A 110,038-nucleotide genomic window follows, 5' to 3' on the forward strand; every position below is an offset into this window, starting at 1 on the left:
GGGGGAAGCGGCGGATGGTGAGGATCGGGCCGGACAGGGACAGCGGCGGGATGATGACGTTGACGCGCTCGCCGGAGGGCAGGCGGGCGTCGACCATCGGATTCGACTCGTCCACCCGGCGGTTGACCGTCGAGACGATCCGTTCGATCGTCTGCATGAGCTGATCGGCGGAGACGAAGCGGAGCGGCAGCTGTTCCACGCGGCCGCCGCGCTCGACGAAGATCGCGTCCGGACCGTTCACCATGATCTCGGTGATCGACGCGTCCTCCAGCAGCGGCTCCAGGATGCCGAGGCCCAGCGCCTCGTCCACCACCCGGCGGATCAGCTGCGAGCGCTCGACCGTCGACAGCACCGGGCCCTCACGGCTGATGATGTGTCCGAGCACCCGCTCGAGCCGCGCCCGGCGCTCGGCGGCGGCCAGCGAACTCATCTCCGCGAGGTCGATCTCCTCCAGCAGCTTGGCCCGGTAGGAGGCGACCAGATGCCCGTCCTCGCCCCGGCTGCCGTGCTCCTCCGGAGTGCTGATGCGTGCCCGCAGGCTCATGGGTTCGCTTCTCCTCGGTCAGTGGTCGAGGGGCATGGTGGCGGTCCTGGTGGCGTCGCCGAAGTCCCAGACGATCTTCGGGATGTGCACGGTGGCCGTGACGGTCACGGAGTCGCCGCCGCCCCCGGCCGCGCAGCTCACCGTGATCCCGCTGCTGACGGCTCCGGCGCACGCCTGCTGGGCGTCCTGCCGCAGGGACGCGGCCCGCGCCCCCGCCCGGGCCGCCGTACCGGCCTGCTCGGCCGCGTAGGCGACGGCACCGATCTGGATGCCGGCCAGCCCGACGATCAGCAGGACGGGGATGAACCCCAGGTATTCGATGGCCACTTGGCCTCTGTCTCGACGTTCGCGCCGGTACGGCATCTCAGTGCTTCACCTCCTCGACGGCGCCGGCGTGGCCGTGCACGGTGACGGGGAAGTCGATGGAGCCGGGGAAGAGGACGGGGACCTTGACGCCCACGTCCACGCTCACATAGCCGGTCTGGTCGCACCCGCTCACGCTGGCCCCCTTCTGCCACGGCCCCGACAGATGCTTCAGCGCGGCCTGCCGGCACACCCCGTACCGCTCCCCCCGAGGCGCCGCCGTACCCGCCCGCACCCCCTCGTCCGCAGCATTCCCCGCGAGCGTGAAGGCGTACCCCACGAGCACGGCCTGCCACAGGAGCACCAGCGTCAGAATGATCAGCGGCGTCATCCCGAGGAACTCGATGCTCACCTGACCCCGGTCCCGGTCCGGCTTCCTCATGGAGCACTCACTCCTTCCGCCGCCGGAATCCCACCGCGCCACGCCCGCTCCCGCGATGGGCCCCCTCGGCCGCGGCCTTCACCAGCCCCAGCTCCCCGGCGAGCCCCCACAGGGCCTGCTTCACGGTGCTCCTGCTGTCCAGTTCATGGAGCCGCCCCGCGTCCACGACGGCCTGAAGTTCCTTGAAATTGGCGGGTACGGCGGTGCGCGCCAGCGCCGTACCGGTGATGCGCTGGACGAGCGGGGGCTGGATCTCCGCACTGCGGCTGTGCCGGTTGACGACGACCGTCGTCTCCTCGGCCTTGCGGATCTGCAGCCGGTCCCACATCCGTACGGTCCGTTTGGCGGCGCGTACGGCGATGACGTCCGGGGTGGTGACGAGCAGCGCGATGTCGGCCATCTCCACGGCCGCCGCCCCCGCACCGCTCAGCTGGGCGCCGCAGTCCACCACGACCACCTCATAGCGGGAGCGCAGGGCGCTGACGATCTGGCGGGCGGCGCGGTCGGTGACCTCCTCGCCGCGTTCGCCCTCGGCAGGGGCGAGGAGCAGGGCGAGGCCGGTGTCGTGGCGGAAGACGGCGTCGGCGAGGACGCGCGGGGAGATGTCGGTGATGGCGGCGAGGTCGGCCACGGACCGGCGGAACTGGATGTCCAGGTAGGAGGCGATGTCGCCGGTCTGGAGGTCCAGGTCGACCAGCGCGGTGGGCCGCCCGGAGGCCTGCGCGGCGAGGGCCAGCTGGATCGCGGCCAGGGTGGCGCCCGCTCCCCCCTTGGCGCCGCTGACCGTGACGACCGTACCGCCGACACCGCCGAGGACGTCGGAGGCCGCGTGGCCGAGGTGCCGCCGTACCCCCGTCGACCACTGGGCGACGGCCTGGACGCGGCTGGCGAGTTCCTCGTACGACAACGGGAGCGCGACCAGGCCGCGCGCGCCGGAGTCCATGGCGGCGGCGAACAGCCCGGGGCTGGCGTCGGTGGTCACGAGGATGACGCCGACGGCGGGGAAGCGGAGCGCGACCTCGCGGATCAGTTCGAGGGCGGGGACGGGACCGATGCGCTCGTGTACGACCACGACCTCGGGCAGTTCGTCCACGGACTCGGCGGCGAGACGGGCGAGGGTGTCGACGAGCTGGGTGGAGTCACCGACGGGCGGCTGTGGCTCGGCGTCGGGGAGCTGGCTGAGGAGGGTGACGAGGGAGCGGACGGCGTCCGGGTCCGCGCCGGCCGGGAGGATCCTGGTGGGCATGCGGGCCGCCTCTCACTTGTCCGTCGCGAGTTCGTAGGTGCGGTCCTTGTCGGGAACGCTGGTCTCGCCGCCGGGGGCCACCAGCGCGAGCCGGACGCGCTGGGCGAAGGACTCGGCGTAGGTGATGCGCTGGGCGTCGAGGGTGGACAGCGCGAAGGTGATGGGGACGGCCTCGCTGGGCTGCTGCTGGTTCTGGTTCTGGTTCTTGCTGCTGTCGTCGAGGGCGGTGATGCGGCCGACGTCGAGGACCCGGGCGTCGGTGACGATGATCTTCGACTGATCGGGAGCGCCGTTGTTCTTCCCGGCGAAGGTGGCGTACACGTTGACCCGCGCCCCCGGAGTGATCTTCCCCGCGACCCCCGTCGCCGCGTCGATCATGATGGCGACCTCCTGCTGTCCGGGCTGGAGGGCGGGCTGGTCGACGATCATGTCGGTCTGGAGCAGGGACCCGGCGCGCAGCGTGGTCACGGCGATCTTGCCCTGGACCTGCCGCAGATCGGTGACGGCGTTGTCGGACAGCCACCGCTTGGGCATCTTGATCTGCTCGAACTGACCGGTGTCCAGGGCGGTGTACGGCTTGACGTCGGACCGGACCCGATAGGCGGTGACCTCCGGGCCGACCTTGGAATTGACGTTGTGGACGAGGGAGAGCACCCCGGCGAACGCGCCGAGAGCGCACAGGACCGACAGGATCAGCAGTATCACGCCGCGGCGCTGACGGGAGTTCATGAACCGTGCAACCTCATTGGGGGAATCGGTCGAGCGGGATACGGACGTTCTGGCCCGGTCAGGCGGGCGTGCGCTGTTCCAGGGCGCGGGGTGCGGCGGGTTCGTACACGGGCGGGGTGGCGGAGCAGAAGACGCAGCGGTCGCCGATGACGTCCAGGCCGCACCAGTGACAGCTGGTCTGCCGTACGGAGGTGACCAGTTGATACAGAACGGACAGATCGGCGAGGTAGCCGCAGAACTCGACCATGCGGCCGGTGCCCCACCAGGCCGGGGACTCGGCGGGCAGCGGGACCTCGCGCAGCCCGTGCACACTCCACTGCCCGCCGAGCCCGCCGATCCAGTCGCTCTGCAGCTGCCCCTTGGCGACCAGCATCCAGGTGCTGAACTCGGGCCCCTTGAGGGTGGCGCCGGGCACGACCTTGACGAGCTGCGGCTCGGGATGGGCGAGCACGGCGAACTGGCTGCCCGGGACCCAGGACTTGGCGTGCGCCTTGAGCCCGACCGGTACGCGGTCCAGCTTGGCGACGGAACCGAGCACGGCACCGGCGTGCAGGTAGTGGGTGAGCAGCCGCCCGGCGGAGGCGAGGACCCCCGGGCTCAGATCGCAGGAGGCGAGCTGGCGCAGCTGCCGGGCGAGGACGGCGATGCCGAGGGGCGGCAGTTCGGGCCGGAAGAGGGCGATGCGATCGCTTTCGAGCAGCGAGCGAAGGGTGTACAGCCGCCGTACGACACTCTCCGGGGTGGCGCTGGAACAGACGACGACCAGATACCCGTACTGCTCGATCAGGGTGTGGAGTTCGGTGAGCGCGTGCTCCAGCGGCCGCTGGTCGAGGCCGTTCAGCACGACGGCGGGCACGGTCCGTTCGTCCTGGGCCGGCAGTGCCATGTCGGCACTGGTCACGGCGATGGCAGTTGGCACGCGCAGCTCCCCGCTCTTCACACCCGCCGGCCGTCCGGGGTAACTCCCCTACGCCGGGACGACTTCACTGCGTGACTACCTGAGCACTGTAACCACGGCCGTATGACCGGAGAACAGCGTTCGTGAAGCTCGCGTGGAACTCTCTTGGCACAAGTCCCGCGCAAGTCCCGCCAAAACAGGACAGGTTGAGCAGCAGCGCGGAGACGAGTTTGGTCTGGACCTCTTGACACCCGAATTGGTCTGGACCAACTTGGCTTCATTGTCGAACTCCCCTCCCGGAGGCCCCCGTGGACCGCGCACCAGACACAGGCATACCCAGATCCGGCAGCCGGCGCCTCACCCTGTGGTCGGCCGCCACGGCCCTGGCCCTCTCGGTGGCGGGCCTGGCCGCCGCGTCACCCGCGTCCGCGGCGGACGTGAACAACGTCAGGAACGCGGGCTTCGAGTCGGGCCTGAGCAACTGGACGTGCACGGCGAACAGCGGTACGACCGCCTCCTCCCCCGTGCACAGCGGGACGGCCGCGCTGAAGGCGACCCCGGCCGGCCAGGACAACGCCCAGTGCACCCAGGCGGTCGCGGTCAGGCCCAACTCGACGTACACGCTGAGCGCGTGGGTGCAGGGCGGCTACGCGTACCTGGGCGTGACGGGCACGGGTACGACGGACGTCTCGACCTGGACCCCCGACACCACGGCCTGGAAGCAGCTGTCGACGACCTTCACCACGGGCTCGTCAACGACATCGGTCACGGTGTACACGCACGGGTGGTACGGCCAGGCGGCCTACTACGCCGATGACGTCTCGGTCTACGGCCCCGACGGCGGCGGAGGCGGCGACCCGGCCCCCACGGTCCCGGCGACCCCGACAGGCCTGACGGTCTCGGGTACGACCTCGTCCTCGGCCTCCCTCGCCTGGTCCCCGGTGTCGGGAGCGACGGGCTACAACGTCTACCGGGACGGCACGAAGGTGACGGCGGTGACGGGAACGTCGGCGACGCTGACCGGCCTGTCGGCGTCCACGTCGTACTCCTTCCAGGTGACGGCGACGAACGCGGCGGGTGAGTCGGCGAAGTCGACGGCGGTGACGGCGACGACGTCCTCTTCCGGGGGCGGCGGAGGCGGTGGTGCCGCGTTGCCGAAGCACGCGGTGACGGGCTACTGGCAGAACTTCAACAACGGCGCGACGGTTCAGAAGCTGTCGGACGTCCCGTCGTCGTACGACATCATCGCGGTGGCCTTCGCGGACGCCACGCCGACGCCGGGCGCGGTGACCTTCAACCTGGACTCGGCGGGCCTCGGCGGCTACACGGTCGACCAGTTCAAGGCGGACATCAAGGCGAAGCAGGCGGCCGGCAAGAAGGTCGTCATCTCGATCGGCGGCCAGAACGGCACGGTGTCGATCAGCGACTCCGCCTCGGCGACGAACTTCGCGAACTCGGTGTACTCCCTGATGCAGACGTACGGCTTCGACGGCGTGGACATCGACCTGGAGAACGGCCTCAACGCGACGTACATGACGCAGGCGCTGCGCACGCTCTCGTCGAAGGCGGGCTCGTCCCTGATCATCACGATGGCCCCGCAGACGATCGACATGCAGTCGACGTCGAACTCGTACTTCCAGACGGCCCTGAACGTGAAGGACATCCTCACGGTCGTCAACATGCAGTACTACAACAGCGGTTCCATGCTGGGCTGCGACGGCAAGGTCTACAGCCAGGGCTCGGTCGACTTCCTGACCGCCCTCGCCTGCATCCAGCTCCAGGGCGGCCTCTCCCCCTCCCAGGTGGGCCTCGGTCTCCCGGCCTCGACCAGTGCGGCGGGCAGCGGCTACGTCTCGCCGACGGTCGTGAACAACGCCCTGGACTGCCTGACGGCCGGCACGAACTGCGGCTCCTTCAAGCCGTCCAGGACCTACCCCGACCTGCGGGGCGCGATGACCTGGTCGACGAACTGGGACGCGGCTTCGGGCAACGCGTGGTCCGGCCCGGTGGGGGCGCATGTGCACGCGCTGCCGTGAGGCGAGCCAAGAACAGCGGTGACGCCCGGGCCCGGTGTGGGGTCCGGGCGTCGTCGTCCGCGCGTCCTACTCTTCCGGCTCCCAGGCGCGGAGCAGGTCGAACACGCCCCGGTCGCCATGGAGTTGCAGGGAGGCCGATCGGGACACGGGTGGCCCGGGCGCCGTCGGCGGAGAGCGAGAGGCGCCAGGAGCGGCCCGTCGCGCAGCAGGTGGACAGGAACTCCTCGACACCGTCGAGTGACACCTCGTCCGGCAGCGGCCGCGGGGCGCCCGCGGTGATCTGGGCGTCGTAGGTGTGCACCGCGATCTCCTGGAGCTGGTGCCGGGCGGCGGCACCTCATTCGGTGATCGGTGAGCCAGGTCCGGCGGACCTGTCACTCGCCTTCCTCGAAGTACGCGTCCAGCACCGCGTCCAGCTGGTCGTCCCACTCCTTGAAGCGGGTCCTGGACGTCGCCTCGATCTCGATCGGGTACCAGCGGCGTTCGGGGGTGTGGACCGTGATCGTGTAGCGCTTGCCGAAACGGGGGGACTCCGTCTCGACGGCGGCGATCTCGTCCCAGGCGAACGCGCAGGACTCCTCGTCCAGGCTGAGCCGGACGCCCTTGCGGTCGGCCACTATCCTCGCCCGGCGGTCGGAGGCCTCGAAGACCGGCCCGTCGTCGTCCGTGGTCCCGTCGGCCTCCTCGACCTCCTCGACCTCCTCCGGCTGAGTCGTCGCCTCGGCTTCCTGCGGCTCCGCCGATGACTCCGGCGTCTCCGGTTCGTCGGACTTCGCCGGCGCCGGGACCGTGATCCCGGGGATGAACGCCGGGTCGAAGCCGGCGCCCGTCACGGGGTCGGTCTTCAACGGCTCGGCCTTCGACGGCTTGCTGCTCGCTCCTGTGCGCTGCTCCACGGCGGCAGTATGAACGACTTCCCTGTGCCGGAACCAGTCAGCCCACTCATCCCCGGTTTCACTCACGTCACGTTCACACGAACACAGCGTTTTGCAGTTCTCTCCCGCGCAGCAGGAGACTCTTCCCTGGATCGCTCCGGGGAGTTCGACAGCACTCAGGTCTGCCTGGCGACTGCCCTCCCGGCAACCGAGGCGAGTCGGCGTTGCCGGACCAACCGCACTCTGAGCCTGTACGCCAGCAACTCGACAGTACGTCCCCACGCTTCGCCCGCCCCCGGCGAGTCGGTAGCACCGCCTGCGCCGCTTGCGCCGGAAACACCGCAAGCCAGTCGACGTTGGCTCGCGCCCAGCGGATCTCGCTGTCCAGGTAGGAAAGTCCCGATCAATCAGTCGAGTACCGCAAGGGCATCGATCTCGATCAGCAACCCCCTGGGGAGACCGACATACACCGTCGTACGGGCGGGTGCCGGCTGAGTGAGTCCCTGCTCCTGGAAGTACACGTCGTAAATCTCATTCATCTCTGCGAAGTGGTCCACATCCGTCAGGTACACGCGGATCATCATCACGTCGTCCCAGCTCGCGCCGCCCTCCTCCAGGATCGCCCTGACGTTGGCGAGGGTCTGGAGGGTCTGTTCGCGCAAGGTGGGGCCGGCCGGTGTCGGGGGCTTACCCTCCTCGGCGGGCAGGAAGCCGACCTGGCCGGCGACCTGGAGGATGTTGCCCTTCCGCACGCCGTGGGAGAACTTCGCGGGCGGGGTGGTGTGGGTCTTCGGGGTGAGCGCGATCTTCTCGGTCATACGGTGGGGTCCTTCGCTGGGGTTCTTCCGGAGTACTCCCCGCTGATCGCGTCCGCCGTACGGCGCACCAACGGGAGCAGGGTGAGGAGTTCCTCGGCGGTGACGACCACGTTCGGCGCGGAGACCGACATCGCGGCGACCACCCGGCCGTCGGCGCCGCGGATGGGGGCGGCGACGCAGTTGATGGACTCCTCGTGGCCACCGAGGTCGGTGGCCCAGCCCTGTTCGTGGACCTGCTCCAACTCCCGCAGGAAGGCAGGGGCGTTGGGGGTCGAACGGGGCGTGTACAGGGGGTAGTCGAGCTGGTCCGCGAGGGCGCGGCGCTCGGGTTCGGGGAGGTCGGCGAGGAGGAGCTTCGCGACGGCCGCGACCGTGATGGCGACCGGCTTGCCGATCCGGGAGTACATGCGGACCGGGTAGCGGCTCTCCACCTTGTCGATGTAGAGGACCTCGCCCTCCTCGTACACGGCGAGGTGCACGGTGTGCCCGCAGGTCTCGTTGAGCCGTACGAGGTGGGGGTGGGCGATCTCGCGGACGTCGAGGTTCTCCATCGCCTCCTGGGCGAGGGCGAAGAGGCGGGCGCCGAGGCGGTAGCGCTGGTCGGACTGGCGGTAGACCAGGCCGTGTTCGTGCAGGGTGCGCAGGAGGCGGAGGGCTGTCGACTTGTGCACGCCCAGGCGGTCAGCGACCTGGCCGAGGTCTGCGGGGCCCTCGGCGAGCAGCGGCAGGATGCTCAGGGCGCGGTCGACGGTCTGACTCATGGGGTGTTCGCCTCCTCCGTGGCCCGCTCGGCCTGCGTCCAGCCGGGGCCGAGTCGAAGTCTCCCCCATGCGGTGTCGTCCAGGGCGCTCAGGCGGTCGGCGTGGTGGCGGGCGGGGGGCGGGGCCACATCGCCGGGGGTGGTGAGGGCCGCGGCGGCGAAGAGGTGGCCGTGGCGGAGGCGGTCCCTGACGGGGAGGCCGCGGAGGGTGGCGGAGAGGAACCCGGCGGCGAAGGCGTCGCCGGCGCCGGTGGTGGCTACGACGTCCACGTCGAGGGCCGGTTCGAAGGTGGCCGGGGCCTGCGGAGCGGTCTCGAACGCCGTTGCGCCCTTCTTCCCCTGCTTCACCACCAGCACTCCCGGTTCGGGCAACGCCTCCCGAACAGCCCCGGGACCCCCCGTGATACCCCACGCCTCCTCTGCCTCGTCCTGCCCCACGAACACCACGTCCGCTCGCCGAGCCAGCTCCAGCAGCACCAGTGGGCCCTCGGCCGTCCGCCACAGCCCCGGCCGGTGATTCACGTCGAAGGACAGCAGAGGGCGCCCCCTACGAGGGGCTGTCAGTTCGTGCATGAGCTCTCGGCACTCACCGGACAGCGCCGCCGTGATCCCCGACAGATGCAGCACCCGCCCCGCCCGTGCCGCCGCCAGGTCCACGTTCGCCGCGCTCATCGCGGACGCCGCCGAACCCGCCCGGTAGTACGCCACCTCGTGCGCGCCCGTGCCGCGGTCGCCGGCCGTGCGGAAGTAGATGCCCGTGGGCCGGGTCGCGTCGGTGCGTACGGCGCTGGTGTCGACGCCGCACCCGGCGATCCCCTCCACCAGGTGCTGCCCGAACCCGTCCGCCCCCACGCGGCTCACCCACCGCGCGGTGTGGCCGGCGGCGGCCAGCACGCAGGCCACGTTGGACTCGGCGCCGCCGATCGCGCGGTCGAAGGAGGGCACGTCCGCGAGGCGCCCTGGGCGGCTGGGCAGGAAGGTGACCATGGACTCGCCGAGCGCCACGACGTCCACACGATCGTGCGCAACGGTTCCGGCGCCGGCGGCGTCGTAAGCAGCGTCGTCGATGATGACTCCTGTCGATGCCCGGGCGGCGGCTCCGTTGACCCGGTGTCGGCGAGATGCTAGACACCCGTTAGCACCACACGCAATGGACGTTGCACATGCTGCAACGGCCAGGAGAGGGGCTCCATGCGCACCGAAGCGCTCGCCCGGCTGGCCGAGGAACGCGTCGACCACCGCTTCAAGGGCCTCCCGCCCGACGCCGACGGCCTCACCGTCGGCGAACTGGCCGCCCAGCGCCGTAACCTCTTCCGCGAGGCCGACGGCTTCACCACCCCCGTCCTCGCCCTGTCCGCCGAACGCCTGGAGCACAACCTGGCGCTCATGGAGACGTACACCGCACGGCACGGGCTCGTCTTCGCCCCGCACGGCAAGACCTCCATGGCCCCGCAGCTCTTCCACCGCCAGATCCAGCACGGCGCCTGGGGCATCACCCTGGCCGTGCCCCACCAGGTGCGGGTCGCCCGGGCCTTCGGCGTAGCGCGGATCTTCCTCGCCAATGAGCTGGTCGACGCCTCCGCCCTCCACTGGATCGCGGGCGAGCTGGCGGCCGACCCGGACTTCCGGTTCGTCTGCTACGTCGACTCCGTGCGCGGTGTCGAGCTGATGGACGCGGCGCTGAAGGGCTTCGCCCGGCCCGTCGACGTCGTCGTGGAGCTGGGCGCCGGCGAAGGGGCCCGCACCGGTGTGCGCACGGAGGCCGACGCCCGCGCCGTCGCCGACGCCGTGGCCCGTACGGACACGCTGCGGCTCGTCGGGGTGGCGGGGTACGAGGCCCAGGTGCCCGGAGCCGACCCGGAGCGGGTGGGTGCGTGGCTGGAACGGCTGGTCGGGCTCGCCGTGGAACTCGACAAGGCCGGGCGGTTCGACGGGGCCGACGAGATCGTGGTGAGCGCCGGCGGCAGCGAGTGGTTCGACGCGGTCGCCGATGTCTTCACCCGGATTCCCGGCCTCTCCCGCCCCGTTCTGAAGCTGCTGCGCTCCGGCGCCTACGTCTCGCACGACGACGTGCACTACCGCAGGCTCACCCCGTTCAACCGGGTGCCCGAGGAGGGTGCCCTGGAGCCCGCGTTCCGGCTGTGGGCCCAGGTCGTCTCCCGCCCCTCCGCCGACCAGGCCTTCCTCAACGCGGGCAAGCGGGACGCCGCCTACGACCTCGACCTTCCGGTGGCGCGCGTGGTACGCCGGAACGGCACCGAGCACCCCGCGACCGGCCTCGAGGTGACCGCCCTGTCCGACCAGCACATCTGGCTGCGCACGGAACCGGGCGCGGATGTCGAGGTCGGTGACTGGATCGCGCTCGGGCTGTCCCATCCGTGCACGTCGTTCGACAAGTGGCAGCTGATCCCGGTGGCCGAGGCGGACGGGACGGTGGTCGACTACATCCGCACGTTCTTCTAGCACGTACCTCCGGGAGGAGTCGTGGAGCAGCTCGTCATCCGGGACGCGGACGTCGTGGACGGCAGCGGTGAGCCGTCGTACCGCGCGGACGTGGTGATCGACGACGGCAGGATCGTCTCGATCGTCAAGGAGGCCGCGGCGGCGGGCTGCCAACGTCCCAGGGCCGTGCGGGAGCTGGACGCGGAGGGCCTGGTCCTCTCCCCCGGCTTCATCGACATGCACGCCCACTCCGACTTCGCCCTGCTGCGCGACCCCGACCACAGCGCCAAGGCCGCCCAGGGGGTCACGCTGGAGGTCCTCGGCCAGGACGGGCTGTCGTACGCACCGGTGGACGACCGCACGCTGGAGGAGGTGCGGCGGGCGATCACCGGGTGGAACGGGTACGGCGACGACCTCGACGTCGACTGGCGGTCGGTCGGCGAGTACCTGGACCGGCTGGACCGCGGCATCGCCGTGAACGCGGCCTATCTCGTCCCCCAGGGCACGGTCCGCGCGCTCGCCGTCGGCTGGGAGGACCGCGCGGCCACCCCCGAAGAGCTGGACCGGATGCGGCGGTTGGTCGCGGAGGGCATGGAACAGGGCGCGGTCGGGATGTCCTCCGGGCTGACGTACACGCCCGGCATGTACGCCCCGGACGCCGAACTGACCGAGCTCGCCCGGGTGGTGGCGTCGTACGGCGGCTACTACTGCCCGCACCACCGCTCCTACGGCGCCGGCGCCCTGGAGGCCTACGCCGAGATGGTGGACCTGACCCGGGAGGCGGGCTGCCCTCTCCACCTGGCCCACGCCACGATGAACTTCGGCGTGAACAAGGGCCGGGCGCCCGAACTGCTCGCCCTGCTCGACCGGGCCCTGGACGCGGGCGCGGACATCACGCTGGACACCTATCCGTACACCCCCGGCTGCACCACGCTGGCCGCGCTGCTGCCGAGCTGGGCGAGTGCGAGCGGCCCGGAGGAGATCCTGGCCCGGCTCGCCGACCCGGCGACGGCCGAGCGGATCCGGGCGGGCCTGGAGGTGACCGGCTCGGACGGCTGCCACGGGGTGCCGGTGGAGTGGGAGACGATCGAGATCTCGGGCGTCGCCGACCCGGCCCTCGGGGGTCTGGTGGGCCGTACGGTCCGGGAGGCGGCCCGCTCGCGCGGCGAGTCGCCGTGGGAGACCGCCCGGCACCTGCTGCTCGCGGACCGGCTCGGGACGACGATCCTCCAGCACGTCGGGCACGAGGAGAACGTCCGCGCCATCATGCGGCACCGCGCGCACACCGGCGGCTCGGACGGCATCCTGCGGGGCGCCAAGCCGCACCCGCGCGCGTACGGCACCTTTCCGCGCTATCTCGGCCACTACGTACGGGAGTTGGGGGTGCTGGGCCTGGAGGAGTGCGTCGCGCATCTCACGTCCCGGCCCGCGGCCCGGCTGAGGCTGCCGGACCGCGGGCTGGTGCGCGAGGGCTACCGGGCCGACCTGGTGCTCTTCGACCCGGAGACGGTGGCGCCGGGCGCCACCTTCGCCGAGCCCCGCAGGTTGCCGACCGGGATCCCGTACGTCCTGGTCGACGGCCGGTTCGTCATCGAGGACGGGAAGCGGACGGATGTGCTCGCGGGGCGGGCGGTGCGCCGTACGCCCGTATGACCGTGCCTACGGCTTGGGCAGGGTGCAGCCGGAGGCGCTGAGGTTCAGCTTGTTGCCGGTGGTGAAGCAGGCCGGGATGTTGTACGTCTCCTCGGCGTAGTTGATGCCCTGGCGGACGGTGACGTTGCCGTTCGCGTCGACCTCGCAGGGGTTGTTCTCGGTGCAGCGCTCGCCGTCCTCGTTGCCGGTGTTGTTGACGGCCACGACCTTGCCGGTGGCGGTGTCGATCACCGGGGAGCCGGAGGTGCCGCCGATGGTGTTGCAGGCGGAGGTGTAGCGGACGGAGTCCTTCCAGGTCCAGTCGCCCTCCTCCAGCCGGTACACGAAGCCGTCGATGCTGCAGCTGTAGATCGTCTTCCAGTAGCCGGAGACGACCTTGATGGCGGTGCCGGCGGTCGGGTGGGTGTCCTGCACGGTCAGCGGGCTGATGCCGTAGTTGTTCTTGATCGCCGCGTACGTGGTGGTGGTGCGGTAGATCGTGACGTCCGTGTCCGTCATGGTCGAGTACACGACCTGGTTGGCACGGAGGGTGGCGATCCTGGTGCCGGCGGAGTTCAGCAGGCCGAAGCTACGGCTGGAGGACTGGCCGGTGATGACCTCGCCCGGGCTGGGGAAGCCGGTCTCCAGGCAGTGGCCGTTGGTCAGCACGAGCGCCGGGTCGGTGTCCGCGGAGTTGGGGAAGCGGATGACCGAGCCGGAGCAGTTGCTGAGCGAGACGGTGCCGGCGAAGTCGACGGTGGCCGCGGCGGCCTTGGCGGTGTGCGGAGCCGTGTGCGGAGCGGCCACCGCCGGGGTCGCGCCCAGCCCGGCCAGGGCCACGGAGGAGAGCACGGCAAGGAGAGGCTTGTTCATGTGGGGGGTCCCCTCTTACGACGTGGGCGACCGGAGATCTTCCGACCGCCTTCACGCTTGTCATGCGCATTCTCAAGGTGAGAGAGGGGTGTGAACAAGAAGGCGGGGCGGGTCGTAGGGGTTTCCCTGTGCGACAACTCACCTGCAAAGCAGGCTACTTGGGCTCTCTTCGAGCATGGTCGAGCTCGGCCGCCAGCACGGCCGTCCCGTACAGGTGAGTGAAGTACCGGGTCGCGTACTCGTCATCACCGATGGACGGAAGGATCTCCCCGAGGACCGCGGTGCGTGCCCGCAGTATGTTTCGGCGCCGGTCGTCCAAGGGGCCGTTCATGGCCGAGGAGACACAGCCGGCGAGCAACGCGTCCATCATCACCATGCATTCACCCTCGGGCTCTCGCCGGTGGAAGCCCGGAGGGAAGCGCAAGGCCCTGAACTCGTCCCACAACCGCGCCAGCTGATCCGGTATCGCTTCCGCCATGCCGGTGATCATGCCTTGCGCCCAGGCGTCGAGGGAACGCGTTTCCCGACCCGCATGCTCCCTGCGCTCAGTGGCGGTGCTTCCCGGCGCCGTGCCCCTGGCCCCGGCCCACGGGGGTACCGGATGCGGAGGGCGTCGGGGTTGGTGCCGTTGCCGTGGACGGGGGTGCGGCGGGCGTCGTGGGGGTGGTGGAGGGCGACCGGGTCGGGGTGCCCGTCGGGTGCGGCTGGGGCGCGCTCACCGTCGGGGCGGCGGACGAGGAGGGCATGCCGGGTGCGGACGGGGAGCCGGCGTCCGGGCGGGGGCTCCCCGTGGTGGTGTCGTCCACGGCGACGCGTCCGCCGCCGGCGGAGCCGGAGCCGTCCGGGGCGGGAGAGTCCGAGCCGCCCGAGAGCACGGTGATCACCGCGATCGCGCCGGCCACCCCCAGCGCCCCCACGCCTGCCACCACCCGGCGACGGCCGCCCGTGCGCCGCTCGGCACGCCGCCGCGCGGCCCGCCCCTCCCCCGGGCCCTCGTCCCGCACGGACCGGCCCGCCGGCTCGACCGGCTCGACCCGTTCGGCGGGCTCGGTCACCGGAGGCAGCTCGCGGGTCGCGTCGTAGGCGTTCTGCCAGCCGTGGGCGGCGGCGGGGTCGGCGTACTCGTCGTACGCCGGGACCGGGGCCTGCGGGAGGTACACGTTCGGCGGAGCCGGGGACGACGGCCGCGCAAGGGGTACGTCCGGTCGCCCCTGGGCCGCGCCACCGCCCGACCCCTGTGCACCGTACGCCCCCGCCTCGCCCTCACGTTCGGTGGACATGGCAGTGGATTCTAGGGACGCAAGTGGCCCCTGAGACAGCCATCGGCGAAATCCGGGCAAACCTCCTCGTCTCGCGTGGCGGAAAACACGACCCAAGAGGCATGACCTGGCCGTAAGCTCACGGACATGCAGGTGATCCAGTCGACCAAGCTCGCCAACGTCTGTTACGAGATCCGGGGCCCGGTGCTCGAGGAGGCGATGCGGCTCGAATCGGCAGGTCACCGCATCCTCAAGCTGAACACCGGCAACCCGGCCGCCTTCGGCTTCGAGTGCCCGCCGGAGATCCTGGAGGACATCCTCCGGAACGTGTCCACGGCGCACGGTTACGGCGACGCCAAGGGCCTGCTGGCCGCCCGGCGCGCGGTCGTCATGCACAACCAGACCCTCGGCATCGAGACGGACGTCGAGCACGTCTTCATCGGCAACGGCGTCTCCGAGCTGATCGTGATGGCCATGCAGGGCCTGCTGGACGACGGCGACGAGGTCCTCGTACCGGCACCGGACTACCCGTTGTGGACCGCCGCCGTCTCCCTCGCCGGCGGCACGGCCGTGCACTACCGCTGTGACGAGCAGGCGGACTGGACGCCCGACCTCGCCGACATCGAGCGCAAGGTCACCGACCGCACCAAGGCGATCGTGATCATCAACCCGAACAACCCCACGGGCGCGGTCTACGACGAGCCGGTGCTCAAGGGGCTGACGGACATCGCCCGCCGGCACAACCTGCTGGTCTGCTCCGACGAGATCTACGACAAGATCCTCTACGACGGCGCCACCCACACCCCGACCGCGAAGGTCGCCCCCGATCTGCTCACCCTCACCTTCAACGGCATGTCGAAGGCGTACCGGGTGGCCGGGTACCGGGTGGGCTGGATGTCCATCTCCGGCCCACGCGCGCACGCCGACTCCTACATCGAGGGCCTGACGATCCTGGCGAACATGCGGCTGTGCGCCAACATGCCGGGACAGCACGGTGTGGTCGCCGCGCTCAGCGGACGCCAGTCGATCAACGACCTGGTGCTGCCGGGTGGCCGGCTGAAGGAGCAGATGGACACCGCGCACGAGCTGCTGACGCAGATCCCGGGCGTGAGCTGTGTACGGCCGAAGGGCGCGCTCTATCTCTTCCCGCGCCTCGACCCCCAGGTCTTCAAGATCAAGGACGACCGGCGGATGGTCCTGGACCTGCTGCGCAAGGAAAAGATCATGGTCGTGCAGGGGACGGGCTTCAACTGGCCCGAGCCCGACCACTTCCGGGTGGTGACCCTGCCGACGGTCGGCGATCTCAAGGACGCGATCACCCGGATCGGGAACTTCCTGGACGGATACGGCCAGTCGTAGTCGACGGACTTCATTCCGTGACCCGACTCAACTTTAGACGAAATCTAAGCTAGGATGGCTTCCTGTCAGAGCACAGGAGGCCATCCCATGTACGAACCGATCCGCACTGGGCCTTCCCGCAGGTCCGTCCACAGCACGATGGCCGGCCCCTCCTCCGACTTCCCCCACCGGTCGCGCGAGGAGGAGCTGGACATCCAGCTCGCCGGTCACCTCTCCGCACTGCTGGCCGTGACCGACGACCTGCGCGGGCTGACTCCGTCGGCCGACCTGGACGACGCGGCCGAGCGGCTCGCCGAGCAGGTGTCCCGGCTCCGGGGCGGGCGCGCCCCGCTGCGGGCGACGCCGACCGCCGGCGGTGACCCCGTGGCCCTGCACCGGCGCGCGCACACCCTCGCCGGCCGGGCGCTCGTCGTCGCCGCGTCCCGCGCCGACACGGCGGCGGCGATCCTCACGGCGGAACGCATGGACGCGCACAGTTCCCAGCTGGCGCTGAGCACCGCCACCCACTGACCCCACCCGGGGTCCCCTGTTCGGCCCCGGTCCGCGTGCACCCGCAGCGACGCGCGGACCGGGAGCCACACACTGCGTCGGCTTCGGCGAACAACACGGGTGCCCCGCACGCCGTTGTGCGGGGCACCCGGGGTCGTTCCACGGCCGGTCGTGACGATCGCTGGTCAGGGCACGGCGACCGGCCGTGGAGTCTCGGAGGCGACTAGCCCAGGCGCTCCACCAGCGCGCGGTACTGGTCCCACAGTTCCTTCGGGGTGTGGTCGCCGAAGGTGTTGAGGTGCTCGGGGATCAGGGCGGCCTCCTCGCGCCAGACCTCGGTGTCGACCTTGAGCAGGAAGTCCAGGTCGGACTCGGAGAGTTCGAGGCCGTCGGTGTCGAGGGCGTCCTTGGCCGGCAGGATGCCGATCGGGGTCTCGACGCCCTCGGCCTTGCCGTCGAGGCGCTCCACGATCCACTTCAGGACGCGGGAGTTCTCGCCGAAGCCCGGCCAGACGAACTGGCCCTCGTCGTTCTTGCGGAACCAGTTGACGTAGTAGATCTTCGGCAGCTTGGCCGCGTCCGCGGACGCGCCGACCTTGACCCAGTGGGCCATGTAGTCGCCCATGTTGTAGCCGCAGAACGGCAGCATCGCGAACGGGTCGCGGCGCAGCTCGCCGACCTTGCCCTCGGCCGCGGCGGTCTTCTCGGAGGCCACGTTGGCGCCGAGGAAGACGCCGTGGTTCCAGTCGAAGGACTCGGTCACCAGCGGCACGGCGGAGGCGCGGCGGCCGCCGAAGAGGATCGCCGAGATCGGCACGCCCTTGGGGTCCTCCCACTCGGGCGCGATGATCGGGCACTGGGCGGCGGAGACCGTGAAGCGGGAGTTGGGGTGGGCGGCGGGCTCCGGGGACTGCGGCGTCCAGTCGCGGCCCTTCCAGTCCGTCAGGTGGGCCGGGGTCTCCTCCGTCATGCCCTCCCACCACACGTCGCCGTCGTCGGTGAGCGCGACGTTGGTGAAGACCGCGTTGCCCCACAGGGTCTTCATCGCGTTGGCGTTGGTGTGCTCACCGGTGCCGGGCGCGACGCCGAAGAAGCCGGCCTCGGGGTTGATCGCGTACAGGCGGCCGTCCTCGCCGAAGCGCATCCAGGCGATGTCGTCGCCGATGGTCTCCACGGTCCAGCCGGAGATCGTGGGCTCCAGCATGGCGAGGTTGGTCTTGCCGCAGGCGCTCGGGAAGGCGGCGGCGACGTACTTGGACTCGCCCTGCGGCGGGGTGAGCTTGAGGATCAGCATGTGCTCGGCCAGCCAGCCCTCGTCACGCGCCATGACGGAGGCGATTCGCAGCGCGTAGCACTTCTTGCCGAGCAGGGCGTTGCCGCCGTAGCCGGAGCCGTAGGACCAGATCTCGCGGGTCTCGGGGAAGTGCGAGATGTACTTGGTGGAGTTGCACGGCCACGCGACGTCCTCCTGGCCCTCCTCCAGCGGGGCGCCCAGGGAGTGGACGGCGCGGACGAAGAAGCCGTCCTCGCCCAGCTCGTCGAGGACCGCCTGGCCCATGCGGGTCATGGTGCGCATCGACACGGCGACGTACGCGGAGTCGGTGATCTCCACGCCGATCGCGGAGAGCCTGGAGCCCAGCGGACCCATGCAGAAGGGGACGACGTACATGGTGCGGCCGCGCATCGAGCCGCGGAAGACGCCCTTCTCACCGGAGAAGACCTCGCGCATCTCGGCGGGAGCCATCCAGTGGTTGGTCGGGCCGGCGTCCTCCTCCTTCTCGGAGCAGATGAAGGTCCGGTCCTCGACGCGGGCGACGTCGGTGGGGTCGGAGGCCGCGTAGTAGGAGTGCGGGCGCTTGATCGGATCGAGCTTCTTGAACGTTCCCCTGGCGACGAGTTCCTCGGCGAGCCGCTCGTACTCGGCCTCGGAGCCGTCACACCAGACCACGCTGTCCGGCTGCGTCAGTTCGGCGATCTCGTTGACCCACGAGATCAGTTCCTGGTGGTTGGTCGGGACGGTGGAAGCCGAGTTGTCGCGCGCCACGGTTGCTCCTAGATGAGGGATTTTGTCCTTGTTGCCCCGTGGGGGCTGCGACCCGGATGCCGCATAGCCGATCTTCTGCTGCTCATCCGGTGCCGACTGCACTCATTTGATCATCCGTCGCAGGCGCGCATCTGTCCAGGGGGCCTCACAGGTGAGCGGCGTGACGAAGCCCACGGTTTCCAGGCCTGTTTGCGTTCCCTTTACGTACAGGTTTGTGTCACCTGAAGGTCTTTTTGCGTTCGATCGACCAAGACCAGTACCGAGAGGCACTGATGGGCGACTTACGGTGCCGTAGGTACCATGCGCGCATGACTGCGTCCGTCCCCGACGCGCCCACGGACACGCCGGCCGACGGCCGCGGTCCCGCCGCGCTCTCCTTGCCGCAACAGGTCAAGCAGGTCAAGCCGAAGCTCCGCGGCTGGCTGCACCTCGGCATGTTCCCGGCCGTGCTCATCGCGGGCCTCGTGCTCACCGCCCTCGCCGACTCGGCCAGAGGCCGCATCGCCTGCGGCATCTACGTCCTGACGGCCTGCCTGCTCTTCGGCGTCAGCGCGCTCTACCACCGGGGCAACTGGGGCCCGCGGATGGACGGCCTCCTGCGCCGCCTCGACCACGCCAACATCTTCCTGATCATCGCGGGCACCTACACGCCGCTGACCCTGCTGCTCCTGCCGGACTCCAAGGGCCAGTGGCTGCTGTGGGGGATCTGGGCCGCCGCCGCGGCCGGCATCGTCTTCCGCGTCTTCTGGGTCGGCGCCCCGCGCTGGCTCTACACGCCCTGCTACATCGCGATGGGCTGGGCGGCCGTCTTCTTCCTGCCCGACTTCCTGCGCACCGGCGGCATCGCCGTCCTGGTCCTGGTCGTCGTCGGCGGCCTGCTCTACAGCGCCGGCGGCGTGATCTACGGCATCAAGCGGCCGAACCCGTCACCGCGCTGGTTCGGCTTCCACGAGGTCTTCCACTCCTTCACGCTGGCCGCGTTCGTCGTCCACTACGTCGGCATCTCGCTGGTGGCGTACCAGCACGCGTAGCACCGCACCTCCCCTCCCCTCGGGCCACGGCACCTCGCCGTGGCCCTCTTTTTTTACCCAAGAGCAGATACCGATTGACACTGAGCAGCTTTTGAGAGTTACTCTCATTTCATGGTTGCTGTCACCGCGAACCCCCGACGCTGGTGGGCCCTCGGGGCCCTGGTCGCGAGCATGCTCACGCTCGGCTTCGACACGACGATCCTCAACGTGGCGCTGCCGACCATGGCCGGCGATCTCGGCGCCACCACCGGCCAGCAGCAGTGGATGGCGGACGCGTACGTCGTCGTCTTCGCCGCGCTGATGCTCCCCGCCGGTCTCCTCGGCGACCGGTTCGGGCGGCGCCGGATGCTGATCACCGGCCTCGCCCTCTTCCTCGCCGGCTCGCTCCTGGGCGCGCTGGCCTCCGACGTCAACTGGGTCATCGCGGCCCGGGCGTTCATGGGCATCGGCGGCGCGCTCGTCACCCCGCTCGCCCTGTCCGTACTGCCCTCGCTGTTCGGCCCCGACGACCGCGCCAAGGCCGTCGGCATCATCTCCGCCGCCTCCGCGCTCGGCCTGCCGCTCGGGCCGATCATCGGCGGCTGGCTGCTGAACCACTTCTGGTGGGGCTCGGTCTTCCTGGTCAACGTGCCGATGGCCGCGCTCGGCATCGCCGCCTGCGTCTTCCTGCTCCCCGAGACCAGCGACCCCGCCTCCCCCCGGGTCGACCCGGTGTCCACCGCGCTCACCGCGACCGGCCTCGGCGCCCTCATCTACGCGATCATCGAGGCGCCCAGCCGCGGCTGGGGCGACGCCCTGATCCTGGGGATGTTCGCCGGCGCCGCGGTGCTGCTCACCGCGCTGGTACTGCGCGAGCGGCGGGCCGAGCGCCCCATGCTCGACATGACGCTGCTGGCCCACCGCGGCTTTCTGTTCAACACACTGGCCGCGACCCTGGCGATGTTCGTCCTGTCCGGCCTGATGTTCGTACTGCCCCCGTATCTCCAGGCCGTCCTCGGGAACGACGCCCTCGGCACGGGCGTGCGCCTGCTGCCGATGATGGGCGGTCTGATGATCGCCGCGCGGGGTGCGCAGCCGGTCGTCGCCCGGTTCGGTCAGCGGGCCGCGGTGAGCGCCGGTCTGGTGGTCCTGGCCTTCGCCGCGCTGCTCGGCAGCCGTACGACGGTCGACTCGGGCTACGGCTTCACCGCACTGTGGCTCTCGATCACCGGCGTCGGCTTCGGTTTCTCGATCGTGCCCGCGATGGACGGCGCCCTCGGCACCCTGCCCCGCGACCGGGCCGGCAGCGGCTCGGGCCTGCTGATGACACTGCGCCAGGTCGGCGCCGCGATCGGCATCGCCCTGCTGGGCAGCCTGCTCGCCGGCGTCTTCCGCGACCGGCTCGACGTCACGGGGCTGCCCCCGCAGGTCGCGCACACGGCCGGTGACTCGGTGATCGCGGCACACCTGATCGCCGCGAAGACGGGCCCCCGAAGCGCAGCCCACCTCGCTGCCTCCGCGAACGACGCGTACGTCCACGGCATGAACGTGGTCCTGCTGGTCTGCGGGATCGCCGCGCTGGTGGCCGCGCTGCTGGCGGCCGCCCTCCTGCCGAAGGCGGCTCCCGCGCCGGAGCCCGAAAGCACCGGCGCCGACATGGTCGTCGCCACGGAGGATGCCTGACAATGAACCGTATGACGGCCGCACGTTCCCCGCTCTCCCCCGCCGACCGCCCCCAGCTGGGTCTGCGCGAGCGCAAGAAGATCAAGACCCGTGAGGCGATCCGCGCCGCGACGTACGCGCTGATCAAGGAGCAGGGGTACGACGCCACGACGATCGAGCAGATCGCCGAGCGGGCCGAGGTGTCGCCGTCGACCGTCTTCCGTTACTTCCCGACCAAGGAGGACATCGTCCTCACGGACGAGTACGACCCGCTGATCGTCGAGGAGTTGCGCGCCCGGCCCGCCGGCGAGCCGTGGATGGACTCGCTACGACACGTGATGCACAAGGCGCTCGAGGCGAGCACGGCAGAGGACCCCGAGGTGATGCGCCTGCGCACCCACCTCGGGGTGCAGGTCCCGGCCGTCCGCTCCCGGATGTTCGAGAGCATGTCGCAGACCGGCCGCATGCTCCGCGAGGCCCTCGGCGAACGCTTCGGCCTGGACCCGGACGGCCTGGAGGTCCGCGTCTACGCGATGTCCCTGATCGGCGGCCTGATGGAGGTCTCGATGTACTGGGCGGAGAAGGACTTCGAGGGCGAGCTGGGCGACCTGATGGACCGGGCCCTGGACGTCCTGGAGCACGGCCTCCCCCGCGAGAACCGCTGAGGTCACGGCGGCCCGGCGTGGGATGCTGACGAGGTGAACGGAGCCGAGATCCACGTCGAAGTCGCCCCAGCACTCCATGTGTTCGTGCCCCCGTCCCGCCGCGGCGGTACGACCCCCCTGGCCACGGACGGCGTCTCGACCCTCGGCCATGTCATCGAGTCCCTCGGCATCCCGCTGACCGAGGTCGGCGCGCTGGTGGTGGACGACCACGAGGTCCCGGTGTCGCACATCCCGAAGGCGGGAGAACGGGTCTCGGTCCGCCCGGTCACCCGCCCCCAACGGGTCCCCGGCGCCCCGCTCCGCTTCCTCCTGGACGTCCACCTGGGCACCCTGGCCCGCCGCCTCCGCCTCCTCGGCGTGGACACGGCGTACGAGTCGACCGACATCGGCGACCCGGCCCTGGCCGCCCGCTCGGCAGCGGAGAAACGCGTGATGCTGAGCCGCGACCGGGGCCTCCTGCGCCGCCGCGAACTCTGGGCGGGCGCCTTCGTCTACAGCACCCGCCCCGACGACCAACTCCACGACATCCTCGACCGCTTCGCCCCCGACCTCCACCCCTGGACCCGCTGCACAGCCTGCAACGGCCTCCTGAAGCAGGCCACCAAGGACGAACTCTCCGCCCAGCTCAAACACGGCACCCAACGCACGTACGACGTCTTCGCCCAGTGCACGTCCTGCGGCCGGGCGTACTGGAAGGGTGCCCATCACGACCAGCTGGAGGCGGTCGTGGAGCGGGCGTTGAGCATGCGTACCCAGGGGGACTGAGTACGGGCGCCGATCTCCGGGGCGGAGCCGGGCAACGAGTGCCCCCGGACTCCGGGGGCACTCGCGGGGGCACTCACCTACGGCAGCCTCACCACGGCCTCGGCCGTGGTGCTCCAGTGGAGCGCCCAGATCCTGCTGGTCACGGCGATCCTCAGCTACGGCGCCTGACGTCCCCCTTCCCGCACGCCACCCCGTCCCGGTTCGGATCGAGCCCCAGCGGATCGTCCGCGCCGTTGACCTTCAGCCGGCCGTAGTTGTTCTGCCGAAGCCAGACGCAGCGAGCCGCCGTCGTCTTCTTCACCTCGGGCGGGAAGACCGTCGGCACGCAGACGTTGATCGAGCCGTAGTGCCGGTCGCAGCCGGAGATCGTGGGGCTGACCTGCTGGGACGTGCGCTTCTTGGCGGGGCCCGACGTCTTGCCGGTCAGCGAGTCGGCGAAGGCGTGGATGTGCGGGGACGCGGTGGCGGGGCTGAGGGCCGTCGGACCGGTCAGGTGCACCCACTGGGCCACCGAGGGCACGCCGTTGGCGTCGACCGCGAAGAGCATGTACCAGCCGGGCGGGGCGATGTTCGGGTTGTTCGTCACGTTCAGGTCGACGTTGTTGCCGTCCACCGACAGCGGGAGGTCGACGAAGCGCTGGTTCGGGTCCGAGGAGTGGGTGACCGCGGCCGGGCGGATCAGCTCGGCCTTGGCGATGGGACGGTCGACCGTGATCCGCTGGGTGTCGCCGTACTTCCACTCCTGGCTGATCACCGAGGTGATCGTCGGCCGGGGGCCCTTGAAGAGGTACGGCGGGGTGTAGATGGACACGTTGTGGTTCCAGGTGCCGTTGCCCGGGTTGTCGCCGGTGGCCATCACCCGGCCGTCGGGCAGCAGGAACGCCGAGGAGTGGTAGCCACGGGACTCGGGGTCGGCGGCCACCTGCTGGAAAGCGTTGGTGGCGGGGTCGTAGAGCGACGACTCGTACACCGGGTTGGCCCGGTTGTGCAGGGCACCGCCGGTCTCCAGCACCTTGCCGTCGGGCAGCAGTACGGCGGAGACGTACATCTTGCCCTGGTTGCCGGTCTCGGGGACCTTGCCGTTGCCCAGGTCGACCGTGCCCTGTGGGATCGGCGGCCCGGCGACGTACGACGGGTTCGGCTGCTTGAGGTCGATCACGTCGGTCAGGCGGTTCGCGTCGGGGTTGGAGTCGATGTTGCCGCCGCCGATGGTCAGCACCCTCTGGTCCTGCGCCGGAGGCAGCAGCACGGACGCCGACTGGTCCCGCTGGTCCTTGTTCTGCAGGCCGGGGATCTGCGTGACCGTGTTCGCGCCGTAGTCGTAGATCGCCGAGCCCGTGCCGGGGATGTTGTTGCCGAAGACGTGGCTGCCCGTGTAGAAGAGGCGGCCGTCCTGCATCAGGACCATCGCCGGGTACAGACCCCAGAACGACCAGGTCTGGTTGACCTTCCACGTCGGCAGCCACTGCTGGTCCTTGTCGGACCAGCGCTCGGCGGTCACGGACCCGGTGGAGTCCTCGCGCAGCCCGCCGAAGGTGATGACGTCACCGTTGCCCAGTTCGGTCGCCGACGGGTACCAGTGGCCGTCGTTGAGGTCGTTGGTCCTGGTGTACGTCTCGGTCTTCGGATCGAAGACGTACGAGTCCTTGAACCCCTCGTAGCCATGGGTGCCGTTCGGGTCCGGATAGGACTTGTTGCCGCTCAGCACGAGCACCCGGCCGTCCTGGAGCTGGACGTGCCCCGCGCAGAACATGTCCTTCGGCGTCGGGATGACCTTGTAAGTGCCGGCCGAGGGGTCGTACACCGCGCTCGTGAACGTGCCCGCGTTGAAGGCGTCCTGACTGTTGCCGGACCCGGCGATCAGCAGCACCTTGCCGTCGTTCAGGACGACGGAGTGCATGGAGCGGACCGGGTTCTGCGTCGGCAGCACCGACCAACTCCCGTTCGCGCACTGGTCGCTGGTGCCCGTGCACTGGGCGGGCGGAAGCGGGTCGGGGACCTGCTCCATGGTGTAGTCGTCGGTGGTCGCCGAGCCGGTGCCGTAGACGGAGACGCCCCAGGTGATCTGGTCGGTACCGGCCGGGATCTCGGGCGTGCGGACCGTGGCCTGCGTCCACGTCGACGCCATGTCGAGGGTCTTCAGGTCGGTCCAGTACTGCCAGCCGGCGGTGGTGTCGTGCCGGAAGAGGGTGATGTTGGCGTCCGGGGTCGTGGTCTTGTACCAGAGCCCGAGGTCGTACTGCTTGCCGGCCGTCACCACCGGCGCGCACTCGGTCGTCTCGGTGACCATCGCCTTGCGGTCGCCGCTGACCCGCCGGGTCAGCGTGACCTTCATGGCGCTGGTGCCGGAGTGCGCGTCCGAGGTCGTCTCGAAGGTGAAGTCGTTGTCACCCCACCCGGCCTTCTCCCAGCAGTACGGCATGCCGTTCGTACCGGCGGTCTCGAAGCCCGGGTTCTTGATGAGATTGGCGGCCTCGGCGCTCTGCGGCGAGGTGAGGAGGAGACCGGCGGTCAGGGCGCCCACCCCGACCAGCGCGGTCCGTCTGCGGAATCTGCTCACACGGCTCTCCTTGCGGTCGTACGGTTCCCGCGCCGGCGCGGGAGATAGACCAGCGCTTCGGTCCCCACGAAGCGCAGGACGAACGTCAGCACCAGCGCGAGCGCGGTCGCGGACAGCACGGCCATGCCGAAGCGGTCCACGAGCAGCGCGATCAGCGGGATGCGCAGCACCAGGTCGGCGTTGGCGAGCAGCGCGAACCGGCCGAGCCGGTTCCACCAGCGGCGGTGCCCGCGCCGGTCGCGGAACAGCAGCTGCTCGATCAGCAGGAAGTTCCAGGCGACGCCCAGTTGGTTGGCGAGGATCTCGGCGAGCACGTAGTGCGTGCCGAGCCCCGTCAGGACGGCGAGGCCCACGAGGTTGGGCACGAACCCGCTCGCGCCGATCAGCCCGAAGCCGATCATCCGGGCGACCGGGGACGCGGTGCGCAGGCCCGCCAGATGGCGCAGGAAGCGGAAGCCCTCCCGCGCGCTGGACTTGGACTCCCCCGCGTACCGGTCCTGGAAGGCGAACGGCACCTCGGCGACCTGCCGGGGCCGGCTGCGCGCGGCCAGCTCCAGCAGGATCTTGTAGCCGAGCGGTTTGAGCACGTCGGCGGTGACCGCGCTGCGCCGGATGGCGAAGAAGCCGCTCATCGGGTCGCTGATGCCGTGCAGTCGGCGCGGGAAGAGGGCCTTGGCGAGCCAGGTCGCACCGCGCGAGACGGCGACCCGGTAACCGCCGGCGAGCCCGGCCCGGCTGCCGCCCGCGATGTAGCGGGAGGCGACGACGAGCCCGGCGTTCGCGCGCTCGCCGGTGGCGATCAACTCCGGTACCAGGGACGGCGGATGCTGGCAGTCGCCGTCCATGACGACGATCCACTCCGAGGCCGCCGCCTTCAGCCCCTCGACCACCGCCCCGCCGAGCCCGCCGACGGGTTCGTCCCGGTGCAGTACGGCCACCGGGTACGGGCAGTCCTTCGCCGCCTCGCGGATGACCTCGGGGGTGTCGTCGGTGGAGTCGTCCACGAAGAGGACCTCGCACGGCATCCGCGCGGGCACCGACTCGGTGATCTGGTGCAGCAGCCGCCGTACGTTCGCGGACTCGTTGAAGGTCGGTACGACGATGGTGACGGCGCCGGGCTCCGGAACGGCACTTTCTGGCTCGCTTCGCCTCCGGGGCGCTCCAGCCGGTGTCGAGAGGGGGGCGGTGTACTCGCTCACCGGGCACCTCCCCCGGTCTGGATCTTCCGGATCTCGATGCGGTCGGGGCCGGTGCCGAAGGTGGCGACCGGCGCGGAGTGCTGGATGGCCGCCCTGACGTTGGGCAGGTCCTTGGCGTCGCGGCGGACGGTCGGCGAGGCGACGACGTAGTCGATGTCCCGCCAGCCCGCCGGCATGGTCCTGGTGACGGCCGGGTCGAGGTCGGCCTTGTAGAACCAGATGGCGCCGAGTCCGGGCCGGTATCCGGCGTGCACGAGGTCCAGCCAGAGGGCGTCGTCGACGAGGACACGGGTGTCCTTCGGGTCCGCGACCTCGGTGCTGAGCCAGTGGGAGGCCTGCCGGTAGGGCTTGTTGGCGTCGGCGGTGACGGCGGTGCGGTCGCCGTCGTACCAGTGCGGTACGACGTACGCGCCGGCGGCGAGTGCGAGCACGGCGGCGAGCGCGTACCGGCCGCCGGTGACGTACCGCTTCTCGCCCTCCGCCCGCCACCTGCGCAGCACCACGTGCGCGACGGAGGCGGTGCCGCCGGCCAGCACCAGGGCGAGGAAGGGCAGCGCGCCGATGACGTACATGGCGGGCAGATAGCCGTTCGGCCGCAGGGCCACGGCGGCCAGGATCGCCACGGTCAGGGACGGTCCGGCGAGTGCGCGGGCGGTGACGGACCAGCGCCAGGTGACGATCAGCAGCAGCGCTCCGGCGAGGCCGCCGAGGGGCAGGACGCGGTCGTAGTACAGCCAGGAGTGCAGGACGCCGTACGAGCCGGAGGAGTGGTCCAGGATGAAGCCGGACCCCGGCCGGGACATCTGGTAGGTGATGCCGTCCCACAGGGACACGTGTCCGGCGCCCGGGAACAGCTCGCCCTTGAGCAGCGCGAACAGCGGGTACGAGAAGCCGATCAGGGCGCAGGCCGTGACGGCTCCGGTGAGGGCGAACTTGCGGGTGTCGCGGTGGCTGTGCCGCCACATGGTGACGAACAGGGCGGGCAGGACGACGAGCATCGTCTCCTTGGTGAGCACGCCCGCGGCGGCGGCGAGGCCCGCGCCGAAGTGGTGCCAGAGGTGGCGGCTGGGCGAGGCGGCCAGGCAGAACGCCAGCAGCAGCCACATCACGGCGATGTTGTCGAGGAAGATCTCCCTGCTGAGCACGACCGCGAGCGGGGACAGCCCGAACAGGGCCATGCCGAGTCCGGCGGCCCAGCGCGGCAGGGAGAGCCGGCGGCCGAGGACGTAGACGAGGACCGCGCTGGCGCCGGTGATCAGCAGCATGGTGATGCGCATGGTGCCGACGGTCATGGAGCCGGGGCTGAGCTTCGAGGGGAGCCAGCTGAGCAGGGCTATCTGGACCCAGCCGAACGGCGGGTGGTCGTACCAGTAGGTGTAGTGGGCGAGGCCCCGGCCCTGCTGGACGGCCCAGGCCTGGGCGAGGTAGGTGCCCTCGTCGTCGCTGAGGGTCGGGTAGTCGGCGATGTTCCAGCCCTGGACGACGAGGATCGCCACGAGCAGGGCGCCGCAGAGCAGCAGGTCGGGACGGGAGGAGCGGAGTCGTACCGGAGGCTGCGTTCGGCCGGTCGAACGGGTCGTGGGCACAGCCTGGCGCTGCGCGGGGACCGTCGCTGTGGTCACCGCGGGAAGGGTGGAGGTCACGCAGGAACGTCCTCTCGGATCGTCTCGGCCGCGGTGAGGTGCGCGCCGACGTGCGAGGTCAACTCCCAGTCGTTGCGGCCGCGTTGCTCGCGCCACACGGCACGGATCGCGGCACCGGCGAGGAGGACCTGATAGAAGGGGCCGCCCACGATGAGCTTGACGTAGTGGGCGAGGCGGACCCGGAGGCCGTACTGAACGCCGAAGTCGTGCAGGCCGACCACCTCGAAGACGAAGGTGACGACGGCGGTGACCAGCGGCAGGAAGGTGAGGAAGGCGACGCCGACGGGCACGTCGAGGAAGAGCGCGACGGCCGCGTTCAGCGGGATGATCACGCCGGAGAAAGCCTGCATGAACGGCGTCATCAGGGTGTAGCGGGCGAGCAACCGCTGCCCGAATCCCGGGAGCCCGCGCCAGTCCTTCTTCCGGTAGACCTGGAGGAAGCCCTGGTTCCAGCGGGTGCGCTGCTTGAGCAGCGACATCAGGCTGCCGGGGGTCTCCTCGCGGGTGACCATGTCGGAGTCGTAGGCGACGACGACCTTCTTGCCGACGGACGAGAGCCGCACGCCCAGGTCGCAGTCCTCGGCAAGGCAGTTGGGGTCCCAGCCGTCCGCTTCCCTGAGGACGTCGGTCCGCACGAAGACGGTGTTGCCGCCGAGCGGGATGAACCCCTTCTGCGCGTGCAGGTGCAGCCGGGAACGGAACCAGAAGAAGTACTCCAGGCAGTTGCGCAGGCTGTACCAGCTGGAGTGGAAGTTGATGAGCTGGACCCCGCCCTGGACGACGTCCGACCCGGTGGTCCGGAAGGCGTGGTCGACGTGGGCGAGCAGCTCCGGGTGGACCTGGTCCTCGGCGTCGAAGACCCCGACGACGTCACCGCGGCAGTGCGGCAGCGCCGTGTTCATGGCCTTGGGCTTGTTCTTCTTCTCGTGGGTGTCGACGACGACCCGTACGCGCGTGTCCCGTGCGGCGGCCTTCTCGGCCACGGCCGTGGTCTCGGGGTCGTCGTGCCCGACGATCACGATGATCTCGAAGTCGGTGTGTGTGGACTCCAGCAGCCGCTGGATGGTGTGGTCGAGCACGGCTTGCTCGTGCCGGGCCGGCAGGAGCAGCGAGAACGACAGGTGCTCGCCCCCGTCCGGTCTGCTGAACCGGGTGGAGGCGAGCACCTCGGGCGTACGCCACGCGTGCATCTGCCACCACAGGGTGAAAGCCGCCATCCAGAAAAGGGCAAGCGAGACGGCAGCGATGAAGACAGACGTGAGCAAAAGATCCCCCCAGATCCCCTGAAAACCCCCTGTGCGCACGACGGTCGGTCACCGTTGAGTCACCCGTCGTGGCGCTGTGGAGAGCCTAAGGGGGATCTGTGAAGTGTGGGAGGTCTTCCGATAAATAGCTTGTTTCGTAACGGGGGTGTGAGTAAGGGAGGTAAGCGGTATCTATCCGAACACCTGCTCCGTTCCGGACAGTTCACCCTTTCCTGCTGCCGCGCGTTTACGCAGCTCAGCGGCCGTTGAGCACGGCGCGCAGCCGTTCCGGATCGGTCGTCGGCGCGTCACACGTGAAATCGCGACAAACGTAAACCGCAGGTTGACCGGCGACGAGCGGCCGGCCGGCGAGGAGCGGGAACTCGTCACTCTCCACGGCCCCCACAGCCACGACCGCGCCCGGGGCGGTGCCCAGAAGCGCCGTACGGTGCAGGGCGTTCGTCCTCTGGTCGGGCGGTCCCGCGGGTCCGACGACGGCGACCTCCTTCGGCCCGTCGAGGAGGGCCTCGGCGACGGCCAGCCCCCAGCCGATGAACCGCGGCACGCGCGGCCCGAGCGTGGTGACCACGCCCAACGCCCGCTCGGCGGCGGTGCGGTGAGGCTCGGAACCGGTGTGCGCGGCATAGCTGAGCAGGGCACCGGCCGCCGCCGTCCATCCGGACGGGGTGGCGTTGTCGGTGGGGTCCTGCGGGCGGCGGATGAGCCGCTCGGCGTCGGCGGCGGTGTCGTAGAGCGCGCCGGTCTCCGGGTCGGTGAAGCGGGCGAGCACATGGTCGAGGAGCAGCCCGGCGAAGTCCAGCCAGACGCCCTCGCCGGTGACGGAGGCGAGCGCGAGGAAGCCCTCGGCGACGTCGCCGTAGTCCTCCAGCACTCCCGCGTTGGGGCCGATCCGGCCGTCCTTGCTGGTGCGGGCGAGCCGGGCGTGCTCGTCGAGGTGCACGCGCACGAGGAGGTCGGCGGCGCCGACGGCGGCCTCGATCAGATCGGGCCGCTCGAAGTAGGCGCCGGTCTCGGCGAGCGCGGCGATCGCGAGCCCGTTCCAGGCGGCGACGACCTTGTCGTCCCGGCCGGGGGCGGGGCGTTCGGCGCGCTTGGCGAGGAGCCCCGTGCGAATGGATTCGATCTTCTTGGCGTCGAACACGCTGTTGTTCTGCGGCAGTTGGAGGACGGACTGCCCGTGTTCGAAGGTGCCCTCGTCGGTCACGCCGAAGTACTGGGCGGCGAGGTCGCCGTCGGCGTCCCCGAGGGTCGCGCGCAGCTGCTCGGGAGTCCAGACGTAGTACGCCCCCTCGACGTGCCGGCCGCTGCCGTCGTCGCTGTCGGCGTCGAGCGCGGAGGCGAACCCGCCCTCGGTCGTGCCCAGTTCGCGTACGAGGAAGTCGGCGGTCTCGAGCGCGACCCGCCGGGCCAGATCGGAGCCCGTGGCCCGCCAGAGATGGGCGTACACGCGGCAGAGCAGCGCGTTGTCGTACAGCATTTTTTCAAAATGGGGCACGACCCAGTCACGGTCGACGGAGTAACGGGCGAATCCGCCGGCCAGTTGGTCGTAGATCCCGCCCCGGGCCATGCGCTCGCAGGTGTCCTGAGCCATCTGGAGGGCGCCCTCGGAGCCGGTGCGCGCGTGGTGGCGCAGCAGGAACTCCAGGACCATGGACGGCGGGAACTTCGGCGCGCCGCCGAATCCGCCGCGCTGCGGGTCGTACTCCCGGGTGAGACCGAGGAGGGCCTGGGCGAGTTCCTCGTCGCCGGGGACCCGGTCGCCCTGGTGGCTGATCTCCCGCTGGGCGAGGTCGCGCACGATCTTCCCGGCGACCTCGCCGACCTCGTCACGCCGGGTGTCCCAGGCCTGCCGGACGCCTTCCAGCACCTGCCGGAAGGAGGGCATGCCGTGCCGGGGCGCGGGCGGGAAGTAGGTCCCGAAGTAGAAGGGTTCGGCGTCCGGGGTGAGGAACACGGTCATGGGCCAGCCGCCCTGGCCGGTGGCGGCCTGTACGGCCTCCATGTAGACGGCGTCGACGTCGGGGCGCTCCTCGCGGTCGACCTTGACGCTGACGAAGTGCTCGTTCAGGTAGTCGGCGGTGGCCTGGTCCTCGAAGGACTCGTGAGCCATGACATGGCACCAGTGACAGCTGGAGTACCCGACGCTCAGCAGGACGGGTTTGTTCGCCTTGCGGGCCTCCTCGAACGCCTCGGCCGACCAGGGCCACCAGTCGACGGGGTTGTCGGCGTGCTGGAGGAGGTACGGGGACGTCTCATGCGCCAGTCGGTTCACCGTTCCACTCTCCCACGGGCTCGGGAACGGCGTAGAAACGCATCATCACCGGGCGCGCCCCGTCGGGTGCCTCCTCGCGCGCGTGGCCGTACCGGTCGAGCAGTGCGTGGTAGTCGCGCATGAAGGCGAGCAGTTCCTCCCTGGTCAGCCAGGTGCCGTGGCGCTGGATCTGGGCCCAGCCCTCGGGGCCCCGGTACTCCTGGTGGGCGCGCCGGTAGAGGGCGGTGTCGACCTCGATCTTGAGATGGGCCAGCTCGGCGGCGGCCGCGTACTCCTCGGGGACCATCGTGGCGGGGTCGGGCGTGGTGTGGCTGAAGGGCAGCGACCGCCACCAGCGCTCGCGCCCGCCGGACTTCTCCGGGATCTCCTCGATGAGCCTCTGCTCGGCGAGTTTGCGCAGGTGGTAGCTGGTGGTGCCGGAGCTCTCGCCGAGTTCGCGGGCGAGGACGGTGGAGTTCGCCTCGCCGTGCCGGCCGAGGTATTCGAGGATCCGGCGGCGCAGGGGGTTGCCGAGGGACTTGTAGAGGGCGGTGCGTTCGAGGCTGGTCAGCTCGGCGCGCTCAGCGCCGGTCGTCTCGGGCGGGCCGTCGGTCATGCGGCCACGGTAACCCTGAGAACCCTGAGAGGTCCCTGACGATTGCCGAGATTTCTTTGCAAAATTTTCTCTGCGTTCTACGGTGGAGGCGGCTCGGAGAGGTTCGGAAAATGACGGAGGGGTGGGCATGAGCAGGAAGTGGCCCTTGGTTCTGCTGGGAGCGTCGGCGATTCTGCTGGTGCCATGGATGGTGGTGCTGGCCGTGACGCTGCCGGGCAGCACGCAGGTGGACAACTGGCCGCTGGCCTGGATCGGCCTCGACGTCCTCATGGCGGCGGGGTGTGCGACGACGGCCCTGCTCGGCCTGCGCGGCGACGCCAGAGCCCGGCTGACGGCCTCGGCGACGGCGTCGGTGGCGGTGCTGGACGCCTGGTTCGACATAACGACGGCGGGCACCGGCGCCCCGCTGACCCAGGCGCTGCTGTGCGCGGTGGCGGAGGCGGCGCTGGCCGGGGCGTGTGTCCACCTGGCGGTGGGCAGGAGACGGTATCGCCGGCCGGCACCGTAACCTCTGCCCATGCCCCGTGATCCCTTCACATGCCGCTGCGTGCTCTGCCATGACTACGGCGACCGTGACGCGGCGGACCGGGCCGACCTCGGGATCATCGAGAACGTCCGGAGGTACGGCTGGCACGTCGCCGGAGTTCCCGCGGACGAGATCGGCCCCGGATTCGCCTACACGATCGGCCTGGCGCACACCCACGGCGTCCCCGAACTCGCCATGTTCGGCCTCGATGTGCACTCCATGCACCACATGCTCAACGCCCTCGGCGACCGGGCCGCCACCGGCACCGTCCCGGCGGACGGCCAGGAGCACGAGGGCATCGCCGACGACCGCCGCCTGGTCCTCAGAAAGACCGACCTGCGTTGGTACCGCACCTTCTTCGGCCGCGCCATCCGCTTCTACCGACGGCCGCCCTTCCCGGTCCTCCAGGTGACCTGGCCCGACGCGGACGGCCACTTCCACTGGGAGGAGCGGGCCGGGGACCGACACCGGGAATCCCAGCCCCAGCTGTGGCTGCCGCCTGGCGAACACCCGGTGGGAGTGTGGACCGCCGAGCTGTGACGTCGGGCGCGGACCGCCTCAAAACCCCTCACTCACCCGAGCGTTGGCACGAAATCCTCACCCGCCCGCTGATCGCCGCACCCTCGCCATCCAGTCCGGCTCGAAGGACACTCGTAGCCAAGGACGTTGCCTCCGGAGGGGATGGGACATGCGGGAGAGCCATCGGGCGGAGGCCGAGCGGCTGCTGGTGCGGGCCGTGGAGGAGGAGGTACGGCGCTCGGGCGGGCGGATCGACGGCCAGGTGCTGCTGTCACGGGCGCGAGGTGCGCTGGACGCGATGGCGGAGGCGGCCGGCGAGGAGTACGAGGCGTACACCCACGCGCTGGACGAGGCCGATGCGGGCCGGCTGACCTTCGGGCAGCGCTACGCCCGCGAGGGCACCGGAACGGCCCTGCTGGTGGCGGTCGTTGCCGCGGTCGCCGCCGCGGTCGCCGACCTGTCCCTGGGCACGGGTACCGGTACGGCGGTCGGTGCGGGCGTGGCCGCCGGGGCGGTCGGTGCCGCCGCGACCGTGGTGAAGGTGGCCGGTGCCCATCTCCCGGCCGCCCATCACCGCGCCGGTGCCGCGGGCCAGCCCGGCGGTCCGGAACAGTTACGGCTGCAGTGGCTGACCGCGCTGGAGGTGCGGGGCATCCGCCCGTTCCTCGACCAGCAGCGGATGCTCAGCGCGTCCACGGGCCCGAAGAAGACGGCGAGCCCCACGCTGCGCGGTGCCGACAAGAGCGCGGCGGCCCGCAGGCGCACGGTGCTGGAGCAGTCGTTCGGCCAACTTCCCCAGCCGGACGCCCGGTTCGCCGGCCGCAGGGCGGAGCTGGCGCGGATCCGGCAGTGGGCACAGGCGGCCCGGGCGGCCACCGAGACCCGGCCGACGGTGGTCGTCCTGCACGGCGGGCCCGGCTCCGGCCGGACCACACTCGCGGTGCGCGCGGCACACGATCTGCGGGACCACTTCCGTGGCGCGGTGGTCGTGGACCTGCGCGGCGGCGGCCGGGAGGAGGCGCCGCTGCCCACCCGCGACGCCCTCCTGCATCTGCTCAACCGACTCGGCGCACCCCGCGAGCAACTGCTGTTCCGGGAGCGCTCCTCCCCCGACCAGCAGGTCAAACGGCTCGCCGAGCTGTACCACCAGCAGCTGACCGGCCTGCCGGTGACGATCGTGCTGGACGACGCCTCCGACCCGGAGCAGGTCCGGGCGCTGGTGCCCGAGCGCTCCGACAGCCTGGTCCTGGTCACCGCCCGCACGGCCCTCGACCTGCCCGCGGACCTGCCGGCCTGGGTGCACCACCTGCCGGTCGAGGCACTGGACGCGGCGGGCGCCGAGGAGCTGCTGAGCGCCGCGGCCGAGGACGCGTCGGGCCCGTACGACGCCGAGTCCGCCGACCGGATCCGGGAGCTGTGCGGCGGGCTGCCGCTGGCACTCAGGATCGCGGGTTCCGCGCTCGGCCCGCGCTCGCCCCGCCAACTGGCGGCGGACCTGAGCGTGTACGGCCCGGTGGAGCCGGTGGAGCGCGCCCTGTGGCTGCGCTACACCGACCAGCCGGAGCCCTCGCGCCGCCTGCTGAGAAGACTCGCGCTCGCCGGGCGCGCCTCGCTGGGCGCCGCGGCGGCGGCCGCGCTGCTCGCCACGGACGAGGCCGAGGCCACCCGGCACCTGGTCGCCCTCGCCCGGGCCGGTCTGCTCGACCATGTGCGCGGCAGCCGCTACCGGCTGCACAGCCTGGTGCGCGCGTTCGCCCAGGCCCGGCTGCTGGACGAGGAGGACCCGGCCGAACGCACGGCGGCGCAGGAACGGCTGATCGTGAACTACGCGGAGCTGGCCGACTCGGTGCTGCGCCTGGTCGACGGGAACATGTCGACGCGCTCGCACCAGTTCGGCCCGCACGGCTTCACCTCGCTGGACGAGGCGCTGCGCTGGCTGGACGACGAGTCCAGCTTCATCACCGCGACCCTGCGCCAGGCGGAGGGCGTGAACCAGTCGGCGGTGCTGAACCTGCTGGGCGCGCTGTGCGACTACTGCCTGCTGCGCGGCGACCTGTACCGGCTCGGCGAGATCAGCGAGCTGGCGCAGGCCGTGGACCAGGGGCTGCTCGTGCGCTCGGTGCAGTGGCGCACCGGTATCGCCGCCCGGCAGCTGGGCGAGCTGGACAAGGCGCGGACCACGCTGGCCTCGGTGGTGGACCTGTACCGGGAGGCGCATCACGACGCCGGTGCGGCCCGCGCCCTGTGCTCGCTCGGCATCACCCTGCACCACCAGGGCCAGCTCACCGAGGCCGCCGCCAAGCTCCAGGAGGCGCTGGACCTGCAGGCGGCACCGGAGCTGGCGACCGACCGGGCCTGGACGATGCACGCCCTGGCGGCGGTCCAGCGCGACCGTGCCCGGCTGTCGGAGGCGCTCGAACTGCTCACCCGCTCGCTGGTCCTGCACCGCGAGGGCGGCTCGGTGCACGGCGAGGCCTGGGCGCACTTCCAGCTCGGCCAGCTGGCGCTGCGGATGGGCGACGTACCGCGCGCGGAGACGGAGCTGCGGGCCGCCCTGGAGCGCTACGGGCAGACCCGCGACGCGCGCGGGGAGGCGTGGGCGCTGACCCAGCTGGCCCGGGCCCGTCTGGTGGCCGGCGACCCCGCACCGGCCGTCGAGGGCCTCAGGCAGGCCGCGGCCCGGCACCGGGAGAACGAGGACGCGCGCGGCGAGGCGTGGACGCTGTACTACCTCGGGCAGGCGCTGGAGGAGTCCGGTGACCTGGATCAGGCGGTGCGCGATCTGGAGCGGTCCCGCACGATGTTCTCCCGGATGCGTGACGTCTACGGCCTGGCCTGCGCCCGGCACCACTCGGCCCGGGTCACCCGCGACCAGCGGGCCGCCCAGACCGGCTCCCTGCGCAACTCCGGCTTCGCCCGGCAGCTCCTCGTGGACGCCCGCGCCGACTTCCAGCGCATCGGCGTCGCCCACGGCGAGGCGTGGACCTGCCTGGAGCTGGCCGTGGTCGACGCGGGCAACGCGCGCCCCCAGCAGGCGCTGGCCCTGTGCGACGAGGCCCGCGACCTGTTCGCCTCCTACGGCGACCGGCGCGGCGAGGACTGGGCCCGCTTCCTGCGCTGCACCCTGCTGCCGTACGCGGCACCGGGCGGCACGGAGGTCGGTACGGCCGTCGCCCAGGAGGAGCTGACCCAGCTGACCCGCGCCACGCATCCCCTGCGCGACGAGAAACTGACCGACGGCCTCACGGCGTACGCCGTGCTCCTGGAACGGGGCGTCACCCTGGAGGCGGGCTGGCAGGCCTGGCGCCTGCGCATGACCCCGGACCGCCACGCCCGGGAGGTGATGGGGGTGGCGGTACCGGCGGCGCGCTGATGCCCGGCGTCAGCCCCGCTGGGCCGCGGAGTCGGCCTTCTGCTCGGCCTCCGCGTCCGGGGCCTCCTTGAAGTCGACCTTGTTCATGTGCTTGCTCATCGACTTCATCAGGCCCCACACGGCCAGGGCCATCACCGCGAAGACGATGAAGCCGAGGACACCGGGGGTGACCTTGTTCTGGTCGACCTCCTTGGCGAGGGGGACGAGGTGCGTCACTGCCAGGCTCACGCTTGCGCTCATGTCAGGCATTGTCCCGGATGCCCGCGAAGAGGTCGTCCTCGGGGAGGGAGGTATCCACGAGAGACTTCGCCAGCTCGTACTCCTCCGTCGGCCAGACCTCCTTCTGCAGCTCCATCGGCACCTTGAACCAGCCGCCGTCCGGGTCGATCTGCGTGGCGTGCGCGATCAGCGCCTTGTCGCGGATCTCGAAGAAGTCCGCGCACGGGATGTGCGTGGTCAGCGTGCGCTCGGTGCGCTCGAACTCGCTCCAGCGCTTGAGCCACTCCCCGTACGGCGACTCCAGGCCCCGATCGAGCATCGCGTGGTGCAGCGCCTCGGTGCGCGGGCGGTTGAAGCCCTGGTTGTAGTAGAGCTTCAGCGGCTGCCAGGCGGCGCCGAACTCGCCCTCGGGGTACTTCTCGGTGTCCGCCGCGCCCTCGAACGCCACCATGGAGATCTTGTGCGTCATGATGTGGTCGGGGTGCGGGTAGCCGCCGTTCTCGTCGTAGGTGGTGATCACCTGCGGGCGGAAGGCGCGGATCTTGCGGACCAGCTCACCGGCCGCCTTGTCGATGTCCTCCAGGGCGAAGCAGCCCTCGGGCAGCGGGGGCAGCGGGTCGCCCTCGGGGAGGCCGGAGTCGACGAAGCCGAGCCACTCCTGCCCCACGCCGAGGATCTCGCGGGCCTCGTCCATCTCCTTCTTGCGTACCTCGTGGATGTGCTCCTCGATGTACGTGTCGCCCTGCAGCTTGGGATTGAGGATGGACCCGCGCTCTCCGCCGGTGCAGGTCACCACCAGCACGTCCACCCCCTCGGACACGTACTTCGCCATCGTGGCCGCGCCCTTGCTCGACTCGTCGTCGGGGTGCGCGTGTACGGCCATCAGTCGCAACTGGTCAGTCAAGACTCAATCCTCGGTAAGTCGGCGCCCCGTGGTCTCGGCGCGATCGGCGGCTTCTATAGTGACGGAATCGGGGGGCGAATAATTCCGGGTCCGGTTCTGCCGAGAGGACGATCATGAGTACGGCGAGCACGCGGCTGCCCGAGGGCCGCTACGGCCGCTCCTCGGACGAGCGTGCCGACCGCAAGCTCAAGATCGCCGCCGTGGTGCTGGGCGCGGCCCTGCTCGCCCTCGTCGGCTACTTCGCCTACCACTACGTCTTCGAGAGCAGGATCAGCGCCCAGGTGATCACCTTCGATGCCTCGGACAACGCGGTCAAGGTGCATCTGGAGGTCCACAAGGACTCCGGCACCGACGGCTACTGCACCCTGCGCTCCCAGGCGGCGGACGGCTCCGAGGTGGGCCGGGCGGACTTCCGTTTCACCGGCAAGGCCACACGGATCGACCAGGTCGTCACGCTCCGTACGACGGCGAAGGGGACGACGGCCGAGCTGCTCGGCTGCCACACGGGCTGAAACGGGCTGACCCGGGTGATCCATCACCCGGAACGGGTACACGCTGACCTGCGTTGATGTGATTCTGTTGGCTTATGTCCTCCCCCTTTGGCCACTGAATTGTTAGGCTCGTGGTTTCGCCCACCCAAGAGGGAACATTCTTCTGGGTAGGGCGATGCTTTGTATTCCCAGTACCGACGAGGAGCACCCTGTGACCCAGACCAGTGAGAACGTCACCTGGCTGACCCAGGAGGCGTACGACAAGCTCAAGGCCGAGCTTGAGTACCTTTCTGGTCCTGCGCGCACGGAGATCGCCGCCAAGATCGCGGCCGCGCGCGAGGAGGGCGACCTGCGCGAGAACGGCGGTTACCACGCGGCCAAGGAGGAGCAGGGCAAGCAGGAGCTGCGCGTGCGGCAGCTGACCCAGCTTCTCGAGAACGCCCAGGTGGGCGAGGCTACGGTCTCCGCGGACGGTACCGTCGGGCCCGGCATGGTCGTCACGATCGCCTTCGACGGTGACGAGGACGACACGCTCGAGTTCCTGCTCGCCTCCCGCGAGTACGCGAGCTCCGAGATCGAGACGTACTCGCCGCAGTCCCCGCTCGGCGCCGGCGTCGTCGGCCACAAGGTCGGCGAGGACGCGGAGTACGAGCTGCCGAACGGCAAGAAGGCCTCGGTGCGGATCCTGAAGGCCGTGCCGTACTCGGGCTGACCCACAAGCCCTGCCTGACATCGAGCCCCCGGTGTCCGCCGGATCCCGCGGACACCGGGGGCTTCGCCGTGCCCGGGGCCGTCAGGCGGTGGCCGAGCGGTACTTGCGGACCGCCAGGGTGCGGAAGACCGCGATGATCAATATCGAGTAGATCAGCGAGGCCCAGACCGGATGCTCCATGGGCCAGGCGTGCGAGGCGGACCGCCCGGGGTTGGCGAAGAGCACGCGGCAGGCCTGCGCGGTCGCGCTGAAGGGGTTCCACTCGGCCACGTGCCGCAGCCACGGGGTCATATGGGCGGGGTCCACGAAGGCGTTGGAGATGAACGTGACCGGGAAGAGCCAGATCAGCCCGCTGGACGTGGCCGCCTCGGGGGTGCGGACGGACATGCCGATCAGTGCGCCGATCCAGGTGAACGCATAGCCGAGCAGAAGCAGCAGACCGAAGGCGGCGAGCACCTTGCCGACGTTCGTGGAACCGTCGGACCCGACCCGCCAGCCGACCAGCAGGGCGACCACGGCGAGCACCACCAGGGTGACGGCCGTCTGCACCAGATCGGCGAGCGTCCGCCCGGTCAGCACCGCACCGCGCGCCATCGGCAGCGAACGGAAGCGGTCGATGAGCCCCTTGTGCATGTCGTCGGCGATCCCGGCACCGGAGCTGGCGGTCGCGAACGTGACGGTCTGCGCGAAGATGCCGGCCATGAGGAAGTTCTTGTAGTCGGTGGCGCTGGTGCTGCCGCCGATCTGCATGGAACCGCCGAAGACGTAGGTGAAGAGCACCACGAACATGATGGGCTGGATCAGCCCGTAGATGATCATCTCCGGGATCCTGGACATCCGGATCAGATTGCGTTTCGCCACGACCATCGAGTCACGGACGGACCGGCTGACGGGGTTGCCCGGCGGTGCCACCCGCAGGGCCTCGGTGACGGCGCTCATTTCACGGCCTCCTTGCCGTTCTCCGCGTTGCTCTCACCCTCGGCCGCGTGTCCCGTGAGGGACAGGAAGACGTCGTCGAGGGTGGGGCGGCGCAGCCCGATGTCGTCTATCTCGATGCCGCGGGTGTCCAGCTCCCGGATGATCTCGGCGAGCAGTTTCGCGCCGCCGGTGACGGGGACCGTGAGCTTGCGGGTGTGCTCCTCGATGGTGACCTCACCCTTGCCGAAGCCCCGCAACACCTCCGCGGCGGTCGCGATGTGGTCGCGCTCGTGCACCACGACCTCGACGCGCTCGCCGCCGGTGCGGGCCTTGAGCTGGTCGGAGGTGCCCTTGGCGATGACCCGGCCCTGGTCGACCACCGCGATGTCGTGGGCGAGGTGGTCGGCCTCCTCCAGATACTGCGTGGTGAGCAGCAGGGTCGTACCGCCGGAGACGAGCTGTTTGATGACCTCCCACAGCTGCTGGCGGTTGCGCGGGTCGAGGCCGGTCGTCGGCTCGTCCATGAACATCACCGGCGGCGAGACCACCAGGGCCGCGGCGAGGTCGAGCCGGCGGCGCATGCCTCCGGAGTAGGTCTTGGCGGGGCGGTCGGCGGCGTCCGCGAGGTGGAACTGCTCCAGCAGCTCCGCCGCGCGCGCCTTGGCCGGCTTCGCCCGCATCTGGTAGAGCTGGCCGACCATCTGCAGGTTCTCCCGGCCGGTCAAGTACTCGTCGACCGCCGCGAATTGGCCGGACAGGCCGATGGAGCGGCGCACGGCGTCGGGGTGCTTGAGCACGTCCACACCGGCGACGACCGCCTTGCCGCTGTCGGGGCGCAGCAGGGTCGTCAGGCAGCGGACGGTCGTCGTCTTGCCGGCGCCGTTCGGCCCGAGCAGGCCGAGGACCGTGCCCTCGGGCACGTCGAGGTCGACGCCGTCCAGAGCCTTTACGTCGCCGAAGGTCTTCACCAGACCTTCGGCATAGATGGCGCCTGGCATGTCTGTCTCCACGTCGTCGGGGATGGAATGTGCTGCGGGTACGGGCAGGCGGACCGGCAGCCATGCGACACACCATAACGCGATGTATCGCGTCTCTCAAGAGGGTTGACTCGAACGAGTGACAACGGGGATCCGGGCGGTGCCGGGACTCAGTCCATGACCGTGTAGCCCGCGTCCCGCAGTGCCTGGCCGACCTCGGCGCAGTGCACCGGTCCCTTCGTCTCGAGGTGCAGCTCCACCTCCGCCTCCGTGAGCCCGAGCCGGGGATCGGTGCGTACGTGGCTCACGTCGAGGACATTAGCGTCGACCACTGACAACACCCCGAGCAGCGTCGCGAGGGCGCCCGGCCGGTCCGTCAGCCGCAGCCGTACAGCCAGGTAGCGCCCCTGCGCGGCCATGCCGTGCCGCAGCACGCGCTGCATCAGCACCGGGTCGACGTTGCCGCCGGAGAGCACGGCGACGACCGGGCCCTCGAAGGCGTCCGGCGCGGCCAGCAGCGCCGCCACCGGGCTCGCCCCGGCCGGCTCCACGACCAGCTTGGCCCGCTCCAGGCACAGCAGCAGCGCCGCCGACAGCTGGTCCTCGCCGACCGTGCGCACCTCGTCGACCAGGTCCTTGACGATCCCGAACGGCACCAGGCCCGGCCGCCCCACCTTGATGCCGTCGGCCATCGTCGCCGGGTTCCGCACCGACACCGGGCGCCCGGCGGCCAGCGAGGGCGGATAGGCCGCCGCGCCCTCCGCCTGCACGCCGACGATCCTGACGTCCGGCCGGATCGCCTTCACCGCGACCGCGATACCGGCCGCGAGCCCGCCGCCGCCCATGCCGACGACGATCGTGCGCACCTCCGGGCACTGCTCCAGGATCTCCAGGCCGACCGTGCCCTGACCGGCGATCACGTCCGGGTGGTCGAAGGGGTGGATGAACACCGCGCCGGTCTCGGCCGCGTACTCCTCGGCGGCGGCCAGCGTCTCGTCGACCACCTGCCCGTGCAGGCGCACCTCGGCGCCGTACTCGCGCGTCGCGCTGATCTTCGGCAGCGGCGCGCCCTTCGGCATGAACACCGTGGCGTGCACGCCCAGCAGCGCGGAGGCCAGCGCCACGCCCTGCGCGTGGTTCCCGGCGCTCGCGGCCACCACCCCGGCCGCCCGCTCCTCCGGCAGCAGTCCGGCGATCCGCACATAGGCGCCGCGCAGCTTGAACGAGCCGGTCCGCTGGAGGTTCTCGCACTTGAGGTGCACGGGAGCGCCGACCAGCTGGGACAGGTGGCGACTGCCCTCCATCGCGGTCACCCGTGCCACGCCCGAGAGCATCTTCTGGGCGCCGCGCACGTCGTCGAGGGTGACGGAACGCAAGGAGTCAGCCGTGCCGTAGCTCATGACTCCAGCATCGCAGTTCACGGTCGTGCCCGGCGGGTGTGACCAAGCTCCGAGACCGGTTTGCGCAGCGCCGGTACGGTCCGCCCCCGGGCCGCGTACTCTGTCCCCCAACCCAGCAGCCCTTCATGAAGTGAGCCTCCGGCCATGCCCACAACACCTGAAATGTCGATGGACATGACGACCGTCGGTGACACCGGTCTTCTCGACACCCTCCAGCACGAGGTGGCGGTGTTCGCGCGCCGTGCCGAACAGACGCGGCTCGGCGGTGTCGGGCAGGTACGCAACTCCATGGACCGGGCGGCGTATCTGCTGCTCAACCGCCTTGACAACGAAGGCCCGATGGGCGTGAAAGCGCTCGCCGCGAGCATGGGCATCGACTCCTCCACGGTCACCCGGCAGGTGGCCCCGCTGGTCGACACCGGGCTCGTCAAGCGCACCTCGCACCCCGAGGACGGGCGCGCAGTGGTGCTTCAACTGTCCCCGCGCGGGGCGGCCCGGCTGGAGGAGGTGCGCTCCTCCCGGCGTCAGCTGATGGCCGAGCTGACCCACGACTGGGCACCGGGGGAGCGCGAGCAGTTCTGCTCGCTGCTGACCCGCTTCAACCGCGCGCTCTCCGCGCGGATGACACCGGGCACCCCGCCGGCGGAGCCGTCGCCGGCTTCCTGAACGCGCCGGGCACCCATCGGCGGCACGCGCGCGGGGCCCCGGCCGGCACCGGTCGGTTCCGGACTCTTGACCCGGGGCCGCCGCTGTCCTCATATGAGACCGGGTCCTGCGGCGTACGCGGTTCACCTGACCCGTACCGGGCAGGGCTCCTGTCGGGGGAGGCGCGGTGCGTGATCGGCAGTTGGCCCGAAATGCCCGCCGGGCCCGGGAGTTCGAGGCGTTCGTCGCGGGTGCGGCCGGGCGGCTGCTGCATGCCGCCACGCTGCTCACCGCGGAGGCGCCGGACGACAACCCGCGCGCGCGGCGCCTGCTGACGCGCACGCTCGCCCACACGTACGCGCGCTGGGACCGGCTGCGCGGCGAGGACCCGTACGACTGCGCCCGCCAGTACCTCGCCGGCCGCTTCGCGCGCACGGCCTGGCACCAGTACGGCGCCTTCGGCCGCACCCGGCCGGATCCACGCAGCCCGCTCGCCGCCCTCGCCCCGCGGGAACGGCTGATCCTGGTGCTGCGGCTCTACGAGGGTGTCGCCGAGCAGCAGACGGCGGCCCTGCTGGGGCTGCCGACCGAGCGCGTGCACACCGTCTGCGACCGCGCGACGGCCACCCTGCTGCACCCGGCCCGCACGGCCGGCCCGCGCGCGGTGGGCACGAAGGTGGCGCCGTCATGAGGCAGGACGGCCGTCGGGAGGCCTGCGGTGCCGGGACGCTCCCCACGCGTGCGGGGCGTGGTGACTTCCCTGCGCGCGCGTGGAAGGCGCCGTGAACCGGCCCGAGCGGGAGGCCGCCGTACGGCGGATCATGGAGCAGGCGCCAGCGCCGGTGCCGCCGGATCTGTGCGCGGAGGCGGTGCGTCGCGGCGAGCGCCTGCTGCGGCGCGGGCGGCTGGTCCGCCGGGTGCTGTGGCTGCTGGCGTGGGCCGCGGCGGTCGCGTTCGGCGTGTGGGCGGCTCGCGTGCACCCCTGGACGCAGCCGCCCTCCCAGACGACCCCGCCGCTCACGGGCTGGTGAGCCCACGGCCCGGGGCGCGTACGCGGACGCGCGCGCCGGGCCGATGGAGCCGAGGCGGGCTAGCCCAGGGCCTGCTGAAGGTCCTCGAGCAGGTCGTCGACGTTCTCGATGCCGACCGACAGGCGCACCAGGTCGGCGGGGACCTCCAGCGCGGAGCCCGCCGCGGAGGCGTGCGTCATCCGGCCGGGGTGCTCGATCAGGGACTCCACGCCGCCGAGCGACTCGCCGAGGGTGAACACCTGGGCGCGGTTGCACACCTCGACGGCGGCCTCCTCGCCGCCCTCGACGCGGAAGGACACCATGCCGCCGAACGCCCGCATCTGCTTCGCGGCGACCTCGTGGCCGGGGTGCTCGGGCAGGCCCGGGTAGAGCACCTGCGTCACGCGCGCGTGCCGGGTCAGCATGTCGGCGATCTTCGTGGCGTTCTCGCTGTGCCGGTCCATGCGCACGGCGAGGGTCTTGGTTCCGCGCAGCACCAGCCAGGAGTCGAAGGGGCCTGCGACGGCACCCATCGCGTTCTGGTGGTAGGCCAGCTCCTCACCGAGCGTCTGGTCGGAGACGATCAGCGCGCCGCCGACCACGTCCGAGTGACCGCCCATGTACTTGGTCAGGGAGTGCACGACGACGTCCGCCCCGAGCGACAGCGGCTGCTGGAGGTAGGGCGTGGCGAAGGTGTTGTCGACGACGAGCTTCGCGCCCGCGGCGTGGGCGACCTGGGCGACGGCGGCGATGTCGGTGATGCCGAGCAGCGGGTTGGAGGGGGTCTCCACCCAGACGGCCTTGGTCTTCGGGGTGATCGCGGCCCGCACGGCGGCCGGGTCGCTGGTGTCGGCGACGGACCACTCCACGCCCCAGCGGGTGGCGACCTTGGCGAACAGACGGAAGGTGCCGCCGTAGGCGTCGTTGGGGATGACCACGTGGTCGCCGGGGGTGAGCAGCGTGCGCAGCAGGGTGTCCTCGGCCGCGAGACCGGACGCGAACGCGAGGCCGCGACGGCCGCCCTCCAGCGCGGCGAGGTTCTCCTCCAGTGCGGTACGGGTGGGGTTGGCGCTGCGGCTGTACTCGTAACCGCCGCGCAGCCCGCCGACGCCGTCCTGCTTGTAGGTCGAGACCTGGTAGATGGGCGGGACGACCGCGCCAGTGAGGGGATCCGCGGTGTTGCCCGCGTGGATCGCGAGAGTCTCGAAGTGCTGACTGATCTGCCTGTCGCTCATGTGCACCGAGCGTAGTGCGCCCCGCCGGATGCCGTCGCACGCTGGGCTCGGGGAGTGCCGCGAGGAGTACGGGACGAGGGTTTTCCCTGCCTGTCATGACCCGGACCGGAGTTTTCCACAGCCTCGCGGCGGGGTTGGCCAATTGTCGGCGGGGTCTGGTTCGCTTGGGGCATGGCGATTCTCTGGCTGGTGATGGCGCTGCTCATGCTGAGCTTCGTCCTGCTCCCGTTCCTGCGGCGCAGGCGCGGGATGATCGAGCAGGTTCCCCCGGAGCACCCGGACGCCGCCGACCCGGCGGACTACGGCTTCGTGCGCCAGGAGGAGCTGGACATACGCATGCCCGGTCCGGACCAGGACCTGCTGGACGTGCTGGAGCTGGTGCAGCGCACGCAGGACTATCGGGCGGCCGCCCAGCTGCTGGCGGGCACCGAGCAGGAGGGCGAGCGGCGCTGGCAGCGGGTGCAGGCCTTCGCGGGTGCCGCCGCGCTGGAGCTGCAGCAGCGTCCCGGCGGGGTGCACGAGACGCCGGGCGGCCAGTGGCTGCGGGTGTGGCGGGCCGAGCAGCCCAAGGACGCGGGCGGCGCCGCCGTGCACGCGGAATTCCTGGTGCAGCAGGCGTGGCGTACGTCGACGCCGGGCACGGACGACTTCCGGATCATCATGGAGGAGGCCCGGGAGGCGTGCGGGCAGGCGGCGCTGCTGGCGCCCGGCGACCCGGTGCCGTACATCATCGAGCTGTCCATCGCCCGTGGACTGGCCTATCCCCAGGCCGAGTTCGAGCAGCTCTGGCTGAGGATCCTCGACCGCGCGCCGCATCACATGGGCGCGCACCTGGCCGCACTGCACTACTGGTGCGAGAAGTGGCACGGCTCGCGCGAGCTGGCGTACTCCTTCGCCGAGGCCGCCGCGGCCCGCGCCCCGCAGGGCTCGCTGCTCGCCGCGCTGCCGCTGTTCGCGGTCTTCGAGCACCTGCCCGAGGTGAACCTGGTGGCGGGCTTCTACCAGAGCGAGGTCGTCACCAAGGCGATGCACGGCGCCCTGCACGCGGTGCACTCGGCCCGCCCCGACGATCCGATGCTGGCGCACGTGCGCCATCTGCTGATCTTCTTCCTGGTCCGCGCCGAGCGCTGGGCGGAGGCCATGCAGCAGCTGATACACGTCGACGGCCACGTCGGCGCACTGCCCTGGACCCTGTCCGCCGACCCGGCAGCCGAGTTCGCCGTCTACCGCGCCCTGGCGGTGGCCGGCTACGAGGCCAACGGCGGCAGCCCGGCCAGCCTGCCGGGCTGAGCGCGAAGGCCGGGCCGAGCCCCGAATCCGGGACCGGAAGCCGGGCCGGACATCGGGGTCGGCTTCCGGACTCGACCGGCATCGCTCCGGCGCCGGAAGCCACGGAGCAGTAGCCCGCGCAGACCACCGGGTAACGGATGAGGCACGACGGCTCCCGGCAGCAGCAAGATCCTTAGTGTCTCTGGCATGGATGGAATCGACGTTGTCAACGGAGTGGTGGGCGCCCTACTCGGCATGGTCTGCGCCGTGCTGTTCCAACAGCCGTTGCAGGACGCCTGGTACCGACTGCGCAAGCGCTCCACGACCGCGATTCGCACCATGCGGCGGCGGGAGGAGTCAGGGCCCGCGTGGCAGACGTTCTCGCTCGGGCCCCTGCAGACTTCCGCATTGATCGTCGAAGGCGACGGGTCGTCCCCGGTACCTCCGGAAGCCATCAACATCCAGGTGCTCGACGAAGAGGTGGTTCTGCCACCGGACATGGCCGACTGGCGGGAGGAGATCGCCGAGGAGGGCGAGCGACTGCGGGCGGAGGGACGCACACCGCTGTGGAACGGTCCGCGCTACGCCGTCGAGTCTTTCGACATCTCCCGTAGCCCTCTCGAGGAGAGCCCCGAAATTCACCTGCGGCTGCGCCCCACCGACTACTACACGTTCCTCGCCGCTCAGCAACTGGACCGAAGGCTTTCTGACGGCACCACGCCCCGGTCCCGCTATCTGAATCCCGATGACCCACTGGCGGCTCCGTCCTTTCTCCAGTGCAGTTTCACCGTCAACGTCGCCGTGGTCACCGCCGACGACATGCTCGTCGTGAGCCAGCGAAGCAACCGGGTACGCATGGCACCAGGTGTCTGGAACTCCTCCGTCAACGAGGGTCTTTCCAGGCACATCGATTCTTCGGGGAGGAGCGCACCGGACCTGCACGCGGTGGCCCGTCGCGGGATGCGGGAGGAGCTGTCCCTGGAGCCCCACGAATACTCTCTCGATCTCCTGGCCTTCGTCCTGGACATAGACAAGCGCCACTGGAGCGGTCACTTCTACGCCCGGCTGAAGGACCTCTCCAGCGCGAGTCTTCAAGCACGCATGAGCCGGGGTGTCGCCGATCGCTGGGAACACCACACCATCGACTACGTTCCCTTCCGGCCGGCCACAGTGGTCAAGTACATGGTGCGGACCGACCGCATCCACCGCTGGGCACCCTTGGCGCCGTCCCTCTTCCATCTCTCCCTCGTGCACGCGTACGGCCGCACGCTGGTCGAGCGGGTGGAGGCGCAGGTCCTGCGCCGCCTGTGAGAGAGGTGAACCGGCCGCCTACGGTGCGTGGAAGCGGACCTCCGGGTAGGCCGAGGTGGGGCCGTTCAGGATGGGTTCCGGGATGCCCCGTAGGTGGAGGTCGAAGAAGGCGGCGACGTAGGTGCGGGTGAGGTGGACTGCGCGCTGGGGGGAGAGCGTCGTGCCGGGGGGTTCGGGGATGCCGAGTTTCTCGGCGAGGACGGGGATGTCGGTGAAGCTGGCGTGGTTGGAGCCGGTGACGGTCAGCCATCGTTTCCAGCCCTTGAGGCGGCTCCAGGCATCGGTCCAGGTGGGATCCTCGTCGGTGCCCGTGGGGTGGCCGATCATCATGAACGGGCGGCCGCCCAGGCCGTCGTCGGGCACGGGCGCGAACATGGTGCCGTCGAGGTCGACCCCGGCCAGCACACGCTTGTCGTGGGCCATGGCGGGGATCGCGGAGGCCCCGCCGAGGGAGTGTCCCGCCACGCCGATCCGCCTGCCGTCGATCATGTGGGCGTGGCGCCAGGCCGGGTGGCGGTGGCTGGTCAGGGCGTCGATGACGAACGAGAGGTCCTTCGCCCGGCTCTCCTCGATGGCCTGAGGCGGGTGCGCGTCCGGGTCGTCGCAGATGGTGCAGGTGAGGGTCTTCCCGTCGGGGAACGTGGTGCCGGAGTTCTCGTAGGTGTGGTCGACGAGGGCGACGACGTAGCCTCGGCCGGCCAGGTCCTCGGCGAGGCTGGTGATTTCCGTGCGGGGCATGGTGAAGCCGGGAGAGAGCAGGACCAGCGGGAACCTGCCGTGTCGCGGCACCGCATCGGTGTGCGACCAGGTGCGGGTCTCGCTGACGGCCTCGGGCGGAATCGTGGTGCCCGGGATCTTCATCTGGAGCATCAGCCGGGCGGCCTCGGTGGTCATGTAGGGGGCGGGTCCGCCCGTGCCGGGCCGGGCGGGGTAGTACATCGACACCATGAGCTGTCGGGGCCCCGCCGAGGGGACCCACGGGTCCTGGCGGTGCTCGTCGACGAGGTGCAGGATGTCCCGGCCGACCGCGTACGGCCCGGTCGGGGCGGGCAGTTCGGCGGGGGTGACGGCAGGGGCATCGGTGGCGGTGGCCGCGAGGGTGCGGTGCACGCCGGCCGAGGCGGTGGCGGTTGTGGTGGTGGCCAGCGCGGGGGCCGCCATGGCCACGGGCAGCGGAAGGACGAGGGCCAGCACGACAGCGGTGGCTGTACGACGGGTTCTTGTCATGGTGGTGACGCTAGAACGGGGGCGGCAGAGCTGACGTCCGTACGGAGGTGGAGACCTGACGTCCACTCAGAGACGTACGCGGACGACGTGCGACCCCCGGGCGACGTACGGGACATCCCCTGGGGTCGGCGTCTGAGCCCCTAGGGGCCACGGAACGGAACCGATGCCGCCCTGACCGCACGGCTCACGATCTCGCGCTAACCGAATTCGGCGCGTACCGCCTCCAGGAACGCGGTCTCGGGCCCCGTCAGGCTGTCCCACAGCGGCCCCTCGGCAGCGGCTTCGTCCGGCAGGCGCCACAGGACGTGGTCCACCGCGGACGCATAGGCCCAGGCACGCTCGAAGATCTCCTGACGGAACAGCACCTTGATCATGCGCTCGCACGCCCAGAGGCGCTCGTTGAGGCTCCTGGCGGCCGCGCCCCACTCGGGTGTCCCCGCGGCTTCCCAGTCGGGCGCGGAGTCCCGCGCCGAGGCGAGGAATATCCCTTCCTGAGCCAGTCCGATGAACTCGCGCACCAGCGACAGCTGTTCCGCGCGCCGGGCCTCGCCCAGCTGAGCCGCGTGCCGGACGTCCTCGGCCCGGCTGACCTGCCGAGCCGTGGTGAGCTGAGCGAGGTACGACAGGATTCCGCCCAGCGCGACACCGATCAACGATCCCCACACCTGAGTCTGCATGGCAGGTGCCTAGCAAGCCGGCGGAGTCCGGCACCAGTACGGCCGGCCCTCGTTTCGGAATCGGAATGCCGCAAGGGTCGACTGCCGCTGTCTCGGTCATCATCATCGTTGAGCTGAACAACTTTTCGATCAAGTGGCATGAGACATGGACGAGATACATCGGGGGGCGTCATGCGTGGTCTGCGGTTCCGTACGGCTTCGGCGGTCGTGGCCGTCGTGGCGGTCCTGGGCCCGGTCTCGGGCTGTGGAGGGAGCGGTGCGGGGCCCACTCCCTCGGCGCAGGGGCAGACGCAGGCCGCCCTCGCGCTGACGGCCGACCTGGTCAAGGTCGAGGACGCCAGCGCGAAGGAGCACTCGGCCCGGGTGGAGGGGATCCACAGGGTCGACGGTGTCCTGCGGGCGCGGATGACCGGGGAGCTGGACTGGGCCGACGGCCAGCAGGGTGACTTCACGCTGACGATGCCGTCGTCGCCGCAGATCACGAACGCGCGGTTCGAGTTCCGCAAGGACGCCATCTACATGAGCACGCCGGCGAAGTTCCTGAAGCTGACAGGCGGCAAGCACTGGCTGCGGACCCCCCTCGGCATGCTCGCCGCGCAGAGCGCCACGCAGAAGGCCAGGGTGGACATGATCCGGCAGGCCAACCCGACCCTGTCGGTGCGGATGCTGATCGCGAGCGGCGACGTGCACCGGGTCGGCCGGGAGACCGTTCACGGCGTGGCCACCACCCACTACGCGGGCACGCTGGACGCGTCCCGGCTGGCGACTCTCCGCGGCCGGGGCCTGACGCCCGACGACGTGAAGTCCCTCAAGGAGGAGCTCGCGGCGAAGGGCATCACGCAGGAGCACGTCGACGTCTGGGTCGACAGCCGCAATCTGCTGGTGGAGAAGCGGACCCGGACGCGGACCGCCGCCGGTGAGCAGACGTCGACCGCCTACTACTCCCACTACGGTCTCGCGGTCGACGTGTCGGTCCCCGCGCTCTCCGACACGACGCTCCTGCCCCCGCCGGCGCCGAAGCCGTCCGGAACGGCGTGATCGGCCACCCCGCCACCTCGTCACCCCGTCACCCCAACTCGCCCAGCAGCCGCCGCAGTTCCGTCCGCTCGGCCTCCAGGCGCCTGGCCCGCTCGTCCAGCTCGGCCAGGCGCCGGCGCAGTGCCTCGGGGACTCCGGGGCAGGGGCTGAGGGCGGGGCCGGTCTCCGTGTCCGTCGTGCAGGGCAGCAGGGACGCCACGACACGGGTCGGCAGGCCCGCCGCGAGGAGGGTGCGGATACGCAGGACGCGGGGGATGTCCGCCTCCGCGTACTCGCGGTAGCCGTTGGGGCGCCGGTGCGGGGTCAGGAGGCCCGTGGACTCGTAGTGCCGCAGCAGGCGCGGGCTGGTGCCGGTGCGGGTGGCCAACTCGCCGATCAGCACGCCTGCCTCCCTCTCTCCCTGCCGTTCGCTTGACCTTGTCACCGTGTCAGGCTGCGACGCTCCCCCGGCAAGCGCCACTTCACCACTCCCGGGGAGCGAGAAAGTGATCATCGACGCACACGGGCACGTACACGACCCCGTCGGCCTCCACCTGGAGGCCCTCGACGCCGCCGGTGTCGACAGGGCCGTCCTGTTCCCGACCCGGCCGCATCCCGAGCGCGCCGTCGATCTCGCCGGACTGCGCCGGGAGTTCGCCGTGCTCGACACCGCGCTCGGCGGAACGGGCGGCTCCCGGGAGGCCTTCGCGCCCGCCCTGGACGAGGTGAGTGCGGCGGTCGCCGCACATCCGGAGCGGTTCATCGGGTTCGGGTCCGTGCCGCTGGAGTTGCCGGACGCGGAGGTCGAACGGGCCGTCGCCGAGGACGTGGTGGGGCGCGGGCTGCGCGGGATCGGCGAGGTGACCCCGGCACCGGGGCGAGCCGACCGGCTGGAGCCTGTGCTGCGGGCCGCCGCCGACCACGGCGGACTGCCGGTCGTCGTCCACGGCTTCGCACCGACCACCGCCGAGGACCTGCGCACCCTCGCCGCGCTCTCCCGCCGCCACCCGCGCGTCCCGCTCGTCGTCAGCCAGCTGGGCGGTCTGCACTGGATGGAGGCGATCGAACTGGTCCGGGACACACCGGGCACGTACCTGGAGCTGTCCACCGCCTTCCTCGTCATCGCCGTACGGCTTGCCGTCCGCGAACTCCCCGAGCGCACCCTGTTCGGCTCCGACGCGCCCTACGGCGACCCGGTCGTGGCCCGCGCCATGGTGGAGCGGGCGACGGCGTCCGGCGAGGTCCGCGAGCGCGTCCTCGGCGGCAACGCGGCCGCACTGCTGGGTCCGGCCGGGTAATTCCGGCGACGGCGTCACCCGCGTCCCCGTACATTCCCCTGGGAGGGATCGAGTTGAGCACATTTCTGATCGGCGGCGGGTGGGACGCGCCCGAGGTGTACGCACCGTTTCTGCGAGCCGTTGCGGGGGAGCGGCGCATCGGGTGTCTGGTCCTCGACGAGGGGGACGGGGCGGACCAGTTCGCGCGGTACGCGGCGGCGCTGCACACGGCGGGAGAGTGCACGCCGGTGCCGTTGCTGGTGCCGCTCGGCGGCCGGCTGGAGCCGGAGTCAGCGCTGGAAGGAATCGACGGGCTGCTGGTCTGCGGCGGTCTGACGCCCGCGTACCAGGAGGCGCTCGCCGAGAGCCTGGACCGGCTTCCGGGGCTGCTCGCCGCGCGCGGTGTGCCGTACGCCGGGTTCTCCGCCGGTGCGGCCGTCGCCGCGCGCCGGGCGGTGGTCGGCGGCTGGCTGGTGGACGGGGTACCGGTGTGCCCGGAGGAGACCGGGGAGGATCTGGCGGAGGTCGAGGTGCGGGCCGGGCTCGGGCTCGTGCCGTTCGCGGTGGACGTCCACGCCGCCCAGTGGGGGACGCTGGCGCGGCTGGTCACGGTGGTCGGGCGGGGCGAGGCGCCGTACGGGGTCGCCGTGGACGAGAACACCCTGCTGACGGTGGAGCAGGGGAAGGCGCGGGTGGCGGGGCGCGGGCGCGTCCATGTGGTGCGGCCCACGGAGGGTGACGCGGGTGCGGTCGTCCGGTCCTACGGCGCCGGGGAGGGCTTCCCTCTCGAGTAGCGCGGGACCGGGACGGCGCACCCATCAAGCAGTTGTGGCTGCTGGGCCGCGGACCCAGCAGCCACAGTGGCGTCAGATCGTCGCCGTGTCGATCACGAAGCGGTAGCGGACGTCGCTCGACAGCACCCGCTCGTACGCCTCGTTGATCTCCTCCGCGCTGATCAGCTCGATCTCCGCGCCGATGCCGTGCTCCGCGCAGAAGTCCAGCATCTCCTGGGTCTCGGCGATGCCGCCGATGCCGGAGCTGCTCAGGCTGCGGCGGTTGCCGGAGAGGGACTGGAGCACGATCTGGACCGGCTCCTCCGGCAGGCCCACGTTGACCATGCTGCCGTCGGTGCGCAGCAGGGACAGGTAGGCGGCGAAGTCCAGCGGGGCCGAGACCGTGTTCAGGATCAGGTCGAACGTGCCCGCCAGTTCCTCGAAGGTCTTCGGGTCGCTGGTGGCGTGGTAGTGGTCGGCGCCCAGCTTCAGGCCGTCGTCCTTCTTGCGCAGGGACTGGGAGAGGACCGTGACCTCCGCGCCCAGCGCGTGTGCGATCTTCACGCCCACGTGGCCGAGACCGCCGAGGCCGACGACGGCGACCTTCTTGCCGGGGCCGGCGTTCCAGTGCCGCAGGGGCGAATAGGTGGTGATGCCGGCGCAGAGCAGCGGGGCAGCCACGTCGAGGGACAGGCCGTCCGGGATGCGGACGACGTAGTTCTCGTCGACGACGATCTTCTGCGCGTAGCCGCCGTGGGTGGGCTGCCCGTCCTTGCCGGTGTCGTTGTACGTCCAGGTCGGGCCGTTCGAGCAGTACTGCTCCAGGCCCGCCTTGCAGTTCTCGCACTCACGGCAGGAATCGACCATGCAGCCGACGCCCACCCGGTCGCCGACGGCGAACCTCGTCACACCGGCGCCCACCTCGGTGACGACGCCCGCGATCTCGTGGCCGGGCACCATCGGGAAGGTGCCGGGGCGCCAGCCGTCCCGGGCCTGGTGGATGTCCGAGTGACAGATACCGGCGAACTTGATGTCGATCAGGACGTCGAACTCGCCGACCGCGCGTCGCTCGATGGTCGTCCGCTCCAGCGGGGCCTTCGCGGCGGGCGCGGCGTATGCGGCAACAACTGTGGTCATGCCGGGGTTCTCCTAGCGGGGGTCGGCGTGCCCTGGCTGCCTTCGGCCGGGCACGATCACCAGCCTGCCGCATGTTCCGCGGTCCGCCCAGGTCACGGCCTTGCGTACGACTGCCGTGCGTACCACTGGCGGGGTCAGGATGCTGTGCGTACGACCAGGAATACTGGACGTATGGAACGTACGGACGGACAGCCGGAAGCCACCGGAGCAGCCGCGGGCACCGCGGGGCACGCACTGGACCGGCGGGCCGAGCTGAGCGAGTTCCTGCGCAGCCGGCGGGCCCGGCTGAAGCCGGAGGACGTGGGGCTGCCGGACTTCGGCCGGCACCGGCGGGTGCCGGGGCTGCGCCGCGAGGAGCTGGCGCAGCTGGCCGGGGTGTCGGTGGCGTACTACACGCGCCTGGAGCAGGGCAACGGCCGTAACGTCTCGGCGGAGGTCCTGGACGCGATCGCCCGCGCCCTGCGGCTGACGGACGCCGAGCATGCTCACCTCACGCATCTGGCGAAGCCGAAGTCGCACAAGAAGAAGCCGGCCGCCAGGCAGCAGCAGGTCCGCTCCGCGCTGCTGCAGCTGCTGGACACGATGGACGGCGTACCGGCGTACATCGTCGGGCGGCGCTCGGAGATCCTGGCGTGGAACCGGATGGCGGCGGCGCTCTTCGGTGACTGGGCGGAGCTGGCGCCGGCCGAGCGGAACTGGGCGCGGCTGGTGTTCCTGCGGCCCGACTACCGCGATCTCTTCGTCGACTGGGAGCAGAAGGCGATCGACATCGTCTGCGCGCTGCGGATGGACGCCGGCTGCTACCCCGACGACCCTCGGCTGTCGGCCCTGGTGGGCGAGCTGTCGGTGAAGAGCGAGGAGTTCCGGCGGCTGTGGGCGACGCATGACGTCAAGGAGAAGAACCACGGCGTCAAGCACCTGCACCACCCGCTGGTCGGCGACCTCGCCCTGAACTTCGAGTCCTTCCGCCTGGCGGGCGACGCGGACCAGTCCCTCATCACCTACCACGCCGAGCCGGGCTCCCTGTCCGCCGACTCCCTGCGTCTGCTGGCCAGTTGGGGCACGGACGCCACCCGGGCGGCCCCGTCGGTCCCGTAGCGCCCTGCTGCCCAGGGCGCTACGGATTCACCGGGCGCTACGGCTCACTTGCCGAAGTACGCGTCCCAGATCGTGATCTCCGACGTGTTGCCCTTCCTGTCGGTGATCTTGGAGCGGAGGGTGAGGGACCTGCCCTTCGCCGGGTTCTTCAGGGTGATTTTGCCGCCCTTGACGTCGACCTTCTGGAAGGTCCTGCCGTCGTAGGAGACGTAGACCGTCAGGGACTTGAGGTTCCTGCCCGCGGCCGAGCCCTCCACGGTGACCGGGAAGGTGACCGTCCTGCCCGCGGTGACGCGGCTGTCCAGGCCGGTCTCGATGCCGTAGTGCAGGGTGGAGGACGGCAGCTCGGTGAAACCGTCGCCCGACGGCTTCTTCGAGCGGAAGGTCCAGGTCGCGTCGATGCGGGACGACGCCTCCGCGACCTTGGCCGAGCGTGTGACCGAGGTGGTCAGCCGGTACGCGGCGTCACCGGCCGGCACCGTGAAGGTCTCGCCGAACAGCGGGTCGGCGTTGGAGGCGACCTTGGTGCCGTTGCGGTACAGGGTCGTCTTCACCGAGGTGAAGTCGGAGTACCCGGCGTATCTGCCGGAGTCGGCGAACAGCGGCAGCGAGCCGTACATCGCGTTGCCGTCGCGGAACAGGCCGAGACCGGCGCCGACGTGCGGCCCGAAGACCGCGGTGTTGACCGTCTTGGTGTACGTGCGGCCGGGCTTGAAGGTGAACTCGCCGAGCCGGTAGCCCGCTTCGGCGACCGGGAAGCCGTCCTGGTCCTTGCCGCCGTACTGGGTGAACTGCAGCTGCCAGTTCGCCCCGCCGGTGGCGGACAGGTGCAGGGTGCGGGTGCCGGGGAGCTTCTGCGGGATGTCGATCGAGGAGGCGCCGAAGCTGCCGGGCAGCCAGCCGGTGGCGCCGATCGAGCCGGTCTTGCCGCTCGCGGAGGCGCCGAGCCGGACCTTGACCGTGGCCAGCTCACTCGCCTTGAAGTGCTTGGTGTAGCCGGTGGCGAGCTGCTTGACCGGGCCGCCGGTCGTGACGTCGTACTCCTCGCTCGCGCCCTTGGCCCAGTGCGCGTCCCACTGCTGGTACAGCGACCCGGCGGGCAGCTTCGGGCCCAGGTGGGCGGTGCGGAAGTTGTTGTACGAGTCCAGGAAGAAGCCGTAGCTGTAGTCGCCGTCGCCGACCCTGAGGTCGAAGCCCGGGTAGGCGAACTGCGACGTGACGCCCTTGGCCGGGACGGTGATGTCGACCGGCTTGGTCTTGCGCGCGTCGATCGTGATCGTCTGCTTCTTGCCGACGGTCAGCTTCGGCTGGGCGATCCAGTCGACGCCCTTGCCGAAGTCCTTGGGGTCGGTGAACACGGAGGTGTTGAGGATGTACGTGCCCTTCCGCGCGCGCACCTTCACCGTGCCCGACGCGTCGTACGGACTCACGTCCGTGCCGTTCGCGAGACCGGCGACACCGGTGAGGCCGGCGCTGTAGTTCTTCGCCGGCCTGCCGTCACGGCCGATGAACTTCAGCGTGACGTCGTACGACTCCACCTCCCGCGTCACCCCGGCGGCCGTGCGGATCGTCTGGCCGGCACCGGTCGCGGTCACGTAGGCCGAGTAGGCGCCGTCGAGGGTGCCGCCCAGCCTGGTGTTGACGGTGAGGTCGACGGAGGCCGTGCCGTGGGCCGGGACGGTCACCTTGGTCGCGCCGAGCGTGAAGAAGCCCGCCGGGGCCGGATTACCCCTGGGGTCGAGGGCGGTGCTGCCCAGGGTGAGGGTGGCGGCCTGGTCGCCGAGGTTGCGGTACGTCACCTTCTTGGTGACCGGCTTGTCGTCGGTGTGCGGCCACTGCTGCACGCCGAAGCCGACCGAGACCGGCTCGGCGATCACGGACTGCGTGATGGCCCTGTCCACCGCGATACGGCCCGAACCCTGCTGGAACGGCGTGTAGGCGCCGCCCTTCGCGGAGCCGGTCAGCGCGCCCTTGAGCTCGGCGTAGCCCCAGTCGGGGTGCTCCTGCTTGAGGATCGCGGCGGCGCCCGCGACATGCGGGGTGGCCATCGAGGTGCCGGAGATCGTCAGATAGCCCTCGGGCTTCTCGCCGACCTCCTTGTCGATGACGCTGCCCTTGGCCGCGGCGGCGGTGATGTCCACGCCGGGCGCGGTGACGTCCGGCTTGATCGCGCCGTCGCCGACGCGCGGGCCGGTGGAGGAGAAGTCGGCGAGCTTGTCCTGCTTGTCGACGGCGCCGACGGTGAGCGCGGCGTCCGCGCTGCCCGGCGAACCGATCGAGTGGGGGCCGTCGTTGCCCGCGGCGATCGCGAACAGGATGCCCTTCTCCGCGGACAGCTTGTCGACCTCGGCCTCGAGCGGGTCGATGCCGGGGCTGTCGTAGCCGCCGAGGCTGAGGTTGACGACGGAGGCGCCCTGGGAGGCCGCCCACTCCATGCCGGCGAGGATGCCGGAGTCGTCACCGGAGCCGGAGTCGTCCAGCACCTTGCCGTTGAGGATCCTGGCGCCCGGTGCGACACCCGTGTATTTCCCGCCGGACTTTGCGCCGGTGCCCGCCACGATGGACGCGACGTGCGTGCCGTGCCCGAAGTGGTCGGTGGCGTCCTTGGCGCCGGAGAAGTTCCTGGACTCGATCACCTGGTCCTTGAGGTCCGGGTGGCTGGTGTCCACGCCGGTGTCGAGGACGGCGACCTTCACGCCCTTGCCGGTGTAGCCGGCCTTCCACGCGGTCGGGGCGCCGATCTGCGGCACCGACGTGTCGAGGGAGGCCTTGCGGACGCCGTCGAGCCAGACGTGCGCGATGCCGGAGGCGGTCCGGTCGCCGTCGGTGACGGCGTGCCACAGCGCGGCGGTGTCCTGGACCGGGGCCTGCACGGCGTCGGCGTTGAGCGCGGCCAGGCTGTGGCGCAGATGACCCGCGTCCCGGACGACGGCCTTGGCCCTCGCGGCGCTGCCGCGGTAGCCGACGATCACCTTCAGGCCGTTCTTCTGGGCCCTGCGGGTGGCGGCCTTGTTCAGCTCGGTGACGTCGAACAGCCGCTGGTCCAGCGTGCCGGAGGCCACCAGGCGGGCCGCGTCGGCGGGGACGACCAGCGTGTGCCCCTCGGTCCGCCGGACCTGGAAGGGTATGTGCTCGCGGCCCTCGGCCCGCTCCAGGCCGACGATGCGGCCCTTGGCGTCGAGGGCGACCCGGTCACCGGTGATGAGGGTGACATGGGTCCTGGCGGTGAGCGCGGAGGCGCCTGCCGGGGTGCGCTCCGCCGGCCTCGCGGACGCCGGGCTGGTCATACCCGCTGCGAGCGCGACGGCCGCTGCCGTGGCCACACCGGCCGCGGCAGCTCTTTTCACTTGTCTGCGCAAGATCTCCCCCTGGAGATGGAGTCCCGGGCGAATTCCCCGTTCACCCGGCCGGGGGTGGTCTCGTACGCATGACCATCACCCCCCGGATCACGCAGTATGCCGGGGGGTGATCAAACGCCTCAATAGACGAAAGGACGGTAAGAGAAAGGCCGGGAAACTGTTACACGGCGGGCTGATCACCGTTACACAACCGCGAAGTTCCCTACGGGAGAACGGAGTTAGGCCCCGGCGTTCTCTCTTACCGTGATCTTGCCCTTACGGATGGTTGCCAGCCGTGGCGCCTTCTTCGCGATGGCGGAGTCGTGGGTGACCATGACGAAGGTCAACCCGTGCTCCTTCCACAGGCGTTCGAGTACGTCCATGATCTCGTCCCGCATTCCCTCGTCCAGGTTGCCGGTCGGCTCGTCGGCGAGCAGCACCTTGGGCTTCTTCACCAGGGCGCGGGCGATGGCGACGCGCTGCTGCTGCCCTCCGGACATCTCACCGGGCAGATGACCGAGGCGTTCGCCGAGACCGACGGAGTGCAGGGCCTCGGCGGCCAGTTCGCGGCGCTCCTTGACCTTGATGCCGAGGGGGACGAGGGCCGTCTCCACGTTCTCCTGGGCGGTGAGGGTGGGGATGAGGTTGAAGGACTGGAAGACGAAGCCGATGTTCTCACTGCGGACCCTGGTCAGCCGGGCCTCGCTCAGCATGGCCAGGTCGGTGCCGTCCAGGACCACTTCGCCGGAGCTGGGACGGTCCAGGCCGCCGAGCATCTGGAGGAGGGTGGACTTTCCGCCGCCGGTGGGACCCTGGATGACGAGCCGGTCGCCGTCGCCGATGGTCAGGTCGACTCCGTCGAGGGCGTGGACGGTGTCCTTGCCCCGGGTGTAGCGCTTGGTCACGTTCTTGAGTTCGTACATGGTGGCTCCTGGAGGGTTCGGAAATGACGTGCTGACGCGCAAGGGGCCCTGACCGAGGGGCCCTTACTCCACCCGCCTCAGCGCGTCCGCCGGCCGCAGCCGCGACGCCCGCCACCCGCCGAACGCCCCCGCGATCAGCCCGCCCGCCACCGCGAGGCCCACCGCGAGGACGATCGTCGTGACGCTGACCGGGGCCGTGAGGGCGACCTCCAGGGTCCTCGCCGTCTGACGGCCCGGGCCGCCGAAGCCGCCACCGCCGAAGCCACCGCCCCCGCCGCCGCCACCGCCCAACTGGGCCTGAAGCGTCGGACTGATGGCCGTGACGACGTACGCGCCCGCCAGGCCGAGCGCGATGCCGAGGGCGCCGCCGACCAGGCCGTTGACGACGGCCTCGCCGACCACCTGCCGGGTCACCCGGCCCGACCTCCAGCCCAGCGCCTTCAGCGTGCCGAACTCGCGGACGCGCCGCGAGACCGCGGCCGACGTCAGCAGACCGGCGACCAGGAACGCGGCCACCAGCACCGCGATGGACAGCCACGTGCCGACGTTGGTGGCGAGGGAGGAGGCCGTGGACAGGGAGCCCGAGACCGTCTTCGCCAGGTCGGAGGAGGTGGTGACCGTCGTACCCGAGACGTTCTGCTGGATCGCGCTCTTGACGGAGTCGATCCGCTGGGAGTCGGTCGCCTTGACGTAGATCGTGGTGACCTTGTTCGCGTTGTCGCTCAGGGTCTGCGCCTGCTCGAGCGGGATGTACAGGTTGGCCGCCGAGTCACCGCTGCTGGCCGTCGCGATGCCGATGACCGCGTACGTGACGCTCTTGATGGTGACCGTGGAACCGACCTTGAGGCTCTTCTCCTTGGCGTACGAGGCGTCGGCGACGACGACCTTGGCGTCCGTCTCGGTCGCCTTGAAGGTACGGCCGCTGGTGATCTTCGAAGAGGTCAGCGGGCCGAGCTCCGGCTTGGTCACGTCGGTGCCGAAGACCGAGTACTGGTTGACGTCGAAGTTGGCGCCGCCGCCCTTGACCTCGCCCTGCGGCCGGCCGGTGCCCTCGCCCCGCTGGAAGCCGCCGCCCCCGTTCTGCTGGAACTGGCCGCGCGTGAACTGGCCGCTGACCTTGAGCACCCTGAGGCTCAGCCCGCCCACGGCGGACGAGACGCCCTGCTGGTCGCCGACCTTGGTGACGGTGGAGGAGGCCAGGGTGGTGAAGCCCTGGACCATGACACGGTCGCTGCTCTGCGTCGAGCCGTCGCCGTTGTCCTTGGCGTCGAACTGGAAGCGCGGCCGCTGCGCGTCGCCGGTGGTGGCGCTCGCCGCCTTGGTGACCGTCATGTCCGTACCCAGGCCGTACAGCGACTGGAGGACCTTGTCCTGGGCCTTGCCCATGCCGTTCGACACGGAGTTGACCACGATGACCAGCGCGATGCCCAGCGCGAGTCCGGAGGCGACGACGAGAGCCGCCTTTCTGCGGCGGCGCAGTTCGCGCCTCAGGTAGGTGAAGAACATGGCCCGCAAGCTAGGTACGGACCGTGATGACACCATAAGGCCGACATAAAAGAAGCATGAGAAGGCTGTGTTCGGGCCCGGAAACACCGATGCCGCCCCTGGGGGCGGCATCAGAGAGCTGTGGCAGACGCGACGTCAGACGGCCGAACCGGCCTTCCACTGCGCCCAGTCCAGGTTCCAGCCGTTGAGGCCGTTGTCCGGGGAGACCGTCTTGTCGCCGGTGTTCTGGACGACCACGACGTCACCGATCAGCGAGTTGTTGTAGAACCACGCGGCCGGCATGTTCTTGTCGCCCGCGCCCTTGACGTCCTGCAGACCGACACAGCCGTGGCTGGTGTTGACGCTGCCGAAGACGGACGGGGCACCCCAGTAGTTGCCGTGGATGAAGGTGCCGGAGCTGGTCAGGCGCATGGCGTGGGGCACGTCCTTGATGTCGTACTCGCCCTTGCCGTCGGAGTCCTTGAAGCCGACCGTCGCGCCGTTCATCCGGGTCTGGGTGAACTTCTCCGAGATCACCATCTGGCCCTCGTACGTGGTGTGCTCGGGCGAACCGGCGGAGATCGGGATGGTCTTGACGACCTTGCCGTCCTGCGTGACCTTCATCTGCTTGGACTTCGCGTCGACGTACGACACCTGGTTGCGGCCTATGTGGAAGGTGACCGTCTTCTGCTGGATGCCGTGGACGCCGGGCGCGCCCTCGACGCCGTCGAGCGCGAGCTTCAGGGTGACGGTGGAACCCGCCTTCCAGTACTGCTCGGGCCGGAAGTCCAGGCGGTTGGCGTTGAACCAGTGGCCGACGACCTCCTGGCCGCTGCTGGAGCTGACCGTGATGCCCTTCTGCACGGCCGCCTTGTTGGTGATCGCCTTGTCGAAGTTGATCGACACCGGCATGCCGACGCCGACGGTGGAGCCGTCGTCCGGGGTGTAGGTGCCTATGAAGCTGTTGGCCGGGGAGACCGTGGTGAACGACGCGTTCTCGTGCGCCACACGGCCCTGGGAGTCCTTGGCCTCGGCGGCCACCTTGTACGTGGTGGAGCGCTGGAGCTGGACGGTCGGCTTCCAGCTGTGCTGGTCGGCGGAGAGCTGGCCGGCGACGGCCTTGCCGTCCTGTGTGGTCATCTGCACACCCGTGAGGGTGCCCTTGCTGACCGTGACGGCGGCGGAGTTGTTGATGGAGGCGTTGTCGGAGCCGTCCTTCGGCGTGATCGTGATCTGCGCCTCGGACGACTTCTTCGCAGCGGCCGCGTCGGCCTTGGCCTGCGAGCTGTCGCCGTTGCCGCTGGCGGAGGCCTTGCCACCGCCAGAACACGCCGTGAGCATCAGCACACTGCCGAGCAGAGCGGACGCGGTCATCAGACCCTTGCGCCGCTTACTGTCCGTCATCACAAGCTTCTCCATCGTTGCCGAGTCGCGATCCCCGAGAGTCCCCGTAAGAACCTTTAACCTTCAACGCTACGGCCGCACCGTCCCGTTCCCCATCCAGTGGATCTGTGGGACACACCACGTCCGCCACGGCATGGGTGGTGCATCCGCCACAGTGCGGGGGCGCGGGAGGCGGCCCGTGCGCTCCCTGAGACGACGAAACCCCGGACGGCGGTTGCCGCCGGGGTCACAACTGCCCCGGGACGCTCAGCCGATGCCGTCCTCTTCCTCGTCGTCCTCCTCATCATCCTCGTCCAGGTCCCAGTCGGGCGAGTCAGGGTCGTACTCGATCCGCTCACTCGACCAGGACGCCTGCTGGAGCTCCACCCCGGGCACCTCGCTGACCAGGTCGAACGGATCCACGAGATAGGCGAGGGCCTCCGCGGTGTCTTCCGTCACAGCGCCCTCGGCCTGGGTCCGCTCGCCCTCCGGCAGCTCCGGATCCTGCGCGAGGCGGCGCAGCGCGGCCTTGGTGACCTGGTCCTCGTCCTGCACCTCGAGGACCAGCTCCACCCGAAGCCGTACAAAACGTGATGTCTCTTCGTCACTCATGGCGCGAGCGTACGACCGAAACCTCTCGTGACTTTCCTGTGACCCGCGACTTTCACTAACATCGCTCCACACGGCCAATTCGCCAGCGTCACAAGGGGATCGATATTCCGTGCCATCCGCTCGCCGTCCGCTGCTGACCGCCACCGCCGCGGGCACTCTGCTCTGCGCGCTGTGGTTCGTCCCGTCCGCGAACGCCTCACAGGACTCCCCGACCAGAGCGAGCGCGGAAACCGCCGCGACGCAGGTGACACAGCAGGCCAGGGCGGTGTCGACGGTGGCCGCCGAGGAGGGCACCGAACTCGCCGACACCGGCAGCCCGGACACCACGCCGTACGTCGTCGGCGGCACGCTCTTCCTCGCGGTCGGCGCCGGATTCGTGGTGTATTCGGTGCGTCGCGAACGCCTGGGCTTTTAATTTCCCTTGACGATTCTTTGGCAGTGAACTCATAGTGCGGCCATGAAGAGATCATCGGGCGTGCGGCTGTGCGCCACGGCGGCTGTGGGTGCACTGTCGCTCGCCCTTGTCACGGGGTGTTCCGACGGGGGATCGAAGGACCCCGGGGGTACGGCGAAGCCGGCCGCGAAGGCGCTGAGCGCCACGGAGTTGAAGAAGCTGATCGTCGCCGACGGCGAGGTGCCCGGCTACAAGGTGGCACCCGTTCCCGCCACCCGCGCCAAGCCGATCACGACCGACAGCGCGCTGTGCCGGCCGCTGGCCCGCGTGATGAGCGGGCTCCCGCCGGTCGAGGCGGCGGCGCAGACCGACCGTCTAGCCACGGAGAACCAGACGAAGGGTCCCTCGGACAAGGCGACTTCCATGAAGGACCTGGCCGACGGGAAGTTCGAGGAAGCGATCCACACGTCCCTGGACCGGGACGTCACCACGGTCGCCCTGGCCTCGTACGACGGGTACGGCGCCGAGAAGGCGCTCGCCACGGTCCGCACGGCCGTGTCCGGCTGTGCGAACGGCTTTCCCGCCGCACAGGCGGGCACGAAGACGAGGTTCACCAAGGTCACCGAGGAGAAGGCCACGGCCACCGGGGACGGGTTGGTGGCGTTCACCGCGACCATGGACACCGGCGACGGGGACCCGGCGCCCGTCCACGCCGAGGTCGTCCGGACCGGGGCCACCCTGTCGGTCTACTTCACGTCGAACCTGGGCGCGATGATGGACAAGAAGGCGTACGCGGTGTCGCCGGAGGTCGTCAAGGCCCAGCAGGCCAAGCTGAAGTGACGCGACACCAGAAGAGGGGCCCGGTACGACGACCAGGGCCCCTCTTCCTGTCCTCGGTGCCTTACTGCAGCGGGCCGGTGACCGACTCCGCCGCGGTGACCAGGTGGCCGCCGCGCACGAAGGTGTCGGCCGCGGCCAGGTCGGGCGCCAGGAACCGGTCCGGGCCCGGGCCCTGCACCCCGGCGGCGCGCACGGCGTCGATGACGGCCCGGGAGGCGGGCGCGGGGGTCAGGCCCTCGCGCAGCTCTATGGCGCGGGTGGCCGCGTAGAGCTCGATCGCGATGATCCGGGTGAGGTTGTCGACGGCGGTGCGCAGCTTGCGCGCGGCCGACCAGCCCATGGAGACGTGGTCCTCCTGCATGGCGGAGGACGGGATGGAGTCCGCCGAGGCCGGTACGGCGAGCCGCTTCAGCTCGCTCACGAGCGCGGCCTGCGTGTACTGGGCGATCATCAGCCCGGAGTCGACACCGGCGTCGTCCGCGAGGAACGGCGGAAGCCCGTGGCTGCGGTTCTTGTCGAGCAGCCGGTCGGTGCGGCGCTCGGCGATGGAGCCGAGGTCGGCGGCGGCGATGGCGAGGAAGTCCAGGACATAGGCCACGGGCGCGCCGTGGAAGTTGCCGTTGGACTCCACACGCCCGTCGGGCAGCACGACCGGGTTGTCGACGGCGGAGGCCAGCTCGCGCTCGGCGACCAGCCGGGCGTGCGCGACGGTGTCCCGCCCGGCACCGGCGACCTGCGGGGCACAGCGCACCGAGTAGGCGTCCTGGACGCGCGGGGCGTCGTCCTGGTGGTGCCCGGTGAGCTGCGAGCCCTGGAGCACGGCGAGCATGTTGGCGGCGGAGGCACCCTGCCCCGGGTGCGGCCGGATGGCGTGCAGCTCGGGCGCGAGCACCTTGTCGGTGCCGAGCAGCGCCTCCAGGCTGAGGGCGGCGGTGACGTCGGCGGACTTGTAGAGGGTGTCGAGGTCGGCGAGGGCCATGACCAGCATGCCGAGCATGCCGTCGGTGCCGTTGAGGAGGGCCAGTCCCTCCTTCTCGCGCAGCTCGACGGGCTTGATCCCGTGCTCGGCGAGGAGTTCCCCTGCCGGACGGATCTGGCCGTCGGGCCCCTCCGCGTCCCCCTCCCCCATGAGGGCGAGGGCGCAGTGGGACAGCGGGGCGAGGTCGCCGGAGCAGCCGAGGGAGCCGTACTCGTGCACGACCGGGGTGATCCCGGCGTTCAGCACGTCGGCCATGGTCTGCGCGACCTCGGGCCGCACGCCCGTGTGTCCCGAGCAGACGGTCTTGAGCCGCAGGAACATCAGGGCTCGTACGACCTCCCGCTCGACCCGCGGGCCCATGCCCGCGGCGTGCGAGCGGACGATGTTGCGCTGCAGCTGGGCGCGCAGTTCCTGGCTGATGTGCCGGGTCGCCAGGGCGCCGAAGCCGGTGGAGACGCCGTAGACCGGGTCCGGCTTCGCGGCCAGCGCGTCCACGATCTCCCGGGCCGCGGCCAGGGCCGCCACCGCCTCCGCCGACAGCTCGATGCGGGCACCGCCGCGCGCCACGGCGAGAACGTCGGACGCCGTGACACCGGACGTCCCCACCACCACAGTGTGCATATCCATATTCAGGAGCGTACGCATTGAATGCGGTGATGTCACTAGTGGGGAACGGGAGTGCCCCTTACCGAAAGGTGTGGCCTTCGCCTCACGTACGACCTCACGCCCGGCGCCCGCGGAACCGGCGTCGCTCGGCGGGCGCCAGATGCGGCGGCTCGTCCGCCAACCGTACGACCGGATCCTCCGGCCCCTCCCGGCCCGCCACCACCGGCCGGTCCGCGCGCAGGGCCTTGGCCCGGTACTGGGCGGCGTCGGCGAGCCGGAACAGCCGCCGGGCGTCGCGCACCTCCCCGATCGCGTCCTCGGTCGAGGCGACCCCGCACGCCACCCCCTCCCCCAGCTCCAACTCACCAGCCCGGCGGCACAGTTCGTCGGCGACCTTGACGACGTCGTCGGCGGGCGGCCCGACCGCCAGCAGACAGAACTCGTCCCCGCCGAGCCGCGCGACCAGCGCGCCCCGCACCATCGCCCCGCACAGCGACAGCACCGAGCCGAAGCGCTCCAGCAGACGGTCGCCGACGGCGTGCCCGAGGGTGTCGTTGACCCGCTTGAGCCCGTTGAGATCGCAGACGACGAGGCTGACGACCACGCCCTCGGTACGGTGCCGCTCGACGGCCGCCTCCAGGTGGACGTCCACGGCACGGCGGTTGGCGAGTCCGGTGAGGGCGTCGGTGAAGGCGAGCCGGCGGGCCTCCTCCAGCCGCTCGGACTGCGCGAGGCCCGCGGCGACGACGGCGGCCAGGACGGTGGCGAACTCGGCGTCGGCCGGGCCGAACACGGGGGCGTCGGCGGGGCGGGCGACGTACAACTCGCCCCAGGCCCGGCCGTGCAGCACGACGGGCGCGACCACACAGCAGCCCCGGCCCCGGCGGCGCAGGGCGGCGACGCGCTGGTGGAAGTAGCCGGGAGTGCCGGCGGCGGTCCCCTCGGCGGTCTCCACCCAGGCGTTGGGCCCGCCCCCGCCGGCCCACCGCTCGTGCAGGAACTCGGTGATCTCCGGGAACTGGTGCACCGGATAGGTCTCGGCCTCCGGGAACTCCTCCTCGTCGGGTCGCCGGTCCCCGACGTTCACCAGGACCCGCAGCCGCCCCAGCTCCCGCTCCCACACCGACAGCGCGGCGAAGTTTCCGTCCAGCGCGCGACAGGCCCCGAGCGCGGCGGCCTGCCATGCCCCCGGCGCGGTGTGCGTCGCCGCCATACCCTGCGCCAGCGCGACGACGGCCGCGAGCCGCTTGTCCTCACCCATTACTCCAGGTTAGGGATGATTTGATGCAATCGGGACATTGATCTGCTCCCAGGGGCGCCGCTTCACTCCCCGGGCCACTCCGGCTTGCGCTTCTCGTTGAACGCCGCCACCCCCTCCGCCCGGTCCGCCGAGAAGGCCACCGTGCGCCAGGCCGCGTCCTCGACCTCCAGACCGGCCCGCAGATCCAGCCCGTGCCCCAGGCGCAGCGCCCGCTTGGCGGCCCGCAGCCCGACCGGCGAGTTCCCGGCGATCCGCGCGGCCAGCGCCAGCGCCTCCTCCCGGTCCCGCCCCTCCTCCACCAGCTGGTCCACCAGCCCCAGCTCGGCCGCCTCGGCCGCCTCCACCCGCCGCGCGGAGAAGATCAGCTCGGCCGCGCGCGCCGCTCCGACCCGCCTCGGCAGCAGCTGCGTACCGCCACCGCCCGGGATCACGCCCACGGAGACCTCGGGCAGCCCCACCACCGCCGTACGGTCGGCGACGATCAGGTCGCAGGACAGGGCCAGTTCGAAGCCGCCGCCCAGCGCGAAGCCGTGCACCGCCGCGACCGTCGGCATCGGCAGCTCCAGCACCCCGGTGTACGCCCCGCGCGTCACCGGCCGCTGCCGCCGCAGATCGGCGTCGCTGAAGGAGTTCCGCTCCTTCAGGTCGGCCCCGACGCAGAACGCCCGCTCGTGCGAGGAGGTCAGCACGACCACGCGCGCGTCCGGATCACCGGCCAGCGCCGTACAGGCGGCGGACAGGGAGCGGGCCATCTCCGTCGAGACGGCGTTCATGGCCTTGGGCCGGTCCATGACCAGTTCCGCGACCGGCCCGTGCCTCCGCACCAGCACGAACTCCCCGAACCGCTCCTCGCTCATGACACCCTCCGGCTCACGTGTTAACGCGGGTTAACTCACTGTCGGCCCGATCATCGCAGCCGTACCCGATCCCGGGAAAGCCCAGGGGGCTACGCCCGTTCGAGTGACATCCCGGCCGTCTCACCCCACATCACCCACAGGACGGCATAGCGTGCGTCCGCCACGGCGCACGCGGGGCGCACGGCGGGGAGGGAAGCCATGACACCGATACGCGCACAGGTCCAGGCGGAGCCGGACGAGAGCGCCGCGCCCGGCGGCGTACGACGCGGTCGGCACCGCAAGCCGCGGCCCCGCAAGGTGCTGCTCGCCGCGGGCGGTCTCGCCCTGGCCGCGGGCGTGCTCAGCCTGGTCCGGGTCGCCTCGGACCCGGGGGTCGGCTCCCCCGGCACGGCGGAGGCGGAGCCCCGCCTCGGCACCAAAGGCGCCACGGACCACGCGGCCAACACGGCCGTCACGGTCGTCGCCTCGCCCACCGCACTGCCCTCGGCCACCTCCGCCATGGGCGGCAGAAGCCCCGCCCCGGCAGCCACCGGCCCGGCGACGCCCCGTATGACTCCGCCCGCCTCCACGGCAACGCCGTCCGGCGGGACCACACCCCCGGCCACGACGCCCGAGCCCACGCCGCCACAGCCCTCGGCGACGCCGACCACCCCGGCCCGACCGCCGACGACTCCGCAGCCCACGCCCACCACCCCGGCGCCCGGCCACAGCACGACGGCCCCGGACCCGGGCGGGCTGTGCGTGCCGGTGATCGGCCTGTGCGTGGACCTACCGGGACGAGGAGGGAAGTAGCGTCACGAGCGCCCGTCGCGGCGGGCGAGCAGCCAGGGCTCGACCACACCGAGCCCGCGCACCGGCCGCTGCCACATCGGCTGGAGCGCGAAGCGGTACACCGGCGGCTCCTCGCCCTCCTTCTCGGCGGCCGCCGCGGCCTCGGCCGCCTCCGCCTCCGAGGCGGGCGCCTCGGCGGTACGGATCAGCTCCTCGGCGAACGCGCTGTCCACGAGCACGGCGTCGCGCGGCGCTATCGAGGTCAGCCGGGAGGCCAGGTTCACCGTCGTACCGAACACATCGCCCATACGCGTGGTGACCGTGCCGAACGCCATGCCGACGCGCAGCTCGGGCATCGTCTCGTCGTGCGCCATGGTCTCGACCAGCCGCAGCGCGATGTCCGCGGCCGTCCCCGCGTCGTCGGCGGCGTACAGCACCTCGTCACCCAGGGTCTTGATGAGCCGCCCGCCACGTGCGGCGACGAGATCGGCGGCGGTGGTCTCGAAGGCCTCGACCAGCTCGCCGAGTTCTTCCTCCTCCATCCGGCGGGTGAGCCGCGTGAACCCCACCAGATCGGCGAAACCGACCGCGAGCCGCCGGTCGACCATCTCCTCGTCGTCGGCTGCCTGCACGACCCGTCCGGCCGAGGCGGCGAGCTGGCGGCGCCACACGTAGACCAGGAACTCCTCCAGCTCGGGCAGGAGCAGCTCGACGATCGGGTACGTCACCTCGGTACGGGTCATACCGGGCTCGGGCGGCTCGGTCAGGCCCTCCAGGAAGGAGTCCATCTGCCATTCGGCCAATCGGGCGGTGGTCTGCCCCGTCGACCGGGCCACCTGCACCGCCATGGCCTCACTCAGCAGCCCCGCCTCGACCAGACCGGCGAGGCGGCGCAGCGCCAGCACGTCGGCCTCGGTGAGCGCCTTGGCCTGCCCGATGTCGGCGAACCCCATGGCCCGCCAGAACCGCGACGCCAGCTCCATGGAGACACCGGCGCTGCGGGCCGCCTGGAAGGGGGTGTAACGGCGCTCCGCACCCAGGATGAGGTGTTCCAGACGCAGCGCCAGCGGGTCCTCGCCGGAGTCGGCGGCCTGCGGATCCGCTCCGGAACCCGTGTCGTCGACGGTCACGCCTGCTGCCCTTCCGATCTGTCACGGTCAGATATCGACCGGCCTCAACTGTACGGCAGGTGTGCGCCAGCTCACTCCGTCGGGTTTGGCCGAGGGTTCGTGTTCGGCGTCGGTGCGCGGCAACCCCTGGGGAGCCGCGGTGCCGCCCGCTGCGTGGCACCTGGCAAGCGCCGGCAAGCGAACCCGCCCCCGCCCAGCCACAGCCACAGCCCAGGGCACCGTCACGCCGGCCGCAGGTGCACGATGTCCCCCGCCCCCACCGGCTCCTGCACGCCCTCCCCCGTGGCGATGACCAGGCGACCGTCCCCGTCGACCGCCACCGCCTCGCCCACGATCGACCGGTCCCCCGGCAGCTCGGCCCGCACGGTGCGGCCGAGCGTGGCGCAGCCCGCCACGTAGGTCTCCTGCAGGCCGCTCGCGGCCGGATCCCCGCCCGCCTCCCGCCACCGCCCGTACCAGCCCTCCAGCGCCCGCAGCACCGCCCGCAGCAGCGGATCCCGGTCCGTGCTCACCGCGTCGGCCAGCGCCAGCGACCCCGCCTGCGGGACCGGCAGTTCGTCCGCCCGCAGCGAGACATTGATGCCGACGCCGATGACGACGGCGTCCTCGCCCGCCCGCTCGGCGAGGATGCCCCCCGCCTTGCGCTCCTCGCCCCCCACCGTCACCAGCAGGTCGTTCGGCCACTTCAGCGCCGTGTCGACGCCCGCCGCCCGGGACAGCCCGGTCGCCACGGCGACCCCCGTGAGCAGGGGCAGCCACCCCCACCGCGCCACCGGCACCTCGGCCGGCCGCAGCAGGACGGAGAAGAACAGCCCCGACCGCGGCGGCGCCGACCACTGCCGGTCCAGGCGCCCCCGCCCGGCCGTCTGCTCCTCGGCCACGAGCACCGCACCCTCCCCCACCTCCCCGGCGGCGGCCAGGGCGACCAGGTCGCTGTTGGTGGAGCCGGTCTGCCGGACCACGTCGAGGTGAGTCCACAGGCCCCCGTCCCGCACCAGAGCACGCCGCAGCACCGCGGCGTTCAGTGGGGGACGGTCCAGGTCGGACCAGCGGCTGCCGTTGTCGTCTGCTGCATTGTGCGGCGTCATGCAAGCCACCCTAGGTGTGGTAAACGACGCAGTGCTGATCGGTAGGCCCGCCACTACCCTACGGATGAGTAACCGTCCCCCCTTTTGAGCAGGCAGGGAGCCGCATCCCGATGTCCGAGCCGGAAGAGTTCGACATTCACACGACCGCGGGCAAGCTCGCGGATCTGCAGCGCCGTATCCACGAGGCGACGCACGCCGGCTCAGAGCGCGCCGTCGAAAAGCAGCACTCCAAGGGCAAGCTGACGGCCCGTGAGCGCATCGAGCTCCTCCTCGACGAGGGTTCCTTCGTCGAGCTGGACGAGTTCGCCCGCCACCGCTCCACCAACTTCGGCCTGGAGAAGAACCGCCCGTACGGCGACGGCGTGGTCACCGGCTACGGCACGGTCGACGGACGCCCCGTGGCGGTGTTCTCCCAGGACTTCACGGTCTTCGGCGGCGCCCTCGGCGAGGTCTACGGCCAGAAGATCGTCAAGGTCATGGACTTCGCCCTGAAGACCGGCTGCCCGGTCATCGGCATCAACGACTCCGGCGGCGCCCGCATCCAGGAAGGCGTGGCCTCCCTCGGCGCCTACGGCGAGATCTTCCGCCGCAACACCCACGCCTCCGGTGTGATCCCGCAGATCAGCCTGGTCGTCGGCCCGTGCGCGGGCGGCGCGGTCTACTCCCCGGCGATCACCGACTTCACGGTCATGGTCGACCAGACCTCGCACATGTTCATCACCGGCCCGGACGTCATCAAGACCGTCACCGGCGAGGACGTCGGCTTCGAGGAACTCGGCGGCGCCCGCACCCACAACAGCGCCTCCGGCGTGGCCCACCACATGGCGGGCGACGAGAAGGACGCCATCGAGTACGTCAAGCAGCTCCTGTCCTACCTGCCGTCCAACAACCTCTCCGAGCCCCCGGTCTTCCCGGAGGAGGCGGACCTCGCCGTCAACGACGAGGACCGCGAGCTGGACACCGTCGTACCGGACAGCGCGAACCAGCCGTACGACATGCACACGGTGATCGAACACGTCCTGGACGACGGCGAGTTCTTCGAGACCCAGGCGCTCTTCGCGCCGAACATCCTCACCGGCTACGGCCGGGTCGAGGGCCACCCGGTCGGCGTGGTCGCCAACCAGCCGATGCAGTTCGCCGGCTGCCTGGACATCGACGCGTCCGAGAAGGCCGCCCGGTTCGTGCGCACCTGCGACGCCTTCAACATCCCCGTGCTGACCTTCGTGGACGTACCCGGCTTCCTGCCCGGCGTCGACCAGGAGCACACCGGCATCATCCGCCGCGGCGCCAAGCTGATCTACGCCTACGCGGAAGCCACCGTCCCCCTCATCACGGTCATCACCCGCAAGGCCTTCGGCGGCGCCTACGACGTCATGGGCTCCAAGCACCTCGGCGCCGACCTCAACCTGGCCTGGCCCACCGCCCAGATCGCGGTCATGGGCGCCCAGGGCGCGGTCAACATCCTGCACCGCCGCACCATCGCCGAGGCGGACGATGTCGAAGCCACCCGGGCCCGGCTGATCCAGGAGTACGAGGACACCCTCCTCAACCCCTACATCGCGGCCGAGCGCGGCTACGTCGACGCGGTGATCATGCCGTCCGACACCCGCGCCCACATCGTCCGCGGCCTGCGTCAACTGCGCACGAAGCGGGAATCCCTGCCCCCGAAGAAGCACGGCAACATCCCCCTCTAAGGAGCCGCTGTGACGATCAGAGTCGTACGGGGCAACCCGACCCCGGAGGAGCTGGCCGCCGCCCTGGCGGTGGTCCGCGCCCGCGCCGCGGCGGCAGCGGCAACGCCGTCCGGCGCGAAGGGCCCGAGGGACGCGTGGTCCGACCCGAGCAGGATCGCAGCCCAACAGCTCCCGAAGCCGGGCCCGGCATCCTGGACCCGCACGTACTGGCCAACATGATGTGAACAGGGGCGCGGGGAACCGCGCACAGAAGAACAACACTGGGTGCCGATTTGAGTACGCCTACTCAGGCACCCTCACCCTGCCGAGCCCCACGCTAGTGGCATGCTGTGGTCAGACCCGAAAGACGAGCCGCCGGAGGAACTGCGCGAAGCGCAGGCCATGCTCCGGCGGCTCGGTCTCTTCATGGCCATAGCGATGATCCTGGCGATGCTGGTCATCGGCCTGAGGTGAGCCGACCAGCACCCCACGACTAACCTGACCCCATGACCGCAACGCACCGCAGGTCCGGGTCCCCACGCCACCGGCGACTCATCCTCGCGTCGAAGTCCCCCGCCCGCCTGGCCCTCCTCCAGCAGGCCGGTCTCTCCCCCGAGGTGATCGTCAGCGGGGTCGACGAGGACGCCGTCACCGCCCCCACCCCCGCCGAGCTGGCCCTCGCCCTGGCCGAGGCGAAAGCCTCCGTCGTGGCGGCGAAGCCGGAGGTGCAGGGCGCCCTGGTGATCGGCTGCGACTCGGTGCTGGAGCTGGACGGCCAGGCCCTCGGCAAGCCCGCCGACCCCGAGGAGGCGACCGCCCGCTGGAAGGCGATGCGCGGCCGGGCGGGGACGCTCCAGACGGGGCACTGCATCTGGGACACGGAGGCCAAGCGGTACGTGTCCGGGACCGCCTCCACCGTCGTCCGCTTCGGGGAGCCGAGCGACGAGGAGATCGCGGCGTACGTCGCCTCCGGCGAGCCCCTCTACGTCGCCGGGGCCTTCACCCTGGACGGCCGGTCGGCGCCGTTCATCGAGGGCATCGACGGCGACCACGGCAACGTGATCGGCATCAGCCTGCCCCTGGTGCGCAAGCTGCTGGCCGAACTGGGCGTCGGCATCACGGAGTTGTGGACACCGCCGGCCGAGTGACGACCTGGGCGGGCACGGAGTCCTGAGGGTCCTCGTCCCCGTCCTGCGGCTCGTCCGCACGGGGGGCCGGTACGACGGCCGCCGTACCCGGGGCCGCGACCGACCCGGGCTCGGCGACGGCCTGCGGGTCGCCACCCTCCCCCGCCCCACCGCCGGAGGCGGCCTGCCGCGGGCCGGCGTCGCGGTCGTACGTCATCAGGAGCAGTACGAGGAGGCCGAGGACGGCCACCATGAACAGGAACGCCGTCCAGCCGACCAGGCCCCAGACGAAGGCGCCCAGGAGGCCGTGTACGACCGCCACGCTGATCAGCAGGATCCGGCCGAAGCCCGCGGGGGCCCGGTCGCGTATCGCGACCAGGACGGCCACCAGGGCGCACAGGGCGAAGTAGAGGCCGAAGACGATGCCGCCGATCTTCGAGGACGTCGCCATCGTCGAGGGGTCGAGGCCGGCCAGGGACATGTTCTGCCGGTCGACGACGATTCCGAGGAACCAGTTCAGCGCCGCGATGAAGACCGCCTCCGCCAGGAGGACGACCGCCACGACCCACGCCACAGGCCTGCGCACCACCGCGGATCCACCCACTTTCGTGCCAGCGTTCTAGTTACCCCAGGTACGTTCGAGCCATCACGCACGCTACTAACGGGTAAACCCGGGGACAAGGGTTCGTGCGGCAGCAAAGAATCATTGGGCCATTCGTAGGGACTCGACAAAGAAACCGAGTGGGCCGCAGCACGCTCTCACAGAGACCTTGACCACACGAGCGGGCTAGGGTTTCCGGGAGGAGTCCTGCGTGCTGAGGCGCGACAAGGGCTTTCGCGGGTCGAGCGGGCCTCGAATCACGCTCCGTGTGGGCAAGCTCACCATTGGGGACGGGTCGAAGTGCCGTGTCGGCAGTCCCTAAACTCGGCTTGTTTCAAGGAGGGAGCCTCAATCGTGCGCAAGGTGCTCATCGCCAACCGTGGCGAAATCGCTGTCCGCGTGGCCCGGGCCTGCCGGGACGCCGGGATCGCGAGCGTGGCCGTCTACGCGGACCCGGACCGGGACGCTCTGCATGTCCGCGCCGCGGATGAGGCGTTCGCCCTGGGCGGTGACACCCCCGCCACCAGCTACCTGGACATCGAGAAGGTCCTGAACGCCGCACGCGAGTCCGGCGCGGACGCCATCCACCCCGGCTACGGCTTCCTGTCGGAGAACGCCGACTTCGCCCAGGCGGTGCTGGACGCGGGCCTGATCTGGATCGGCCCGCCGCCGCAGGCGATCCGCGACCTGGGCGACAAGGTGGCGGCCCGTCACATCGCCCAGCGCGCCGGCGCGCCCCTGGTGGCCGGCACCCCGGACCCCGTCTCCGGCGCCGAGGAGGTCGTGGCGTTCGCCGAGCAGCACGGCCTGCCGATCGCGATCAAGGCGGCCTTCGGTGGCGGCGGCCGCGGCCTGAAGGTCGCCCGGACCCTGGACGAGGTCCCCGAGCTGTACGAGTCCGCCGTCCGTGAGGCGGTGGCCGCCTTCGGTCGCGGCGAGTGCTTCGTGGAGCGCTACCTGGACCGCCCCCGCCACGTGGAGACCCAGTGCCTGGCGGACAAGCACGGCAACGTGGTCGTCGTGTCGACGCGTGACTGCTCGCTCCAGCGCCGGCACCAGAAGCTGGTGGAGGAGGCCCCCGCGCCGTTCCTCTCCGACGAGCAGGTCGCCGAGCTGTACCGCGCCTCGAAGGCCATCCTGCAGGAGGCCGGCTACGAGGGCGCGGGCACGTGTGAGTTCCTGGTCGGCCAGGACGGCACGATCTCCTTCCTGGAGGTCAACACCCGCCTCCAGGTCGAGCACCCGGTGACCGAGGAGATCTCGGGCATCGACCTGGTCCGCGAGATGTTCCGCATCGCCGACGGCGAGGAACTGGGCTACGGCGACCCGGCCCTGCGCGGCCACTCCTTCGAGTTCCGCATCAACGGCGAGGACCCGGGCCGTAACTTCCTCCCGGCCCCCGGCACGGTGACGCGGTTCGACGCCCCCGCGGGCCCCGGTGTCCGCCTGGACGCGGGCGTGGAGTCCGGCTCGGTCATCGGCCCGGCGTGGGACTCCCTGTTGGCCAAGCTGATCGTGACCGGCCGTACCCGCAAGGAGGCCCTGGAGCGGGCCGCCCGCGCCCTGGACGAGTTCCAGGTCGAGGGCATGGCGACGGCGATCCCCTTCCACCGCGCGGTGGTGAAGGACCCGGCGTTCGCCCCCGAACTCACGGGCTCGGACGACGCGTTCACGGTCCACACCCGCTGGATCGAGACCGAGTTCGTCAACGAGATCAAGCCGTTCACCGCCCCCGCCGACGTCGAGGCGGAGGAGGAGACCGGCCGTGAGACGGTCGTGGTCGAGGTCGGCGGCAAGCGCCTCGAGGTCTCCCTGCCCTCGTCCCTGGGCATGTCCCTGGCCCGCACCGGCCTCGCGGCGGGCGCCAAGCCCAAGCGCCGCGCGGCCAAGAAGTCCGGCCCGGTGGCCTCCGGCGACACCCTCGCCTCCCCCATGCAGGGCACGATCGTCAAGATCGCGGTCGAGGAGGGCCAGGAGGTCAAGGAAGGCGACCTGATCGTCGTCCTGGAAGCCATGAAGATGGAACAGCCCCTGAACGCCCACAAGGCGGGCACCATCAAGGGCCTGAACGCCGAGGTCGGCGCCTCCATCACGTCGGGCGCGCCGATCTGCGAGATCAAGGACTGACGGCAGGATTCTCAGAGACGCCCGGTGGACGGAAAAGTCTGCCGGGCGTTTCCCTTGTCGACTCCTTAGGGGCAGCCAACCTGAAGGGGCTCAGCGCCGGCGAAGGTCGGCCACCCGCCCCCGCTCAACCCCCGTCGGCTCCCCCATCCCCGACCGAAGCCCCATACCCCTGCGCGGCCCCGGCAGCGGAGCGCGTCGCGCCGGGGCCTGCTCACCCCCCGGAGGGGCCCCGTTCGCCCCGGCCACGGCGATCTGCACCCCTTGGTCGGCGAGCGCCTGCAACTCCGTGGCGGCACGGTCGTCGTGGGCCGGAGGCTCGTCGGTGACCAGCCGGGTGATGAGATCCGTCGGCACGGTCTGGAACATGGTGTCCGTGCCGAGCTTGGTGTGGTCGGCGAGGACCACGACCTCCGCGGCGGCTTGGACGAGGGCCCGGTCGACGGACGCCGAGAGCATGTTGGACGTGGAGAGCCCCCGCTCGGCGGTGAGCCCGCTCCCGGACAGGAAGGCCTTCGACACGCGCAGCCCCTGCAGGGACTGCTCCGCGCCGGAGCCGACGAGGGCGTAGTTGGAGCCGCGCAGGGTGCCGCCGGTCATCACGACCTCGACCCGGTTGGCATGGGCCAACGCCTGTGCGACCAGGAGGGAATTGGTGACGACGGTCAGGCCGGGCACCCGCGCGAGCCGGCGGGCCAGCTCCTGCGTGGTGGTACCCGCCCCGACGACGATGGCCTCGCCCTCTTCGACGAGGCCCGCCGCGAGGTCGGCGATGGCCGTTTTCTCGGCGGTCGCGAGATGCGACTTCTGCGGGAAGCCGGACTCTCGCGTGAACCCGCCCGGCAGTACCGCACCGCCGTGTCGGCGGTCGAGGAGTCCTTCTGCCTCCAGTGCCCGCACGTCCCGCCGTACGGTCACTTCGGAGGTCTGGACGACGCGGGCGAGTTCACGGAGCGACACGGCTCCGTTCGCTCGCACCATTTCGAGGATCAATTGGCGACGTTCAGCAGCGAACACGAAACTGACAGTAACCCCAGCGACCGTCTGCTTTCAGCAGTTTGCGCCGAATAACAGAAGTTGTTCGCATGGCAGGACGGGAAGTGGTATAGGACCTGGTCGCCCCGACTATGCCGTACGCAAACCCGGCAACTCCCCGTGACCAGCGGGGAGTCCGGATCCGCCGTCAGGCCTCCGCGCTCGCCTTGCGCGTGTGGAGCTGCCTGGCCACTTCCGCGATCGACCCCGAAAGGGAGGGGTACACGGTGAACGCGTTCGCGATCTGTTCGACCGTCAGATTGTTGTCGACGGCGATCGAGATGGGGTGAATCAGTTCCGAGGCGCGCGGCGCGACGACGACACCGCCCACGACGATCCCGGTGCCCGGCCGGCAGAAGATCTTGACGAAGCCGTCCCGGATGCCCTGCATCTTCGCGCGCGGGTTGCGGAGCAGCGGCAGCTTCACGACCCGGGCGTCGATCTTGCCCGCGTCGACGTCCGCCTGGGAGTAGCCGACGGTCGCGATCTCCGGGTCGGTGAAGACGTTGGAGGAGACCGTCTTGAGGTTCAGCGGGGCCACCGCGTCGCCGAGGAAGTGGTACATGGCGATACGTCCCTGCATGGCGGCGACGGAGGCCAGGGCGAAGACCCCGGTCACGTCACCGGCCGCGTAGACGCCGGGCGCGGTCGTCCTGGACACCTTGTCGGTCCAGATGTGCCCGGACTCGCGCACCTTGACGCCGGCCTCCTCCAGCCCCAGCCCGGCGCTGTTGGGAATGGCGCCGACGGCCATCAGACAGTGCGTACCGCTGATGACCCGGCCGTCGGCCAGCGTCACCTCGACCCGGTCGCCGACGCGCTTGGCGGACTCCGCGCGGGAGCGGGCCATGACGTTCATGCCACGGCGCCGGAAGACGTCCTCGAGGACCGCGGCGGCGTCCGGGTCCTCGCCGGGCAGCACGCGGTCGCGGGACGACACGAGCGTGACCTTGGACCCGAGGGCCTGATAGGCACCGGCGAACTCGGCACCGGTCACACCGGAGCCGACCACGATCAGCTCTTCCGGCAGCTCGGTGAGGTCGTAGACCTGGGTCCAGTTCAGGATGCGCTCGCCGTCGGGCTGGGCGTCGGGCAGCTCGCGCGGGTGACCACCGGTCGCGATCAGGACGGCGTCGGCGATGAGGGTCTCCTCGGTGCCGTCGGCGGCGGTGACGACGACCTTCCGGGACCCGTCGAGGGCCTGCATGCCCTCCAGCCGGCCGCGCCCGCGCAGGACCCGGGCGCCGGCGCGCGTGACCGAGGCGGTGATGTCGTGCGACTGGGCGAGGGCCAGCCGCTTCACACGGCGGTTGACCTTCCCCAGATCCACGCCGACCACCCGCGCGGCCTGCTCCAGCGGCGGGGTGTCGTCGGCGACGATGATGCCGAGCTCTTCGTACGACGAATCGAAGGTCGTCATGACCTCGGCCGTAGCGATTAGGGTCTTCGACGGCACGCAGTCGGTCAGCACCGACGCCCCGCCCAGACCGTCGCAGTCGACGACGGTCACCTCCGCGCCGAGCTGAGCGGCCACCAGCGCCGCTTCGTATCCGCCGGGTCCGCCACCGATGATCACGATCCGAGTCACGTACTCCATTGTCCCGCACGCCTCAAGGTGCTACTGCCCCGGGGCGCACGCGAGTGTCCTGGAGAGCCTCCTGGGGCACGAGTGACGGGACTTCTTCGCGCCGCACCCTGCCGTACCCTCTCTCCATGTCGCTCTATGCCGCGTACGCCGGCAACCTCGACGCGCGGCTGATGACCCGCCGCGCCCCCCACTCCCCGCTGCGCGCCACGGGCTGGCTGAACGGCTGGCGGCTGACGTTCGGCGGCGAGCAGCTGGGCTGGGAGGGCGCACTGGCGACGATCGTCGAGGAACCGCTCGCGCAGGTCTTCGTCGCCCTGTACGACATCGCACCCATGGACGAGGAGTCCCTCGACCGGTGGGTGGGCGTGGGCCTCGGCATCTACCGGCGCGCACGCGTGCGCGTGGCCACCCTGGACGGCGAGGAGCCGGCCTGGGCGTACGTCCTCGACGGCTACGAGGGCGGCCTGCCGTCGGCACGCTACCTGGGCGAGATCGCGGACGCGGCGGAATCGGCGGGAGCACCGCACGACTATGTGATGGAACTCCGCAAGCGCCCCTGCTGACCCACAGCGAGTCCACGCCCACTGACCACAGGGGACTCACAGCTGCCGCCTATAACCCCAGCTGCCCCATGTGTCGCGGCCTTCGTTGGAAACGACAAGACAACGATCGCCATCCCGTGATGTCTGTCATCTACGCGCGTAGGCGAAGACGAGCTACTCTCGTCGGCGTGAACGCATCTCTTCTTCCGGACGACATCCAGGGCGACCCGTACGCCGCCGCCGACGCCGCCGCCGCGCGCCTGCGCGAACTCACCGGCGCCGAGACCCACGACGTCGCCCTCGTGATGGGCTCCGGCTGGGCTCCGGCCGTCGACGCCCTGGGCGCACCCGACGCCGAGTTCCAGGTCACCGAGCTGCCCGGCTTCCCGCCGCCGGCCGTCGAGGGGCACGGCGGCAAGATCCGCTCGTACTCCTTCGGTGACAAGCGCGCCCTGGTCTTCCTCGGCCGCACGCACTACTACGAGGGCCGTGGCGTCGCCTCCGTCGCCCACGGCGTCCGTACGGCCGTGGCCGCCGGCTGCAAGACGATCGTGCTGACCAACGGCTGCGGCGGCCTGCGCGAGGGCATGCGCCCCGGCCAGCCGGTCCTGATCAGCGACCACATCAACCTGACGGCGACCTCGCCGATCGTCGGCGCCAACTTCGTCGACCTCACCGATCTCTACTCCCCGCGCCTGCGCGCCCTGTGCAAGGAGATCGACCCGACGCTGGAGGAGGGCGTGTACGCCCAGTTCCCCGGCCCGCACTACGAGACCCCGGCCGAGATCCGCATGGCCCGCGTCATCGGCGCGGACCTGGTCGGCATGTCCACGGTCCTGGAGGCCATCGCCGCCCGCGAGGCCGGCGCCGAGGTCCTGGGCATCTCCCTGGTCACCAACCTGGCCGCGGGCATGACCGGCGAGCCGCTGAACCACGAGGAGGTTCTGCAGGCGGGCCGCGACTCGGCCGCGCGGATGGGCGAGCTGCTGGGCCAGGTGCTGGGCAAGCTGTAAGGCGAGCAACGGGGGGCTGGGGGCGGAGTCCCCAGTGGACCAGGCAAACACGGAGAGGTTGATCCCAAGGTGCACGACGATCTCATCAGCAGGGCCAAGGCCTGGCTCGCCGAGGACCCTGACCAGGAGACTCGCGAAGAACTGGCCAAGCTGATCGACGCCGGTGACGTCACGGAACTGTCGGCCCGCTTCAGCGGCACCCTCCAGTTCGGCACGGCCGGACTGCGCGGCGAGCTGGGCGCCGGCCCGATGCGCATGAACCGCAGCGTCGTCATCCGCGCCGCCGCCGGCCTCGCCGCGTACCTGAAGGAGAACGAGCCCTCCCAGGGGGACAGGGGGGCCGGGCTCGTCGTCATCGGCTACGACGCCCGCCACAAGTCCGCCGACTTCGCCCGGGACACCGCCGCCGTGATGACCGGCGCCGGCCTGCGCGCAGCGGTCCTCCCCCGCCCCCTCCCCACCCCCGTCCTCGCCTTCGCCATACGGCACCTCGGCGCGGTCGCGGGCGTGGAGGTCACCGCCAGCCACAACCCGCCCCGGGACAACGGCTACAAGGTGTACCTCGGTGACGGCTCCCAGATCGTGCCGCCCGCCGACGCGGAGATCGCCGCCGAGATCGACGCGATCGCCAGCCTGAACGACGTACCGCGCCCGGAGTCCGGCTGGGAAACCCTGGACGATGCGGTCCTGAACGCCTACCTGGCCCGTACGGACGCCGTACTGGCCCCCGGCTCCCCCCGCACCGCCCGCACGGTCTACACGGCGATCCACGGCGTCGGCAAGGACGTCCTGCTGGCCGCGTTCGCCCGCGCCGGCTTCCCCGAGCCGGTGCTGGTCGCCGAGCAGGCCGACCCGGACCCCGACTTCCCCACGGTGGCCTTCCCGAACCCGGAGGAGCCGGGCGCGATGGACCTGTCGTTCGCGCAGGCCCGCGCCACGGACCCGGACCTGGTCATCGCCAACGACCCCGACGCCGACCGCTGCGCGGTGGCCGTCAGGGACGGCGCCGACTGGCGGATGCTGCGCGGCGACGAGGTCGGCGCGCTGCTCGCCGCCCACCTGGTCCGCCGGGGCGCGACCGGCGTGTTCGCCGAGTCGATCGTCTCCTCCTCCCTCCTCGGCCGCATCGCCGAGAAGGCGGGCCTGCCCTACGAGGAGACCCTGACGGGCTTCAAGTGGATCGCCCGCGTGGACGGCCTGCGCTACGGCTACGAGGAGGCCCTCGGCTACTGCGTGGACCCCGAGGGCGTGCGCGACAAGGACGGCATCACGGCGGCCCTCCTCATCACCGAGCTGGCGTCCGTGCTCAAGGAGGAGAACCGCACCCTCCTCGACCTCCTCGACGACCTCGCCGTGGAGCACGGCCTGCACGCCACGGACCAGCTCTCGGTCCGCGTCCAGGACCTGTCCCTGATCGCGGACGCGATGCGCCGCCTGCGCGAACAGCCGCCGACGGAACTGGCCGGCCTGCCGATCACGCGTGCCGAGGACCTGACCCAGGGCACGGACACGCTGCCCCCCACGGACGGCCTCCGCTACACCCTCGACGGCGCCCGGGTGATCGTCCGCCCGAGCGGCACCGAGCCGAAGCTGAAGTGCTACCTGGAGGTCGTCGTCCCGGTCGCGGACCACACCGCCCTCCCGGCCACACATGCCCGAGCGACGCAGCTCCTCGCCACGATCAAGCGGGACCTGTCGGCGGCCGCCGGCATCTGATCCGTACGACACCGATGGGGTGCCCCCGGCCTGGGGGCACCCCATTTCGTCGGCCTTCATCAAGAAACCCGGCGTGGTTCACGAGCAGCTACAGCGGCGGCACCGACGGCGAATCCTGCGCAGGCCCCCGCCTCACCCTCTCCCCCACCGCATGGGGCGACTTCCTCCCGTACGCCGCACAGTGACCCTGGGGGCGGCCACGCCTTCAACGGGCGCCCGCCCCCATCTCACGCGCTCGAGAACCTCACCCAGTGACGAACAGGATCACCAGCAGCACCGCACCCGCCACCACCGGCGCGACCACCTCGTACGCCCAGCGCACGCTGATCTCCCCCTGCGCCGACTCCTCCTCGCCGCGCCGCTCGAGCAGCTCGCGCAGGTCGTCCATGGCCTGGTCGGCCTCCGCGCGGGTCGGACCGGCCGGAACACCGGCACCGGCGGAGCCACCGGCGCCACCGAAGCCGCCCAGCCCGCCCAGGCCCCGGCCCGCAGGCCGGCCGCTGCCGCCACGCCCCGCATCCGCCGCCGCCCGCGCCTTGCGCACCTCCGCCTTCTTGCGGGCCCGCAGCGAGACCGGCAGAGCCCACAGCTGGAATTTGCGGCCCCCCTTGGCGACGACCTCGTTGGAGTACCCGGAGCGCAGCGAGGCGATCTCGCCCCAGGGCAGGCTGATCACGCGGAAGGGGTTGCGGATCCGCAGCCGGTCCTCGCCGGCGAAGACCGCCGGGCGCAGTGTGAAGGCGACCACCAGCGGCACGGCCAGGATCATCCCGGCGAGCGCCAGCCAGGGCGCACGGCCGTGCCCGTTGATCAGGGCGTCGAAGCCCAGCCAGGCGACGACGGCGAGCAGCAGCACACCGCCCACGAGCGCCATGGGCGAGCGGTAGATCCGGTCCTTCACGACGGGCCCCGAGGGCTGCGACGCGGGTGACGGGTGGTCCGGGGTGGTCATGGCCCCGATTCTGCACGACACCGCCACCAGTGGCCCACGTGCCCCGGCATCGCTGCTCATCCGTGACCCCCGGAGGAGAGATGAGCAGGGGGACGAGCCCCAGGGCTATACATTCGCTACGCGCGTAGATATGCTCGTCTGGTGACCATGCCCTCTACCGCACCCACAGCACACGCGCTCGCCGACGTCACCGCGTCCGACAGCACGCTGCGCCGCTTCCTGCACGGGCTGCCCGGCGTCGACGCGGTCGGCCTGGAGGCGCGCGCCGCGTCTCTCGGCACCCGTTCCATCAAGACCACCGCGAAGGCGTACGCCATCGACCTCGCCATCTCGATGGTCGACCTGACGACGCTGGAAGGCGCGGACACCCCGGGCAAGGTCCGGGCGCTCGGCGCCAAGGCGGTCCATCCCGACCCGACGGACCGGACGACCCCGACCACGGCAGCCGTCTGCGTCTACCCCGACATGGTGGCCGTCGCCAAGGAGACGATCATTGCCGCCGGCGGAGCTCCGGCCGTCAAGGTCGCCTCCGTCGCCACCGCCTTCCCGGCCGGCCGCGCCGCCCTCGACGTGAAGCTGGCCGACGTGCGTGACGCCGTCGCCGCCGGCGCCGACGAGATCGACATGGTCATCGACCGGGGCGCGTTCCTCGCCGGCAAGTACCTGAAGGTGTACGACGAGATCGTCGCCGTGAAGCAGGTCTGCGGCGACGCCGCCCGGCTGAAGGTCATCTTCGAGACCGGCGAGCTGTCGACGTACGACAACATCCGCCGCGCCTCCTGGCTCGGCATGCTCGCGGGCGCCGACTTCATCAAGACCTCGACGGGCAAGGTCGCCGTCAACGCGACCCCCGCCAACACGCTCCTGATGCTGGAGGCCGTACGGGACTTCCGTACGCAGACCGGCGTCCAGGTCGGCGTGAAGCCGGCCGGCGGCATCCGCACCACCAAGGACGCCATCAAGTTCCTGGTCCTGGTGAACGAGACCGCGGGCGAGGACTGGCTGGACAACCACTGGTTCCGCTTCGGCGCCTCCTCGCTCCTGAACGACCTGCTGATGCAGCGTCAGAAGCTGGCCACCGGCCGCTACTCCGGCCCCGACTACGTGACGGTGGACTGATCACCATGGCATCCGCATTCGAGTACGCGCCCGCGCCCGAGTCCCGCTCGGTCGTCGACATCGCCCCCTCCTACGGTCTGTTCATCGACGGCGAGTTCACCGAGGCGGCCGACGGCAAGGTCTTCAAGACCGTCAGCCCCAGCACAGAAGAGGTCCTCTCCGAGGTCGCCCAGGCCGGCGAGGCGGACGTGGACCGGGCCGTGAAGGCCGCCCGCAAGGCGTTCGAGAAGTGGTCGGCGCTGCCGGGCTCCGAGCGCGCCAAGTACCTGTTCCGCATCGCCCGGATCATCCAGGAGCGCAGCCGTGAGCTGGCCGTCCTGGAGACGCTGGACAACGGCAAGCCGATCAAGGAGACGCGGGACGCCGACCTCCCCCTGGTCGCGGCCCACTTCTTCTACTACGCGGGCTGGGCCGACAAGCTCGACCACGCAGGCTTCGGCGCGAACCCGCAGCCCCTCGGCGTGGCCGGCCAGGTCATCCCGTGGAACTTCCCGCTGCTGATGCTGGCGTGGAAGATCGCCCCGGCGCTGGCGACCGGCAACACGGTCGTCCTCAAGCCCGCGGAGACCACCCCCCTGTCCGCTCTCTTCTTCGCGGACATCTGCCGTCAGGCCGGCCTGCCCAAGGGTGTCGTCAACATCCTTCCGGGCTACGGCGACACGGGCGCGGCCCTCGTCGCGCACCCGGACGTCAACAAGGTCGCCTTCACCGGCTCCACGGCGGTCGGCAAGGCGATCGCCCGTACGGTCGCGGGTACGCGGAAGAAGCTCACCCTCGAACTGGGCGGCAAGGGCGCGAACATCGTCTTCGACGACGCCCCGATCGACCAGGCCGTCGAGGGCATCGTGACCGGCATCTTCTTCAACCAGGGTCAGGTCTGCTGCGCCGGTAGCCGCCTCCTCGTCCAGGAGTCGATCCAGGACGAGCTGCTCGACTCCCTGAAGCGCAGGCTCTCCACCCTCCGCCTCGGCGACCCGCTGGACAAGAACACCGACATCGGTGCGATCAACTCCGCCGAGCAGCTCGCCCGGATCACCTCGCTGGCCGAGCAGGGCGAGGCGGAGGGCGCCGAGCGCTGGTCCCCGGCCTGTGAACTCCCGGAGAGCGGCTACTGGTTCGCTCCGACGCTCTTCACGAACGTCACCCAGGCGCACACCATCGCCCGTGACGAGATCTTCGGCCCGGTGCTGTCCGTCCTCACCTTCCGTACCCCGGACGAGGCGGTCGCCAAGGCGAACAACACGCAGTACGGCCTCTCGGCGGGGATCTGGACCGAGAAGGGCTCGCGGATCCTGGCGGTGGCGAGCAAGCTCCGCGCGGGCGTGATCTGGTCCAACACGTTCAACAAGTTCGACCCGACCTCGCCGTTCGGCGGCTACAAGGAGTCGGGCTTCGGCCGCGAGGGCGGCCGCCACGGCCTGGAGGCGTACCTCGATGTCTGAGCGACTTTCTGTCTTCAAGACCTACAAGCTGTACGTCGGCGGGAAGTTCCCGCGTTCCGAGAGCGGCCGGGTGTACGAGGTGACGGACTCGAAGGGCAACTGGCTGGCCAACGCTCCGCAGTCCAGCCGGAAGGACGCCCGGGACGCGGTCGTGGCCGCGCGCAAGGCGTTCGGCGGCTGGTCCGGCGCGACGGCGTACAACCGCGGTCAGGTGCTGTACCGGGTCGCGGAGATGCTGGAGGGTCGCCGCGAGCAGTTCGTGCGCGAGGTCGCCGACGCGGAGGGCCTGTCCAAGTCGAAGGCGGCGGCGGTCGTGGACGCGACCATCGACCGCTGGGTCTGGTACGCCGGGTGGACCGACAAGATCGCCCAGGTGATCGGCGGCGCGAACCCCGTGGCGGGGCCGTTCTTCAACCTCTCCTCGCCGGAGCCGACGGGTGTGGTGGCTGTCGTGGCCCCGCAGGAGTCGTCGTTCCTGGGCCTGGTGTCGGTCGTGGCCCCGGTGATCGCCACCGGCAACACGGCGGTCGTCATCGCCAGCGAGAAGTCCCCGCTCCCCGCCCTCTCCCTGGGCGAGGTCCTGGCCACCTCCGACGTCCCGGGCGGTGTCGTCAACGTCCTGTCCGGCCGTACGGCGGAACTGGCGGCCCCGCTGGCCGCGCACCAGGACGTCAACGCGATCGACCTCGCGGGGGCGGACGAGGTTCTCGCGAAGGAGCTGGAGATTTCGGCGGCCGACAATCTCAAGCGCGTTCTCCGTCCACAGGCTGTGGATTACTTCGAGACGCCCGGGATCGAGCGGATGACGGCGTTCCTGGAGACGAAGACGGTGTGGCATCCGACGGGGTCGTTGGGCGCGTCCGGTTCGTCTTACTGACGGAGGGGGCGCGGGGAACTGCTGTGGTCTGCCGGGTGCGGGTCGTGCCTGGTTGATCGCGCCCACGCGGCGGAGCCGCACATCGATACAGCCCCGCGCCCCTTTGGGGCGCCTTCAGTGACCCAGCACCCCCAAAACCTGCCCCACCCCCGGCACCGCCCCCAGCGACCGTGCCCCCGTCACCGGTGCCGTCAGCATCTGTGAAGCGACGGGCTTGAAGTCGGACACCTGCGTCCCCACCCCGTTGTCCAGCGGGTCGACCCCCGTGCCCGCCAGCGGGTTGGGCTTGAGGCCGGCCACCGGGCCGGTGACGTAGCCGACCGTGCCCGTCAGGACCGTCAGGCCCGCCTCGGGGTCGATCCTGCCCAGCGAGGTCGGGCGCCACGGCACCTGCAGGAGGGGGGCGGCGGCGTCCGCGTGTGCCGTCGCCGTGCCCGCACCCAGGGCCGCTCCGGCGGTCGCGAGGGCGATCAGGGCGCGCTGCGCGACGGGGTGCTGAGGGGAGGTCTGTCGGGCCATCGCTGGTGCCACCTTCTGGTGCGCAGGGTAATGGTGTCGGTACGTAGGGTAGTTGAGGCGGGAGTCACGCTCAAAAGCCGACCCGCGGGGTCGGCAGGCGGCCCCCCATGCGTCAAACTGGTGTTTCGTGAGCATTCATCCTCCGGTCCCCGCCCGTGTCGTGCTGCTGTGCGGCCCCTCGGGCTCGGGCAAGTCACTCGTCGCCGCCCGTTCCGGGCTTCCCGTGCTGCGTCTCGACGACTTCTACAAGGAGGGTGACGACCCGACCCTGCCGCTGGTGGCGGGGAGTTCGGACATCGACTGGGACCATCCGGAGTCCTGGGACGCGGACGTCGCGATCGAGGCCATCGGCCGGCTGTGCGCCACGGGGTCGACGCCGGTGCCGGTGTACGACATCGCGCTGAGCGCCCGTACCGGCGAGGAGACGCTGCACATCGGCCGTACCCCGCTGTTCATCGCCGAGGGCATCTTCGCGGCGGAGATCGTCAAGCGCTGCCGGGAACTGGGCCTGCTCGCCGACGCGCTGTGCCTGAGCCGCGGCCCGGTCACCACCTTCCGGCGCCGTTTCGTGCGGGACCTGAAGGAGGGCCGCAAGTCGGTGCCGTTCCTGCTGCGCCGCGGCTGGCGGCTGATGCGCGCGGAGCGGTCGATCGTCTCCCGCCAGGTGTCGCTGGGCGCGTATCCGTGTGACCGCGACGAGGCGCTGGGGCGGCTGGCCGCTGCTGCGGCGGGACGGCAGACGCAGCAGACGGCGGCGTAGGAGTCGTACGGAAGCAGAAACGGGACTGGAAGGGCCCCCCGGCCTTCCAGTCCCGCCTTTCCTGCTCCCCCGTTTTCCCCCGTGTCCCCCTCGGGCCACCCCCCAGTGGCCCCCCTCTACCCTCAGGCGACCAGCTCGCCGAAGGCGTTCTCCTCGTCACGGCCGAAGCTGAGGACCTCGTCCTCGCGCAGCCGGCGCAGCGAGCGCCAGATGCTGGACTTCACCGTGCCGACACTGATGTCGAGGATCTCCGCGATCTCCGGGTCCGTACGGCCCTCGTAGTAGCGCAGGACCAGCATGGTGCGCTGGAGTTCGGGGAGCCGGGCCAGCGCCTGCCACAGGACCGCGCGCAGTTCGGTGCCGCGCATCGCGTCCGTGTCGGAGGGCGTCTCCGGCAGTTCCTCGGTCGGGTACTCGTTGAGCTTGCGGCGCCGCCAGGCGCTGATGTGCAGGTTGGTCATGGTGCGGCGGAGGTAGCCGCCGACGGCCGCCTTGTCGCTGATCCGGTCCCACGCCTTGTACGTCGAGAACAGCGCGCTCTGCAGCAGGTCCTCGGCCTCGAAGCGGTCGCCGGTCAGGTGGTAGGCGGTGGCGTACAGGGAGGCGCGGCGCTCCTGGACGTAGGCGGTGAACTCCGCCTCCGTCAGGGAACGGCGCTGCTCCCCCGAGTCCTCCCTGTACGCGGCTCCCCCGACAGCGCCCATGGCGGCTGCCGCCGCGGGCCCCGTGACGCCGTCCCCCGTGTGTGCGTCGACCACCGACATGTACGCCGGGTGCTGACGCCCGGTGCCGCGAGCGCACCCCCGCCCGCTCACGGCACCGGACTTCTCGGAACCGGACCGGTGCCCGTGGACGTCGTGCAGACGCGTGACCACTGCGCTGGTGCTGATGCTGTGCAGCGTGTTCATCTCGCGCTCCCCGTCGTGGACTTCCGGTGGTTCGGTCCTGCCGGGCCGGTTCCGGCTGCCCGTCCGGCCCGTGACCAAAAGACTGCCGGGGGCACTTCATGGCCATGTCCGCCGACTGTCACAGACCTGTCACAGGGGTCCGGCCCAGGATCGTCACAGGACGTGCACAGTCGGCAGCAGTAGGGAAGGGCTGGTGCGGGCAGGTGGGAGGACGGGCGGTCCATGGGCCAGAATGAGCCCGTGCCTTCCCTGTTGCTGATCGAGGACGACGACGCCATCCGCACGGCCCTGGAGCTCTCACTGACGCGCCAGGGCCACCGGGTGGCGACCGCTGCCAGCGGTGAGGACGGTCTGAAGCTGTTGCGCGAGCAGCGGCCCGACCTGATCGTGCTGGACGTGATGCTGCCCGGCATCGACGGCTTCGAGGTGTGCCGCCGGATCCGGCGCACCGACCAGCTGCCGATCATTCTGCTCACCGCGCGCAGTGATGACATCGATGTGGTGGTCGGGCTGGAGTCCGGCGCCGACGACTACGTCGTCAAGCCCGTCCAGGGCCGGGTGCTGGACGCCCGGATCCGGGCCGTGCTGCGGCGCGGGGAGCGCGAGTCCAGCGACTCGGCGACCTTCGGCAACGTCGTCATCGACCGGTCGGCGATGACCGTGACGAAGAACGGCGAGGATCTCCAGCTGACCCCGACCGAGCTGCGGCTGCTGCTGGAGCTGAGCCGGCGGCCCGGTCAGGCGCTGTCCCGCCAGCAGCTGCTGCGGCTGGTGTGGGAGCACGACTATCTCGGTGACTCGCGGCTCGTGGACGCGTGTGTGCAGCGGCTGCGCGCCAAGGTCGAGGACGTGCCGTCGTCCCCGACGCTGATCCGTACCGTCCGTGGTGTCGGCTACCGCCTGGACGCGCCTCAGTGACGGACGAGCAAGGGGGGCTGCGCGGCTGGGCCGCGGGGCGTACGAAGAGTCTGGCGCGGCTCAGGTTCACCAGTCTCCGGCTACGGCTGGTCGTCGTCTTCGGGCTGGTGGCCCTGACGGCCGCCGTGTCGGCGTCCGGCATCGCGTACTGGCTGAACCGGGAGGCGGTGCTCACCCGTGCCCAGGACGCGGTGCTGCGCGACTTCCGGCAGGAGATGCAGAACCGCGCGGGCGCGCTGCCCTCGCACCCCACCCAGAACCAACTCCAGCGCACCGCCGGGCAGATGGCGACCAGCAGCCAGAGCTTCAGCGTGCTGCTGGTCGGCCAGGACGCCAGTGGCAAGACGGTGTACGGCAACTCGGGCGGGATCAACGGCTTCTCACTGGAGGACGTGCCCAGGTCGCTGCGCGCGGCGGTGAACAAGCAGCAGAAGGTGACCGACGCCAACAAGGAGCCGTACCACCTGTACTGGCAGCGGGTCGTGAGCCACGGCACGCCGTATCTGGTGGCCGGTACGAAGGTGATCGGCGGCGGTCCGACCGGCTACATGGCGAAGTCGCTGGAGCCGGAGGCCAAGGACCTCAACTCGCTGGCCTGGTCGCTGGGCATCGCCACGGGACTCGCGCTGATCGGCGCCGCGCTGCTCGCGCAGGCCGCCGCCACGACCGTACTGAAGCCGGTGCACCGGCTCGGGGTCGCCGCGGCGCGGCTGGGCGAGGGCAAGCTGGACACCCGGCTGCGGGTGTCGGGCACGGACGAACTCGCCGATCTGTCCCGGACGTTCAACAACGCGGCCGAGGCGCTGGAGCAGCGGGTCTCGGAGATGGCCGCCCGGGACGAGGCCTCGCGCCGCTTCGTCGCCGACATGAGCCATGAGCTGCGTACGCCGCTCACCGCCATCACCGCCGTGACGGAGATCCTGGAGGAGGAGCTGGAGGCGGAGTCGGGCAGCATCGACCCGATGATCGAGCCGGCGGTCCGGCTGGTGGTCAGCGAGACACGGCGCCTGAACGACCTGGTCGAGAACCTGATGGAGGTCACCCGCTTCGACGCGGGCACCGCCCGGCTGGTCCTGGACGACGTCGACGTCGCCGACCAGATCACCGCCTGCATCGACGCCCGCGCCTGGCTCGACGCGGTCGAGCTGGACGCCGATCGCGGCATCCACGCCCGCCTCGACCCGCGCCGCCTGGACGTCATACTCGCCAACCTGATCGGCAACGCGCTCAAGCACGGCGGGTCGCCGGTGCGGGTGTCGGTACGGGAGGCTGACGAGGACGGCGCCGAGGTGGTCATCGCGGTCCGCGACCACGGGCGGGGCATCCCGGAGGACGTCCTCCCCCACGTCTTCGACCGCTTCTACAAGGCGAGCGCCTCCCGGCCGCGCTCCGAGGGCAGCGGACTGGGCCTGTCCATCGCCATGGAGAACGCCCATATCCACGGCGGCGAGATCACCGCCGCCAACTCGCCCGACGGCGGCGCGGTGTTCACCCTGCGGCTGCCACGGGACGCCTCACGGCTGACGGAGGAGCCGGACGAGGGCGAGAGGGGCACCAAGGCCGGCAGCGACCATACGAACGACGAGAACGACACGGACAGTTCAGGATCAGGAAAGGAGGGGTCATGACCGTACGACGCCTGCTGGCGCTGCCCCTCCTGGGTCTGCTGCTGTCCGGCTGCGGCATCCGGGCCACGGAGGTGCCGACCGACTTCGGGGCGGCGCCGTCCCGGGTGCCCTGCTCGCTGGCCGGCCCGGACCTGGCCACGCAGTCCTCGCAGGGCGTACCCGTGCAGGTCTTCCTGCTCTGCGGGGCGTCCCTGGTGACGGTCGACCGGACGGTACGCGTCCCCGACGGCACCCCGGACGCCCGGCGCCGGGTGATCGTGGCCCAGGGCCTGCTGGACCAGCTGGCCGCGTCGCCGTCGTCCGCCGAACGCTCCGCGGGCTACACGACGTACGTCCCCGGCGGCCTGAACGTCTCCGGCCCCGCCCCGAAGGACCCGGAGGACACCCTCCGCCTGAACACACCCCCGTCGCGCCTGACGTCCTACGCCCTGGCCCAGCTGGTGTGCACCCTCTCCGACTCGGCGGCGACGGAGGGCGACGGCTCGGTCATCCTGGCCGGCCCGACCCCGGGCACCCCCCGCCGCTACGCCTGCACGGACGATGTCCGCAACCGCCCGGGCAACACGGAACCGCCGTCGAGCGAGGTGCCGGCGCGGTCCTAGTCGCCTCGGCGCGGAACCGTTCGTACCCGGCGCTGCGTCTAGGGGGTCGTGCAGCGTCAAGGCCCTTTCGGCGGCAGTGCCACGATCCGCATCCGGGTGACAGGAGGCGTCCTCCTCGTCGCCCACCTCGCCCTCGTCGCCTGGCTGACGCTGCGTCCTCTGGACGTCCCCTGGGTGACACCGCCCAATGTGCACCCCCTGGCCGGTATCCGCGCCGACCTGGCGCTCGGTGCGCGGGAGGCCGCCCGGCGCATCGGGGAGGGTCTGGCCCTGCTCGCCCCGCTGGGCGTGCTGCTGCCGGCGGTGCACGGCAGGCTCACGGTCTCCCGGCTCGCCTCGCTGATCCGTACGGCCGCGGCGGGCGCCCTGATCTCCCTCGGCATCGCACTGCTCCAGACCGGCGTGCCCGGCCGGGTCGTGGACATCGACTCGCTGTTGCTGAACACCGCGGGTGTCGTGCTGGCCCACGTGGCCGTCGTACCGGCGGGACGGGCCTGGCTGCGGCGCCGGGACGCGCGCGAGGACGGTGCCGCGGGAACCGAACGGCCCGTGAGCGTGCATGGGGAGCTGGCTCAGGGTCGTACCCCGACGATTCCCAGGGTCGGAATCGCTCCGTAGAGTGACGCTTCGTCCGCTTCGTCTCCGTATCGTCGAAGACAGCTGAAGACAGCGCATCGACAACCACGGAGGAGTCGCCATGTCCGCCCTTGCCCGCCCCACCCACGGCCGCATGATCGGCGGCGTGTGCGCCGGACTGGCCCGGCGCTTCGGCACCTCGGCGACGACGATGCGGGTGATCTTCCTGCTGTCCTGCCTGCTGCCGGGCCCGCAGTTCCTGCTCTACATAGCGCTGTGGATCCTGATGCCGTCCGAGGAGAGGTCGCGCACCGCCTGGTGAACCCCGGTGAGGCCGCCCGCCCCCCTGCGCACGAAGGCCGCTGGGGCGCCCCGGACCAACTCCGGGGCGCCCCAGTGGCGTCGTACGACAGTCGGCGTCGGCCTCCGCGTCAGCCGATCGGGAGCCCGTTCACCGGCAGGCCGTGCGTGGGCAGGCCCGTGTTGCCCGTCGGCAGTCCGCCGAGGAGCCCGGCGACCGGGGCGGTCGGGCCCTTGGCGAGCGCGCCCCGGACGGCCGGCGTCGCGGCGGCCGTCGCGGTACCCACGGCACCCTGCCCCTGGGTCAGCGCCTCGGTGGTACCCGGCAGCACCTGGGTGACGGAGCTGAGGGCCTGCGTGGCCTGGCCGGCGTCGGGGAGGGCCGGGGCCGCGTTGGCCGCGCCCGCGCCGGCGGCGGCGAAGGCGGCACCGAGGGCGGCGACACCGAGGGTCTTGGCAGCAGACTGCTTCATGGTGAATTGCGTCCTTGAATGCGGAGACGGAGATCACAAACGATCTGAGCGGTCCACGACCGTAAACATGCCGGACCACCCGCCGCAAACACCGAAATGCGGACGGTGTGTGAAAGCGTGTCCGCATTCCGTTCCGGGGTGTGGGGTGCGGTCAGCCCGTCGAATCGACAGAACCGCTGGTAGAGGCCGTCTGCTGGAACAGCCATTCGGATTTCAGCTCTGCATATCCGGGCTTGACGACGTCATTGATCATGGCGAGTCGTTCATCGAAAGGAATGAACGCTGATTTCATCGCATTGACGGAGAACCATTGGAGATCGTCGAGCGTGTAACCGAATACGTCGACAAGATGCTCGAATTCCCGGCTCATGCTGGTGTGCGACATCAGCCGGTTGTCGGTGTTCACCGTGACCCGGAAGTGCAGTCGGCGCAGCAGCCCGATCGGATGCTCGGCATACGAGGGCGCGGCCCCGGTCTGGAGGTTGGAGCTGGGGCACAGCTCCAGCGGGATCCGCTTGTCCCGGACGTACGACGCCAGTCGGCCGAGCCGCACCGAGCCGTCCTCGCGGACCTCGATGTCGTCGATGATCCGCACCCCGTGCCCGAGCCGGTCGGCGCCGCACCACTGCAGCGCCTGCCAGATGGACGGCAGCCCGAAGGCCTCGCCGGCATGGATCGTGAAGTGGTTGTTCTCACGCTTGAGGTACTCGAAGGCGTCCAGGTGCCGGGTGGGCGGGTAGCCCGCCTCCGCACCGGCGATGTCGAAGCCGACCACGCCGGAGTCCCGGTGCCGGTTGGCGAGTTCGGCGATCTCCAGGGAGCGGGCCGCGTGCCGCATGGCGGTCAGCAGGGCGCCGACCCGGATCCGGTGGCCGTTCTCCCGGGCGAGCCGCTCGCCCTGCCGGAACCCCTCGTTGACGGCCTCGACCACCTGCTCCAGGGTGAGCCCCCGCTCCAGGTGCTGCTCGGGCGCGTACCGCACCTCGGCGTAGACGACTCCGTCCTCGGCGAGGTCCTCGGCGCACTCCCGCGCGACCCGGACCAGCGCCTCACGGGTCTGCATCACGCCGACGGTGTGCCGGAAGGTCTCCAGATACCGTTCCAGCGAGCCGGAGTCGGCGGCTTCCTGGAACCAGATGCCCAGCTTGTCCGGGTCGGTCTCGGGAAGGTCCGCGTACCCGGTCTCCCGGGCGAGTGCGACGACGGTGCCCGGGCGGAGCCCGCCGTCGAGATGATCGTGCAGCAGAACCTTGGGCGCCCGGCGGATCTGGTCCGACGTCGGAACGGCTCCGGTTGGTGCAGTCTGGCTCGTCATTTCCGCACTGTAACGCCTACGCGCGTAGAACCACCCGCACCTGACGGCACTTTTCCGTCGATACGCAACGGTGACCGCACGTACGGGTTTCGTACACCGCCCCTTCTGACACTGTTCTGTCATGGGACAGCAAGCGACGCCGGTCCGAACGGCCAGGCTGGGAAAGGCAGTCGGCCCGGAGCCGACGGCGGTGAGCGGAGCGGTGCTGCTGCTCCCCGGCGGGGAGGAGATGTCCGCCCGTCGGCCGTCCCCCGTACGGGCGGCGGTCGCGCTGCGCTCGCTGGGCCGGCGGTTCGTTCGCGCGGGCCGGGCCGAGGGGCTGGCCGTACACACCGTGCGGTACCGCTACCGCGGGTGGAACGGCAGCGAGGCGCATCTGGCGGTGGACGCCGAGTGGGCCGCCGACGAGGTCGTACGACGGTACGGGGATGTTCCCGTGTGCCTGGTCGGGGTGGACATGGGCGGCCGGGCGGCGCTGCGGGCGGGTGGGCACGAGGCGGTCAACTCCGTTGTGGCGCTGGCCCCTTGGCTGCCCGAGGACGATGTGGCCGCGCCTGCCGAGCCGGTGAAGCAGCTGGTGGGACGGCGGGTGCTGATCGTGCACGGCACGAATGACCAACGGACCGATCCCGAGCTGTCGTTCCGGTTCGCCGCGCGGGCGAAGAAGGTGAATCGGGAGGTGTGCCGGTTCGAAGTGCATTCGGATGGACACGGATTGGGTGGGCATCGGGATGAGGTGGGGTGCCTGGCCGTTGACTTCATGCTCGGGGCGTTGTTCGGGCATCACGTGTCCAGACCTGTTGAGGATGCGCTTGCTGCTCCGCCGCCCATTGGACTGAGGATGCCGTTGGCTGTGGGGTTCGGCCGGTCGTTGAAGCGGTAGGGGGTGGGGGTCAGGGAAGCAGGCTGCCCCTTCTGGAAAGCAGGAACTTCTTGAAGGCCGCCACCGGGGGTGTGTCCGGGCGGTCTGCCAGCCAGGCGACGCCGATCTCCCTGGCCGCCCTGGGAGCCGTGACCGTCAGTTCCACCACCCCTGGTCTCGGGACCGTCGGCGGGGGCAGGAGGGCGACCCCCAGCCCGGCCGCCACCAAACCCCGAAGGGTCTCCGCCTCCTCGCCCTCGAAGGCGACCCTCGGGCGGAAGCCTGCCTCTCGGCAGAGGTCGTCGGTGATGCGGCGCAGGCCGTAGCCGGGTTCCAGGGTGACGAAGGTTTCCTCGGCCGCCTCGGCCAGGCGGATGCGCCTGCGGGTGGCCAGGGGGTGGTCGGCGGGGACGACCAGGCGGAGTTTCTGTTCGTCCAGGCGGCGGGCGACCAGGTCGGGGGCGTCCGGGACCGGGGAGGTCAGGCACAGGTCCAGTTCGCCCGCGCGGAGGCGCTCCAGCATGGCCTCGCCGTAGTTCTGGACGAGGCTGAAGCGGATGCGCGGGTGGTCGGCGCGGAAGGCGTGCAGGAGGCCGGGTACGGTCTCGGCGCCCATGGTGTGCAGGAAGCCGAAGGCGACCTTGCCGGTGGCCGGGTCGGCGTCGGCGCGGACCTCCTCGGCGGCCCGCTCGACCTCGGCGAGGGCGCGTTCGACCGAGGTCAGGAAGGTGCGGCCGGCGGGCGTCAGGGAGACCGTGCGGCCGTGGCGGGCGAAGAGGTCCACACCCAGGTCCTGCTCCAGGCGGACCATCGCGCGGGAGAGGGTGGACTGGGGGACGTTCAGCTCGTGAGCGGCCCTGGTCACGTGCTCGGTGCGGGCCACGCCGGCGAAGTAGGCGAGGCGGGGAGCGAGCACCTTCGACATCTCAGTCATGTCTTCTGTGTCACTGTTCGATGACAGGCGAGCCTGTGGGCTGTGCTGATGCGCCATGGGAACGATTATGGCCAATCCATGCATTGGACGCATGAGAGGGGCCGTACATACCGTCGAGGCATGTCTCCCGCCAGTACCGGGGCGTCCACCGCCGTGGGCGCCGCCTCGCCCGTCCCCGCCTCCGACACCACCGGCTCCGACTCCCGGATGACTCCGGGCGGGCCCGGCTACCGCCGGATGAGCCTCGCCCTCTTCCTCGCCGGAGTCGCCACCTTCGCGCTCCTGTACTCCACGCAGGCCCTGCTGCCGCTGATCTCCGGGGAGTTCGGGGTCGCGCCGAGCGAGGCGAGCTGGACCGTGGCGGCCGCGACCGGCGGACTGGCGCTGTTCGTGCTGCCGATGAGCGCCCTGTCGGAGCGCTTCGGCCGCCGTACGGTGATGACGGCCTCGCTGGCCGTCGCGGTCACCGTCGGCCTGCTGGTGCCGTTCGCGCCGTCGCTCGGTGTGCTGGTGGTGCTGCGGGCGGTGCAGGGCGCGGCGCTGGCCGGTCTGCCGGCCTCGGCGACGGCGTATCTGGCCGAGGAGGTCCGGCCGAAGGCGCTGGTCACGGCGATCGGGCTGTTCGTCGCGGGCAACAGCGTCGGCGGCATGAGCGGCCGGGTGATCACCGGCTGGGTGGCCCAGGAGTGGGGCTGGCGGGTCGCCGTCGCGGTGATCGGCGCGATTGCCGTGGCGTGCGCGATCGCCTTCCGGCTGCTGCTGCCGACGCCGCGGCACTTCACGACGGGCTCGCTGCGGCCCCGCGTCCTGCTCGGCACGGTCCGCGACCACCTCGCCAACCCGCTGCTGCGGCGCCTGTACGCGATCGGCGCGCTGTTCATGACGGTGTTCGGCGGCGTGTACACGGTGATCGGCTACCGGCTGACGGAGGCACCGTTCGGGCTGCCGCAGGGCATCATCGGCTCGATCTTCCTGGTCTACCTGGTGGGTACGGTGTCCGCGTCCACGGCCGGCCGGCTGGTGGGCCGCCTCGGGCGCCGGGGCGCGCTGTACCTGGCGGGCGGTACGACGGCGGCCGGTCTGCTGCTGTCGCTGGCGCCCGCGCTGCCGCTGGTGCTGCTGGGCCTGGTGCTGATCACGGCGGGCTTCTTCGCGGGGCACGCGGTGGCGTCCTCGGCGGTCAGCAAGACGGCCACGCACGGGCGTGCGCAGGCCGCGGCGCTCTACCAGTCGATGTACTACATCGGCTCCAGCGTCGGCAGCACGGTCGGCGCGATGGCCTTCCACGCGGACGGCTGGAGCGGCACGGTCGGGGTGGGGCTGCTGGCGGTCGTCGGCGTCGTCACGATCACCGTCGCCGGCACCCGGGCGGCCCGGGTGGCGGCCCGCCGGGAGCCGGTCGCGGCGCACTAGCTTTTGACGAACCCCCTGCTCAGGGGCCGTTGTCAGTGGGCGCGGATAGCGTCCCCGGAACAACTGGTCCGTCGGGCAGGGGGATTGTCGTATGGAGTTCCGGATCGCGCGCGGGGAGCTGGCGGAGGCGGTGGGGCGGGCGGCACGTGCGCTGCCCGCGCGGACGCCGGTGCCCGTGCTGGGCGGGTTGCTGCTGACCGCGGAGGCCGGGCGGCTGACGGTGTCCGGCTTCGACTTCGAGACCGCGGTCCGGGTGGAGGCCGACGCCGAGGTGACGGCGGAGGGCCGGGTGCTGGTGCTCGGGCGCAGACTGCTGGACATCTGCCGGGTGGTGCCCGAGGGCCCGGTGAACTGCGCGCTGGAGGGCACCCGGTTCGGCCTGGAGGCGGGCGGCACCCGGTTCGGGCTGTCGACGCTGCCGTACGAGGAGTATCCGGCCCTGCCCGAGACGCCACCGGCGTACGGCGGGGTGGACGCGGAGGCGTTCGCGACGGCCGTCGGTCAGGTGGCTGTGGCAGCGGGCCGCGACGACACGCTGCCGGTCCTCACCGGGATCCAACTGCGCTTCGACGGCGAGCAACTGACCCTGTCGGCATCCGACCGCTACCGCTACGCGGTACGCCGGCTGGAGTGGAAGCCGGAGGCGGGGGCGGCCGGTGGGACGGGGGCGGTTGGGGAGCCGGTGGAGGTGTTGCTGCCCGCGCGGCGGCTGCTGGAGACCGCGCGGTCGCTGGCCCGCTGCGGGACCGTGCGGATCGGCCTGGATCCGGCACAGACGGCCGGCGGGGGCGTGGTCGGCTTCGCGGGCGGGGGCACCCGGACGGTGCTGCGGCGGCTGGAGGGGCGGCTGCCCGGGTACGGGTCGCTGTTCGCGCTGCCGGACGCGGCGGTCGCCGAGGTGGACTGCGCGGCGCTGACGGAGGCCGTACGACGGGTCGCGGTGGTCGCCGAGGCAAGCAGCCCGGTCCGGCTGGACTTCTCGGCCGCCGAGGGCGCGCTGCTGGTGCGGGCCGGGTACGGCGACGACGTGGCGGCACAGCGGCTGCCGGCCGTACTGCACGGGGCCGAGGAGGTCACCGTGGCCTTCAACCCGGCCTATCTGCTCGACGCGCTGAACTCCTTCGAGGGCCCCGAGCTGCGGCTGGAGCTGCTGGGCGGCGGCCAGCGGGCGCTGCTCGGCGGCACCGGCGCTGCGGCCGGTCACCGGCATCTGCTCATGTCCGTGAAACAACTGGTCTGAGCTGGGCTTTTTCGTACTCGAGGAGCCGTTGTCAGTGGGCTGCGGTAGCTTCCGAAGTGCTGGGGCGCGATGGAGCGCGAACAGGAACGGCCACAGGGGTGGGTGGACGATGGGTGACAGCACGGCGACGGTGGACCTCGACGTCGCACTGGAGAAGCACCGGACCGAGCTGACGGGGTACTGCTACCGGATGCTCGGCTCCTCCTTCGAGGCCGAGGACGCGGTGCAGGACACCCTGGTGCGGGCCTGGCGGAGCTACGAGAAGTTCGAGGGCCGCTCGTCCTTGCGCTCGTGGCTGTACCGGATCGCGACGAACGTGTGCCTGGACATGCTGGCGGCGGGGAACAGACGGGCGAGGCCGATGGACCTGACGGAGTCGACCCCGCTCGCGCAGGCGGCGCTCTCCCCTCGCCCGGAGAACACCTGGCTGGAGCCGATGCCGGACGCGCGGGTGCTGCCGGAGACGCAGGACCCGGCGGAGGCGGCCGTCGCGAAGGAGTCGATCCGGCTGGCGTTCATGGCGGCGCTGCAGCAACTGCCGCCCAAGCAGCGGGCGGTGCTGATCCTGCGCGAGGTGCTGGCGTGGAAGGCGAGCGAGGTCGCCGAGCTGCTGGGCACCACGGTCGCGTCGGTCAACAGCGCCCTCCAGCGGGCCCGCGCCACGCTCGCCGAGCGCGCCGACAGCAGCCCCGAGGGAGCTGCGTCCGACCCGCTGGACGAGGAGCAGCAAAAGCTCCTGGAGCGGTACGTCAAGGCCTTCGAGGGCTACGACATGACGGCCCTGACGGCGCTGCTGCGCGAGGACGCCATCATGACGATGCCGCCGTTCGACCTGTGGCTGCGCGGTACGACGGACATCACCGGCTTCATGACCACGCTCGGCGCGTCCTGTGCCGGTTCCCGTCTGCTGCCGGTCCGGGCGAACGGTCTGCCGGCGTTCGCGCACTACAAGCCGGACGAGGAGAAGGGCGGGTTCAGCCCCTGGGCGGTGCAGATCCTGGAGATCTCAGAGGGCCGGATCACCGGTTTCCACTGCTTCCTCGACGCCCAGCGCTGGTTCCCCCTCTTCGACCTGCCCCTCCACCTCGAAGCGGAGTCCGACGAGATCGAGGAGGGCGTGTAGCGCCGGGTCGGGATCCCGCAGCCGTATCCGCCCACCGGCCCGGCGGGCGGTCAGCTCCAGCCGCGCCAGCAGATCGACGACGGCGAGGCCCGGCGGGCCCAGCCCACCCACATCACACACGACGACCCGGTCCCCACCACCGCCTTCCAGCAGCACCTGCAGGGCAGCACACAGCCCGGCCACGTCATCACGGCTGACGGGGCCGGGCAGCACGAGCACGGCGGGCATCTTGGCATCCACGACCGGTAGACCGGCAGGGCGGACGGAACTCATCGCGCACCGGGCACGCACGGACGTAGATCACATTGACCAGGCCTCTCCGGTCCTTGGAGGCTTGGCCCTGTGGAGGGGGTGCTGAGCGGTTTCGCGGTGATCGCGATCGTCATCGGGGTGGGCTACGTCCTCGGCCGCCAGGGCATACTCGGCGACCAGGGCATCGAGGTCCTGACGAAGCTGGCCTTCACGGTGGCGGGCCCCGCGCTCCTCTTCACGACGCTGGCGAAGGCCGACCTCTCGGTCCTCTTCTCCGCTCGCCTGCTGGTGACAGCGCTGAGCACAGCAGCGGTGGCAGGTTTCTTCCTGGCGATCGGCGCGCTACGCCACTGGGGCGTGGGCCGCACGACCATCGGCGCCCTGTGCTCCGGTTACGTCAACTCGGGCAACCTCGGCATCCCGATCGCGGCGTACGTCCTGGGCGACGCGTCCCTGGTGGCCCCGGTGTTGTTGTTCCAGGTGGTCCTGGTGACCCCGATAGCGCTGACGATCCTGGACCTGTCGGGCATGGGCGAGAAGGGCCCGGCGTGGCAGCGCCTGCTGACCCCGCTCCGCAACCCCATAGCACTCGGCTCCCTGTCCGGGGTGGTGGTATCGGCGGCCGGCTGGCACCTCCCCGACCCGGTAGTGAACCCGTTGACCCTGATCGGCAACATGTCCGTCCCGGCGGCCCTGCTGACCTTCGGCATGTCGTTGCACGGCAGCGCGCCCCCTGGCCGGGGCCGGGACCGTCAACTGGTCCTGCTGTCGGTCGCGTTGAAGTCGGTGGGCCAACCGCTGGTGGCGTGGGTTCTGGCGAGGGGCGTCTTCGGCCTGCACGGGGCGCCGTTGCTGGACGTCGTGGTGACCTCGGCCCTCCCGGCCGCGCAGAACTTGTTCACCTACGCCAGCCGGTACCGGGTCGCCGAGTCCCTGGCCCGCGAGTCGATCCTGCTGTCGACGGTGGTGTCGGTGCCGGTTTTGGTGGGGGTCGCGGCGGTGCTGGGGTGACACCGGGTCAGTCGACGGGGACCGTGAGGTGGAAGGGGCCGGGCAACTCGACGGGGGCGTCGAACCCCTTGCAGCCCCTGGGAGCTTCGGTCCGCAACACGCCGAAGGGGACCGGCGCAGGTCCACCGATCCCCTTCACCCGAACGGGAAATTACCTGGTCAGGCGATCCGCTCCAGCACCACCGGCGAGGCCGTGAAGTCCGTGCCCGCGGCCGCGATGTCGTACGAACCCTCCACCGCCTGCAGCGCGTACTCGAAGCGCTCCGGGGTGTCGGTGTGCAGGGTCAGCAGGGGCTGGCCCTGCGTCACCGTGTCGCCCGGCTTGGCGTGCATTTCCACGCCCGCTGCCGCCTGCACCGGGTCCTCCTTGCGGGCGCGGCCGGCGCCGAGGCGCCAGGCGGCGATGCCGATGTCGTAGGCGTCGAGGCGGGTCAGGACACCCGAGGCCGGGGCCTTGATCACGTGCTGTTCGCGAGACGTGGGCAGCTCGGCGTCCGGGTCGCCGCCCTGGGCCGCGATCATGCGGCGCCAGACGTCCATCGCCGAGCCGTCGGCCAGGGCCTTCGCCGGGTCGGCGTCCTTCACGCCCGCCGCGTCCAGCATTTCGCGCGCCAGGGCCAGGGTCAGTTCCACCACGTCCGCCGGGCCACCGCCCGCCAGGACCTCCACCGACTCGCGGACCTCCAGCGCGTTGCCCGCCGTCAGGCCCAGCGGCGTCGACATGTCCGTCAGGAGGGCGACCGTCTTCACGCCGTGGTCCGTGCCCAGGCCGACCATGGTCGACGCCAGCTCACGCGCGTCCTCCAGAGTCTTCATGAAGGCGCCGGTGCCGACCTTCACGTCCAGGACCAGGCTGCCCGTGCCCTCCGCGATCTTCTTCGACATGATCGACGAGGCGATCAGGGGGATCGCCTCCACCGTGCCCGTGACGTCACGGAGTGCGTACAGCTTCTTGTCCGCCGGGGCCAGGCCGTCGCCCGCCGCGCAGATCACCGCGCCCGTCGTGTCCAGGACGTGCAGCATCTCCTCGTTCGACAGCAGCGCGCGCCAGCCCGGGATCGACTCCAGCTTGTCCAGCGTGCCGCCCGTGTGGCCGAGGCCCCGGCCCGAGAGCTGCGGGACCGCCGCACCGCAGGCCGCCACCAGCGGGGCCAGCGGCAGCGTGATCTTGTCGCCCACGCCGCCCGTCGAGTGCTTGTCGGCCGTCGGGCGGGACAGGGACGAGAAGTCCATGCGCTCGCCCGACGCGATCATCGCCGCCGTCCAGCGGGCGATCTCGCGGCGGTTCATGCCGTTGAGGAGGATGGCCATCGCGAGCGACGACATCTGCTCGTCGGCGACCTCGCCCCGCGTGTACGCGTCGATGACCCAGTCGATCTGCTCGTCGGTCAGCTCACCGCGGTCCCGCTTGGTGCGGATGACGGAGATGGCGTCCATGGCCATGACGTTCCCTTCGGAGAATTGCGAAGTGCGCGGCCCCCCTGCGAGCGGGGCAGGGGGGCCGTACGGCGTTACTTGGTGAGATGGGCCGGGCCGAAGGCCTGGGGGAGCATCTCGGAGAGGGGCAGGACGCCCTCCGGGGTGTCCAGGAGGAGGTCCGGGCCGCCGAACTCGTACAGCAGCTGGCGGCAGCGGCCGCACGGCACCAGCAGGCCGCCGGTGCCGTCGACGCAGGTGAAGTGCGTCAGGCGGCCGCCGCCCGAGCGCTGCAGGTCGGAGACCAGACCGCATTCGGCGCACAGGCCGAGTCCGTAGGAGGCGTTCTCCACGTTGCAGCCGGTGACGGTGCGGCCGTCGTCGACCCGGGCCGCCACGCCGACCGGGAAGCCGGAGTAGGGGGCGTACGCGTGGGACATCGCCTCGCGCGCCACCACCCGCAGCGCCTCCCAGTCGAACTCGGCTGCTTCCCGCGTCACTTGCCCTGGCCCTTCCGGTACCGCATGCCGTCCGCCTTCGGCATCCGCAGGCGCTGCGCCGACAGGGACAGCACCAGGAGGGTGACGACGTACGGGGTCGCGCCGACGAAGTCGCTCGGGACCTCGTCCGTCAGCAGGTACCAGACCAGGACCAGCGCGGCCATGACGGCGCTGATGGCGCCCTGCAGCACCGCCTTCTTGTACAGCTTCCAGCCCGCGAGGGCCGCCAGCAGCACGACCAGGAGGAGGAGCAGCGCGTGGACGGTCACGCCGCCGTTGCGCAGCTGGAGCGCGTCGGAGTAGCCGAACAGGCCCGCGCCCATCGCCAGGCCGCCCGGCCGCCAGTTGCCGAAGATCATCGCCGCGAGGCCGATGTAGCCGCGGCCACCGGTCTGGCCCTCGAGGTAGGTGTGCGAGGTGACCAGGGCGAGGAAGGCGCCGCCGAGGCCGGCGAGGCCGCCGGAGACGGCGACGGCCGCGTACTTGTAGGTGTAGACGTTGACGCCGAGGGACTCGGCGGCGATCGGGTTCTCACCGCAGGAGCGCAGCCGCAGCCCGAACGGGGTGCGCCACAGCAGCCACCAGGTGCCGATGAACAGCACGACGGCGAGGATCGTCACCACGGACAGGTTCGTGACGAGGCCGCCGATGATGCCGGCGATGTCGGAGATCAGGAACCAGTGGTGCTTCTCGATCGAGTTCAGGCCGCTGGACAGGCCGGGCACGGTGACCTGCGGCAGCGAGCCGACCGGCGGGGACTGCTTGGGGTTGCCGCCGGCGTTGGCCGCCGCCCCGCTGTTGAAGAACAGCTTGGCGAGGTACTGGGTGGTGCCGAGCGCGAGCAGGTTGATCGCGACACCGGAGACGATGTGGTCGACGCCGAAGGTGACGGTGACGACGGCGTGCACCAGACCGCCGAGGACACCGAAGGCGATGCCCATCAGCAGGCCGAGCCAGGGGTTGGACTGCCAGCCGATCCAGCCGGCGCCGAAGGTGCCGAGGATCATCATGCCCTCGAGGCCGATGTTGACCACACCGGAGCGCTCGGACCACAGACCGGCGAGACCGGCGAGACCGATCGGCACGGCGAGGCCGAGGGCGGCGCTGACCTGGCCGGCGGAGTCGAGCGAGTCCGAGCCGGTGATCATGCGGACGGCGGAGACGAGCAGCAGGGCGCCGGCGATGATCATGAGGATCTGGCCCGGCGACCGGCCCGTGCTCTGGGGCGCGCCCGCCGCCTTGGGGGCCGCGGGCGGCGGCGTGTCGGTCATCGTGGCAGTCATCACGCCACCTCCTGCTTCTTCGTCGCGGCGGCCTGAGCGGCGAGTTCCGCGCCGACCTTCTGCTGCTGGCGCTTGAGGCCGTAGCGGCGGACGACCTCGTAGGCGATCACGACGCAGAGGACGATGACGCCCTCGATGACGCCGAGGATCTCCTTGTCGTAGCCCTGGAACTCCAGGTGGTTGGTGGTGCGCTCCAGGAAGCCCCACAGCAGGGCGCCGAGCGCGATGCCGATCGGGTTGTTACGGCCGAGCAGCGCGATGGCGATGCCGGTGAAGCCGATGCCGGTGGGGAAGCTGGCGTCGTACTGGTGGCTCTCGTTGAGCAGCGTGGGCAGGCCGACCAGACCGGCCACCGCACCCGAGATGATCATGCTGGTGGCGACCATCTTCTTCACCGACACACCGCTCGCTGAGGCCGCGCTCTCGGACTGGCCGACGGTGCGCAGGTCGAAGCCGAAGCGCGTGCGGCCGAGCACGAACCAGTACGCGAGACCGACCACCACGGCGACGACGATGAAGCCGTCGAGGATGCCGGCCGGGCCCGTGTTGATGGTGAAGAAGTACGACGACGACGGCAGCGGCTTGGTGGAGACGAGGGTGCCGCCCTGCTGGAGTTCGCCGAGCCTTCCGGGCTGGAGCAGGTAGGCGATGATCGCGGTGGCGATCGAGTTCAGCATGATGGTCGAGATGACCTCGCTGACGCCCCGGGTCACCTTGAGGATGCCGGCGATGGCGGCCCACAGGGCACCGGTCGCCATGGCGCAGATCATGATCAGCGGGATGGCGATCCAGCCGGGCACGGTCAGCGCGCCGCCGAGGACGGCGGCGATGAACGCGGCGAGCCGGTACTGGCCGTCGACACCGATGTTGAACAGGTTCATCCGGAAGCCGATGGCCACCGCGACACCCGCGAGGTAGTACGTCGTCGCCTTGTTCAGGATGTAGACCTGGCTGTCGCTGGCGAAGCCGTAGGTCACCATGTCGCTGAACGCGCTGCCGGGGTTCTTGCCGGTCGCGAGGATCACCAGGGCGGTGACGACGAGCGCGGCGACGACCGCGAGCAGCGGGGCCGCGATCCCGAGGAGCAGCCGCTCCTTGTCGATGCGTTGGGTCAGCTTGTTCATCGCTCGTCGTCCTCTGTGTGCTCCAGGTGGCCGGTGGCCGCACCCGTCATGGCGGAGCCCAGCTCCTCGGGGGTGATCGTGGCGGGGTCGGCGTCGGCGACCAGGCGGCCGCGGTACATCACCCGCAGGGTGTCGGAGAGGCCGATCAGCTCGTCCAGGTCCGCGGAGATCAGCAGGACGGCCAGGCCCTCGCGGCGGGCCTCGCGGATGTAGTCCCAGATGGCGGCCTGGGCGCCGACGTCCACACCGCGGGTGGGGTGGGCGGCGATGAGCAGCTTGGGGTTGTGGCTCATCTCGCGGCCGACGATCAGCTTCTGCTGGTTGCCGCCGGACAGCGAGGCCGCGGTGACGTCGATACCGGGGGTGCGGACGTCGTACGCCTGGATGATCCGCTCGGTGTCGGTGCGGGCGCCCTTGATGTCGAGCAGCCGGCCGCGCGAGTTGGGCTTCTCGGTGACGTGGCCGAGGATGCGGTTCTCCCACAGCGGGGCCTCGAGGAGCAGGCCGTGGCGGTGGCGGTCCTCGGGGATGTAGCCGATGCCGGCCTCGCGGCGGTCGCGGGTGGGGCGGTGGGAGATGTCGGCGTCGTCGAGCGTGATGACGCCGGCGTCCGGGTCGCGCATGCCCATGATCGCCTCGACCAGCTCGGACTGGCCGTTGCCCTCCACACCGGCGATGCCGAGGACCTCGCCCTTGTGGATGGTGAGGGAGATCTGGTCCAGGATGATCCGCTCGATGCCCTCGAGGTCGGTCTGCGCGAGGTGCAGCCCGTCCACCTTCAGCATCGGGACGTCCGTGACGGTGGACTCGGTGGTCTCCGGGGTGGGCAGTTCGCTGCCGACCATCAGCTCGGCGAGCTGCTTGGGGGTGGTGCCCCGCGGCTCGACCGTGCCGACGGTCGTACCGCGCCGGATGACGGTGATCTCGTCGGCGACGGAGAGCACCTCGCCCAGCTTGTGGGAGATGAAGATGACGGTGAGGCCCTCGGCCTTCAGCTCGCGCAGGTTGTCGAAGAGCGCGTCGACCTCCTGCGGCACGAGCACGGCGGTCGGCTCGTCGAGGATGAGGGTCTTGGCGCCTCGGTAGAGGACCTTGAGGATCTCCACGCGCTGGCGGTCGGCGACGCCCAGCTCCTCGACGAGGACGTCGGGGCGGACGTTCAGGCCGTACGCGTCGGAGATCTCCTTGATCTTGGCGCGGGCCTTGCCGCCGATGCCGTACAGCTTCTCCGCGCCGAGGACGACGTTCTCCAGCACGGTGAGGTTGTCGGCGAGCATGAAGTGCTGGTGCACCATGCCGATGCCGCGGGCGATGGCGTCGCCGGGGTTGTGCAGGACGACCTGCTCCCCGTTGACCGTGATGGTGCCCTCGTCCGGCTGCTGCATGCCGTAGAGGATCTTCATCAGGGTGGACTTGCCGGCGCCGTTCTCACCGCACAGGGCATGGACGGTGCCCGTGCGAACGGTGATGTCGATGTCCTTGTTGGCGACGACGCCGGGGAAACGCTTGGTGATGCCGCGCAGTTCGACGGCAGCGGGAGGGCTGGACGCGTTGATGGCGCACTCTCCTCGGGGAAAGGGGCTGCGTAGGGGAGGGCAGGCGTCGGCGACGCTAGCGCGGCAACTCCACGCTACACGCGTAGAGTTGACACATTGTTATGGCTCGGCGGGGGCCACGGGAAGGCGCCCCGCCGAGCCTCAAGTCTCCTCCGCTCCGGCCGGCCCGTCGGTGACGACGTTCCGGCCGGACCGGTCGGATCACGGGGTCACGGGGTGGTCTTGACCTTGATCTGGCCGGAGACGATCTTCTGCTTCGCGGCGTCCAGCTTGGACTGGATGTCGTTGAGGAAGCCGCCGCTGGTGGCCAGGGAGACACCGTTCTTGGCCAGCGAGTAGACGTTGTTGCCGGTCAGCGGCTTGCCGTTGTGCACGGACTGGATGAGGTCGTAGACACCGACGTCGACGTTCTTGACGGCCGAGGTCAGGATCGCGTCCTTGTACTGGGCCAGACCCGGGATGCTGTACTGGTCGGAGTCCACGCCGATGGCCCAGGCGCCCTTGACGCCGTGCACGGCCTCGATCGCACCGTTGCCGGAGGAGCCGGCGGCGGAGTAGATGACGTCCGCGCCGTTGTCCAGCATGCCCTGCGCGGCCTCCTTGCCCTTGTCGGGGCTGGCGAAGCCGGAGGTGTCCGAGCCGTGGCTCAGGTACTGGACGTCGACCTTGACCTTGGCGTTGGTGTCGTGCACGCCCTGGACGTAGCCCGCCTCGAACTTCTTGATCAGCGGGATGTCCACGCCGCCGATGAAGCCGACGTGGTCCTTCTTCGTCTTCAGCGCGGCGGCGACACCGGCGAGGTAGGAGCTCTGCTCCTCGGTGAAGGTGATGCTGTCGACGTTGGTGCCGTTCACCACGGAGTCGACCAGGCCGAAGGAGGTCTTCGGGAACTGCTTGGCGACCTTCTCCACGGCGGGCGCGTAGGTGTAACCGATCGCGATGACCGGGTTGTAGCCGGCCTGGGCGAGGTCCGTGAGGCGCTGCTCACGGTCGGCCGGCGTGTCGGAGGTCTTCGCGGTCAGCTCCTTGATGGAACCGCCGAACTCCTTCTCGGCCTTGTCGGCACCGCGCGCGGCGGAGTCGTTGAAGGAGCGGTCGCCACGGCCGCCGACGTCGTAGGCGAGACCGATCTTGACGCCGCCCTTGCCGCCACCGGAGGAGGAGGACGGGCTGGCGTTGTTGTCGGAGGACGTGCTGCCACACGCGGTGGCAGTCACGGCGAGTGCTGCGGTCGCGATACACGCAGCTGAAAGCTTGGCTACCCGGCGCACGGGAAGGCTCCTTCACCTGACCTGAGCGCCATGTCGGCGCTTGATGTGAGCACCATGTCAGTGCTCGGGCCGAGACGCCCCGGCGGCGTCGGCTTCGCGGCATCGTAACGCGCGTAGATGTCGCAAAAAACCCCCTCTCGAAGCCGTTATCGATTCGAGGCAAACAGCGTCTGAACTTGGAATCTCACCTCTCGCACGTCGTTGTTGCGGACAGTGCGCACATGGCTTACGAGTGTGTTGCGCCGACCGGGCGAACAAGTAAGAGAGGGCCCCCGAAGGGGCCCCGCTCCCACCTCGGACCTCTTACCCGGTCCTCTTACCTCCGGCTCACCCTTGTGCGCCGTCCGGGTCCAGGAAGGCGGCCGCGGTGAACATCTCCACACCGACCGTGATCGCGTGCTCGTCGGCGTCGAAGTCGCCCTGGTGCAGATCGCGCACGGTCCGCTCACCAGGACGGCGGACGCCCAGCCGGGCCATGGCACCCGGCACATGCTCCAGATACCAGGAGAAGTCCTCGCCGCCCAGGCTCTGCTCGGTGGACTCGACCGAGTCCCGTCCCCGCCGGGCCGACATCGCGCGGCGCAGCAGGTCGGTGGACTCCCGGTCGTTCACGACGGGCGGGACCCCGCGGACGTAGGTGATCTCGGACTTGGCGCGGTGCAGGGTGGCGACCTCGTCGATGGCCGCGTGCAGGATGTCGGGAGCCTGCCGCCAGGCCTCCAGGTCCAGGCAGCGCACGGTGCCGGACAGCTCGGCGTGCTGCGGGATGACGTTCGGCGCGTGCCCGGACTCGATCCGGCCCCAGGTCAGGGCCAGCCCGACCCGGGTGTCCACGCGGCGCGCGATCACCGCGGGCACGTCGACGGCGACGCGGGCGGCGGCGGTGACGAGGTCGGTGGTCAGATGCGGCCGGGCGGTATGGCCACCGGGCCCGTCCAGGGCGATCTCCAGCCGGTCGCACGCGCTGGTGATCGGCCCGTGCCGCAGCCCGACCTTCCCGGCATCGACCCGGGGGTCGCAGTGCACCGCGAGGATCCGGCCGACGCCCGCCAGCACGCCGTCCTCGATGGCGTCCATGGCACCGCCGGGCAGCACCTCCTCGGCGGGCTGGAAGAGCAGCCGTACGGGGCGGGGCAGCAGGCCCTTGCTGTGCAGGTCGGCGAGGACGAGCCCGGTGCCGAGCACGACGGTCGTGTGCACGTCGTGACCACAGGCGTGCGCCCGGTCCGGCACGGTGGAGCGGTACGGACAGTCGGTCTTGGTGTCCGGGATGGGCAGGGCGTCGATGTCGGCGCGCAGGGCGAGCAGCGGTACGGCCGGCCGCTCACCCTCGGTGAGCCCGATGTCACACACGAGTCCGGTTCCCTTGGTGAGCACGCGGGGCCTGAGCCCTGCCTGCTCCAGCCGCTCCTTGATCGCGGCGGTCGTACGGAACTCCTGATTGCCCAGCTCAGGGTGCATGTGCAAGTCGCGGCGGA

The 110,038-nt window shown here is 70.9% G+C and carries 104 protein-coding genes and 2 pseudogenes (2 of these 106 only partly in view); 48 read left to right on the top strand and 58 right to left on the bottom strand.

Features of this window, described 5'->3' with window-relative positions:
- The 6 genes in view from ACH47Z_RS15675 to ACH47Z_RS15700 are tightly spaced (at most 58 nt apart) and all read right to left on the bottom strand, a layout consistent with a single transcriptional unit that may run on beyond the window.
- On the bottom strand, nucleotides 1–544 hold the beginning of the coding sequence (locus tag ACH47Z_RS15675; protein WP_399073798.1) for a CpaF family protein. Its footprint begins 794 nt before the window's first position; the window shows 544 of its 1,338 coding nt (coding positions 1–544); its start codon is at nucleotides 542–544; its stop codon lies off the left edge, out of view.
- Between the two features lie 18 nt (nucleotides 545–562).
- Nucleotides 563–907: a TadE/TadG family type IV pilus assembly protein gene (locus ACH47Z_RS15680; RefSeq protein ID WP_399073799.1), complete on the bottom strand. Its 345-nt coding sequence runs from the start codon at nucleotides 905–907 to the stop codon at nucleotides 563–565.
- Between the two features lies 1 nt (nucleotide 908).
- Complete coding sequence (locus ACH47Z_RS15685) at nucleotides 909–1,289, bottom strand: TadE family protein (protein WP_399073800.1); 381 nt, start codon at nucleotides 1,287–1,289, stop codon at nucleotides 909–911.
- 7 nt (nucleotides 1,290–1,296) lie between these two features.
- Nucleotides 1,297–2,535, bottom strand: a complete 1,239-nt coding sequence (locus ACH47Z_RS15690) for a P-loop NTPase (protein WP_399073801.1) — start codon at nucleotides 2,533–2,535, stop codon at nucleotides 1,297–1,299.
- Nucleotides 2,536–2,547: 12 nt separating this feature from the next.
- A complete protein-coding gene (cpaB, locus tag ACH47Z_RS15695) occupies nucleotides 2,548–3,264 on the bottom strand; it encodes a Flp pilus assembly protein CpaB (RefSeq protein WP_399073802.1) in 717 nt (238 codons plus the stop codon).
- A gap of 58 nt (nucleotides 3,265–3,322) precedes the next feature.
- The gene (locus tag ACH47Z_RS15700; RefSeq protein WP_399074216.1) at nucleotides 3,323–4,150 is read right to left on the bottom strand and encodes a hypothetical protein; all 828 of its coding nucleotides are present in this window, start codon (nucleotides 4,148–4,150) and stop codon (nucleotides 3,323–3,325) included.
- A gap of 320 nt (nucleotides 4,151–4,470) precedes the next feature.
- On the opposite strand from ACH47Z_RS15700, the gene ACH47Z_RS15705 reads away from it, so the two are divergent.
- Nucleotides 4,471–6,198 (top strand): chitinase, encoded by a 1,728-nt coding sequence (locus ACH47Z_RS15705; RefSeq protein WP_399073803.1) that lies wholly within the window; start codon nucleotides 4,471–4,473, stop codon nucleotides 6,196–6,198.
- Between the two features lie 66 nt (nucleotides 6,199–6,264).
- Here ACH47Z_RS15705 and ACH47Z_RS15710 read toward each other — a convergent pair.
- From ACH47Z_RS15710 to ACH47Z_RS15730, 5 genes and pseudogenes are all read right to left on the bottom strand, one after another.
- A pseudogene (locus tag ACH47Z_RS15710) lies at nucleotides 6,265–6,535 on the bottom strand (hypothetical protein); the annotation flags it as partial.
- Nucleotides 6,536–6,572: 37 nt separating this feature from the next.
- Entirely contained in the window at nucleotides 6,573–7,094 is a 522-nt protein-coding gene (locus ACH47Z_RS15715; RefSeq protein WP_399073804.1) for a hypothetical protein, read from the bottom strand.
- Between the two features lie 386 nt (nucleotides 7,095–7,480).
- Complete coding sequence (locus tag ACH47Z_RS15720; RefSeq protein ID WP_399073805.1) at nucleotides 7,481–7,891, bottom strand: RidA family protein; 411 nt, start codon at nucleotides 7,889–7,891, stop codon at nucleotides 7,481–7,483.
- Nucleotides 7,888–8,652: an IclR family transcriptional regulator gene (locus tag ACH47Z_RS15725; RefSeq protein ID WP_399073806.1), complete on the bottom strand. Its 765-nt coding sequence runs from the start codon at nucleotides 8,650–8,652 to the stop codon at nucleotides 7,888–7,890. The genes ACH47Z_RS15720 and ACH47Z_RS15725 overlap by 4 nt, the downstream gene beginning before the upstream one ends.
- Nucleotides 8,649–9,638 carry a sugar kinase gene (locus ACH47Z_RS15730; RefSeq protein ID WP_399074218.1) on the bottom strand — a complete coding sequence of 330 codons (990 nt, stop codon included), beginning with the start codon at nucleotides 9,636–9,638 and terminating at the stop codon, nucleotides 8,649–8,651. Before ACH47Z_RS15730 ends, ACH47Z_RS15725 begins: the two co-directional genes overlap by 4 nt.
- Before the next feature lie 204 nt (nucleotides 9,639–9,842).
- On the opposite strand from ACH47Z_RS15730, the gene ACH47Z_RS15735 reads away from it, so the two are divergent.
- The gene (locus tag ACH47Z_RS15735) at nucleotides 9,843–11,114 is read left to right on the top strand and encodes an alanine racemase (RefSeq protein WP_399073807.1); all 1,272 of its coding nucleotides are present in this window, start codon (nucleotides 9,843–9,845) and stop codon (nucleotides 11,112–11,114) included.
- 21 nt (nucleotides 11,115–11,135) lie between these two features.
- Entirely contained in the window at nucleotides 11,136–12,746 is a 1,611-nt protein-coding gene (locus ACH47Z_RS15740) for an amidohydrolase family protein (RefSeq protein WP_399073808.1), read from the top strand.
- A 6-nt stretch (nucleotides 12,747–12,752) separates the two neighbouring features.
- Here the strand turns inward: ACH47Z_RS15740 and ACH47Z_RS15745 are convergent, their stop codons facing one another.
- The 3 genes from ACH47Z_RS15745 to ACH47Z_RS15755 form a co-directional block, all read right to left on the bottom strand.
- Entirely contained in the window at nucleotides 12,753–13,598 is an 846-nt protein-coding gene (locus ACH47Z_RS15745) for a trypsin-like serine peptidase (protein ID WP_399073809.1), read from the bottom strand.
- 154 nt (nucleotides 13,599–13,752) lie between these two features.
- Nucleotides 13,753–14,076, bottom strand: coding sequence for a hypothetical protein (locus tag ACH47Z_RS15750; RefSeq protein WP_399073810.1), 324 nt, complete (start codon nucleotides 14,074–14,076; stop codon nucleotides 13,753–13,755).
- A gap of 67 nt (nucleotides 14,077–14,143) precedes the next feature.
- A complete protein-coding gene (locus ACH47Z_RS15755) occupies nucleotides 14,144–14,878 on the bottom strand; it encodes a hypothetical protein (protein ID WP_399073811.1) in 735 nt (244 codons plus the stop codon).
- A 126-nt stretch (nucleotides 14,879–15,004) separates the two neighbouring features.
- Here ACH47Z_RS15755 and ACH47Z_RS15760 point away from each other — a divergent pair, with 126 nt between their 5' ends.
- Nucleotides 15,005–16,216: a pyridoxal phosphate-dependent aminotransferase gene (locus ACH47Z_RS15760; RefSeq protein WP_399073812.1), complete on the top strand. Its 1,212-nt coding sequence runs from the start codon at nucleotides 15,005–15,007 to the stop codon at nucleotides 16,214–16,216.
- Nucleotides 16,217–16,303: 87 nt separating this feature from the next.
- Nucleotides 16,304–16,726, top strand: a complete 423-nt coding sequence (locus ACH47Z_RS15765) for a hypothetical protein (RefSeq protein ID WP_399073813.1) — start codon at nucleotides 16,304–16,306, stop codon at nucleotides 16,724–16,726.
- A gap of 202 nt (nucleotides 16,727–16,928) precedes the next feature.
- Here the strand turns inward: ACH47Z_RS15765 and ACH47Z_RS15770 are convergent, their stop codons facing one another.
- Nucleotides 16,929–18,749 (bottom strand): phosphoenolpyruvate carboxykinase (GTP), encoded by a 1,821-nt coding sequence (locus ACH47Z_RS15770; RefSeq protein WP_399073814.1) that lies wholly within the window; start codon nucleotides 18,747–18,749, stop codon nucleotides 16,929–16,931.
- A gap of 308 nt (nucleotides 18,750–19,057) precedes the next feature.
- On the opposite strand from ACH47Z_RS15770, the gene ACH47Z_RS15775 reads away from it, so the two are divergent.
- The 4 genes from ACH47Z_RS15775 (at nucleotide 19,058) to ACH47Z_RS15790 (ending at nucleotide 22,851) form a co-directional block, all read left to right on the top strand.
- Nucleotides 19,058–19,780 carry a hemolysin III family protein gene (locus ACH47Z_RS15775; protein ID WP_399073815.1) on the top strand — a complete coding sequence of 241 codons (723 nt, stop codon included), beginning with the start codon at nucleotides 19,058–19,060 and terminating at the stop codon, nucleotides 19,778–19,780.
- A 111-nt stretch (nucleotides 19,781–19,891) separates the two neighbouring features.
- A complete protein-coding gene (locus tag ACH47Z_RS15780; RefSeq protein ID WP_399073816.1) occupies nucleotides 19,892–21,442 on the top strand; it encodes a DHA2 family efflux MFS transporter permease subunit in 1,551 nt (516 codons plus the stop codon).
- Nucleotides 21,443–21,444: 2 nt separating this feature from the next.
- A complete protein-coding gene (locus tag ACH47Z_RS15785; RefSeq protein WP_399073817.1) occupies nucleotides 21,445–22,086 on the top strand; it encodes a TetR/AcrR family transcriptional regulator in 642 nt (213 codons plus the stop codon).
- A 33-nt stretch (nucleotides 22,087–22,119) separates the two neighbouring features.
- On the top strand, nucleotides 22,120–22,851 hold the full coding sequence (locus tag ACH47Z_RS15790) for a Mut7-C RNAse domain-containing protein (RefSeq protein WP_399073818.1): 732 nt from the start codon (nucleotides 22,120–22,122) through the stop codon (nucleotides 22,849–22,851).
- A gap of 151 nt (nucleotides 22,852–23,002) precedes the next feature.
- Here ACH47Z_RS15790 and ACH47Z_RS15795 read toward each other — a convergent pair whose 3' ends face one another.
- The 6 genes from ACH47Z_RS15795 to ACH47Z_RS15820 form a co-directional block, all read right to left on the bottom strand.
- Complete coding sequence (locus ACH47Z_RS15795; protein ID WP_399073819.1) at nucleotides 23,003–25,411, bottom strand: galactose oxidase-like domain-containing protein; 2,409 nt, start codon at nucleotides 25,409–25,411, stop codon at nucleotides 23,003–23,005.
- Nucleotides 25,408–26,610, bottom strand: a complete 1,203-nt coding sequence (locus ACH47Z_RS15800) for a glycosyltransferase (protein WP_399073820.1) — start codon at nucleotides 26,608–26,610, stop codon at nucleotides 25,408–25,410. Before ACH47Z_RS15800 ends, ACH47Z_RS15795 begins: the two co-directional genes overlap by 4 nt.
- A complete protein-coding gene (locus tag ACH47Z_RS15805; RefSeq protein WP_399073821.1) occupies nucleotides 26,607–28,253 on the bottom strand; it encodes an ArnT family glycosyltransferase in 1,647 nt (548 codons plus the stop codon). Before ACH47Z_RS15805 ends, ACH47Z_RS15800 begins: the two co-directional genes overlap by 4 nt.
- The gene (locus tag ACH47Z_RS15810) at nucleotides 28,250–29,518 is read right to left on the bottom strand and encodes a glycosyltransferase (RefSeq protein WP_399073822.1); all 1,269 of its coding nucleotides are present in this window, start codon (nucleotides 29,516–29,518) and stop codon (nucleotides 28,250–28,252) included. Before ACH47Z_RS15810 ends, ACH47Z_RS15805 begins: the two co-directional genes overlap by 4 nt.
- A gap of 235 nt (nucleotides 29,519–29,753) precedes the next feature.
- On the bottom strand, nucleotides 29,754–31,790 hold the full coding sequence (locus ACH47Z_RS15815) for a thioredoxin domain-containing protein (protein ID WP_399073823.1): 2,037 nt from the start codon (nucleotides 31,788–31,790) through the stop codon (nucleotides 29,754–29,756).
- Nucleotides 31,771–32,385, bottom strand: coding sequence for an ArsR/SmtB family transcription factor (locus tag ACH47Z_RS15820; protein WP_399073824.1), 615 nt, complete (start codon nucleotides 32,383–32,385; stop codon nucleotides 31,771–31,773). Before ACH47Z_RS15820 ends, ACH47Z_RS15815 begins: the two co-directional genes overlap by 20 nt.
- Nucleotides 32,386–32,512: 127 nt before the next feature.
- On the opposite strand from ACH47Z_RS15820, the gene ACH47Z_RS15825 reads away from it, so the two are divergent.
- The 3 genes from ACH47Z_RS15825 (at nucleotide 32,513) to ACH47Z_RS15835 (ending at nucleotide 36,803) form a co-directional block, all read left to right on the top strand.
- Nucleotides 32,513–32,893 carry a hypothetical protein gene (locus ACH47Z_RS15825; RefSeq protein WP_399073825.1) on the top strand — a complete coding sequence of 127 codons (381 nt, stop codon included), beginning with the start codon at nucleotides 32,513–32,515 and terminating at the stop codon, nucleotides 32,891–32,893.
- Nucleotides 32,894–32,902: 9 nt separating this feature from the next.
- Complete coding sequence (locus tag ACH47Z_RS15830) at nucleotides 32,903–33,451, top strand: DUF4262 domain-containing protein (protein ID WP_399073826.1); 549 nt, start codon at nucleotides 32,903–32,905, stop codon at nucleotides 33,449–33,451.
- 148 nt (nucleotides 33,452–33,599) lie between these two features.
- On the top strand, nucleotides 33,600–36,803 hold the full coding sequence (locus tag ACH47Z_RS15835) for a tetratricopeptide repeat protein (RefSeq protein WP_399073827.1): 3,204 nt from the start codon (nucleotides 33,600–33,602) through the stop codon (nucleotides 36,801–36,803).
- A 9-nt stretch (nucleotides 36,804–36,812) separates the two neighbouring features.
- Here ACH47Z_RS15835 and ACH47Z_RS15840 read toward each other — a convergent pair whose 3' ends face one another.
- Nucleotides 36,813–37,052, bottom strand: a complete 240-nt coding sequence (locus ACH47Z_RS15840) for a hypothetical protein (protein ID WP_399073828.1) — start codon at nucleotides 37,050–37,052, stop codon at nucleotides 36,813–36,815.
- Entirely contained in the window at nucleotides 37,045–37,926 is an 882-nt protein-coding gene (gene mca / locus ACH47Z_RS15845) for a mycothiol conjugate amidase Mca (RefSeq protein WP_399073829.1), read from the bottom strand. Before mca ends, ACH47Z_RS15840 begins: the two co-directional genes overlap by 8 nt.
- 113 nt (nucleotides 37,927–38,039) lie before the next feature.
- On the opposite strand from mca, the gene ACH47Z_RS15850 reads away from it, so the two are divergent.
- A complete protein-coding gene (locus tag ACH47Z_RS15850; RefSeq protein WP_399073830.1) occupies nucleotides 38,040–38,438 on the top strand; it encodes a DUF4307 domain-containing protein in 399 nt (132 codons plus the stop codon).
- A gap of 190 nt (nucleotides 38,439–38,628) precedes the next feature.
- Nucleotides 38,629–39,129 carry a transcription elongation factor GreA gene (greA, locus tag ACH47Z_RS15855; protein WP_399073831.1) on the top strand — a complete coding sequence of 167 codons (501 nt, stop codon included), beginning with the start codon at nucleotides 38,629–38,631 and terminating at the stop codon, nucleotides 39,127–39,129.
- 81 nt (nucleotides 39,130–39,210) lie between these two features.
- On the opposite strand, the gene ACH47Z_RS15860 is transcribed toward greA, so the two are convergent.
- The 3 genes from ACH47Z_RS15860 to ilvA form a co-directional block, all read right to left on the bottom strand.
- Nucleotides 39,211–40,068, bottom strand: coding sequence for an ABC transporter permease (locus ACH47Z_RS15860; RefSeq protein WP_399073832.1), 858 nt, complete (start codon nucleotides 40,066–40,068; stop codon nucleotides 39,211–39,213).
- Nucleotides 40,065–41,045 (bottom strand): ATP-binding cassette domain-containing protein, encoded by a 981-nt coding sequence (locus tag ACH47Z_RS15865; protein WP_399073833.1) that lies wholly within the window; start codon nucleotides 41,043–41,045, stop codon nucleotides 40,065–40,067. The genes ACH47Z_RS15860 and ACH47Z_RS15865 overlap by 4 nt, the downstream gene beginning before the upstream one ends.
- A gap of 149 nt (nucleotides 41,046–41,194) precedes the next feature.
- Entirely contained in the window at nucleotides 41,195–42,424 is a 1,230-nt protein-coding gene (gene ilvA, locus ACH47Z_RS15870) for a threonine ammonia-lyase (protein ID WP_399073834.1), read from the bottom strand.
- A gap of 162 nt (nucleotides 42,425–42,586) precedes the next feature.
- Here ilvA and ACH47Z_RS15875 point away from each other — a divergent pair, with 162 nt between their 5' ends.
- The 3 genes from ACH47Z_RS15875 (at nucleotide 42,587) to ACH47Z_RS15885 (ending at nucleotide 44,100) form a co-directional block, all read left to right on the top strand.
- Nucleotides 42,587–43,090 carry a MarR family winged helix-turn-helix transcriptional regulator gene (locus tag ACH47Z_RS15875; protein WP_399074220.1) on the top strand — a complete coding sequence of 168 codons (504 nt, stop codon included), beginning with the start codon at nucleotides 42,587–42,589 and terminating at the stop codon, nucleotides 43,088–43,090.
- Between the two features lie 166 nt (nucleotides 43,091–43,256).
- A complete protein-coding gene (locus ACH47Z_RS15880; RefSeq protein ID WP_399073835.1) occupies nucleotides 43,257–43,760 on the top strand; it encodes a sigma factor-like helix-turn-helix DNA-binding protein in 504 nt (167 codons plus the stop codon).
- Nucleotides 43,761–43,851: 91 nt separating this feature from the next.
- A complete protein-coding gene (locus ACH47Z_RS15885) occupies nucleotides 43,852–44,100 on the top strand; it encodes a hypothetical protein (RefSeq protein WP_399073836.1) in 249 nt (82 codons plus the stop codon).
- 59 nt (nucleotides 44,101–44,159) lie between these two features.
- Here the strand turns inward: ACH47Z_RS15885 and ACH47Z_RS15890 are convergent, their stop codons facing one another.
- A complete protein-coding gene (locus ACH47Z_RS15890) occupies nucleotides 44,160–45,314 on the bottom strand; it encodes a cystathionine gamma-synthase (RefSeq protein WP_399073837.1) in 1,155 nt (384 codons plus the stop codon).
- A gap of 171 nt (nucleotides 45,315–45,485) precedes the next feature.
- On the opposite strand from ACH47Z_RS15890, the gene ACH47Z_RS15895 reads away from it, so the two are divergent.
- Nucleotides 45,486–46,604 carry a hypothetical protein gene (locus ACH47Z_RS15895; protein ID WP_399073838.1) on the top strand — a complete coding sequence of 373 codons (1,119 nt, stop codon included), beginning with the start codon at nucleotides 45,486–45,488 and terminating at the stop codon, nucleotides 46,602–46,604.
- 186 nt (nucleotides 46,605–46,790) lie between these two features.
- Complete coding sequence (locus tag ACH47Z_RS15900; protein ID WP_399073839.1) at nucleotides 46,791–47,894, top strand: hypothetical protein; 1,104 nt, start codon at nucleotides 46,791–46,793, stop codon at nucleotides 47,892–47,894.
- A gap of 18 nt (nucleotides 47,895–47,912) precedes the next feature.
- On the opposite strand, the gene ACH47Z_RS15905 is transcribed toward ACH47Z_RS15900, so the two are convergent.
- Nucleotides 47,913–49,121 (bottom strand): alpha/beta hydrolase family protein, encoded by a 1,209-nt coding sequence (locus ACH47Z_RS15905; RefSeq protein WP_399073840.1) that lies wholly within the window; start codon nucleotides 49,119–49,121, stop codon nucleotides 47,913–47,915.
- 197 nt (nucleotides 49,122–49,318) lie between these two features.
- Entirely contained in the window at nucleotides 49,319–49,798 is a 480-nt protein-coding gene (locus ACH47Z_RS15910; protein ID WP_399073841.1) for a hypothetical protein, read from the bottom strand.
- 171 nt (nucleotides 49,799–49,969) lie between these two features.
- On the opposite strand from ACH47Z_RS15910, the gene ACH47Z_RS15915 reads away from it, so the two are divergent.
- Nucleotides 49,970–50,836: a hypothetical protein gene (locus tag ACH47Z_RS15915; RefSeq protein WP_399073842.1), complete on the top strand. Its 867-nt coding sequence runs from the start codon at nucleotides 49,970–49,972 to the stop codon at nucleotides 50,834–50,836.
- A gap of 28 nt (nucleotides 50,837–50,864) precedes the next feature.
- Here the strand turns inward: ACH47Z_RS15915 and ACH47Z_RS15920 are convergent, their stop codons facing one another.
- Nucleotides 50,865–51,218, bottom strand: coding sequence for a MerR family transcriptional regulator (locus ACH47Z_RS15920; protein WP_399073843.1), 354 nt, complete (start codon nucleotides 51,216–51,218; stop codon nucleotides 50,865–50,867).
- A 103-nt stretch (nucleotides 51,219–51,321) separates the two neighbouring features.
- On the opposite strand from ACH47Z_RS15920, the gene ACH47Z_RS15925 reads away from it, so the two are divergent.
- Nucleotides 51,322–52,113 carry an amidohydrolase family protein gene (locus tag ACH47Z_RS15925; protein WP_399073844.1) on the top strand — a complete coding sequence of 264 codons (792 nt, stop codon included), beginning with the start codon at nucleotides 51,322–51,324 and terminating at the stop codon, nucleotides 52,111–52,113.
- A 53-nt stretch (nucleotides 52,114–52,166) separates the two neighbouring features.
- On the top strand, nucleotides 52,167–52,886 hold the full coding sequence (locus ACH47Z_RS15930) for a Type 1 glutamine amidotransferase-like domain-containing protein (RefSeq protein ID WP_399073845.1): 720 nt from the start codon (nucleotides 52,167–52,169) through the stop codon (nucleotides 52,884–52,886).
- Nucleotides 52,887–52,958: 72 nt separating this feature from the next.
- Here ACH47Z_RS15930 and ACH47Z_RS15935 read toward each other — a convergent pair whose 3' ends face one another.
- Nucleotides 52,959–54,002, bottom strand: coding sequence for an NAD(P)-dependent alcohol dehydrogenase (locus ACH47Z_RS15935; protein ID WP_399073846.1), 1,044 nt, complete (start codon nucleotides 54,000–54,002; stop codon nucleotides 52,959–52,961).
- Nucleotides 54,003–54,173: 171 nt separating this feature from the next.
- Between ACH47Z_RS15935 and ACH47Z_RS15940 the strand changes: the two genes are divergently transcribed.
- Complete coding sequence (locus tag ACH47Z_RS15940; protein WP_399073847.1) at nucleotides 54,174–55,100, top strand: helix-turn-helix domain-containing protein; 927 nt, start codon at nucleotides 54,174–54,176, stop codon at nucleotides 55,098–55,100.
- 44 nt (nucleotides 55,101–55,144) lie between these two features.
- On the opposite strand, the gene ACH47Z_RS15945 is transcribed toward ACH47Z_RS15940, so the two are convergent.
- The 5 genes from ACH47Z_RS15945 to ACH47Z_RS15965 all read right to left on the bottom strand — a co-directional run bounded on the left by ACH47Z_RS15945 (nucleotide 55,145) and on the right by ACH47Z_RS15965 (nucleotide 62,841).
- On the bottom strand, nucleotides 55,145–58,447 hold the full coding sequence (locus ACH47Z_RS15945; protein WP_399074222.1) for a S8 family peptidase: 3,303 nt from the start codon (nucleotides 58,445–58,447) through the stop codon (nucleotides 55,145–55,147).
- A gap of 230 nt (nucleotides 58,448–58,677) precedes the next feature.
- Entirely contained in the window at nucleotides 58,678–59,361 is a 684-nt protein-coding gene (locus ACH47Z_RS15950; protein ID WP_399073848.1) for an ABC transporter ATP-binding protein, read from the bottom strand.
- Between the two features lie 63 nt (nucleotides 59,362–59,424).
- The gene (locus tag ACH47Z_RS15955) at nucleotides 59,425–60,867 is read right to left on the bottom strand and encodes an ABC transporter permease (protein ID WP_399073849.1); all 1,443 of its coding nucleotides are present in this window, start codon (nucleotides 60,865–60,867) and stop codon (nucleotides 59,425–59,427) included.
- A 135-nt stretch (nucleotides 60,868–61,002) separates the two neighbouring features.
- Nucleotides 61,003–62,250, bottom strand: coding sequence for an Ig-like domain-containing protein (locus ACH47Z_RS15960; RefSeq protein ID WP_399073850.1), 1,248 nt, complete (start codon nucleotides 62,248–62,250; stop codon nucleotides 61,003–61,005).
- Nucleotides 62,251–62,496: 246 nt separating this feature from the next.
- A complete protein-coding gene (locus ACH47Z_RS15965) occupies nucleotides 62,497–62,841 on the bottom strand; it encodes a hypothetical protein (RefSeq protein ID WP_399073851.1) in 345 nt (114 codons plus the stop codon).
- Nucleotides 62,842–62,950: 109 nt separating this feature from the next.
- Here ACH47Z_RS15965 and ACH47Z_RS15970 point away from each other — a divergent pair, with 109 nt between their 5' ends.
- Together ACH47Z_RS15970 and ACH47Z_RS15975 are read left to right on the top strand one after the other, a co-directional pair.
- A complete protein-coding gene (locus tag ACH47Z_RS15970) occupies nucleotides 62,951–63,256 on the top strand; it encodes an LAETG motif-containing sortase-dependent surface protein (RefSeq protein ID WP_399073852.1) in 306 nt (101 codons plus the stop codon).
- A gap of 42 nt (nucleotides 63,257–63,298) precedes the next feature.
- A complete protein-coding gene (locus tag ACH47Z_RS15975; protein ID WP_399073853.1) occupies nucleotides 63,299–64,075 on the top strand; it encodes a hypothetical protein in 777 nt (258 codons plus the stop codon).
- Between the two features lie 61 nt (nucleotides 64,076–64,136).
- On the opposite strand, the gene hutH is transcribed toward ACH47Z_RS15975, so the two are convergent.
- The 3 genes from hutH to ACH47Z_RS15990 form a co-directional block, all read right to left on the bottom strand.
- Entirely contained in the window at nucleotides 64,137–65,675 is a 1,539-nt protein-coding gene (hutH, locus tag ACH47Z_RS15980; RefSeq protein WP_399074224.1) for a histidine ammonia-lyase, read from the bottom strand.
- Between the two features lie 100 nt (nucleotides 65,676–65,775).
- Nucleotides 65,776–66,921: a diguanylate cyclase domain-containing protein gene (locus tag ACH47Z_RS15985; RefSeq protein ID WP_399073854.1), complete on the bottom strand. Its 1,146-nt coding sequence runs from the start codon at nucleotides 66,919–66,921 to the stop codon at nucleotides 65,776–65,778.
- Between the two features lie 62 nt (nucleotides 66,922–66,983).
- On the bottom strand, nucleotides 66,984–67,778 hold the full coding sequence (locus ACH47Z_RS15990; RefSeq protein WP_399073855.1) for an enoyl-CoA hydratase/isomerase family protein: 795 nt from the start codon (nucleotides 67,776–67,778) through the stop codon (nucleotides 66,984–66,986).
- A gap of 198 nt (nucleotides 67,779–67,976) precedes the next feature.
- On the opposite strand from ACH47Z_RS15990, the gene ACH47Z_RS15995 reads away from it, so the two are divergent.
- A complete protein-coding gene (locus ACH47Z_RS15995) occupies nucleotides 67,977–68,570 on the top strand; it encodes a hypothetical protein (RefSeq protein WP_399073856.1) in 594 nt (197 codons plus the stop codon).
- A 2-nt stretch (nucleotides 68,571–68,572) separates the two neighbouring features.
- On the opposite strand, the gene ACH47Z_RS16000 is transcribed toward ACH47Z_RS15995, so the two are convergent.
- Together ACH47Z_RS16000 and ACH47Z_RS16005 are read right to left on the bottom strand one after the other, a co-directional pair.
- Nucleotides 68,573–69,679, bottom strand: coding sequence for an adenylate/guanylate cyclase domain-containing protein (locus tag ACH47Z_RS16000; protein WP_399073857.1), 1,107 nt, complete (start codon nucleotides 69,677–69,679; stop codon nucleotides 68,573–68,575).
- Between the two features lie 221 nt (nucleotides 69,680–69,900).
- Entirely contained in the window at nucleotides 69,901–70,767 is an 867-nt protein-coding gene (locus ACH47Z_RS16005; protein ID WP_399073858.1) for a biotin--[acetyl-CoA-carboxylase] ligase, read from the bottom strand.
- Nucleotides 70,768–70,877: 110 nt separating this feature from the next.
- Here ACH47Z_RS16005 and ACH47Z_RS16010 point away from each other — a divergent pair, with 110 nt between their 5' ends.
- The 4 genes from ACH47Z_RS16010 to ACH47Z_RS16025 all read left to right on the top strand — a co-directional run bounded on the left by ACH47Z_RS16010 (nucleotide 70,878) and on the right by ACH47Z_RS16025 (nucleotide 73,588).
- On the top strand, nucleotides 70,878–72,461 hold the full coding sequence (locus ACH47Z_RS16010; protein ID WP_399073859.1) for an acyl-CoA carboxylase subunit beta: 1,584 nt from the start codon (nucleotides 70,878–70,880) through the stop codon (nucleotides 72,459–72,461).
- 9 nt (nucleotides 72,462–72,470) lie between these two features.
- On the top strand, nucleotides 72,471–72,680 hold the full coding sequence (locus tag ACH47Z_RS16015; RefSeq protein ID WP_399073860.1) for an acyl-CoA carboxylase epsilon subunit: 210 nt from the start codon (nucleotides 72,471–72,473) through the stop codon (nucleotides 72,678–72,680).
- A gap of 105 nt (nucleotides 72,681–72,785) precedes the next feature.
- The gene (gene mmpB, locus ACH47Z_RS16020) at nucleotides 72,786–72,914 is read left to right on the top strand and encodes a morphogenic membrane protein MmpB (RefSeq protein ID WP_399073861.1); all 129 of its coding nucleotides are present in this window, start codon (nucleotides 72,786–72,788) and stop codon (nucleotides 72,912–72,914) included.
- Nucleotides 72,915–72,946: 32 nt separating this feature from the next.
- Entirely contained in the window at nucleotides 72,947–73,588 is a 642-nt protein-coding gene (locus tag ACH47Z_RS16025) for a Maf family protein (RefSeq protein ID WP_399073862.1), read from the top strand.
- Between the two features lie 88 nt (nucleotides 73,589–73,676).
- Here ACH47Z_RS16025 and ACH47Z_RS16030 read toward each other — a convergent pair.
- Nucleotides 73,677–74,156: pseudogene (locus ACH47Z_RS16030) on the bottom strand (hypothetical protein); the annotation flags it as partial.
- A 366-nt stretch (nucleotides 74,157–74,522) separates the two neighbouring features.
- On the opposite strand from ACH47Z_RS16030, the gene ACH47Z_RS16035 reads away from it, so the two are divergent.
- On the top strand, nucleotides 74,523–76,295 hold the full coding sequence (locus tag ACH47Z_RS16035) for an acetyl/propionyl/methylcrotonyl-CoA carboxylase subunit alpha (RefSeq protein ID WP_399073863.1): 1,773 nt from the start codon (nucleotides 74,523–74,525) through the stop codon (nucleotides 76,293–76,295).
- Nucleotides 76,296–76,385: 90 nt separating this feature from the next.
- Here the strand turns inward: ACH47Z_RS16035 and ACH47Z_RS16040 are convergent, their stop codons facing one another.
- Both ACH47Z_RS16040 and ACH47Z_RS16045 read right to left on the bottom strand, forming a co-directional pair.
- Nucleotides 76,386–77,309: a DeoR/GlpR family DNA-binding transcription regulator gene (locus ACH47Z_RS16040; RefSeq protein WP_399073864.1), complete on the bottom strand. Its 924-nt coding sequence runs from the start codon at nucleotides 77,307–77,309 to the stop codon at nucleotides 76,386–76,388.
- Nucleotides 77,310–77,475: 166 nt separating this feature from the next.
- A complete protein-coding gene (locus ACH47Z_RS16045) occupies nucleotides 77,476–78,924 on the bottom strand; it encodes an NAD(P)H-quinone dehydrogenase (protein ID WP_399073865.1) in 1,449 nt (482 codons plus the stop codon).
- Nucleotides 78,925–79,040: 116 nt separating this feature from the next.
- Here ACH47Z_RS16045 and ACH47Z_RS16050 point away from each other — a divergent pair, with 116 nt between their 5' ends.
- The 3 genes from ACH47Z_RS16050 (at nucleotide 79,041) to ACH47Z_RS16060 (ending at nucleotide 82,186) form a co-directional block, all read left to right on the top strand.
- On the top strand, nucleotides 79,041–79,478 hold the full coding sequence (locus tag ACH47Z_RS16050) for a gamma-glutamylcyclotransferase (RefSeq protein WP_399073866.1): 438 nt from the start codon (nucleotides 79,041–79,043) through the stop codon (nucleotides 79,476–79,478).
- Between the two features lie 167 nt (nucleotides 79,479–79,645).
- Nucleotides 79,646–80,470: a purine-nucleoside phosphorylase gene (locus ACH47Z_RS16055; RefSeq protein WP_399073867.1), complete on the top strand. Its 825-nt coding sequence runs from the start codon at nucleotides 79,646–79,648 to the stop codon at nucleotides 80,468–80,470.
- A gap of 69 nt (nucleotides 80,471–80,539) precedes the next feature.
- Nucleotides 80,540–82,186: a phospho-sugar mutase gene (locus tag ACH47Z_RS16060; protein WP_399073868.1), complete on the top strand. Its 1,647-nt coding sequence runs from the start codon at nucleotides 80,540–80,542 to the stop codon at nucleotides 82,184–82,186.
- A gap of 244 nt (nucleotides 82,187–82,430) precedes the next feature.
- Here the strand turns inward: ACH47Z_RS16060 and ACH47Z_RS16065 are convergent, their stop codons facing one another.
- Nucleotides 82,431–83,138, bottom strand: coding sequence for a PH domain-containing protein (locus ACH47Z_RS16065; protein WP_399073869.1), 708 nt, complete (start codon nucleotides 83,136–83,138; stop codon nucleotides 82,431–82,433).
- Between the two features lie 147 nt (nucleotides 83,139–83,285).
- On the opposite strand from ACH47Z_RS16065, the gene deoC reads away from it, so the two are divergent.
- Genes deoC through ACH47Z_RS16080 form a run of 3 tightly spaced genes read left to right on the top strand, consistent with a single transcriptional unit; the run spans nucleotide 83,286 to nucleotide 86,576 of the window.
- Nucleotides 83,286–84,257 (top strand): deoxyribose-phosphate aldolase, encoded by a 972-nt coding sequence (deoC, locus tag ACH47Z_RS16070; protein ID WP_399074226.1) that lies wholly within the window; start codon nucleotides 83,286–83,288, stop codon nucleotides 84,255–84,257.
- 5 nt (nucleotides 84,258–84,262) lie between these two features.
- Entirely contained in the window at nucleotides 84,263–85,699 is a 1,437-nt protein-coding gene (locus tag ACH47Z_RS16075) for an aldehyde dehydrogenase family protein (RefSeq protein ID WP_399073870.1), read from the top strand.
- Nucleotides 85,692–86,576, top strand: a complete 885-nt coding sequence (locus ACH47Z_RS16080) for an aldehyde dehydrogenase family protein (protein ID WP_399073871.1) — start codon at nucleotides 85,692–85,694, stop codon at nucleotides 86,574–86,576. Before ACH47Z_RS16075 ends, ACH47Z_RS16080 begins: the two co-directional genes overlap by 8 nt.
- A gap of 114 nt (nucleotides 86,577–86,690) precedes the next feature.
- On the opposite strand, the gene ACH47Z_RS16085 is transcribed toward ACH47Z_RS16080, so the two are convergent.
- Entirely contained in the window at nucleotides 86,691–87,095 is a 405-nt protein-coding gene (locus ACH47Z_RS16085; RefSeq protein WP_399073872.1) for a hypothetical protein, read from the bottom strand.
- A gap of 160 nt (nucleotides 87,096–87,255) precedes the next feature.
- Here ACH47Z_RS16085 and ACH47Z_RS16090 point away from each other — a divergent pair, with 160 nt between their 5' ends.
- Nucleotides 87,256–87,855 carry a uridine kinase gene (locus tag ACH47Z_RS16090; RefSeq protein ID WP_399074228.1) on the top strand — a complete coding sequence of 200 codons (600 nt, stop codon included), beginning with the start codon at nucleotides 87,256–87,258 and terminating at the stop codon, nucleotides 87,853–87,855.
- Between the two features lie 122 nt (nucleotides 87,856–87,977).
- Here ACH47Z_RS16090 and ACH47Z_RS16095 read toward each other — a convergent pair whose 3' ends face one another.
- Nucleotides 87,978–88,763: a SigE family RNA polymerase sigma factor gene (locus tag ACH47Z_RS16095; protein WP_399073873.1), complete on the bottom strand. Its 786-nt coding sequence runs from the start codon at nucleotides 88,761–88,763 to the stop codon at nucleotides 87,978–87,980.
- Between the two features lie 240 nt (nucleotides 88,764–89,003).
- Here ACH47Z_RS16095 and afsQ1 point away from each other — a divergent pair, with 240 nt between their 5' ends.
- The 5 genes from afsQ1 to ACH47Z_RS16120 all read left to right on the top strand — a co-directional run bounded on the left by afsQ1 (nucleotide 89,004) and on the right by ACH47Z_RS16120 (nucleotide 92,809).
- Nucleotides 89,004–89,681 carry a two-component system response regulator AfsQ1 gene (afsQ1, locus tag ACH47Z_RS16100; protein ID WP_026248263.1) on the top strand — a complete coding sequence of 226 codons (678 nt, stop codon included), beginning with the start codon at nucleotides 89,004–89,006 and terminating at the stop codon, nucleotides 89,679–89,681.
- Complete coding sequence (locus ACH47Z_RS16105; RefSeq protein ID WP_399073875.1) at nucleotides 89,678–91,309, top strand: ATP-binding protein; 1,632 nt, start codon at nucleotides 89,678–89,680, stop codon at nucleotides 91,307–91,309. The genes afsQ1 and ACH47Z_RS16105 overlap by 4 nt, the downstream gene beginning before the upstream one ends.
- Nucleotides 91,306–91,911, top strand: a complete 606-nt coding sequence (locus tag ACH47Z_RS16110; protein ID WP_399073877.1) for a hypothetical protein — start codon at nucleotides 91,306–91,308, stop codon at nucleotides 91,909–91,911. Before ACH47Z_RS16105 ends, ACH47Z_RS16110 begins: the two co-directional genes overlap by 4 nt.
- Before the next feature lie 48 nt (nucleotides 91,912–91,959).
- Entirely contained in the window at nucleotides 91,960–92,529 is a 570-nt protein-coding gene (locus ACH47Z_RS16115; RefSeq protein WP_399073879.1) for a VanZ family protein, read from the top strand.
- Nucleotides 92,530–92,608: 79 nt separating this feature from the next.
- Nucleotides 92,609–92,809: a PspC domain-containing protein gene (locus ACH47Z_RS16120; protein ID WP_399073881.1), complete on the top strand. Its 201-nt coding sequence runs from the start codon at nucleotides 92,609–92,611 to the stop codon at nucleotides 92,807–92,809.
- A gap of 109 nt (nucleotides 92,810–92,918) precedes the next feature.
- Here ACH47Z_RS16120 and ACH47Z_RS16125 read toward each other — a convergent pair whose 3' ends face one another.
- Both ACH47Z_RS16125 and ACH47Z_RS16130 read right to left on the bottom strand, forming a co-directional pair.
- Nucleotides 92,919–93,260 carry an ATP-binding protein gene (locus ACH47Z_RS16125; RefSeq protein WP_399073883.1) on the bottom strand — a complete coding sequence of 114 codons (342 nt, stop codon included), beginning with the start codon at nucleotides 93,258–93,260 and terminating at the stop codon, nucleotides 92,919–92,921.
- A 151-nt stretch (nucleotides 93,261–93,411) separates the two neighbouring features.
- Complete coding sequence (locus ACH47Z_RS16130; RefSeq protein WP_399073885.1) at nucleotides 93,412–94,575, bottom strand: adenosine deaminase; 1,164 nt, start codon at nucleotides 94,573–94,575, stop codon at nucleotides 93,412–93,414.
- A 121-nt stretch (nucleotides 94,576–94,696) separates the two neighbouring features.
- Here ACH47Z_RS16130 and ACH47Z_RS16135 point away from each other — a divergent pair, with 121 nt between their 5' ends.
- Complete coding sequence (locus tag ACH47Z_RS16135) at nucleotides 94,697–95,458, top strand: alpha/beta hydrolase (RefSeq protein WP_399073887.1); 762 nt, start codon at nucleotides 94,697–94,699, stop codon at nucleotides 95,456–95,458.
- A gap of 10 nt (nucleotides 95,459–95,468) precedes the next feature.
- Here the strand turns inward: ACH47Z_RS16135 and ACH47Z_RS16140 are convergent, their stop codons facing one another.
- Nucleotides 95,469–96,428 (bottom strand): LysR substrate-binding domain-containing protein, encoded by a 960-nt coding sequence (locus ACH47Z_RS16140; RefSeq protein ID WP_399073889.1) that lies wholly within the window; start codon nucleotides 96,426–96,428, stop codon nucleotides 95,469–95,471.
- A 63-nt stretch (nucleotides 96,429–96,491) separates the two neighbouring features.
- On the opposite strand from ACH47Z_RS16140, the gene ACH47Z_RS16145 reads away from it, so the two are divergent.
- The 3 genes from ACH47Z_RS16145 (at nucleotide 96,492) to ACH47Z_RS16155 (ending at nucleotide 100,147) form a co-directional block, all read left to right on the top strand.
- On the top strand, nucleotides 96,492–97,784 hold the full coding sequence (locus tag ACH47Z_RS16145) for an MFS transporter (RefSeq protein ID WP_399073891.1): 1,293 nt from the start codon (nucleotides 96,492–96,494) through the stop codon (nucleotides 97,782–97,784).
- 91 nt (nucleotides 97,785–97,875) lie between these two features.
- Nucleotides 97,876–99,024 carry a DNA polymerase III subunit beta gene (gene dnaN, locus ACH47Z_RS16150; RefSeq protein ID WP_399073893.1) on the top strand — a complete coding sequence of 383 codons (1,149 nt, stop codon included), beginning with the start codon at nucleotides 97,876–97,878 and terminating at the stop codon, nucleotides 99,022–99,024.
- Nucleotides 99,025–99,133: 109 nt separating this feature from the next.
- Nucleotides 99,134–100,147, top strand: coding sequence for a sigma-70 family RNA polymerase sigma factor (locus ACH47Z_RS16155; RefSeq protein ID WP_399073895.1), 1,014 nt, complete (start codon nucleotides 99,134–99,136; stop codon nucleotides 100,145–100,147).
- Here ACH47Z_RS16155 and ACH47Z_RS16160 read toward each other — a convergent pair.
- Nucleotides 100,031–100,420: an STAS domain-containing protein gene (locus ACH47Z_RS16160; protein ID WP_399073897.1), complete on the bottom strand. Its 390-nt coding sequence runs from the start codon at nucleotides 100,418–100,420 to the stop codon at nucleotides 100,031–100,033. The genes ACH47Z_RS16155 and ACH47Z_RS16160 overlap by 117 nt on opposite strands.
- A 69-nt stretch (nucleotides 100,421–100,489) precedes the next feature.
- On the opposite strand from ACH47Z_RS16160, the gene ACH47Z_RS16165 reads away from it, so the two are divergent.
- On the top strand, nucleotides 100,490–101,410 hold the full coding sequence (locus ACH47Z_RS16165; RefSeq protein WP_399073899.1) for an AEC family transporter: 921 nt from the start codon (nucleotides 100,490–100,492) through the stop codon (nucleotides 101,408–101,410).
- Between the two features lie 159 nt (nucleotides 101,411–101,569).
- Here ACH47Z_RS16165 and ACH47Z_RS16170 read toward each other — a convergent pair whose 3' ends face one another.
- The 7 genes from ACH47Z_RS16170 to ACH47Z_RS16200 all read right to left on the bottom strand — a co-directional run.
- Nucleotides 101,570–102,853, bottom strand: a complete 1,284-nt coding sequence (locus tag ACH47Z_RS16170; RefSeq protein ID WP_399073901.1) for a thymidine phosphorylase — start codon at nucleotides 102,851–102,853, stop codon at nucleotides 101,570–101,572.
- Nucleotides 102,854–102,921: 68 nt separating this feature from the next.
- Nucleotides 102,922–103,326: a cytidine deaminase gene (locus ACH47Z_RS16175; RefSeq protein WP_399073903.1), complete on the bottom strand. Its 405-nt coding sequence runs from the start codon at nucleotides 103,324–103,326 to the stop codon at nucleotides 102,922–102,924.
- Nucleotides 103,323–104,609, bottom strand: coding sequence for an ABC transporter permease (locus ACH47Z_RS16180; protein ID WP_399073905.1), 1,287 nt, complete (start codon nucleotides 104,607–104,609; stop codon nucleotides 103,323–103,325). The genes ACH47Z_RS16175 and ACH47Z_RS16180 overlap by 4 nt, the downstream gene beginning before the upstream one ends.
- Nucleotides 104,609–105,733: an ABC transporter permease gene (locus ACH47Z_RS16185; protein ID WP_399073907.1), complete on the bottom strand. Its 1,125-nt coding sequence runs from the start codon at nucleotides 105,731–105,733 to the stop codon at nucleotides 104,609–104,611. Before ACH47Z_RS16185 ends, ACH47Z_RS16180 begins: the two co-directional genes overlap by 1 nt.
- On the bottom strand, nucleotides 105,730–107,256 hold the full coding sequence (locus ACH47Z_RS16190) for an ABC transporter ATP-binding protein (protein ID WP_399074230.1): 1,527 nt from the start codon (nucleotides 107,254–107,256) through the stop codon (nucleotides 105,730–105,732). Before ACH47Z_RS16190 ends, ACH47Z_RS16185 begins: the two co-directional genes overlap by 4 nt.
- A 242-nt stretch (nucleotides 107,257–107,498) precedes the next feature.
- On the bottom strand, nucleotides 107,499–108,560 hold the full coding sequence (locus ACH47Z_RS16195; protein ID WP_399073909.1) for a BMP family protein: 1,062 nt from the start codon (nucleotides 108,558–108,560) through the stop codon (nucleotides 107,499–107,501).
- Nucleotides 108,561–108,887: 327 nt separating this feature from the next.
- Nucleotides 108,888–110,038: the 3' portion of a M20 family metallopeptidase gene (locus tag ACH47Z_RS16200; protein ID WP_399073911.1), read on the bottom strand. 85 nt of this gene lie beyond the right edge of the window; 1,151 of the gene's 1,236 nt are visible here — the last part of the coding sequence; its start codon lies beyond the right edge, outside the window; the stop codon is at nucleotides 108,888–108,890.

The organism is Streptomyces sp. NPDC020192, from assembly GCF_044388685.1.
Classification (GTDB): Bacteria; Actinomycetota; Actinomycetes; order Streptomycetales; family Streptomycetaceae; genus Streptomyces.

Excerpts from the sequence above, each read along its gene's own strand:
- ACH47Z_RS15680 (WP_399073799.1), bottom strand. The coding sequence starts at position 907 with ATGCCGTACCGGCGCGAACGTCGAGACAGAGGCCAAGTGGCCATCGAA.
- ACH47Z_RS15685 (WP_399073800.1), bottom strand. The coding sequence starts at position 1,289 with ATGAGGAAGCCGGACCGGGACCGGGGTCAGGTGAGCATCGAGTTCCTC.
- ACH47Z_RS15690 (WP_399073801.1), bottom strand. The coding sequence starts at position 2,535 with ATGCCCACCAGGATCCTCCCGGCCGGCGCGGACCCGGACGCCGTCCGC.
- cpaB (WP_399073802.1), bottom strand. The coding sequence starts at position 3,264 with ATGAACTCCCGTCAGCGCCGCGGCGTGATACTGCTGATCCTGTCGGTC.
- ACH47Z_RS15700 (WP_399074216.1), bottom strand. The coding sequence starts at position 4,150 with ATGGCACTGCCGGCCCAGGACGAACGGACCGTGCCCGCCGTCGTGCTG.
- ACH47Z_RS15720 (WP_399073805.1), bottom strand. The coding sequence starts at position 7,891 with ATGACCGAGAAGATCGCGCTCACCCCGAAGACCCACACCACCCCGCCC.
- ACH47Z_RS15725 (WP_399073806.1), bottom strand. The coding sequence starts at position 8,652 with ATGAGTCAGACCGTCGACCGCGCCCTGAGCATCCTGCCGCTGCTCGCC.
- ACH47Z_RS15730 (WP_399074218.1), bottom strand. The coding sequence starts at position 9,638 with ATGGTCACCTTCCTGCCCAGCCGCCCAGGGCGCCTCGCGGACGTGCCC.
- ACH47Z_RS15735 (WP_399073807.1), top strand. The coding sequence starts at position 9,843 with ATGCGCACCGAAGCGCTCGCCCGGCTGGCCGAGGAACGCGTCGACCAC.
- ACH47Z_RS15745 (WP_399073809.1), bottom strand. The coding sequence starts at position 13,598 with ATGAACAAGCCTCTCCTTGCCGTGCTCTCCTCCGTGGCCCTGGCCGGG.
- ACH47Z_RS15750 (WP_399073810.1), bottom strand. The coding sequence starts at position 14,076 with ATGGCGGAAGCGATACCGGATCAGCTGGCGCGGTTGTGGGACGAGTTC.
- ACH47Z_RS15755 (WP_399073811.1), bottom strand. The coding sequence starts at position 14,878 with ATGTCCACCGAACGTGAGGGCGAGGCGGGGGCGTACGGTGCACAGGGG.
- ACH47Z_RS15760 (WP_399073812.1), top strand. The coding sequence starts at position 15,005 with ATGCAGGTGATCCAGTCGACCAAGCTCGCCAACGTCTGTTACGAGATC.
- ACH47Z_RS15765 (WP_399073813.1), top strand. The coding sequence starts at position 16,304 with ATGTACGAACCGATCCGCACTGGGCCTTCCCGCAGGTCCGTCCACAGC.
- ACH47Z_RS15775 (WP_399073815.1), top strand. The coding sequence starts at position 19,058 with ATGACTGCGTCCGTCCCCGACGCGCCCACGGACACGCCGGCCGACGGC.
- ACH47Z_RS15780 (WP_399073816.1), top strand. The coding sequence starts at position 19,892 with ATGGTTGCTGTCACCGCGAACCCCCGACGCTGGTGGGCCCTCGGGGCC.
- ACH47Z_RS15785 (WP_399073817.1), top strand. The coding sequence starts at position 21,445 with ATGAACCGTATGACGGCCGCACGTTCCCCGCTCTCCCCCGCCGACCGC.
- ACH47Z_RS15820 (WP_399073824.1), bottom strand. The coding sequence starts at position 32,385 with ATGACCGACGGCCCGCCCGAGACGACCGGCGCTGAGCGCGCCGAGCTG.
- ACH47Z_RS15825 (WP_399073825.1), top strand. The coding sequence starts at position 32,513 with ATGAGCAGGAAGTGGCCCTTGGTTCTGCTGGGAGCGTCGGCGATTCTG.
- ACH47Z_RS15830 (WP_399073826.1), top strand. The coding sequence starts at position 32,903 with ATGCCCCGTGATCCCTTCACATGCCGCTGCGTGCTCTGCCATGACTAC.
- ACH47Z_RS15835 (WP_399073827.1), top strand. The coding sequence starts at position 33,600 with ATGCGGGAGAGCCATCGGGCGGAGGCCGAGCGGCTGCTGGTGCGGGCC.
- ACH47Z_RS15840 (WP_399073828.1), bottom strand. The coding sequence starts at position 37,052 with ATGCCTGACATGAGCGCAAGCGTGAGCCTGGCAGTGACGCACCTCGTC.
- ACH47Z_RS15850 (WP_399073830.1), top strand. The coding sequence starts at position 38,040 with ATGAGTACGGCGAGCACGCGGCTGCCCGAGGGCCGCTACGGCCGCTCC.
- ACH47Z_RS15860 (WP_399073832.1), bottom strand. The coding sequence starts at position 40,068 with ATGAGCGCCGTCACCGAGGCCCTGCGGGTGGCACCGCCGGGCAACCCC.
- ACH47Z_RS15865 (WP_399073833.1), bottom strand. The coding sequence starts at position 41,045 with ATGCCAGGCGCCATCTATGCCGAAGGTCTGGTGAAGACCTTCGGCGAC.
- ilvA (WP_399073834.1), bottom strand. The coding sequence starts at position 42,424 with ATGAGCTACGGCACGGCTGACTCCTTGCGTTCCGTCACCCTCGACGAC.
- ACH47Z_RS15875 (WP_399074220.1), top strand. The coding sequence starts at position 42,587 with ATGTCGATGGACATGACGACCGTCGGTGACACCGGTCTTCTCGACACC.
- ACH47Z_RS15890 (WP_399073837.1), bottom strand. The coding sequence starts at position 45,314 with ATGAGCGACAGGCAGATCAGTCAGCACTTCGAGACTCTCGCGATCCAC.
- ACH47Z_RS15895 (WP_399073838.1), top strand. The coding sequence starts at position 45,486 with ATGGCGATTCTCTGGCTGGTGATGGCGCTGCTCATGCTGAGCTTCGTC.
- ACH47Z_RS15900 (WP_399073839.1), top strand. The coding sequence starts at position 46,791 with ATGGATGGAATCGACGTTGTCAACGGAGTGGTGGGCGCCCTACTCGGC.
- ACH47Z_RS15905 (WP_399073840.1), bottom strand. The coding sequence starts at position 49,121 with ATGACAAGAACCCGTCGTACAGCCACCGCTGTCGTGCTGGCCCTCGTC.
- ACH47Z_RS15910 (WP_399073841.1), bottom strand. The coding sequence starts at position 49,798 with ATGCAGACTCAGGTGTGGGGATCGTTGATCGGTGTCGCGCTGGGCGGA.
- ACH47Z_RS15915 (WP_399073842.1), top strand. The coding sequence starts at position 49,970 with ATGCGTGGTCTGCGGTTCCGTACGGCTTCGGCGGTCGTGGCCGTCGTG.
- ACH47Z_RS15935 (WP_399073846.1), bottom strand. The coding sequence starts at position 54,002 with ATGACCACAGTTGTTGCCGCATACGCCGCGCCCGCCGCGAAGGCCCCG.
- ACH47Z_RS15940 (WP_399073847.1), top strand. The coding sequence starts at position 54,174 with ATGGAACGTACGGACGGACAGCCGGAAGCCACCGGAGCAGCCGCGGGC.
- ACH47Z_RS15950 (WP_399073848.1), bottom strand. The coding sequence starts at position 59,361 with ATGTACGAACTCAAGAACGTGACCAAGCGCTACACCCGGGGCAAGGAC.
- ACH47Z_RS15955 (WP_399073849.1), bottom strand. The coding sequence starts at position 60,867 with ATGTTCTTCACCTACCTGAGGCGCGAACTGCGCCGCCGCAGAAAGGCG.
- ACH47Z_RS15960 (WP_399073850.1), bottom strand. The coding sequence starts at position 62,250 with ATGACGGACAGTAAGCGGCGCAAGGGTCTGATGACCGCGTCCGCTCTG.
- ACH47Z_RS15965 (WP_399073851.1), bottom strand. The coding sequence starts at position 62,841 with ATGAGTGACGAAGAGACATCACGTTTTGTACGGCTTCGGGTGGAGCTG.
- ACH47Z_RS15975 (WP_399073853.1), top strand. The coding sequence starts at position 63,299 with ATGAAGAGATCATCGGGCGTGCGGCTGTGCGCCACGGCGGCTGTGGGT.
- hutH (WP_399074224.1), bottom strand. The coding sequence starts at position 65,675 with ATGCACACTGTGGTGGTGGGGACGTCCGGTGTCACGGCGTCCGACGTT.
- ACH47Z_RS15985 (WP_399073854.1), bottom strand. The coding sequence starts at position 66,921 with ATGGGTGAGGACAAGCGGCTCGCGGCCGTCGTCGCGCTGGCGCAGGGT.
- ACH47Z_RS15990 (WP_399073855.1), bottom strand. The coding sequence starts at position 67,778 with ATGAGCGAGGAGCGGTTCGGGGAGTTCGTGCTGGTGCGGAGGCACGGG.
- ACH47Z_RS15995 (WP_399073856.1), top strand. The coding sequence starts at position 67,977 with ATGACACCGATACGCGCACAGGTCCAGGCGGAGCCGGACGAGAGCGCC.
- ACH47Z_RS16005 (WP_399073858.1), bottom strand. The coding sequence starts at position 70,767 with ATGACGCCGCACAATGCAGCAGACGACAACGGCAGCCGCTGGTCCGAC.
- ACH47Z_RS16010 (WP_399073859.1), top strand. The coding sequence starts at position 70,878 with ATGTCCGAGCCGGAAGAGTTCGACATTCACACGACCGCGGGCAAGCTC.
- mmpB (WP_399073861.1), top strand. The coding sequence starts at position 72,786 with ATGCTGTGGTCAGACCCGAAAGACGAGCCGCCGGAGGAACTGCGCGAA.
- ACH47Z_RS16025 (WP_399073862.1), top strand. The coding sequence starts at position 72,947 with ATGACCGCAACGCACCGCAGGTCCGGGTCCCCACGCCACCGGCGACTC.
- ACH47Z_RS16045 (WP_399073865.1), bottom strand. The coding sequence starts at position 78,924 with ATGGAGTACGTGACTCGGATCGTGATCATCGGTGGCGGACCCGGCGGA.
- ACH47Z_RS16050 (WP_399073866.1), top strand. The coding sequence starts at position 79,041 with ATGTCGCTCTATGCCGCGTACGCCGGCAACCTCGACGCGCGGCTGATG.
- ACH47Z_RS16065 (WP_399073869.1), bottom strand. The coding sequence starts at position 83,138 with ATGACCACCCCGGACCACCCGTCACCCGCGTCGCAGCCCTCGGGGCCC.
- deoC (WP_399074226.1), top strand. The coding sequence starts at position 83,286 with ATGCCCTCTACCGCACCCACAGCACACGCGCTCGCCGACGTCACCGCG.
- ACH47Z_RS16075 (WP_399073870.1), top strand. The coding sequence starts at position 84,263 with ATGGCATCCGCATTCGAGTACGCGCCCGCGCCCGAGTCCCGCTCGGTC.
- ACH47Z_RS16080 (WP_399073871.1), top strand. The coding sequence starts at position 85,692 with ATGTCTGAGCGACTTTCTGTCTTCAAGACCTACAAGCTGTACGTCGGC.
- ACH47Z_RS16085 (WP_399073872.1), bottom strand. The coding sequence starts at position 87,095 with ATGGCCCGACAGACCTCCCCTCAGCACCCCGTCGCGCAGCGCGCCCTG.
- ACH47Z_RS16095 (WP_399073873.1), bottom strand. The coding sequence starts at position 88,763 with ATGAACACGCTGCACAGCATCAGCACCAGCGCAGTGGTCACGCGTCTG.
- ACH47Z_RS16110 (WP_399073877.1), top strand. The coding sequence starts at position 91,306 with ATGACCGTACGACGCCTGCTGGCGCTGCCCCTCCTGGGTCTGCTGCTG.
- ACH47Z_RS16120 (WP_399073881.1), top strand. The coding sequence starts at position 92,609 with ATGTCCGCCCTTGCCCGCCCCACCCACGGCCGCATGATCGGCGGCGTG.
- ACH47Z_RS16125 (WP_399073883.1), bottom strand. The coding sequence starts at position 93,260 with ATGAAGCAGTCTGCTGCCAAGACCCTCGGTGTCGCCGCCCTCGGTGCC.
- ACH47Z_RS16130 (WP_399073885.1), bottom strand. The coding sequence starts at position 94,575 with ATGACGAGCCAGACTGCACCAACCGGAGCCGTTCCGACGTCGGACCAG.
- ACH47Z_RS16135 (WP_399073887.1), top strand. The coding sequence starts at position 94,697 with ATGGGACAGCAAGCGACGCCGGTCCGAACGGCCAGGCTGGGAAAGGCA.
- ACH47Z_RS16140 (WP_399073889.1), bottom strand. The coding sequence starts at position 96,428 with ATGGCGCATCAGCACAGCCCACAGGCTCGCCTGTCATCGAACAGTGAC.
- ACH47Z_RS16145 (WP_399073891.1), top strand. The coding sequence starts at position 96,492 with ATGTCTCCCGCCAGTACCGGGGCGTCCACCGCCGTGGGCGCCGCCTCG.
- dnaN (WP_399073893.1), top strand. The coding sequence starts at position 97,876 with ATGGAGTTCCGGATCGCGCGCGGGGAGCTGGCGGAGGCGGTGGGGCGG.
- ACH47Z_RS16155 (WP_399073895.1), top strand. The coding sequence starts at position 99,134 with ATGGGTGACAGCACGGCGACGGTGGACCTCGACGTCGCACTGGAGAAG.
- ACH47Z_RS16160 (WP_399073897.1), bottom strand. The coding sequence starts at position 100,420 with ATGAGTTCCGTCCGCCCTGCCGGTCTACCGGTCGTGGATGCCAAGATG.
- ACH47Z_RS16170 (WP_399073901.1), bottom strand. The coding sequence starts at position 102,853 with ATGGCCATGGACGCCATCTCCGTCATCCGCACCAAGCGGGACCGCGGT.
- ACH47Z_RS16180 (WP_399073905.1), bottom strand. The coding sequence starts at position 104,609 with ATGACTGCCACGATGACCGACACGCCGCCGCCCGCGGCCCCCAAGGCG.
- ACH47Z_RS16185 (WP_399073907.1), bottom strand. The coding sequence starts at position 105,733 with ATGAACAAGCTGACCCAACGCATCGACAAGGAGCGGCTGCTCCTCGGG.